The sequence below is a fragment of the Zobellella endophytica genome (genome assembly GCF_003012775.1).
Classification (GTDB): Bacteria; Pseudomonadota; Gammaproteobacteria; order Enterobacterales; family Aeromonadaceae; genus Oceanimonas; species Oceanimonas endophytica.
Genome location: NZ_PXYG01000002.1, coordinates 448,584 through 561,400, shown reverse-complemented (window position 1 = coordinate 561,400; position 112,817 = coordinate 448,584). Strand labels below are relative to the sequence as shown.

Genomic DNA, 112,817 nt, shown 5'->3' with positions numbered 1-112,817 from the left:
TGGCACGGGCATTGCGAAAGAGAGACAGAGGCGATACGCCCAACCCAACCGAGGAGCAATGCCATGAACACCCATACCCAGATGATCAACGGTCTCGACCAGGACCAGATGATGACCACCATCGCCGCCATCCAGCAGCAGCCGGGCCTGGCCCGCTTCCAGTTCCGGGCCAGCAACCGCTGGATCAGCGGCGGAGAGAACCGCTCCACCATCCAGGGCTTTTACGGTGCCGGCCAGGAAGATGAGTCCCGGGCCGAGCCCTTCCGCTTTACCAACGGCGAGCCGCCGGTGCTGCTGGGCGCCAACGAGGGCGCCAATCCGGTGGAGTTCCTGCTGCATGCCCTGGCCGGCTGCGTCACCACCACCCTGGTGTTGCACGCGGCGGCCCGTGGCATCCGCATCCGCGCCCTCTCCACCGAGCTGGAGGGCGATATCGATCTGCATGGCCTGCTGGGCCTGGACGACGGCGTGCCTGCCGGCTACGAGCAGATCAGCATCCGCATGAATGTGGACGCCGACTGCAGCGACCAGGAGCTGGAAGAGCTGATGGGCTATGCCCGCCAGCATTCGCCGGTGTGCAATACCGTCTGTCGGCCGGTGCCGGTCAGACTGGTGCGGGTGGCATGACCCGTGCCGGGCGGCGGCGTGGCGTCGCCCGGCGTTGATTTGCTGGCCCCATGTCCCCCGCTGCGGGTATGGTGGGGTATGTCATATCGTCACCTTAGTGGAGCCTCAAGATGACCGATCACACCACGCCGAAATTGCTGACCCTGGTGCGCCATGCCAAGTCGAGCTGGGACGATCCGGCCCTGGCGGATGTCGATCGTCCGCTGGGGGAGCGCGGCCGGCGCGATTTGCCCGCCATGGCCGCCTATGCCACGACCCGGCTGCCGCCGCCGGATCTCATCCTGTGCAGCCCGGCCCGGCGCACCCGGGAGACCGCCCTGGCCTTCGCCGATGCCCTGGGCTGCCCCGAGGGCAGGCTGCAATTTGAGCCGGACCTCTACGAAGCGAGCGGCCGCCGGATCCTGGCGCTGTTGCGCCGGCAGCCGGAGCGGATCGGCCACCTGTTGCTGGTGGGGCATATGCCCGGTCTGGGCGAACTGAGCAGGATGCTGTGCGGGGCGCCGGACGACAAGTTTCCCACCTGCGCCATCCTGCATATGCGGCTGGGGATGCTGCGCTGGAACGGGCTGCAGGCCGGCGGCGGCGAGCTATTGTGGTACCAGACGCCGAGACAACAGGGGCTGCGCCATGGCTGAGGGCCATGGGCTACACTTAGCGTCCGGTGGGGCCTGCCCCGGCAAGAGTGTATCAGCATGAGTTTCGAACTGAGTCTGCAGCTGTCCCTGGATCAGTCCCTGCGGGAGACGGCGTGCCGGTTGCTGGAAGAGGCGGCCGCCGGCTTGAACGAGGGGGCGGATCGGGACGACGCCATTCACCAGGCCCGCAAGCACCTGAAGAAGCTGCGTGCCCTGTTGCGGCTGATAGAGCCGCCCCTGGGCCGGAGGTACCGCCCCTGCGATCGTTATTTCCGTGATATCGCCCGCCGCCTTTCCCCCCTGCGCGACGCCTGTGTCCGGCAGCAAACCCTGGCGCAACTGGCGCAGCAGCAGCCGGCTCTGGCCGAGGTGATCCGCGAGTTGCTGGTGCTGCTGCCGGCGTCGAACGGGGTGAAAAAACCGGGCAAGGTGGTCAGGCAGGCGGCGACGGCGCTGCGGGAAGGACGGCAGTGGATCGCCAGGTGGCCGCCGCTCGAGCCCCGTTACCGCACCCTGGGCGGCGGCTTCAAGGCCGTGTACCTGCAGGCCCGGGATCCGGTCTGGCAGCTGGCCGGGGTGGCCGAGGCCGAGCCCTGGCACCAGTGGCGCAAGTGGGTGAAATACCACGGCTACCAGCTGCGCTTCCTGCAGCCGCTGGCGCCCGACTGGCTGCAACCCCGGGCCCAACAGAGCAAGGAGCTGGGGGAATGGCTCGGCAGGGAGCACGATCTGGACATGCTGGCCGGCCTGCTCGGCCGTTATGGCGCCAGGTTGGCGGGACTGGCCGAGCCGATATTGCCGCTGCTCGCGCAGCAGCGCCAGGTGCTGAGGGCGCAGGCCCTGGATCTGGGGCGGCAGCTGTTCGAGGCCGAAGCGGATGACATCGGCCGGCGTCTGAAGCGGCACTGGCTCGAGCGGCGGGGTTAATCCAGCGGCAGCAGGATGGCGGTCAGTTTCCAGCCCAGGCCGCGGCGGCTCAGCACGAATTCGGCCTCCTTGCCGCCGTCGTCGGTCAGGGTCACCACGAAGCGGTTGAACGAGCGGTAGCCCATGCGGGCATCGGAGAAGGGCTTGCGGCGTTCGGCCGCCGGTTCTCCGGGAGCCGGCGGCGGGCTGCTGTCGGGAATGCCCGGCGCCGGGGGTTCTCCGCGCATCAGCTGCTCGATGCCGGCGGGCGTCACGTAGCTGTCGACCAGGCCGTCCACCACCAGGTTGGCGAAGGCGGCGCCCAGGGCGGCCAGCGGGCTCTGTTCGAGCTCGCCGTCCAGCTCGCGCAGCATGCGCGCATTCAGTTGCTCCTTCAGGCTCTGGCGCACGCTGTCGAATTCCACGTGCCCGGCCAGGGCCAGGCTGTCTCGCCGGTCGGCCGCGTCGCGGATCTGGTAGACGGTGAGCCAGGGCGCCGCCGCCCCGTAGCCGGCCGCCAGCACGGCGATGAGCACCAGAAAAAATCTCACTTTGCCCATGGCTTGCTGTACTCCGAATCGATACCTGCCGCCAAGGCTGCCTGCAAGCGGTGCCGTTGGCAAGCCGAAAGACGACGACGATCAATCTTTGCCCTACTTTTTGCCAGCGCCGGAGGCACCCCCGGTCACAGCGGCCATACTTAGTGCTGGGTTTCACCACAAGGGAGCAGCCATCATGTTGGAAGCACACGGCATGGCCGTCGAGATGAAAAAGCAGGACAACCATACCCTGTACCTGACCATCAAGATCTATGGCGATATCGCCTACGATGACTTCAGGGCGATGGAGCAACAGCTCGAGCAGACCCTGGCCACCATGGACAGGCCCCGGATCAAGGCGTTGGTGGACATGATCGATTTCGGCGGCTGGGAGGCGCGGGCCTTCTGGGAGGACATCCGTTTTACCCGCAAGCACGGCGACGAGTTCGGCAAGCTGGCGATAGTGGGCGTCGAGTTCAAGGAGAAGCTGATGGCCAGGGTGGCCGACTGGTTTCTGCTGAGCAGCCAGGTGGAGTACTTCGAACATCTGGACCAGGCCCGGGCCTGGCTGGAGCAGGATGAGGGGTAAGCGACCCCGTTCGTCGCGGCCGGACCGCCTGCCGCCGTCCGGCCCTCGGGGGGGGGTCTCAGGTTGAGCCGGCCCGGATCAGACTCAGCGGAGCATATTTCCGACATAATCCACCCAGGTAGGCTATTGAGTTCTGGCAAGGACCTGTCAGAATTCTGGCCCGTTGTTGTTCCTTTTAGGGTTCCTCAAGATGCGCTTTTACAAATCCGGCCTGCCCCTGCTGGCAGCCCTCGTTATAACCGCCTGTTCATCGCCTTCCGTCAACAGGAATGCCCCACCCGCCGGCATCGAAGTGGTGCGAGGCCCGACCACTATCCAGGGCGGTAATGCTCTCGGTGCCGAGGATATTACCGTGCGTACCCCGCATTTCGCGTTCGCCATCGCCCTGGGAGGCGAGCCGGGCGCCAAGGGCGGCGTGGTGGACATGGCGTTGGTGGAGAACGGCGGCTTCGGCCCCGATCGCATCGTCTCGCTGGACTTTGTGCCCGGCGAGGGTGAGCTGCGCCTGACTGGGCTGAATATTGTCGAACAGACCGCGGAGCGGCTGGTGATCGAACTCGAGCGGGAGTGGAACGGCAACACCCTGCTCAGCCGTTACGAAGTCGGCAAGGACTACCCCGGTATCAAGCTCAGTACCCGCCTGCAGAGCCCGGCCAGGGAAACCCTGTTCGCCGGCTACCGGCTGCTGCGCAACGAGCCGGGCCAGTACGGCAAGCCGAGCTACAACGAGGTGCCGCGGATGGTGCAGACCCACTGGACCGCGGCCCAGCCCCAGGCTCACCTGGGCGAGCTGTACGAAACCGACGATCTGCGCCGGCCGCGTCAGCCGGGGCAGGCCGGCGAATTCGGCGCCTGGCTGAGCGCCGGCTCCCTGGGGGATCTGCACTCCGACAAGGAAATGTACACCACGGTCAGCGATCAGGCGGCGATCGGGCTGTTTGAGCTGGCCCCGGCGGCCAGCAACTTCGAATCCTACTTGTCGGTGATGCGCCAGCGTTGGGATCGGGGCGAGCGGGTCTACTTGAGTGCCAGCCCGCAGTTGAAGGACGCACGCCAGCAGAGCGCCAAGCTGTACGCCTATACCCCCAAGGGGCGCATTGCCGCCGACTTCGCCACCGCCGCTGCCAAAGGCCACAGCTTCGTCAGCTTCGGCCCCGAGGTGTACCCCATCACCACCAATTTCGGCGGCGAAGCCGCCCCCTACAGCGAAACCGAGGTGGAATTCCGCTCCGAGCTGGGCCTGGCCAAGGCCGAAGTCTGGCTGGACGGCAAGCAGGTGGCGGGCTGGAGCATTAACGGTGCCAAGTGGTTCCGTACTGGTGTACCGGTACCACCCAAGCGCACCTGGATGCAATGGGTGGTCGAGGACAGGCAGGGCAACCGCGCCTATTCCAATCCCATCTGGATCAAGTAAGCGGCCATTGCCGTTGCGAAGGGGCCTGCGGGCCCCTTTTCCATTGGGGCGGTCAACGGCAGGGGTGTTTTCGGACTATGTTGAAAGAACAGACATCGTGCAGGGGCCACCGCTCCGGGAGCCGTCAAGATGGAAAGCTTTTATGTCAGCTACACCCTGGGCTGTACCGACGCCGATGCCGTCGCCGCGGTACTGGAGGGGCGCAATGCCTTCGTCACCTCGGCCCACAAGGGCTCGGTGGTGGTGTTCGATGAGGAGGCGGAAGGCCAGCAGCCCGAGGTGGTGCTGGCGCTCGGCTGCCTGCTGTCTGCCGAGCTGAAGGCGCCGGTGCTGGTGGCGCAGAACCACGACGACGACATTCTGCTCTGCGCCCTGTGCCAGCAGGGCTGGGTGGTGGATCAGTACAACTCGGCCCCCGAGCTGTTCGAACCGGATCCGGATGCGGAGCCCATCGGCCCCCAGGGCGGCAACGCCGGGCGGCTGGCCGAGGCCTTCGCCAGCCCTCATGCGGACGAAATCGAGCGCATACTGCGCCGTCCCTCGGGAGACGCCGGCTATCTGTTCGCCTACGAGCGACACTTCGAGCTGGTGAAGGCGCTGGGCATTTCCGAGTTCGGGGTCAATACCGGCTACAAGTACCTGGCCGCCGGGGAGATCCCTGCCGGCCTGGAGCTCGGCCAGCTGCGGCGGCTACGAGCCGGGGAATGACCGTAAAATGATAATGATTCGCTTTAATGGTGTGCCCTGATCCGGTAGGCTAGCGGCTTTTCCTTTCCTGTGTGGAGTCTGTTTCATGTCCAGCTCGTCCAGCTTTCAGGCGCTGGGGCGCCTGTTGCGCTATGCCCGGGGCTATCGCGGCCGCATCATCGCCGCCACCTGCTGCTCCATCCTCAACAAACTGTTCGACATCGCCCCCGAGATCCTGATCGGTATCGCCATCGACGTGGTGGTCAACCAGGAGCAGAGCTTCGTGGCCAAACTCGGCTTCGTCGAGGCCAGAGAGCAGATCCTGGTGCTGGGGGTGCTCACCTTCCTGATCTGGGCCGGCGAGTCGCTATTCGAGTACCTTTACCAGATCCTGTGGCGCAACCTGGCCCAGCGGCTGCAGTCGGATCTGCGCCAGGACGCCTACGAGCACGTGCAGCGGCTGGATATGGGCTTTTTCGAGTCCAAGAGTTCGGGCCAACTGGTGTCCATCATGAACGATGACGTCAACCAGCTGGAGCGCTTCCTCGACGGCGGCGCCAACAGCCTGATCCAGGTGTTCGTCACCGTGGTGGCGGTGGGCGCCGTGTTCATGGTGCTGTCGCCGCAGATCGCCCTGCTGGCCTTCACCCCCATCCCCATCATCATCTGGGGCGCCTTCTACTTCCAGCGCAAGGCCGGCCCGGTGTACGCCGAGGTGCGCGAAAAGGTGGGTGAACTGGCCGGGCGGCTGTCCAACAACCTGGGCGGCATCGCCACCATCAAGAGCTTTACCGCCGAGGCCCGCGAGGCCGAGCGGCTGCGTCAGAGCAGCGAGGCCTATGTAGAGGCCAACCGCAAGGCCATCCGCATCAGCTCGGCCTTTATCCCCATCATCCGCATGGCGATACTGGTGGGCTTTCTGGCCACCTTTATCCTCGGCGGCCTCAAGACCCTGGACGGCTCGCTCAATGTGGGCGCCTACGGGGTGCTGGTGTTCCTCACCCAGCGGCTGTTGTGGCCGCTCACCGGCCTGGCCCAGGTGATCGATCTGTTCGAGCGGGCCATGGCCAGCACCCGGCGCATCCTGGATCTGCTGACCACCCCGGTGCAGGTGCAGGACGGCGGCGAAGGGCTGACGGCCCCGGTAAAAGGCGAGGTGCGCTTCGAGGGCCTGAGCTTCCATTATCCATCCAGCGGGGTGGGGGTGAACGACATCGAGCTGACCGTGGCGGCGGGCTCCACCCTGGCCCTGGTGGGCGCCACCGGCTCCGGCAAATCGACCCTGGTTAAACTCTTGCTGCGTTTCTACCAGCCGGAGCAAGGTGACATCTATCTGGATGGCAAGTCGCTGGCGCGGCTGGACATGCAGCAGCTGCGGCAGAATATCGGCCTGGTCAGCCAGGACGTGTTCCTGTTCGAGGGCAGCATCCGCGACAACATCGCCTACGGCCGCCCCGAGGCGAGCGAGGAAGAGATGGTCGCCGCCGCCCGGGTGGCGGAAGCCTGGGAGTTCATCGAGCGGCTGCCGCAAGGACTGGATACCCCGGTGGGCGAGCGGGGCGTGCGGCTGTCCGGCGGCCAGCGTCAGCGGCTGTCCCTGGCCCGGGCCCTGCTCAAGGATCCGCCGGTGCTGATCCTCGACGAGGCCACCAGCGCGGTGGACAACGAGACCGAGGCCGCCATCCAGCGCTCGTTGCGCAAGATTGCCCACGGCCGCACCGTGATCATGATAGCCCACCGGCTGTCCACCATAGTCCACGCCGACAGCATAGTGGTGGTCGACCAGGGTCGCATCGCCGAGCAGGGGCGCCATGCCGAACTGCTGGCCAGAAACGGCCTCTACGCCGCCCAGTGGCGGGTGCAGACCGGCGAGATAGCACCAGCGCCGGAAAGGGTGTTTGCCTGAGCCGGTGTCCGAGCGGTCCTGGAGCGCGGGCGGCCCGCCTGCCTGTCCGCGCTGCGGGAAACACGGGGCAACTTATGTGGATGAGCTGTCCTCCCTGCGGAGGACATCACCCGTACTCCAATATCGTGCAACTGGCTGGTGCCTTACCCCTGGGCGGTATCCAGCAGCATCATCAGTACAAAGCCGAGTATCAGGCCGTCGGTGGCCCACAGCTCGTGGCTGATCACGAACGGCATGGCGTCCGCCGACAGCGCCCAGGGCACCACCCGGTACGGCTACACTAAGAGGGTGTAACCCAACCGGGAGACGGACGAATGAGACATCTTTTCCTGTTACTGGGGCTGCTGCTGGCCTTCGGGCCCGGGGCGCAGGAGGCGGCGCCCGGGCCCGCCGCCGTCCGCGAGTGGCCGGTGCCCTGGGCCGGCACCCGGCCGCGGGATCCCTACGTGGATCCGGCCGGGCGGGTCTGGTTCTGCGGCCAGGCGGGCAACTACCTGGCGGTGTTCGATCCCGGCACCGAGCAGTTCCGGCGCATCGAGCTGGAGCCGGGCACCCATCCCCACAACCTGGTGGTGGATGAGGCGGGACTGGTCTGGTACGCCGGCAACCGCAATGCCCGCATCGGCCGGCTGGATCCGGCGAGCGGGGAGACAGTCACCTTCCCCATGACCGATCCGGAGGTGCGCGATCCCCACACCCTGGCGCTGGATGGCCGGGGCGGGATCTGGTTTACCGCCCAGGGCAGCAACAGGGTGGGCCGGCTGGACATGGCCAGTGGCGACATCGCCCTGGTGAGGGTGCCGACCCCCGATGCCCGCCCCTATGGCATCAAGCTGGACGGCCAGGGCCGGCCCTGGGTGGCCCTGTTCGGCACCAACAAGCTGGCCCGGATCGATCCGCAGACGCTGGCGCTGACCGAGGTGACCTTGCCCCGGGAGCAGGCCCGGGTGCGCCGTCTGGAAATCGCCGCCAACGGCGAGGTCTGGTACCTGGACTTCGCCGGCGGCATGATCGGCCGTTACCGGCCGGCAGGGAACGAGTTCGAGGAGTGGCCCATTCCCGGCGCGGGGCGGGCCCAGCCCTACGGCTCCGGCATGGACCAACGCGGACGGCTGTGGCTGGTGGACGTGGGCTCCCGCCCGGTACGGCTGCTGGGTTTCGACACCGCCGAGGAGCGCTTCCTGCCGGCGGTGCCCATCCCCAGCGAGGGCGGAGCGGTGCGCCACATGTACTACCACGCCGCCAGCGACAGCCTCTGGTTCGGCACCGACGCCAATACCCTGGGACAGGCTCGGCTGGCGCCCTAGCGCACCGCTGAGTTTAAAACGTGACCAGTACAATGTTTTTGGAGCGCGCGAGCCACCTGCGCTCCACCAGCAAGGTACCCATCCGCCAACGGCAATACCGGGCCTGCTTCAGGCCCGGTTTTTTGTCTGCCCGGTGAAGCCGACGGCCTGAATCAGCCTCGTTACCCCGGCCTGCATGCCTACCGCCAGAGAGAGGATCCTAATGGAGCTACTTACGACGCAGCTACACATAAGGGGGCATTTTCCGGTGGCAGAGAGGTAAAGATGAAAATCCTGTATCCATTGCTGGGGTTGTGGCTGGTGCTGGTCGTCGAGGCGCAACAGGTCCCCGCATCACCACCCCTTATCCAGGAATGGCAGGTACCCTGGGCCAGGACCCGTCCCAGGGATCCTTTCGTGGCGCCGGATGGGCGGGTCTGGTTCAGCGGACAGCTCGGCAACTACCTGGCGGTCTTCGATCCCGCCAGCGAGGCCTTCGAGCGGGTCGATCTGGAGTCGGGTACCTACCCCAATGGCGTGGCGGTGGATGACGCCGGCATGGTCTGGTACGCGGGGAACCGCAATGCCCGACTCGGCCGGCTGGATCCGCAAAGCGGGGAGATCACCACCTTTCCCATCCGCAACCCCGCCGTGCGCGACCCCCACACCCTGGCGCTGGATGGCCGGGGACAACTCTGGTTTACCGTGCCGGAAAGCAACCGGATAGGGCGGCTGGATATGAGCAACGGAGAGCTGGAGCTGATATGGGTACCCACCTCCAACGCCCGGCCCTACGATATCAAGCTGGACGGCCGGGGCCAGCCCTGGGTGACCCTGTTCGGCACCAACAAACTGGCCCGGGTAGATCCCGTCACCCTGGATCTGGCGGAAGTCACCCTGCCTCGGCCCAGGGCTCGGGCGCGGCGCCTGGAGGTAGCCGATAACGGCGACGTCTGGTACCTGGATTTCTCCGGTGGTATCGTCGGCCGCTATCGGCCATCGTCGGAGAGCTTCGATGAGTGGCCGATCCCCGGCGAAAGACGGGCCCGCCCCTACGGAGCGGCTCTGGATGGCGAGGGCAGACTGTGGCTGGCGGATCAGGGCGGCAGGACCATGCGCTTGCTGAGCTTCGATACCCAAGGCGAGCGTTTCCTGCATGATCTGGCGCTGCCCAGCCCCAGTGGTACGGTGCGCCACCTGCATTACCACGCGCCCAGCAACAGCCTCTGGTTCGCCACCGATGCCAACACCCTGGGCCAGATCCGGTTGGCGCCTTAGAGCGTCATATAGTTTAAAAATCAGGTTTGGCACCTGTCCTCAGGATCCGGCTATGGCACTGGGTATTGGGGCGCGGGCGGCCCGCCCGCATGGGGGGTGCACCCGACCCAAACCGAGGAGGCCTTTGCAAGGCCCGCGGTTCCCGCTGCGCGGGAAGGCAGGCGGGCCGCCCGCGCCCCAAGAAGCTTCATGCCGGTCAACTTTTAAACTGATCGGTGCTCTAGCACACCGAGCAACTTAAAATGCATCGGCACTATGCTTCCTGGCGCCCGGGTTTTTATGCCGCTCACAAATTTACGGATAAATGAAACCGGTTTCTGTAACCGGTTTCATTTTGCTGTTAGGATATGCTCACTTCAGGCAATCCTGCGCTTCATCCTGCCCGTCAAAGAGGTGGGACTGGAGGCACGGTTGCCGTCTCGTCCAGCACCGAACCGAGGAGCCCAGCATGACAGCATTTCCGGCGCATTTTCTGTGGGGCGCGGCCAGCGCCGCCTACCAGGTGGAGGGCGGCCACGACGCCGACGGCAAAGGGCCATCCATCTGGGATGTCTACGCCCACCTGCCCGGCACCACCCATGAAGGCACCAACGGCGATCTGGCGGCGGATCACTATCACCGCTTCAAGGAAGACGTGGCGCTGATGGCGGAGCAGGGACTCACCAGCTACCGCTTTTCCATCGCCTGGACCCGGCTGTTTCCCGCCGGGCGCGGCGCCATCAACCCGGCAGGTGTCGCCTTCTACCATGCCTTGATCGACGAGCTGCTCAGGTACAATATCAAGCCGATGATCACCCTCTACCACTGGGATCTGCCCCAGGCGCTGCAGGACATTGGCGGCTGGGAATCCCGCGAGACGGTGGACGCCTTCGCCGACTACGCCGAACTGTGCTACCGGGAATTCGGTGCCAAGACCGAGCTGTGGGCCACCTTCAACGAGACCGTCGTCTTCACCGGCATGGGCTACATTACCGGTGCCCACCCGCCCGGGGTGTGCTCCCCGGCCCGGGCCCTGCAGGCCTGCCACCATGTGTTCGTGGCCCACGCCCGGGCGGTACAGTGCTTCCGCGAACTCAAGCGCCAAGGACGGGTACGCGCCGACGCGGTGATCGGCTTCGTCAACGTGCTGCAGCCCCACGCCCCGGCCAGCGACAAGCCCGAAGACATCGCCGCCCGGGAGCTGGCCGACGGCTGCTTCACCCATTGGTTCTACGATCCCGTGCTCAGGGGCGAGTATCCCGCCACGCTGCTGCAATGGGCCCGGGAGGCGCTCGGCGCGCCGGTGTTCGCCCCGGGCGACGCCGAACTGCTCAAGGCCAATATCTGCGACTTTATCGGGGTCAACTACTACAAGCGAGAGCTGGTGGCCGCCAACCCGGACGTGGACAACACCCGCATCAACACCAGCGGCGAGAAGGGCTCGGGCCAGGAGTTCGGTTTCCGGGGGCTGTTCAAGTTCGTGCGCAACCCCGATGGCGAATACACCGACTGGGACTGGGAAATCTATCCCCGAGGCCTGACCGAGGGCATACTGCAACTGAAAGAACGCTACGGCAACGTGCCGGTGTACATCACCGAGAACGGCTTGGGCGCCAAGGATCCCATCATTGACGGCGAAGTGGTGGACGACGCCCGCATCGACTACCTGGCCCGCCACCTGGAGGCGGCGGCGGACGCCATCGCCGCCGGCGCCGACGTGCGCGGCTACTATCCCTGGTCCTTCACCGATCTGCTGAGCTGGCTCAATGGCTACCAGAAGCAGTACGGTTTCGTCTACATCGACCGGGGCAACCACCTGGCCCGGCAGCGCAAGAAGAGCTTCTTCTGGTACCAGGAGGTGATAAGATCCCACGGCGCCAGCCTGCAATGGGGCTGAGCCGCCCAGGCGTCGTTTTCCCTTACACTTTTCCGATAACAGCAATGGCCACCATAACCGATGTATGCAAACTGGCCGGGGTTTCCAAGGCCACGGTCTCAAGGGTGCTGAACGGCACCGCCCAGGTGAAGGAGTCCACCCGCCGCGCGGTGTTCGACGCCATCGACCAGCTCGGCTACCGGCCCAACAGCCTGGCCCGGGCCCTGGCCAACAACAGCGCCAACAGCCTGGGGCTGGTGGTGTCCGAGTTCGAAGGCGCCTACTTCGGCACCCTGCTCAAGCAGGCGGCGCAGAGCGCCGAACAGCACGGCAAGCAGCTGATCGTGACCGACGGCCACGACGATCCGGAGCGTGAGCGGGACGCGGTGCACCTGCTGGCCGACCGGCGTTGCGACGCCATCGTGCTGTACAGCCGTTTTATGAGCGAATCGCAGCTCGCCGAACTGAAGGCCGGGCTCGCTGTCCCGCTGGTGGTGATCAACCGGGAACTGCCGCCGGCGCTGGGGCCGAGCGTCTGCTTCGAGCAGGCCGGCGCCGCCCGGTTGATGGTGGAGCACCTGATCGGCCTGGGCCACCGACGCATCGCCTGCATCACCACCCCTATCCAGGCCCCCACCGGCCAGGCCCGGCTCGAGGGCTACCGGGCCGCGCTCGGGGCACACGGCATCGCCGTCGAGCCGCAACTGATCGAGCACGGCGACAGCCATCTCGAAGGGGGCTACCTGGCCTGCCGGCGCCTGCTCGAGCGGGGGACCGGGTTCAGCGCCCTATTCGCTTTCAACGACGACATGGCGGTGGGCGCGCTGCGGGCGCTGCATGAGGCCGGCATCCGGGTGCCGCAGCAGTTGTCGGTGGCCGGCTTCGACAACGAGCCGATGTCGGCCTTCAGCCTGCCGCCGCTCACCACGGTGGAGCTGCCGATCCAAGCCATGACCCGGCACGCCATGCAATTGGCGTTGGAGCTGGCCGAAGGCCGCCCGGCCCCGGTCCCGGCGCGCTTCCGGGGACGGCTGGTCCCGCGGGAATCGGTGGCGGCGCCGAACACCAGCGATTAAACCAGCAACGAGGAGCACAGCATGATTGAAGCGGTTATTTTCGATATGGACGGGGTCATCGTCGACTCCGAGCCCCTGTGGCTGCAGGCCAAGAAGGAGGCGGGGGCCCGTTTCGGCTTTACCGTCACCGAGGAGGACGGCGCCCAGACCGTGGGCCTGCGCATCGACGAGATAAGCCAGCGCTGGGTGCGCACCAAGGGGCTGGATCCGGCCTGTGCCGATGCCCTGACCGAGGCGATGATCGGGCAGGTGATAGCCCAAGTGCGGCAACTGGACGACCCCATGGCCGGGGTGCGCGACACCCTGGGTTGGCTGGCTCGCTCCCCGCTCAAGGTCGGGCTGGCTTCTTCCTCGCCGCTGCGGCTGATCGACGCCGTGCTCGAGCGCTTCGGGCTGGCCGACCACTTCCAGGTGCGGGTGTCCGCCGAACACCTGCCGCTCGGCAAGCCCCATCCCCAGGTCTACCTGGAAGCCGCCGCCGCCCTGGGCGTGTTGCCCCAGCACTGCCTGGCCATCGAGGATTCGGTCAATGGCGTCATCGCCGCCAAGGCCGCCCAGATGACGGCGCTGTGCGTGCCCGAGCCGGCCCTGTACCGGGATCAGCGCTTCGGCATCGCCGATTTCCGGCTACCCTCCCTGGCCGACTTCGACTGCCCCCAGCTGCGCCGCCTGCTGGGGCTGTGAGGGATAGCCGGGGCGGCCGGGCTTTGCCCTCGGCCGTTTCGGCGCCTGGAATGGCGCCGGATGAACCGCGTTAAAAATAACACACGTTCTTATTACCACTACGTTATTCAAGATAAATCAGTAACTTAGCTTGAATTTAAATTTGAAAAGGGGAGCGGGCACGTCTATCATTGCCAACGGAATCCACGGGGAGAAGGTTTATGAAAGGCGATAAAAAAGTCATCGAGTACCTGAACCAGGTACTGAGCATCGAACTCACCTCCATCAACCAGTATTTCCTGCACGCCCGCATGTTCAAGAACTGGGGCCTGCACGAGCTGGACGAGCACGAGTACAAGAAATCCATCAAGGACATGAAGCAGGCCGACAAGCTTATCGAGCGTATCCTGTTCCTGGAGGGGCTGCCCAATCTGCAGCACCTCAACCGCCTGTATATCGGCGAGAGCACCGAAGAGATGCTGCGCTGCGATCTGCAGCAGGTCGAGGAACAACTGGTGGTGGTGAAGGAAGCCATCGCCTATTGCGAGTCGGTGCAGGACTATGTGTCCCGGGAACTGCTCACCGAGATCGAGGAATACGAGGAAGGGCACCTGGACTGGATCGATACCCAGCTCGGCCTTATCGCCAAGGTTGGCATCGAAAACTACCAACAGTCGCAAATGTAAGGGGACCTCCAGATGAAAGGCAATCCAAAGATTATCGCGGCGCTGAACGAGCTGCTGGCCGGCGAGCTGAGCGCCATGGATCAGTATTTTATCCACTCCCGCATGTACGACGACTGGGGCCTGAAGAAGCTGTTCGAGCGCATCGACCACGAATTCGAGGACGAGAAGGGCCATGCCGCCAAGCTGATCGAGCGCATCCTGTTCCTGGAGGGCACCCCCGACATGGTGACCCGGGTGCCGCTCAATATCGGCAAGGACGTGCCCGCCATGCTCCAGAGTGATCTGGACCTGGAATACAAGGTGATCGAGGATCTGCGCAAGATCATGGCCCTGTGCGAGCAGGAGCGGGACTACCAGAGCCGCGACATGCTGCTGCAGCTGCTGGAAGACACCGAGCACGACCACACCCACTGGCTGGAGCAGCAGCTGGGGCTGATCGACAGGATTGGCCTGCAAAACTACCTGCAATCCCAGATGGGCTGATCCGGCCCGCCATGCTCCACGGCCCGGCAGGGCCGTTCAGACGGCTGACAACGCTTCGAATTTCTCTATAGGTTTGTTCCTCATTCTGGCAAATGCCGTCCCAGCGACTACTTTTGGTGCATCCGTCTGCTACCATGGACGGCTGATGTTCACCCGGGCGCAAGGCCTGTCCATTCGCGGGGATTTAAAGCATGAATCGATCGATATTTTCACTGAATAAGGCCAGGTATGGCGGTTTCTGGCGCCGCCTGTTCGCCTATCTGATCGATGTGCTGCTGATGACGGTTCCCATGGCGCTGCTGCTGTCCTGGCTGCTGGGGGTGGATCCCACCCTGGCCGAGCCCGATGCCCAGACCTATCAGCAGGCCGAATCCTGGTACGGACTGGTGTTGTGGTGGCTGTATTTCGCCCTGCTGCAATCCTCGCCCTGGCAGGCGACCATCGGCAAGAAACTGCTCGGCATGAAGGTGATTGATGCCCAGGGCCGGCGGCTGTCCTTTATCCGCGCCTCGGTGCGCTATTTCGCCTCCTTGCTGTCCGCCCTGCTGCTGATGCTGGGGTTCGTGATGATCGCCTTTACCCGCAAGAAGCAGGGGCTGCATGATGTTATCGCCGGCACCCAGGTGATCCGCTCTCGCTAACGTCCGCCCAGCATTGATCCGAGCAAGCCCCGGGCGATACGCCGGCCGAGCTGGCTGCCGAGGCTGCGCAGGGTGCTCTTGGCGATGCTTTCCAGCATGCTGTCCCGGTTCCCGCTCCGGCGGGGGGCCGGTTTGGCCTTGTCGCGGAGCTGCTCCTGCTCCTTCTGTTCCCGCTGCTGTTGCGCCACCCTGGCCGCGAGCAGCTCGAACGCCGATTCCCGATCCAGCACCTGTTCGTAGCGCCCGGCCAGCGGTGAGGCGCCATGTCGGGCGGCTCTCTCCGCCGTGCTCAGCGGGCCGATACGCGACTCCGGTGGACAGATCAGGGTGATTTCCACCGCCGTGGGCGCGCCTTTTTCATCCAGCACCGACACCAGCGCCTCGCCCACCCCCAGGGTGGTGATGGCGGCCTGGGTATCGAAGGCCGGGTTGGCCCTGAAGGTACGGGCCGCGGCCTTTACCGCCTTTTCATCCCGCGGGGTGAAGGCACGCAGGGCGTGTTGTACCCGGTTGCCGAGCTGGCCCAGCACGGTGTCGGGAATATCGAGCGGACTCTGGCTGATAAAATACACGCCCACCCCCTTGGAGCGGATCAGCCGTACCAGCTGTTCGATTTTTTCCAGCAGCGGCCTGGGGGCCGAGTTGAACAGCAGATGAGCCTCGTCGAAGAAGAACACCAGCACCGGCTGCGCCGGGTCGCCGACTTCCGGCAGGTTTTCAAACAACTCGCTGAGCAGCCAGAGCAGGAAGGTGGCATAGAGCCGGGGGCTCTGCATCAGTCGGGTGGCGTCGAGGATGCTGACCACCCCCTGGCCGGAAAAATCCCTTTGCATCAGGTCGGCCAGCCGCAGCGAAGGCTCGCCGAAGAAGTGCTCGGCGTCTTCCTGCTCCAGCACCAGCAGCCGGCGCTGGATGGCGCCCAGGCTGTTGCCGGGCAGGTTGTCGTAGCGCCCGCCTAGGGCCTTGGCGTTGTCCGCCACCCAGCCGAGCAGGGCGCGCAGATCCTTGAGGTCGAGCAGCAGCAGTCCCTCGTCGTCGGCGATGCGGAAACAGCCGTAGAGCACCCCGGTCTGGGTGTCGTTGAGCTCCATGATATTGGCCAGCAGCAGCGGCCCCAGCTCCGAGACGGTGGCGCGCAGGGGATGGCCGGCCGCGCCGAACAGATCCCAGAACAGGGTGGGGCAGGGGCGGGGCCGGTAGTCCGCCCCCCCCAGCTGCGCCAGCCGTTCGGCAATCTTGCCGCCGGGATTGGCGGGCGCGGCCAGACCGGACAAGTCGCCCTTGACGTCGGCCATGAACACCGGGGTGCCGGCGCGGGAAAAACCTTCCGCCAGTGTCTGCAGGGTCACCGTCTTGCCGGTGCCGGTGGCGCCGGTGATCAGTCCATGGCGGTTGGCCATGGGGAGGTGCAGGGAGATGGCTTGCCCTTCCCGGGTGCCGCCGAGCGGGAGCTGAGTGCTGGTCATGGTGCTGGGCCTGATGGATATGGTGATAGCCACAAGCTTAGCGGATGGGCTCAAAAAAGCCCGGCGGCTGCCGGGCTTGGGAGGGATGACTGTCCGGTATTTTAGTCCAGGGTCTCGAGGCTCTTCTGGTAGTTGTCGAAGGTCTTGGTCACCGAGGCGGCGGGGCCGCCGGTGAGCTTGCTCACCGCGACGATGGCAATGGAGGCGAAGATAAAGCCGGGGACGATTTCGTAGATATCGAAGATGCCGCCGGAGATTTGCTTCCACACCACCACGGTAATGCCGCCCACCAGTACCCCGGCCAGGGCGCCGTTGCGGTTCATGTCGCGCCAGTACAGGCTGAACAGCAGGGCGGGGCCGAAGGCGGCGCCGAAGCCGGCCCAGGCGTAGGACACCAGGCCCAGCACGGTGCTGTCCGGGTTCATGGCCAGCAGCAGGGCGACGATGGACAGGGCGATCACCGCGAAGCGACCCACGTTGACGATGCTCTCGGAGCTGGCCTGGGGATTGAATACCTGCTTGTAGAAGTCTTCCGCCAGGGCGGAGGAGGACACCAGCAACTGGGAGTCGGCGGTACTCATGATGGCGGCGAGTATGGCGGCCAGCAGGATACCGGCGATCACCGGGTGGAACACGGCGTTGACCAGCACCATGAAGATGGTTTCCGCATCGGCCAGCTCGCCGCCCATGTTGTTCTGCACGTACAGCAGGCCGACCAAACCGACCATCAGCGCGCCGGCCATGGACAGGAAGCTCCAGGTCACGGCGATGCGGCGGGCGGTGGTGATGTCCCTGTTGCTGCGGGTGGCATTGAAGCGCGCCAGGATATGGGGCTGGCCGAAGTAGCCCAGGCCCCAGGCCGCCAGCGAGATGATGGCGATGGCGGACAGCGGCTCGCCCTGGATATCGTTCCACAGGGTCAGCAGCTCGGGGTTGAGGTTATGCAGATCGGTATTCAACTGGCCGAAGCCGCCTTCCATGGTGGCGATGGGTACGAACAACAGGGCGGCGGCCATCAGCAGCCCCTGCACCAGATCGGTCCAGGATACCGCCAGAAAGCCGCCGAACAGGGTGTAGGACACGATACAGAGGGTACCGATGACCACGGCAATGCTGTAATCCAGGCCGAACACGGTCTCGAACAGCTTGCCGCCGGCCACCAGGCCGGAGCTGGTGTAGAACAGGAAGAACAGCAGGATGAACAGGGCCGAGATGGTCTGTAGCAGCTTGGACTTGTCCTCGAAGCGGCGCGCCAGGTACTCGGGAATGGTGATGGCGTTGTTCACTTCCAGGGTATAGGTGCGCAGCCGCTTGGCGCAGAACTGCCAGTTGGCCCAGGTGCCCAGCAGCAGGCCGCCGGCCAGCCAGAAGGATTCGATACCGGCGGCATAGGCATAACCGGGCAGGCCCAGCAGCAGCCAGCCGCTCATGTCGGAGGCGCCGGCGGAAATGGCGGAAGGCCAGGGACCGAGCGAACGGCCGCCGAGGAAGTAGTCGGCCGAGTTGGCGGTGCGCTTGTAGGCGTAATAGCCGATGGCCATCATACCGATGAGGTACACGATAAAGGTGCCGGTGATGGCAAAGTTGGATTCAATCATTCCCTGTTCCTCCAGGATGGATTCCTGTTTTTCTGTTACATCGCGATGTGGGAGACGCCATGGGGCCGGGCCGCCACGGTTAAGCTTTTGTTACGTAACAAGGATAGTAGGGGGAACCAAAGCCCGGGTCTTTTGCTTTCCTGCGTTATTTTTTAGGAAAACTCCGTCCCTGGCAGGGAGTGATCAGCAATGCAACTTGCGGTAGCGGGAAGGGGAAAGGTCGAAGCGGCCGGAAAAGACCTGGGTGAACAGGCTCTGGCTGGAGAAGCCGCAGTGCTGGGCGATATAGGCCAGGCTGTGCTGGCTGAAGGCCAGCATCTTCTTGGCTTCGCTCAGCCGCTTTTCCAGCACGTACTGGTAGGGGGACAGCCCGGTCTGCTCCTTGAACAGCAGATGGAACTGGCTTTCCCCGAGGAAGGCGCAGCCGGCCAGTTGGGCCACGGTGATCTTGCGCCCCAGGTGCTGGGCGATATAAGCGTCGATCACCTCCAGGTTGAGGCGCTTGGCACGGGACTGCACCCGCGGAAACGCCATGTGCCGGTGCAGGGCACACATCAGGGTATGGGCGCAGGCCTGGCCCAGCAGGTGATCGTCCGGATTGGCGCGCATCTCCTCACTGAGCACCGACACCAGTTGCTGGGCCTGGGGATGCAGCTGAAAGTAACGGGGGCGCTCGAACAGGCAGTGCATCCGCTCCTGCTGATCCGGCAGGGCCGGTGAGGGGCTGAGCGACAGGTTGATCACCAGTATCCTGTTGGAGCCCAGGCCACCGAAGGCGTGGTCCAGCTCGGAAGACACCAGGCAGCCCTGGCCCGGCCCCATCAGGCTGCCGTTGCCGCCGAGCTCGAACTCGGTCCGGCCGTTGAGGCCGATCACTATCTGGTTGTAGTGATGCTGGTGCTGGGCCATTTCCGTGGGCAGTGCCATGATTTCAAAGGGCTTAAAAGCAGGCATGGGACTTTCCTTCGCGGTTGGAGGGCGACCGGCGTTGATAACGGCACCAATTGTACACCCGAAGCCGTCCGGGCTCCATGGTGCCGGCGGCGGTTCGGCCGGACCACGGCGCCATTGGCGTGATGGTCCGTTGAAACGGACCTACGGCAAACCACCGGCAGGCCCGGTGTAACCAGCCGCCTGCGTAGGGTCGAATTTATTCGACCGACCACGGCGCCGTGGGTGGGATGGTCCACTGAAGTGGACCCTACGGCAGGCCCAAAAACGGCACCTGCCTGGCATTACCCCAGCCGCTCCACCAGAAAATCCACCAGCAACCGCACCTTGGGGGAGAGATGACGGTTGTGGGGGTACAGCACCCAGATACCGTCGTCCGGCAGCCGGTACTGGTCCAGCAGGCTGACCAGGGTGCCCCGGTTCAGCTCCTCCAGCACGTAATAATCGGGCAACTGCACTATGCCGAGGCCCTTGAGGGCGGCATCCTTCAAGGCCAGCCCGGAGTTGCAGTGCCAGCGGGAGCCCAGTTTCAGCTGACGCGGCTTACCCTGCTCAACGAAACGCCAGTGATCCACCGTGCCCGCCAGGCAGTGGTGGGCGCCCAACTCGGCCAGGGTGGCCGGGGTACCGTGCCGGGCCAGGTAATCCGGCGACGCGCACAGGTACTGGGTACGCCGGGCCAGCTTGCGGCACATCAGGCTTGAGGAGTCGAGCCGGCCCAGGCGGATGGCCAGGTCGAAGCCCTCCTGTACCAGGTCCACCGTCTGGTTGGTGAGCACCAGGTCCAGCTCCAGCGCCGGATGCCGCAGCAGGAAGTCGTTGACCTGCGGAGCCAGGAAGCGTTCGCCGTAATAGACCGGGGCGGTGATGCGCAGCCGGCCCACCGGCCGGCCTTCCATCGCCGTCACCATCTGTTCGGCGGCGGCCAGCTCGTCCAGCACCTTGCGGGTATGGCGGTAGTAGAGCTGGCCCACCTCGGTGAGCCGCAGCTTGCGGGTGGTGCGATAGAGCAGCTTGGCACCCAGCCGGTCTTCCAGGCTGCTGATGCGCCGGCTGACATGGGCCACCGACACCTCCAGCCGCCGGGCGGCGGCGGTGAAGCTTTCGGTTTCCACCACGCTGATAAATTCGTTAATGCCGTCCCAGGTGGTCATTATTACTCAGCTGTAAAAATCATTTGTCCTGAACGCCATTATCGCGGCTCGGCGGTGTAATACAATCAGGAAAGTATCGGCTCGTTCTTGCGTCCCGTCGTCATTCCCGCGCAGGCGGGAATCCATGATATCGGCACCATGCCGTGGAATGGGTCCCCAGCTTCGCGGGGGCGACGGTGAAACCCGGACCGACTTGTAGGGTCGACTTCAGTCGACCGGCAGCGATGGCCCATTGAAATGGGCCCTACGGGCAGTGCCCGTTTTATCCAACAGGAGCCAACCATGGAAATGATAAAGACCCGTGCCGCCGTGGCCTGGGAAGCGGGCAAGCCGCTCAGCATCGAGGAAGTGGATCTGATGCCGCCCCAGAAGGGCGAGGTATTGGTGCGCATCGTGGCCACCGGCGTCTGCCATACCGATGCCTACACCCTGTCCGGCGACGATTCGGAAGGGGTGTTCCCATCCATCCTCGGCCATGAGGGCGCCGGCATAGTGGAAGCGGTGGGCGAGGGTGTGACCAGCCTGGCCGTGGGCGACCACGTGATCCCGCTTTATACCGCCGAGTGCGGCGTGTGCAAGTATTGCAAGTCCGGCAAGACCAACCTGTGCCAGGCGGTGCGCGCCACTCAGGGTAAAGGCCTGATGCCCGACGGCACTACCCGTTTCTTCAAGGACGGCCAGCCCATCTACCACTACATGGGCTGCTCCACCTTCTCCGAATACACTGTGGTGCCGGAGATCTCCCTGGCCAAGATCAGCAAGGAGGCGCCGCTGGAAAAGGTATGCCTGCTGGGCTGCGGCGTGACCACCGGCATGGGCGCGGTGAAGAACACCGCCAATGTGCAGCCGGGTGACACCGTCGCCGTGTTCGGCCTGGGTGGCATCGGCCTGGCGGTGATCATCGGCGCGGTGCAGGCCAAGGCCGGGCGCATCATCGCCATCGACATCAACGAGGACAAGTTCGAAATCGCCAGGAAACTGGGGGCCACCGATTGCGTCAACCCCAGCAAGTTCGACCAGCCGATCCAGGAGGTGATAGTGGACATGACCGACGGCGGCGTGGACTTCTCTTTCGAGTGTATCGGCAACGTCAAGGTGATGCGCTCGGCCCTGGAGTGCTGCCACAAGGGCTGGGGCGAGTCGGTGATCATCGGGGTGGCCCCGGCGGGCGCCGAGATTTCCACCCGCCCGTTCCAGCTGGTGACCGGCCGCGTCTGGCGCGGCAGCGCCTTCGGCGGCGTGAAGGGACGCTCCCAGCTGCCCGGCATCGTCGAGCAGTACCTGAACGGCGAGTTCGAGCTGGACACCTTCATCACCCACACCATGGGCCTGGACGATATCAACCACGCCTTTGATCTGATGCACGAAGGCAAGTCCATCCGCTCGGTGATCCTGTACAACAAATAAGGGGATGGCGGGCTTGTAGGGCCGAATTTATTCGACCGCCTTCAACCTCGGTGTTGGCGGCCGTTGAAATGGGCCCTACTCATTCGTTCCGTCATTCCCGCGAAGGCGGGAATCCATGTCATCGGCGCCGTGCCGTGGACTGGCCCCCGCCGTCGCGGGGGCGACGGGAAAACTCGAAGAAACTGGGGGTCGACTTCAGTCGACCATCACAACAGGGATTTTCCATGCAAATCGTTCAACAACAACAATGCTTCGGCGGCCGCCAAATCCGCTACCGGCATGACTCCCAAAGCCTGAACTGCAGCATGCAGTTTTCGGTATTCCTGCCGCCCCAGGCGGAGCAGGGGCCGGTACCGGCGCTGTACTGGCTGTCGGGCCTCACCTGTACCGACGACAACTTTTCCACCAAGGCCGGTGCCCAGCGGATGGCCGCGATGCTTGGGCTGGCGCTGATCATCCCCGACACCAGCCCGCGCGGCGAAGGGGTGGCCGATGATCCGCAAGGCGCCTACGATCTGGGCCTGGGCGCCGGTTTCTATGTGAATGCTACCGAAACGCCCTGGAACAAACACTACCGCATGTACGACTATGTGCTGAACGAGCTGCCGGCACTGGTCGAGCGTGAACTGCCACTCAATGGCAAGCGCGCCATCAGCGGCCACTCCATGGGCGGCCACGGCGCCCTGGTGCTGGCCCTGCGTAACCCGGCGCGCTTTGTCTCGGTGTCGGCCTTTGCGCCCATCAGCCACCCGACCGACTGCCCCTGGGGGCAAAAGGCCTTTACCGCCTACCTGGGCGAGGACCAAAGCGCCTGGGCCGAGTACGACGCCAGCCTGCTGCTCGCGGCCAAAGGTTGCTCCCTGCCCATGCTGGTGGACCAGGGCGAGGCCGACAACTTCCTGGCCGAGCAGCTCAGGCCCGAGGCGCTGCAGGCCGCCGCCGATGTGGACGGCGCCGAGCTGACCCTGCGGCTGCAACCGGGCTACGACCACAGCTACTACTTTATCGCCAGCTTTATCGAAGAGCACCTGCGTTTCCATGCTCGCCATCTGGCCGGCTGAGGTTTACACCGCTATTGGCTCCGCATAAACAGGCAGTACAGGGCCGCGCCCGCGACCGTCAGGGGTGGTCCGTCCTCCGCCGTTACCTGGCCGCCATGTCCCCATCTTCCATCGCCGGTGGCGGCCGACGACGGCGCCAGGCGTGCCAGGCCACGAAGCCGGCGGCCAGGGCCAGGGCGTAGCCCGCCTCCGGCCCGAGCGAGAGCAGCACCCCCAGGCAGAGCAGGCTGGCCAGGGCCGCCAGGGCGCGCCAGGGGCCAGTGAGCAGCTTCACCGCCGCCACCATGGCGAGCAGGTAGACCAGGATGAAGTTGCCGTTGGCGTAGCGGAACAGGGTATCCAGCGGCAGCCGGAACAGCCAGGCAGCCAGCACGCACAGGGCGCACACGCCGATCACCCAGGCCAGGGCGCGCAGCGGCGCGCCGTTGCGGTTGAGGCGGGCAAGGCTGGCGGGCAGTTTGCCCTCGTCCGCCAGGCTCCACAGCAGCCGGGCGAAGCCCTGGATATAAATATTGATGCTGGCGAAGCAGGCCAGGTAGCCCACCAGGGCCGCCGCCCAGCGTCCGCCCTCGCCGAACAGCCGGGCCATCAGGGTGGGGATGGAGGTGGTGTTGGCCAGCTCGTTGCCGAACACCCCGAAACGGAGCACCGCCAGGGCGCAGGCCAGGTACACCAGTCCCGCCAGCAGCACGCCGCCGAGCAGTGCCAGGGGAAAGTCCCGCCGGGGATTTTTGAACTCTTCGCCCATATGGGTAAAGGCTTCCAGTCCCACGAAGCACCAGAACATCACCCCCAGGGCGGCGGGCAGCAGGCTCCACTGCACCTCGCCAAGGGGCGGCAGGGCGGGGGGCGAGGCCAGCAGGCCGCCCGTCCACCAGATGGCCAGCAACAGCAGCACTATGGTCAGGGCGATCAGCACCTGCACCAGGCCCGAGGCCCGGGTCTTGCGGCTGCCGAGCAGCAGGATGAGTCCCAGGGTGCCGAGCTGTACCAGCAGGTCGCCCCCGGCGGAAAGATCGAACAGGGCGTGCCAGAAACCGGCGGTCAGGGTCAGGGCGGCGGGCAAGCCCACCGGCAGCACCGCCAGGAACAGGAAGGCGGCCAGCTTTTCCATGGGCGCGCCCAGGCCCCGGCCAATCAGGTGCGGCGCGCCGCCGGCGTGGGGAAAGCACTGGCCCAGGCGGGCGAAGCAGAAGGCCACCGGCAGTACCAGCAGCATCAGCCCCAGCCAGGCCCACAGCGAGCCCGGGCCGGCGATGCTGGCGGCCACCGCCGGCACCACGAAGATGCCGGTGCCGAGCAGTGAGGTGGCCATTATGCCGGTGCCGTAGGCCAGCCCCAGTTCCTTGTTCAAGCGTGTCATTGTTGTTTCGATTCCGTGCCTTAGAATTCTGATATATTACCGCCCACGCATCAGTTTCCGACGCTGCAAAACGCCGTTTGCCGGCGGCAGTTCGTCGCTTTGTGCCGCCGTTTCGCCGGCGGGTGGGAGAAAGGCTTCGGGTGGACAAATTCGATCGACAGATAGTGGCCCTGCTGGCCAGCAATGCCCGCATGGCGGTGGCGAACATCGCCCGTGAGGTGAGCCTGTCCCGCTCGGCGGTGTCCGAGCGCATCCGCCAGCTGGAGGAGCGGGGCATCATCCGCGGCTATCACGCCCGCATCGGCGGGGGCGGCGGTGCCGTGCGCGCCTATTTCGAGCTGTATTACCAGGTGCACCGCTGCGAGCAGTACGCCGCCCTGTTGCGGGCCATTCCCGAGGTGAAGCTGTGCTACACCATCAGCGGCGAGACCGACATGCTGGTGTACGTGGAGGCGGCCTCCATGGCCCGGCTGGACGAGGTGCGCGGCCAGATCGAGAACATGCCCAATATCAAAACGGTGAAAACCCACATGATCTTGTCCGAGCTTATCAACAACCTGGGGTGAGCATGCAGATATACAAGGCCCACTGGCTGGCGCCCTGGTTCAACCATCCCTTCCTGGCCACCGAGCTGACCGCGGACGGCCTGGTGCTGCACCTGAAGCGCGAGCGCCACGGGCTCGGCTGGCACGAGCTGAGCGCGCCGCCCCGGCTGGAGGAGGCCCGCCGCCTGTACCGGCTGCGGCTGTTCTGCCAGCAAGGGGACATCGAGCTGGGCTGGTTGCCCCGGGCGGAGGCCGAGCCCCTGGCCGAGGCGGTCACCCTGGGCTGGTACCGATATCATGCGAACCGGGTGTTGCCCCTGGCGGAGCAATGCCTGGGACTGCTGGAAGCCGGTTACCTGCGCCATTCCCGCTGGCGGCGGCTGAAGGCGCTGGTGGCCGGGGAGGCGGTGGACTGGTCCGCCTGTCCGCCGCCCGCGTCGCTGGACGACCGGGGCCGGGCCGGCTTCGAGCTGGTGGCCACGCTGCAAGCGGCGGACGAGGCCTGGTGGGAGCAGTGCTGCCAGGATTATTGTCGGCAGGCCCTGGCCGAGCACGGAGCCCTGTTCGACGGCCTGGAAGCCCATCCGCTGACCCCGGCCCAGCGCCTGGCCTGCGTGGTGGACGAAGACCACAACCTGGTGCTGGCCGGGGCCGGTTGCGGCAAGACCAGCGTGATGGCGGCGCGGGCCGCCTTTCTGCTGGCGTCGCGCCAGGCCCGGGCCGACGATCTGCTGCTGCTGGCCTTCGGCAACGAGGCGGCGGCGGAAATGGCCGAGCGGCTGGCGCGCCGGCCCGAGACCACTCCGGTCAAGGTCAGCACCTTTCATGCCCTGGGGTTGATGATACTGTCCCGGGTGGAGGGGCGCACCCCGCCCCTGAGCCCGCTGGCCCAGGACGAGCGGGCCCGCCAGGGCGCCTTCGCCGCCTGGCTGGAGCAGTTCGGGCAGGAGGATCCGGCCTACGGCGAGCGGCTGCTCGACTGGCTACGCCGCCACCGTTTCCAGGTGGTACCCCGGCCGGATTTCATGCGGCTGGCGCGGGAGTGGGCACCGCTGGTGGCGGCACTCAAGCTCTATGGCGAGCCGGATCCCTTCGAACTGACCCCGGAGCAGGCCGAACAACTGGCCCTGGTGCGGCCGCTGCTGCACCGTTACCAGGCGCAGCTGCGCGAGCAGGGCGACATTGACTTCGACGACATGATCGAAAAGGCCACCGATTATGTGCGTCAGGGCCGGTTCGAGGTGCCCTGGCGCCATGTGCTGGTGGACGAGTTCCAGGACATTTCCGTGCCCCGGGCCGAACTGCTCAAGGCCCTGCGCGACGCGGCCCCCGGACTTTCCCTGTTCTGCGTGGGGGACGACTGGCAGGCCATCTACCGCTTCAGCGGCGCAGATGTGTCGCTGACCACCCGCTTTGCGGACCACTTCGGCGCCAGCCGGATCACCGTCCTGGACCAGACCTTCCGCTTCAACAACCGTATCGAGCAGGTGGCCAGCCGCTTCGTGACCCGCAACCCCGGCCAGCTACCCAAAACCCTGGGTACCCACAAACGCAGCGAGGGCCCCTGCGTGCACGTGCTGCCGGTGCAGCACGACAGCCAGATGGACGCGGTTACCCGGCTGCTGGGGCAGATCGCGGCCCAGCGGCCGGAGGCCTCCGTCTACCTGCTGGCCCGCTTCCGTTTCAGCCTGCCGGACGAGTCCCAGCTGGCGGGCTGGCGCCGGCGTTTCCCGGATCTCCGGCTGGAGGCCCAGACCCTGCACGGTGCCAAGGGCAAGGAGGCGGATTGCGTGATCCTGTTGGGGCTGACTCGGGGCAAGTACGGGTTCCCGCCCGAAAAAAACGGGCCTGGCCTGCTGGATCTGTTGCTGCCTGAAGAGGAAGCCTTCCCTCACGCCGAAGAGCGCAGGCTGTTCTATGTGGGGCTGACCCGGGCCCGGGATCAGGTGTTCCTGCTGGCCGACCGGCAGATCCCCTCGGTGTTCGTCAAGGAGCTGCTCGACGGCGGCTACCCCAGCGTCAGCCGCTGGGGCTAGGACAACAAGAGGCTGGAGCCGGTCCGGCGGTTTTGTTAGTCTTCTTTACATGAAAACTTATGCATTCCGGGAGAGGGCGTGCCCAGTATCAAGCGAAGAGAAATCCAGCGCATCGTCGGTATCATTTCCCGCGCCATCCTGGAGCAGCGGCTGGCGCCGGGAACCCGGCTGGTGGAAACCCGGCTGTCCGAGGCGCTCGGCGCCAACCGCAACCATGTGCGCGCCGCCCTGCTGGAGCTCGGCCATCAGGGGCTGGTGGCCATCGCCGCCAACCGGGGTGCCACCGTGGCCTGTCCCAGCCAGCAGGAGGCGGCCGAGGTGTTTGCCATGCGCCGCATCCTGGAAGAAGAAGCGGTGGCCCTGGCCGCTCGGGGCGAGCGGCGGGGCGAGCTGGCCCCGCTCCGTGCCCTGATAGAAGAAGAGCGGCGGGCGGTCGAGGAGGGCCGGCGGCCGGCGGCGGTGGATTGCGCCGCCCGTTTTCATATCGAGCTGGCCAGGCTCGGCGGCAACCGCCTGCTGGTGGAGGTGCTGGAACGGATGATCGCCAAGACCTCGCTCATCGTCAGCATGTACCAGAAAGACAGAAACGCCCACCACTGCCATTGTGAAGAGCACGGCCGGCTGCTGGATCTGGTGGCGGCGGGGGAGGCCGACACGGCCGCCCTGTCCATGCGCCGCCACCTGGAAAACCTCGAAGCCAGTCTGGAGTTGACCGAGGAGGAAGAGCAAAGCCTGGATCTGGCGGCGTTGTTCGCCGAACTGCAAACCGAGGCGGAAGCCCCCCCCCGCTGATCACCCTCCCTTATTCCCCTGGCGGGTCATCCCCGCACCCTCTGCGGCGGGGCCTGTGCCCAGTCGGCATCAATTAGATAAATATGCTAATTTTTTGAATGTTTTAAAAGTAAGCTGTCGCCGTGCTCCCATTTATCACTTTATTATTCATTAACCTTGGTGTAACGTTTTTCCTGCAATTAATTGCTAGCAATTTAATTCTTTGTTTTTAGCAATGAGTTCGGACTATTTCACTTAGGGAAGAATAATGACCATAAAACCTCTTATCTGGGGCGGCGCCCTCGGGGCGCTGACCATGACCTTGCCGGCATTGGCCGACACCCTGTTCAACGGCGATGTGATCCAGGGCAAGCCGGTGATCACCCGGCTGGATGTGGACTCCCTCGAGCCGGGCAAGCAGCATGAGTTCTACTTTCGCGTCGCGGGCCAGAACAACGCCGGCCAGCATTACTACCTGCCGGTGAGCGTGCTGAAGGGGGAAGCGCCGGGCAATAAGGTGATGCTGGTGGCCGGGGTGCACGCCAACGAGATGAACCCCTATCTCACCGTGCATAAAGTCAAGGAGCGGCTCGCCGGGGAAGCGCTCAAGGGCACGGTCACCATAGTGCACCAGTTCAACATTCCCGGGCTTATCGCCAACGTGCGCGAATTCGTGCCCTCGGGGCCGGTCAAGGTCAATGAAAACCTCAACCGCCAGGCCAATACCGAAGATACCAAGACCTCGGGTCAGCGGTACTCCCACAGCATCTGGAACGATCTGCTCAAGCACAACGCGGACTATGCCATCGACATGCATACCGCCAACCCCACCACCTTCCCGCTGTTCGCCTACACCGACTACAGCATTCCCGAGGTGAAGGAGATGACCCGGCTGTTCGGGGTGGACGTGGCCTTCAGCAGCCAGAGCCAGACCACGGTGGACGGTGCCTACAGCGGCATCGGCGTACCGGCCTTTACCCTGGAGATCGGTTCGAGGGATGTGTACGAGCCCGAACTGGTGGAGAGGGCGGTGGACGGTACCCTCAATTTCCTGCGCCATATCCAGCTGATCGAAGGCGAGGTGGTGCAGCCCGAGTTGCCGGTGGAAACCGAGCACTGGGAGGACGTGCGCGCCGAGTTCGGCGGTTTCGTGGTGCCCAAGGTGAAACTGCTGGACAAGGTGAAGAAGGGCGAGCTGATGTTCGTGCAGTACGACGCCTTCGGCCACGAGGTGAAGCAGTATCACAGCCCGGCCGACGGGGTGGTGGTGCAGATCATCCAGAACCCCATGGCGGAAAGCGGCAGCCAGCTCGGCAGCCTGGTGTACTGAATCTCCATGTAGTTGAAAATTGGGCGGCCAGGTGTTTTCCTGCCGGCGAGAGTGGCAGGGTAGCGAACGCCTGACCGCTTAATTTTTGAACTATTCGGCGCCCTGTCAGCCCAGCGGCAGCACCGTGGTGTGCTTGAGTTTGTCGAGCAGGATATTGGAGCGGATGTTGGACACCGTCTTCAGGTTGAGCAGCTGGTGCATCATAAAGTCGGACAGGCTCTTGAGATCGGTGGCCACCACCTTCAGCATATAGTCGGCGTCGCCGGTGACGCTCCAGCATTCCAGCACCTGGGGAAAGTGCTGGATGGCCAGGTGGAATTCGTCGGCGATGCGCTCGCCGTGCTTGCCCAGGGTCACGCTGATCAGCGCGGTCACGTGCAGCCCCACCTTCTCCGGATCCACATAGGCCACGTATTTCTGCACCACTCCCAACTCTTCCAGCTTCTGCCGCCGGCGCTGGCACTGGGACGGGGAGAGGTGGATCAGCTCCGACAGCTCCACGTTGCTCAGCCGGCCGTTTTCCTGCAGCGCCTGCAGCAGGCGGGCGTCCTGGCGGTCCAGTTCGATTTCATGCGCCTTTCTCACGGTTATTCCTTCTCCGGTGCAACATTCACGCAAAAAACTAAACTTTAATGTAACAAGTTGCAAACAAAATGTGCCGACCTTGCCGTATTCTGTCTCCATTGCGTTTAAGCATAAATCAATGGAACCAAGGCGATTAAGGAGAATAATCATGATGTCTGAAACACTTGCACCGGAAAAAAATTCTTTGTGGCATAACCCGCAGGGGACCGACGGCTTCGAGTTTGTGGAATACGCCTCCCATGAGCCGGAAAAGCTGGCCCGGTTGTTTGAGCGGCTGGGCTTTGTCGCCATCGCCCGCCACCGCAGCAAGAAGGTGACCCTCTACCGCCAGGGCGATATCAACTTTATCCTCAATGCCGAGCCCAACAGCCAGGCGGAGCAGTTCGCCCGCATCCACGGTCCCTGCGCCAACGCCATGGCGTTCCGGGTGAAGGACGCGGCCCGGGCCATCAAGCAGCTGGCCGCCAACGGCGCCAGGGTGGTGGCCTCCGGCGCCGGTCCCATGGAGCTGCAGATCCCGGCCATCGAGGGCATCGGCGGCTCCCTCATCTACCTGGTGGACCGCTATGGCGAGCAGAGCATCTACGACGTGGACTTCCGCCCCATCCCGGGTGTGGATCAGCACCCCAAGGGGGTGGGCCTGACCTACATCGACCACCTTACCCACAACGTGGCCATGGGCAACATGAACCTCTGGGCCGGTTTCTACGAGCAGCACTTCAACTTCCGCGAGATCCGCTACTTCGATATCGAGGGCAAGCTCACCGGGCTCAAGTCCCGGGCCATGACCAGCCCCTGCGGCAAGATCCGCATCCCGATCAACGAGTCGTCCGATGAGAAGAGCCAGATCGAGGAGTTCCTGCACCAGTACAAGGGCGAGGGCATCCAGCATATCGCCCTGGGCACCGACGACATCTTCCGCACGGTGGAAACCCTGCGTGACGGCGGCATGAGCTTCATGACCACCCCCGACACCTACTACGAGAAGCTGGACGCCCGCCTGCCCGGCCACGGCGAGGATCTGGCCCGGTTGCGCAGGGATCATATCCTGGTGGACGGCGCCCCCACCCAAGGCCAGGGGCTGCTGCTGCAGATCTTCACCGACACCGTGATCGGCCCCATCTTCTTCGAAATCATCCAGCGTAAGGGCAATGAAGGTTTCGGCGAGGGCAATTTCCAGGCCCTTTTTGAGTCTATCGAGGAAGATCAAATTCGCCGCGGTGTGCTAAAGGCCGAATAATCTACATTTTTTTACCACAGCCATTTTTTCAATCGGGAAGATGGTGGCAAAATAGCAGGACATACTGTCAGCCATACTTTACACCTTTAGCTGGGGTGGCTGACGTTGTCCTAAAACAGCTAAAGGAGGAGAAGCTGTGTCTGTGGTGGCAACGAATGTTCAGGGTAAAGCGCAGTCCGGAATGACCCCGGCCCTGTGGTCCAGCCGTTTTGCCTTTATCATGGCGGCGGTGGGCTCGGCGGTGGGCCTCGGCAATATCTGGAAGTTTCCCTATATCACCGGGCAGAATGGCGGCGGTGCCTTCGTGCTGGTGTATCTGCTCTGCATCGCCATCATCGGTATTCCGATCATGATGTCCGAGGTGATGCTGGGCCGGCGCGGCGGCAAGAGCCCCATCGGCACCATGGGCGCGGTGGCGGTGGCCGAAGGGCGCAGCCGGGGCTGGGCCGGCATCGGCATCATGGCCACCCTGGCGGCCTTTCTGATCCTCTCTTTCTACAGCGTCATCGCCGGCTGGACCATGCCCTACATCGTGGAGGCGGCCAGCGGCGGTTTCGCCGGCATCGCGGCGGAGGACTCCGGCGCCCTGTTCGGCGGCCTGCTGGCTTCGCCCGGCCAGTTGCTGCTGTGGCACTCGGTGTTTATGGGGCTGACGGTGCTGGTGTCCGCCGGCGGCGTCAAGCATGGCCTGGAGCGGGCGGTCACCTGGCTGATGCCGGCGCTGTTCGTGCTGTTGCTGATCCTGGTGGGCTATGCCATGACCACCGGCCACTTCGGCGAGGCGCTGGTGTTCCTGTTCAGGCCCGACTTCTCCAGCCTGACCGCCGAGTCCATACTGGTGGCCCTGGGCCATGCCTTCTTCACCCTGAGCCTGGCCAGCGGCGCCATGATGGCCTACGGCGCCTACCTGAAGAAGGAGGTGTCCATCGCCCGTACCTCCTTCACCGTGGCCATCATGGACGTGTGCGTGGCCCTGCTGGCGGGACTGGCGATTTTCCCCATCGTGTTCGCCCACGGCCTGCAGCCGGGCGAGGGCCCGGGGCTCATCTTCGTGACCCTGCCGGTGGCCTTCGGCCAGATGCCGGGCGGCGGCTTCTTCGCCACCTTGTTCTTCGTGCTGCTGTTGTTCGCGGCCTGGACCTCCTCCATCTCCATGCTGGAGTCCCTGGTCAGCTTCCTCAACGAAAAAGGGGTAAGCCGGGTCAAGGCGGCCGTCGGCGGCGGCCTGGCGGCCTGGCTGGTGGGCATCACCACCGTGCTGTCGCTCAACCTCTGGTCCGATTTTGCGCCCCTGGCCATGTTCGATCGCTTCGAGGGCAAGACCCTGTTTGACCTCTACGACTACTTCACCGCCAACATCATGATGCCGCTCGGCGCCCTGCTGACCGCCATCTTCGTGGGCTGGGTGATGAAGCCGGCGCATTCGGCGGCCGAACTGGATGGCCAGTGGCACCCCCTCTGGCATGCGGTGGTGCGCTACGTCACTCCCATCGGCGTGTTGATCATCTTCTACTTCAACCTGAGCTGACCCCTGGGCGCCGCCGTGGCGGCGCCCTCTTCACTTCCTCCCTGGTTTGCATGCATGGCCTTCGCGGGTCAGGGATCCCTATTGCCTGTAACATGGAGTTATCAACGGATATGAAAGCACTTCTTCAGCAATTCGAGCGGAAAAACCCGGAAATCGTATTCGAGTGGCACGACGGCGAGACCGAGGCCAAAGGCTGGGTGGTGATCAACTCCCTGCGCGGCGGGGCGGCCGGCGGCGGCACCCGCATGCGCAAGGGCCTGGATCGCCACGAAGTGGAATCCCTGGCCAAGACCATGGAGGTGAAGTTCGCGGTGTCGGGCCCGGCCATCGGCGGCGCCAAGTCGGGCATCGATTTCGACCCGGCCGACCCGCGCCGGGACGGGGTGCTGGCGCGCTGGTTCCAGGCAGTGGCGCCGCTGCTCAAGCACTATTACGGCACCGGCGGCGATCTCAACGTGTGCGAGGTGAAGGACGTGGTGCCCCTGACCGAGCGCCATGGCATCTGGCACCCCCAGGAAGGGGTGGTCAACGGCCACTTCAACCCCACGGTGAGCGAGCAGATCCAGAAGCTGGGCCAGCTGCGCCTGGGGGTGGCCAAGGTGGTGGAGGACGGCCGCTACAGCCCGGAGCCTCAGCGCAAGTACAAGGTGGCGGATCTTATCACCGGCTGGGGCCTGGCCGAGTCGGTGCGCCATTACTACGGCATCTGGGGCGGGCAACTCGCCGGCAAGCGGGTCATCGTTCAAGGCTTCGGCAACGTGGGAGCGGCGGCGGCCTGTTACCTGGCTCAGGAAGGGGCCAGCATCGTCGGTATCATCGATGCCTCCGGCGGGGTGATAGCACCGGAAGGACTCGGCGTCGAGCAACTGAAGGCGCTCTACCTGGGGCGCCAGGGCAACCGGTTGGCGGGCCCCGGGGTGGTCGGTTTCGAGCAGGCCCAGGCCGCGCTGTGGCAGCTCGGGGCCGAGGTGTTCCTGCCCTGCGCCGCCTCCCGCCTGGTCAGCGCCGAGCACCTGGCGGACCTGGCGAACAACGGGGTGGAGCTTATCGCCTGCGGCGCCAATGTGCCCTTCAAGGATCAGGAGATCTTCTACGGCCCCGTCTACCAGCAGGCGGACGAACGGCTTAGCGTTATCCCGGATTTTATCGGCAACTGCGGCATGGCCCGGGCCTTCGCCTTCCTGATGGAAACCGAGCAGGAGATCTCCGACGAGGCCATCTTCCGGGACGTGTCCGAGCGCATCCGCGGCGCCCTTCAACGGGTGCACAACCACAGCAGCCGCACCACCGGCATCTCCGCCACCGCCCTGGAGCTGACCCTGAAGGAGCTGATGGGGGAGTAGTCAGCAATATCTCCAGCATCCCGCTTCCGGCTTCCGGCTTCCAGCTTACAACCCGTACCGCTCTATTTTTTTCAGCAGGCCCTGGCGCGACAGCCCCAGGGCCTGGGCGGCGTGGGTGCGGTTGTTGTCGTGGCGGGCCAGGGCCTGGCTTATCAGGGCGATCTCCAGGGCCCGCACCTGGGCGTCCAGGCTGTCGCCGCCAGCGGCCGGCGCCGGGGTGGCGCGGGCCGCCGGGTAGAGCAGGGCGATATCGTCCAGGGTGATGACGCCGCCCCGGGCGATGGCCGCCACGCTGTCGAGGGTGCTTTTCAGCTCGCGCACGTTGCCCGGCCAGCGGCGCTGGATAAACCAGTTGAAGGCCTCGGTGTCCGGGCGCAGCGGCGGCTGGCCGCTGTTTTGATGCTGCAGTTCGAGGAAGTGGGTGATCAGCAGCGGAATGTCTTCCGGGCGCTCGTCCAGGGGCCGGGTCTCGATGGTCACCCCCTTGATGCGGTAGAACAGATCCTCGCGGAACGCGCCCCGGCTCACCTTGTCGGGCAGGTTCGCGTTGGTGGCGGAGACCACCCGCACGTCGATGGTTTCCAGGGTCCGGCTGCCCACCGGGTAGAAACTGCCTTCCTGCAGCACCCGCAGCAGCTTGACCTGCATCGCCAGCGGCATTTCGCCGATTTCGTCGAGGAACAGGGTGCCGCCGTCGGCCACCTTGAGCAGGCCGTCCCGGGCCTTGTCGGCGCCGGTGAAGGCACCCCTGGTGTGGCCGAACAGTTCGCTTTCCAGCAGCTCGGCGGGAATGGCGCCGCAGTGCACGGAAATAAAGGGACCGCTGGCGCGCTGGCTGAGATCGTGGACCGCCCGGGAAATCACCTCCTTGCCGGTGCCCGAGGGGCCGGTGACCAGCACCCGCACGTCGGTGGGGGCGATACGCTGCACCAGGGCGCGGATGCTTTCCATGGAAGGGGAAGCGCCGATCAGGCTGGCGAGCGGGCTCTTGCGGCCCAGGTTGTGTTTCAGGCTGTTCAGCTCGCGCACCAGCTGGTGCTTGGTCAGGGCCCGGCGCACCACCACCGCCAGCATGTCCGGATCGATGGGCTTGGCCAGAAAGTCCCAGGCGCCCTGGCGCAGGGCTTCCAGCGCCAGCTCCCGTTCGCCGTGGCCGGTGAGGATGATCACCGGCCGGTCGGTGAACTGGGGCAGGCTGCTCAGGGTATGGCGCGGATCGAAACGGGGCGGCAGCGACAGGTCGAGCAGCACGAGATCCGCGTCGAACGCCTGCAGGGTGGTGCGCAGGGTGTTGAGGTCGGCGCCGGTCCTGACGTCGTAACCTTCGGCGCCGAGCCACTGGCCGCAGAGGGTACGAAAGGCCGGTTCATCGTCGATCAGCAGTATGCGCGGCGGCGTCATGGGGTGTTGTCCTCGGGAAAATGGAGTTCGAAGGTCACCGGCCAGCCCAGATCGCTGCGGTGGCGGATATGGCCGCCGTGGGCGTCCATGATGCGGCGGACGATGGCCAGCCCCAGGCCGCTGCCGCCGCTGCGCTGGCCGACGAAGGGGCGGAACAGCCGGTCGCCGAGCTCGGGATCGATCAGGGGGCCGTTATTGTGCACCCGTACCAGGCCGGGCCTGTCCCCCGCCTCGACGAGAAGGCGTCCACCGGGCCGGTTGCGCACAAAGGCCAGGGCGTTGTCCACCAGGTTGACCACCACCTGCTGCAACCGGTAAGGGTCGGCCCACAGCCGGTAGTCGGCGGGAAGCCGGTGCTCGAAGGCGGTGCCCTGCCAGTCGAACTGGGGCCTGAGGCTGTCGAGCAGGGCGGCGAGGGGAATGGCCTGGCACTGCACCTGGATGCGGCCGGAATAGGCCAGCATGTCCGAGATCAGCCGGTCGGCCCGCTGCAGCTGGGCCTGGATCATCTCCTTGCGGCTGGCGTCCAGGCCGGCGGTGGCCATGGAAATAATGTTGAGCGGGTTGCGCAGCTCGTGGGCCATGGCCGCCGACAGGCCGCCGAGCTCCACCAGATGCTGCTCCGACAGCCGCCGGCGCTCGGCTTCCGCCAGCTGCAGCGAGCGCTCCAGCAGGCCGCAGCGGGTGGCCAGCAGCGAGGCGAACACCTCCGCCGCCAGGCGCAGGCCCGGGGTCACGTCCTCGAAGCCCTGCAGCCGTGCCTGCCAGCCCTGGGACTGATGCCGGCAGTGGATGCAGGGGCCGGCGGGCAGGGCGTCGGCCTGCTCGCCCTCCGGCGCCAGGTGAATGGCCACCGGCTGGCCCATCTGGCGCGAAATCAGCCCCGCCGCCGCCGTGGTGAGCCCGTGCCAGCTGCTGGCTTCGCCCAGGCGACGTTGCCAGGTGGCGAGCAACTGCTCGTCGAGCCGGCTGCCCGGGTAGATCAGCCGCTCCACCAGTTTGCTCACCGGCTGGTACAGGGCCAGGGCCAGCATCAGCAGCAGCATGGAATAGAGCCACAGCTGCCACTTGGGCACGTTGGCCAGGGCCTGCATGCCAAACTGGCCGGCCATGGCGCTGAGCAGGGCAATAAGCCCCATCACCAGCGCCGTCATCAGGGTCCACAGCAGGGCCCGGTTGGCCCAGGCGTTGATTTCCAGCATCTGGTAGCGCACCACACCGTAGACCAGCAGCACCACGTAGCTCGGCAGCAGCAAGATGGGCCAGGGATACCAGTACAGGCCGAGGGAAGGAAAGATAAAGCTGGTGGCCAGCAACAAGCCCCAGGCGCCGGCGGCGAACATGGCGGCGATGGAACGCTTGCGGTTGCCCTTGTGGCGGCCGAAGCCCCACAGCAGCAGGGCGTGGGCCAGCACCCCGATGGCGATGGTGTAGGCGATGTTGAACCAGCCGGCGTGGCGGAACACGAAGTAGTGCTCGAAGGGGCCGAAGGCGATGACGCCGCCGCCGCCGAGCGCCAGGCTGAGCCCCATCACCACCAGGGCGGCCAGGTACAGCAGGCCCCGGCGACGGGCCAGCCAGTCCAGCCAGGGCCGGCTGCCCGGGCCCTGGTTGACGAAGCCGATGGCGAAGTCGAGGAAGAAGGTGGGCATCAGCGGGTTAGCCAGGATCAGGGCGATGCCGGGGCTGGCCAGGCCGTGGAACACCGCCACATGGCCGGCGCACCAGAGCGCCATCATGATGCCGAACCCGGCCAGCGCCTTCATGCTGCGCTGACGGCGCGCGCGCCAGAACAGCCAGGCGGACACCAGCAGGGCACAGCCGCTGGTCACTATCATCATCAGTTCGAAGGCAATATCCAGCGGCATCCCGACGGCCCCAAGGTGTAAACGGTGTTGACGTTTTTAACTGGAAAAACTGTAAACCTTGTTGTCGGTTGGAGCAAGTTTTTGCGGCTTTCTTGATCCAGGGCAAGGCGGCGCAAGGTCTTGTTAATGATGGCACGCTTTCTGCAGATATCTTGGGCAATTCCAATCCAGGACCACAGAGTGAGCCGAGCCGGATGAACATCAGCGCCTTATTAATTGAATTCTCTGCTATTTTTATTGTCTTGTTGCTGGCAACCCTGCCTGCCGCCGTCAACCGCTACCGTCGCCGTTAAGGGGGAATCATGGAGCTGGATGCCGCCATACTGTCGCGAATTCAATTCGCCTTTACCGTCAGTTTCCACATCATCTTCCCGGCCATCACCATCGGCCTGGCCACCGCCATCGCCATCTGGGAAGGACTCTGGCTGAAGACCCGCAACCCGCTGTATTTCCAGCTGGCCAAGTTCTGGATCAAGCCCTTCGCCATCACCTTCGGCATGGGGGTGGTGAGCGGCATCGTGCTGTCCTACGAGTTCGGCACCAACTTCTCCGAGTTCTCCCGGATCACCGGCCCGGTGCTGGGCCCGCTGATGGCCTACGAGGTGCTCACCGCCTTCTTCCTGGAGGCGGGCTTTCTCGGGGTCATGCTGTTCGGCTGGCAGCGGGTCAGCGAGAAGCTGCACTTCTTCGCCACCTGCGTGGTGGCGGTGGGCACCTGGATTTCCGCCTTCTGGATCATCGTGGCCAACTCCTGGATGCAGACCCCGGCCGGCCATGAAATTGTGGACGGCCGCTTCGAGGTGGCCAGCTGGCTGGAGGTGGTGTTCAACCCCTCCATGCCCTACCGGCTGGTGCACATGTTGCTGGCGGCCATGCTCAGCGCCACCTTCGTGATCGGTGGTGTCAGCGCTTGGTACCTGCGTAACAACCGCGACCTGGCCTTCGCCCGCAAGGGCCTGTCGATGGCGCTGTGGGCGGCGCTGATCCTGGCGCCGGTACAGGCGCTGGTGGGCGACTTCCACGGCCTCAACGTCAAGGAGCACCAGCCGGTCAAGCTGGCGGCGATGGAGGGCATCTGGCCCGAGCGGGAGGCCGGCGCGCCGCTGCTGCTGTTCGCGGTGCCGGACATGGAAAACGAGACCAACCATTTCGAAATCGCCATCCCCAAGCTGGCGTCGCTTATCCTTACCCACGAGTGGGACGGCGAGCTGCAGGGGCTCAAGTCGGTGCCCGCCGACCAGCGGCCCAACGTGCCCCTGGTGTTCTATTCGTTCCGGCTGATGGTGGGCCTGGGCGTGCTGATGATAGGTATAGCCCTGTGGGGGCTCTGGCTGCGCCGCTCGGGCCGGCTCTATGAAAACCGGCCCTTCCTCGCCCTGATGAACCTGATGATCCCCTCGGGGGTGCTGGCCACCCTGGCCGGCTGGTACGTGGTGGAGATCGGCCGTCAGCCCTGGCTGGTGCAGGGGCTGGTGCGCACCATGGAGGTGGTGTCGCCGCTGCCGGCGGAGCGGGTGCTGTTTTCGCTGCTGCTGTTCGTGGCGACCTACAGCCTGCTGTTGTGCGTCTACCTCTATTTCATGGCCAAGCTGGTGCGCAAGGGGCCGCCGGACATGGTGCACCTGGAGCAACACCTGATCGGCGTCGACGCCCCCGGCTATGCCCTGGCCTGGGTGAAGCAACTGAAACACGACAAGGCGGAGGCATAACATGGACTTGGCATTGTTCTACTACCTGCTGCTGGGTTTCGCGGTACTGATGTACGTGGTGCTCGACGGCTTCGATCTCGGCCTCGGCATCCTCTACCCCTGGTTCAAGAGCGAGGCGGAGCGGGACCACATGATGCGCTCCATCTCCCACGTGTGGGACGGCAATGAAACCTGGCTGGTGTTCGGCGGCGTGGTGCTGTTCGCCGCCTTTCCCGCCGCCTACGCGGGCATACTGGCGACCCTGTACACCCCGATCATCATCATGCTGATCGGGCTCATCTTCCGCGGCGTGGCCTTCGAGTACCGCTTCAAGTCGCACCGCTCCAAGCCCTGGTGGGACAAATCCTTCTTCCTCGGCTCCACCGTCGCCACCTTCTGCCAGGGCGCCATCCTCGGCGCCGTGGTGCAGGGGGTGGAAGCGGGCCCCGGCGAGCTGGGCGCCCTGGAATGGCTGTCGCCGTTCAGCATCTTCACCGGCTTCGCGCTGATGGTGGCCTACGCCCTGCTGGCCTGCTGCTATCTGGTGATGAAGAGCCGGGGCGACATCATGGCCCGCGCCGCCGGCTTTGGCCGCAAGCTGGTGCTGACCATCATGGTGATACTGGTGGTGGTGAGCCTGTGGACGGTGCTGGACAATACCGAGGTGCGGGCACGCTGGTTCGACGGCCTCAACTTCCTGTTGCTGCTGCCGCTGCCGCTGCTGAGCGGGCTGTTCGGCTGGCTGCTGTACCGGGATCTGGACGGCCAGCCCCACGAGACCCGGCCCTTCTGGCTGGCGGTGGGGCTGTTCATCCTGGGCTTTATCGGCCTGGTGGTGGGGCTCTTCCCCTATCTTATTCCGCACCAGCTGACCCTGTGGGATGCCCGGGCACCGGATTCCAGCCTGTTGTTCCTGCTGCCGGGGATCCTTATCTTCCTGCCGCTGATCTGCGCCTACACCCTCTGGGGCTACCGCATTTTCTCCGGCAAGGTCGAGGATTTCGAGGAGGGTTACTGATGAAGGCATCCCGCAAGGGCTGGCTGTGGTTCGCCGTCCTCTACCTGGGCGGGGTGCTGGCCGTCACCCTGCTCGGCCTGGTGATTAAACTGGCACTGAGGATCTGAGAACATAAGAAAGGCTCCCGCGGGAGCCTTTTTTCAGCTTGATGACAACGTCGTTTGCGTTACAGGAATGAGCCGGCCAAAGGGCCAACTCCGCCGACACGCAGCAAGTACATCCATGTAGGCTCGCACATGCCATCCTTGGAATGTGACGGTCGTCGGAGCCATTCCCTTTGTCCGCCTGTTTTGGCATAAGCGTTGCCCGCGTAAGTGGGCCTGAAGGTTTTCAGCAGTCTGAAAAGGCTAAAAGGCTCCCGCGGGAGCCTTTTTTCATTGACGTGCAGCGCGGAAACCGGACGTTTCCAGCTTACGCCGCCGTTACACCAGCCAGAAGCCGGCGGCGAGCAGCGCCGCCAGGGTCAGGGCACCGCCGATCAGCGCATAGGGCAGCTGGGTCAGGGCGTGATCCATGGTGTCGCAGCCGGCGCCTTGGGCGGACAGCACGGTGGAGTCGCTGAAGAAGCAGGCGTGGCTGCCGAAGGCCGAGGCCGAGAGCAGGGCGCCCACCACCAGCGGCATGGGCACTTCCATGGCCTGGGCCAGGGGCACCACTATCGGCAGCGAGATCACGAACACCCCCCAGCTGGAGGCGGTGCTGAACACCACCAGCGCCATTACCAGGAACACCACCGCGGGCAGCAGCGCCGGCGTGAGCAGGGGAGTAACGGTGTCGATGATATACTGGGTCATACCCAACTGATCATTTACTTCCTTCAGGATGAAACCGGCGCAGACGGTGGCCAGCGGGTGCAGCATCACCTTGAAGCCGTCGAGGGTGGCTTCCACCTGCTGCTGGAACGACAGCAGCCGTTGTACCGAATAGAGCAGCATGGTGCAGCCCAGCGCCACCAGCACCCCTTTCAGCAGGTCGATCTCGTACCAGACGCTGGCGAACACCAGCACCCCCATGGGCAGCAGGAAATTGCACAGGCCGAGCCAGGCCGGCGGCTGCCGGGCAGGAATGGCCTCTTCCTGGTCTTCCCAGCCGGTCGGCACCGGCTGGCCGGCCCGGGCGCGGGCTTCCGCCTTGTTCATGGCGCCCAGATCCGGCAGGCGGTTGGCCGCCACCAGCACCACCACCAGCAGCGCGGCCCAGCCGTAGAGCATGTAGGGGATGCTGTCGATATAGAGCGACATGCCCCGGCCGCCCTCGGCGGCGCCGGCGTCCTCCAGCAGGGAGGCGAAGAACACCGCCCAGGTGGAGACCGGCACCAGGATGCAGATGGGAGCGGCGGTGGAATCGACGATGTAGGCCAGCTTCTCCCGGGAGATCTTGTAGGTGTCGGTGATCTTCTTCATGGAGGAGGAGACGGCGAGGGAGTTGAGGTAGTCATCGATGAACACCACCAGCCCCAGGCCGACGGTGCCGAACATGGCGCCGCGGGGGGACTTGATCAGCCGGGTCATGAAGTTGCCGAAGCTGAACACGCCGCCGCCCCGGGCCAGCAGGTTGATGAGCCCGCCCATCATGCCGCATACCAGGATCAGCCAGGCGATGGTTTCGTCCATCATCACCGCCAGGGTCACGTCCGCCAGCGGCGTCACCAGATCGGTGGGATCGATCAGCAGCAGCCCGAGCAGGCTGCCCGCCAGCAGGGACTCCACCGTCTTGCGGGTGAGCACCGCCATGGTGATCACCAGCGCCGCCGGCAGCAGGCTGAGTACGCCGTAATCGCTGTCCGGATCGTGGGTAACGCCGAGCCAGGCGAAGCCCAGTGCCGCCACCAGGGTGACGGCCAGGCCGTGCCACAGTGCGGGCCATTTCTTCGTGGAATCGAGTGCCAGGGTATTGTCTTGTTGCATCGCTGTTTTCCTTGATTCAGGGCCGGCGCCGGGGGCAAGGGACCGCCACGGCGCCGGTCACTTCCCTATGGTTTGCCTACGGCGGCCGCGGCCGCCTTCCCAAAATCCGGCGCCATCGCCACCCGGTCGAACCCGGGCGTCATGCCGCCGGAAAATCGTGCTGATGCCGACTCAGGCATTTTTCAGCATCCATTCCAGTTCGATGTCGGTGATGCGCCGCTCGAACTCCAGCAGTTCATCATATTTGCAGGTATGGTAGACCTCGACGAAGGCGTCCCCCAGGTAGCGCCGGAGCGGCTGGCTCTCGGTCAGCGCCTGCAGTGCCTCGCTCTGCCGGGTGGGGAAGGGCACCCCTTCCTGCTCCAGGCCGTTGCCCACCACCGGCGCCGGCAGCGGCAGGGTATTGTCCAGGCCGTGCAGCAGGCCGGCGAGAATGGCCGCCATTACCAGGTAGGGGTTGGCGTCGGCGCCGGCCACCCGGTATTCGATGCGGCGGGCGTCGTCGTCGCCGCAGGGGATGCGCAGCGCCACCGTCCTGTTGTTGTGGCCCCAGGAGGCCTGGGTGGGCACGTACATGCCGGGCTGGAAGCGACGGAAGGAGTTCATGTTGGGGGCCAGCAGCGCCATGCTGTCGGGCATCAGATCCAGCATGCCGGACAGGGCCAGGTGCAGCAGGGCCGAATCTTCGCCAGCGGCGTCGGCGAACAGGTTGTCACCCTGGTCGTCGACCACGCTGATGTGCACATGCAGGCCGCTGCCCGCGTGCTCCTGGTAGGGTTTGGCCATAAAGGTGGCGTCCATCTCGTGCTGCTCCGCCACCAGTTTGATCAGCCGCTTCAGCGCCAGGGCCTGGTCGCAGGCGGCGAGCACGTCGTCGGTGTGGTTGAGGTTGATCTCGAACTGGCCCGGCGCCGCTTCGGCCACGGCGCCGTCGGCGGGCAGCCCCTGCTGGATAGCCAGGTTGTCTATCTCAGCCAGAATGTCGGCGAAGTTGTTGAGGTTGTCCACCGAATACACCTGGCTGTAGGTGTCCCGCTTCTGGGTCAGTGGCGAGCAGGGCGGCTGCAGCCGGCCGCTGTCGTCCCTGTCCCGGTCCACCAGATAGAACTCCAGCTCCAGCGCCACCACCGGCCGCAGACCGCGGGCCTTGACCTTTTCCCATACCCGGGCCAGCACGTTGCGCGGCTCGAGTGGGAAGGGCTGTTCGTCTTCCGTGACCATGGTCAGCAGCAACTGGGCCACGGTGTCCGGATCGCAGGCCGAGGGCACCAGGGTATCGGCAATGGGGTAACAGGGCAGATCCGGCTCACCGATGTCCTGGCCGATGCCGGTTTCCTCCACCACATTGCCGCGAAAGTCCATGGCAAACACCGAGCCGGGGAAGAAGCAGCCCGCCTCCAGCTTGTCGAGGGCGCCGACCGGCAGCCGCTTGCCGCGGAAGATGCCGTTGAGATCGGTGAGCAGTACGTCGACATACTGGGTGTCGGGATACTGGGCCAGGTAGTTGGCCACTTCCTGTTCGAATTCGCTGGGCGCGGAGGCCGTGGCCAGGGGTTTTAATATTTCCATTTCTGCTTGCATTATTGCACCGCCATGTGACCGTTAAAAATACTTACCATGAGAAACATAAATTTGTTTATTTTGTTTTGCAAGTGTTAAATATTATTGAGCATGAAATTAACGTGTGCTAGTTTTTGACCATATATTTGACAAAAACTGGCTTTATTTGCTGTTATGTTCAGAATTTAGAGCGTCCAGGAGGGGATGGTGATGGTTGATATTATTAACAAGCCTGTGATCGGGGTGATCATGTGCCGGCAGCAGCTGGGACCGCACCCGGCCATGACGCTGCAGGAGAAATACCTCAGCGCCCTGCTGGCCGCCGGTGCCCTGCCGTTTCCGCTGGCCCATGGCCTGGCCGACGACGAACGGAGCCTGGCCCAGGCTCTGGCCCTGCTCGACGGCATCCTGCTCACCGGCAGCTACAGCAACATGGAGCCCCATCATTACGGGGAAACGGGGGAGGAGCCGCTGAACGATCCGGGACGGGACAGTGTCAGCCTGCGGCTGATCGCCGAGGCCCGGACGCGGCGGTTGCCCCTGCTCGGCATCTGCCGTGGCTTCCAGGAGATGGTGGTGGCCGGCGGCGGCACCCTGCACCGGCGCCTGCACGACACCGGCCTGTTCGATGAACACCGGGAAGACAAGTCGCTGTCGCTGGCGGAGCAGTACGCCCCGGCCCACGATATCATCCCCCGGACCGGCGGCCTGCTGGCCCGACTGGCCGGGCCGGAGCACCGGCGGGTGAATTCCCTGCATATGCAGGGGGTGAAGGCACTGGGGGCAGATACCCGGGAGGAAGCCCGGGCGCCGGATGGCCTGATCGAGGCCATCAGCCTGGCGGATCATCCCTTCGCCCTGGGGGTGCAGTGGCATCCGGAATGGCAGAGCCGGGACAACGCGCTGTCCTGCGTCCTGTTCGACGGCTTCGTCGAGGCCTGCCGCCGCTACCACCATGACGCCGGGGCCCGCTCATGAGCGCGGTGAACGAACCCGGTCTGGCCCCGGGGCAGCGGCTGGCCCGGCTGCGCCAGCAACTGGGCCTGAGCCAGCGGCGGGTGGCCGAGCTGTCCGGGCTGACCCACAGCGCCATCTGCACCATCGAGCAGGACAAGGTCAGCCCGGCGGTGAGCACCCTGCAGAAACTGCTCAAGGTGTACGGCATGTCGCTGTCGGCGTTCTTTGCCGAACCGGTCAGCCCCAGGCGCAACCGGGTGGTGATCAACCCCGAGGAACTGATCGAAATCGGCAGCCGGGGGGTGTCGTTCAAGCTGGTGCACAACGGCAACCGCAAGCGGGCCCTGGGCTTTCTGATCGAAACCTATGCCCCCGGCACCAGCACCGGCGGCCACCTCAAGCACCAGGGCGAGGAAACCGGCACCGTGCTGGAAGGGGAAATCGAGCTGACGGTGGACGGCGAGGTCTATTCATTGAAGACGGGGCAAAGCTATGTGATCGATACCGGGCTGCCCCATACTTTTACCAATATATCCGACCGGGAGTGTCGCATCATCAGCGCCCATACCCCGGCCAATCTGTAAGGAAGGCGGAGACCATCATGGAGTTCAGAGACAAAGCCCACTGGCAGGCCCTGGCGGCCACCCTGACCATCGAACCCCGGCTGTTTATCGCCGGCGAATACCGGGAGGCGGAAGGCGGCGAGCGCTTCACCCTGACCAATCCGGCCAGTGAACAGCCCCTGGCGGAGGTGAGCCGAGCCCAGGAGCGGGACGTCAACACCGCAGTGGCGGTGGCCCGCACCAGCTTCGAGTCCGGGGTCTGGTCCGAGGCGGCGCCGGCCGAGCGCAAGCGGGTGCTGCTGCGCCTGGCGGAGCTGATGGAGGAGCACCGGGAAGAGCTGGCGCTGCTCGAAACCCTGGACACCGGCAAGCCGATCCGCCACAGCCTGCGGGATGACATCCCCGGCGCTGCCCGCGCCATCCGGTGGTATGCCGAGGCGGTGGACAAGGTGTACGGCGAAATCGCCCCCACCGGGCCCGAGGCCCTGGCGCTGGTCAGCCGCGAGCCCATCGGGGTGGTGGCGGCCATCGTGCCCTGGAACTTTCCGCTGCTGCTGGCCTGCTGGAAGCTGGGCCCGGCGCTGGCGACGGGCAACTCCGTCATCCTCAAGCCGTCGGAGAAGTCGCCGCTCACCGCCATCCGCCTCGCCGCCCTGGCCAGGGAGGCGGGCCTGCCCGACGGCGTGCTCAACGTGCTGCCCGGCTTCGGCCACGAAGCGGGCAAGGCCCTGGCCCTGCATCAGGACGTGGACTGCCTCACCTTCACCGGCTCCACCGGAGTGGGCCGCTTGCTGATGGAATACGCCGGCCGCTCCAACATGAAGCGGGTGTGGCTGGAGGCGGGCGGCAAGAGCGCCAACCTGGTGTTCGCCGACTGCCCGGATCTGGCCAAGGCGGCCCGCGCCTCCGCCGCCGGCATCTTCTACAACCAGGGCCAGGTGTGCATCGCCGGCACCCGGCTGCTGGTGGAGGCGAGCATCAAGGACGCCTTCCTGGCCGAGCTGAAAAAGGCCGCCGAGGCGTTCAAGCCGATGGACCCGCTCGATCCCGACTCCACCATGGGCACATTGATTGACAACGATCACCACGGCAGCGTGTGCCGCTATATCGCCGAGGGGCTGGAGGAGGGCGCGGTGCTGTCCCTGGACGGCCGGGATCAGGCCGGCAACTTCATGGGGCCAACGGTGCTGGAGCAGGTCAACCCCCATATGGTGGTGGCGAAGGAGGAAATCTTCGGCCCGGTGCTGGCGGTGACCACCTTCGACAGCGAGGAGGAAGCGGTGCGCCTGGCCAACGACAGCAAATACGGCCTGGGCGCCGGGCTCTGGACCTCGGATCTGCGCCGGGCCCATCGGTTGGCGCGCAAACTCAAAGCCGGCTCGGTGTTTATCAACAACTACAACGACGGCGACATGACGGTGCCCTTCGGCGGCGTCAAGCAGAGCGGCAACGGCCGGGACAAGTCCCTGCACGCCCTGGAGAAATTTACCGAACTCAAGACCACCTGGCTGGCACTGGATTAAGGGAGAAGTTTTAAATGGAACATGTAAACAGCTATTACGCCGCCTCGGCCAACCGGCACGAGTCCTGGCCGCAACTGACCGAAGACATCCGCTGCGACGTGTGCGTGGTGGGCGGCGGCTACACCGGCCTCTCGACCGCCCTCTTCCTCACCGAGGCGGGGTTCGACGTGGTGCTGCTGGAAGCCAGCTGCATCGGCTTCGGCGCCAGCGGCCGCAACGGCGGCCAGATAGTCAACTCCTACAGCCGGGACATCGATGTGATCGAGGCCCGCTACGGCCAGGACACCGCCCGCATGCTGGGCAGCATGATGTTCGAGGGTGGTGACATCATCCGCAGCCGCATCGAGCAGTACGGCATCGACTGCGACTTCCGCCCCGGCGGCATCTTCGCCGCCCTGAACCGGCGCCAGCTGCATGAACTCGAAAACCAGAAGGCCAACTGGGAACGCTACGGCCACCGGCAATTGGAGCTGCTGGACGAGGGGCGAGTGCGGGAAGAGATCGACACCGAAGCCTATGTGGGCGCCCTGCTCGATCACCGGGGCGGTCATATCCACCCGCTCAACCTGGCGCTGGGCGAGGCCGAGGCCATCCGCAAGCTGGGCGGGCGCATCTTCGAACAGTCGGCAGTGACCGACATCCAATATGGCGACCCGGCGGTGGCGATCACCGCCCACGGGCGCGTAACCGCCAATTTCCTGGTGCTGGCGGGCAACGCCTATTTGGGCAACCTGGAGCCCAAGCTGGCGGCCAAGGCCATGCCCTGCGGCACCCAGGTGATCACCACGGCACCACTGAGCGAGGCGCAGGCATCGTCCCTGATCCCCCACCATTACTGTGTGGAGGACTGCAACTACCTGCTGGACTATTTCCGCCTCACCGGCGACCGGCGGCTGATCTATGGCGGCGGTGTGGTCTATGGCGCCCGGGACCCGGACGATATAGAGCGGCTGGTACTGCCCAAATTGCTGAAGACCTTCCCTCAGCTCAAGGGGGTGAAGATCGACTACCGCTGGAGCGGCAACTTCCTGCTGACCCTGTCGCGCCTGCCCCAGTTCGGGCGGCTGGAGCCGAACGTCTACTATATGCAGGGCTACAGCGGCCACGGCATCACCTGTACTCATCTGGCGGGCAAGCTGCTGGCAGAAGTGCTCAAGGGTCAGGCCGAGCGCTTCGATGCCTTCGCCCGCCTGCCGCACCTGCCCTTCTTCGGCGGTCGCCGTTTCCAGGTGCCGTTCTCCGCCATGGGCGCCGCCTACTACAGCCTGCGCGACAAGCTGGGGGTGTGACCGGAGCCGGAAGCTGGCAAAGGGGCTTCCTCCTTTGTTTAATAGTGGTCACCTCCGCGAAGGCGGAGGTCCACCTTGTAGGTTGCACCTGTCCATTCAATGGACCATGTCGCACCGGTGCCGGGGGTTGGTCGACTGAAGTCGACCCTACAAACCGCCCTTGCGCCGCCTCGCCGGTGTCCGGCCTGCAGTAGCCGGGGGTTGGTCTAATAAATTCGACCCTACGGTCGCCAGTTACGCCGGCCTGTTGTAGGGTCCACTTCAGTGGACCATCCCACCCACGGCGCCGGGTTTTGGTCGACTGAAGTCGACCCTACGGCCGCCAGTTACGCCGGGCCTGCCCGCACCGGTGCCGGGGTTTGGGTCAGGGAGTGGGTCTTTCCTCCAAAAACGGGTATAGTGTTAGAGTTATTGCTCAAATCAGGAGCGCAGCCTGGATGCGCCTGCTTCGAGCCGGGACGGCTTTTCCTTATCTTGTGAGGTTATATATGAATCGACTGACTTCCCTGGCTCTGGTGTCCTCCCTGTCCCTGATTGCCCTGAGTGGTTGCGCCGGGCCGGGCAACCAGCAGCCGCAACACCGACTGACCGGCACCGAGTGGCAGGTGCGGGAGCTGAACGGCATGGACGTGACCGGCGAGCTGCCCGGCAGCATCGGCCAGGCCGCCGGCACCCTCAACTTCGGCGACGACGGACGACTTTATGGCCGCGCCTTCTGCAACGGCTTCCAGGGCGGCTACCGGCTGGAGGGCGACAAGCTCGAGACCACCGGCATGGCCAGCACCATGATGCTGTGCACCCCGGCGCAGATGGAGCGGGAGCAACTGATGCTGGATATGCTCGGCAATGGCCAGCGCATCGAGTTCACGCCCGGCGGCGAGCTGGTGATCCATGCCAATGACGGACGCACCCTGACCGCCCGGTAAATATCAAAAGGAGTCGGGGTCAATTTTTAAAATTGACCCCGACTCCTTTATTCTCTTCCAGCTTCCGGTTTTCAGCCTTCCAGCAGGGTATCGGTCCTGGCCGCCATGATAAAGTCATTGCGGTGCAGGCCGTTGATGGCATGAGTCCACCAGGTCACGGTGACCTTGCCCCATTCCAGGGTGATGGTGGGGTGGTGGAATTCGCTCTCGGCCAGCTCCGCCACCTTGTCGGCGAAGGCCCAGGCCAGCTTGAAGTTCTTGAATTTGTACTCCCGCTCCAGCTGCAGCACCCCGTCCCGCGCCACCGGCGTCCAGTCGGGAAGATCCTTCATCAGGGCCGCCAGCTCGTCATCGCCGACCCTGGGGGCATCGGCGCGGCAGGCCTCGCAGTGTTGTTGGGCAAGTGCGGTCATGTTCACTCCTTTAACTGGCTTGTTGTTGTTTCGGGGGAAAGGTGGGGGCGAACAGCCCCAGGGCCTTGGCCTCGTTTACCTTGGCCATGATGTCCATCTCGGCGATATGGAACAGGTCGTCGATGGAGTCCAGCACGTAGTAGATGGGCTGCATGATGTCGATGCGATAGGGAGTGCGCAGTACGTCCAGGATGTTGAAGGGGCGGAACTCCGGCTTGGGCGACTCGAAGGCGTAATGGGTTTCACCGGGAGAGGAGAGGATACCGCCGCCGTAGATGCGTCGTCCGGTCGGGGTATCGAGCAGGCCGAACTCCACGGTAAACCAGTACAGCCGGGCCAGGAAGATCCTGTCCTGCGGGTTGGCGGCGAGCCCGAGCCGGCCGTAGGTGTGGGTAAAGCGGGCGAAGGCCGGGTTGGTCAGCAGCGGGCAGTGGCCGAAGATCTCGTGGAAGATGTCCGGCTCCTGCAGGTAGTCCAGCTCCTGGCGGCTGCGGATAAAGGTGGCCACCGGAAAGCGCCGGTCGGCCAGCAGCTCGAAGAAATGATCGAAGGAAATCAGCGCCGGTACCCGGCTTACCCGCCAGCCGGTGGCGGGCTCCAGCACCCGGTTGATGTCGCCGAGCTGGGGGATGCCCTCCCGCGGCAGTTGCAGCCGGGTCAGGCCCGCCATGTATTCATCGCAGGCGCGGCCGGCCACGCAGGCCAGCTGGCGTTCGATCAGGGTTTGCCAGATGGCATCTTCTTCGGCGCTGTAATGGATAATTCCGTCCGGCCCGGCTTGGCGGGCCACATACTGGGTCGCTTTCATTGCTGCTCCCTCCTCAAAGCGTCTTGGCCCCCTAATCTAGAGAGCCGGCATACTATTTAGAAGGTGGCCGCCGTCCTCGGGTTCATCTCCTTTGTAACATTAAGTTTACACCATCCGGCGGCGTCGCCCCGGGATTCAGGGCGCCGCGACCCGGAACACCCGGGCCAGGTAGGCCAGGTAGTCCGGGTCTTCGCACATCGTCTTGCCCGGGCTGTCGGACAGCTTGGCCACCGCCTGGCCGTTGCAGGCGATCATCTTGATCACCATGTTGAGCGGGGCCGCCGCCACGTCGTTGGTGAGGTGGGTGCCGATGCCGAAGGCCATGGTGCAGTCGCCGCGAAAGCGCTGGTAGATTTCCAGCGCCCGGGCCATGGTCAGGCTGTCGCTGTACACCAGGTGCTTGGTACGCGGATCTATCTTCAGCCGGCGGTAGTGGGCCAGCGCCTTCAGGGTCCACTCGATGGGATCGCCCGAGTCCTGGCGCAGGCCGTCGAACAGCTTGGCGAAGTAGAGGTCGAAGTCGCGCAGGAAGGCGTCCATGCCCACCACGTCGGTCAGGGCGTAGCCCAGACGGCCGCGGTATTCGTGCACCCAGGCCTCCAGCGCCGCCTTCTGGCTGTCGATAAGCCGGGGGCCCAGCGCCTGGAAGGCCTGCAGGAACTCGTGGGCCATGGTGCCGACGGGCAGCAGCCCCAGGCGGCGGGCCAGATGCAGGTTGCTGGTGCCGACGAACTGCCTGGGCAGTTGCCGGCTCAGCTGGGTCACTACCTCCTGGTGCCAGCGGCGGGAAAAACGGCGGCGGGTGCCGAAATCGGAAAAATGGAACCCCTGGTGGTGTTCGCCGTCGCTCACCAGGTCGATTTTCCGCTGCAGCCGGGCGCGGGCCTGCTCCCAGTCCGGGGCGGGGTGATGCCGCCGGCAGTAGATCTCGCTGATGATGGCCAGCAGCGGCACCTCGAACAGTATGGTGTGCAGCCAGGGGCCCTGGATGCGCAGCTCCAGCTCGCCTTGCCGGCAGTCGAGCCGGACAAAGCGCGGATCGAGCCGGAACAGTCGCAGGAAGTGGATGAAGTCGGGCTTGATATAGTCGAGTCCGGCCAGGTAACCGAGCTCGTCTTCGGTCAGCCGCAGCTGGCACAGCCGTTCGATTTCCCGGCGAATGTCCCCGAGGCAGTCGGTGAAATCGATGCCGGGGGTGCGGCAATGAAATTTGTATTCCACCGCCGCCGCCGGGTGCTGGTGCAGTACCGTCTGCATCATGGTGTATTTGTACAGGTCGGTGTCGAGCAGGGAGCGGATCACGGGCTCAGTCATCGGCCTGCTCCAGCTGGTCGCTGTCGTGCACGAAATGGGCGCCCAGCTGGATCATCTCGGCGATGGCGTGGCGGCTGCTGTCGTCGGCCACGCCGCGGATGGCGGAGCGGTTGACCACCACCTCGAAGCCCGCCGCCAGCAACTGCAGCACCGTCTTGCGTACGCAGTAGTCGGTGGCCAGGCCGCCCACCAGCACGGTATTGACCTGGTTGCAGCGCAGGAACTCGACCAGGCCGGTGCTCTGGCGCTCGGCCAGGTCGTGGTAGCAGGCGCCGTAGGGGTGCATGTCCGGCTCCACCCCCTTCCACACGAAGAAGTCGTAATCGGCGGGATGGGGCAGGCCGGCCAGCAGCTCGAAACCCCTGGTGCCGGGTACCGCATGGCGCGGCCAGCGGATGTCCATGTTGTCCGCGCCGGTGATCGGGCTGAAGGGCGGCTCGGTATCGCTGCTGAGCCACAGCGCCCGGGGCGAGTGGGCGTCCTTGGAGCCGAGGCGGTAGCCGGCAAAGGCCGCCTGGCGGTTGAGCTCGTCGGCGATCCGGTCGCCCTCGGGCACCGGCAGCTCGTCCGGGCAGACCGGGGTAAAGGTGTACTGGGCGTCGACATCCAGGCTGGCGACGCGGTGTTTGGCGGGTAATTTCATGCTCCACCTCCTATGGTTAAGTATGGGCCCGGGAGGGCCGGTGTAGCACTCTGTTAATATTGTTTTGATTGAGTCTAAAGTTGATTTGGTTCAGTATCGCCCCATCGGGGGCTCTCTCCCCATTATCAGCCAAAGGTGAACAAGATGAGCGACAGCCACCAACAAAACTACCAGCGTTTTATCGATGAAGTGAAAGCCAACCGGGTGATGTGGGGGCTGCGTTTCGGGGACGAGTGGGTGGTCTGCGATTCCAGCGAGTTCGAAGATACCGAAGTGATGCCGGTCTGGTCCACCGCCGCCGAAGCCAAGGTGCAGTGCGTGGACGAGTGGGCCGAGTACGAACCCTTCGAGATCACCCTGGCCGAGTTTCTGGAAGTGTGGGTGGAAGATCTGTCGGAAGACGGCGTGCGCATCGGTCCCAACTGGGATGAAGAGCTGGACGGCATCGAGCTGGACGTGCTCGAGCTGGTGAAGGATCTGGCCTGATCACCGCTGCGGGGGCCCGACGGCGGGCCCCCGCACTTTCCCTTCCGCCCAGTTATACCCGCTCCGCCTGCGGCAGCGACGGTTCCCGCCTGCGATAGAACATCACGCCATTGCCCACCAGGATCAGCGCCAGCCCGAGCAACGCCGGCGGCGTCCAGCGATAGCCTTCGAACAGGGTGGAAATGGCCAACGCTACCAAGGGAAACAGCAGGGTGGCGTAGGCCGCCTGGCCGGCGCCGATGCGTCCGACCAGGGCGAAGTAGACCCCGAAGCCGACCACAGAGCCGACGATGGCGAGATAGAGCAGCGCCCCCAGGTAGCCGGGCGAGGTATCCAGCACCAGGGGCTCGCCGCCGGTCAGGGCGATCAGCAGCATCAGCAGGGCGCCGTAGCCCATGGCATAGGCGTTGGTGGACCAGACGTCCAGCCCCCGCCGCTGATGGCGCAGGCTCAGCATGTTGCCGAGGGAGAAGCCGTAGGTGCCGAGCAGGGAGCAGCCGAGGCCGAGCAGCACGGTGCCGTTCAGGCTCTGGCCACGGATATCGGGCCAGAACAGGCAGAGCATGCCGGCCAGGCCGAGGGCGGCGGCCAGCACCAGCCGGCGGGTCAGCGGCTGGCGGAAGAAGATAACCCCGTTGACGGCGTTGAACAGCACCGACATGGAGAACACCACCGAGTTCAGGCCGCTGGTGATGTAGCCGGTGGCGGTATAAAACAGATAGAAGTTGAGGCAGAACACGCACAGCCCCTGCAGGGCGCAGAACAGGTGATCCTGCAGGCCGATACGGCGCAGCCGGCCGGTGAGCCGCAGCACCAGCAGCAGCACCAGGGCGGCCAGGGCGAAGCGGTAGAACACCGACTGAGGTACCGGCACCTCGCCCAGCTGGAAGGTGATGGCGATCCAGGTGGTGCCCCAGATCAGGACGGTGAGGCTGTAGAGGACGATATTCATGGGTAACTTTTCCGGTGGTGGTTCAGGCCTTCAGTGTGCCAGCCGGCGGGGCGGCCCGCGCCCAGCTTCTTGCGCTCCGGTTGCAGATTCTTGCGCTTTTTTGTACCGGGGCCGCCGCCCGTCTTGGCGCGCCCGCGCCGGGGAGATATCATCAAGGGCCGCCGAACGCCGTCACCGGAGGACAATGTGAGCGCGCATTATGATGTATTCGACCGCCTGAGCCGGCACAAGGCCGTGAACAGGAATGCCGCCACCCTCGGCGACGACATCGCCCTGGCGCGCTGGTACAACGACCAGGACTATATCGACCTGGACAAGGCCAGTCACCATACCTTGAGCCTCTATGTGGCCGACGGCTACGAATCCTATCGCAAGACCGGCGACGGCTGGCGCAACGGCGGCGGCCCGGACCGGTTTTGCCTGATGCCCGCCGAGCACGAGTCCACCTGGGATATCCGCGGCCCCCTGGAATTCGTGCACCTCTATTTCACCGATCGGCACTTGCGCGAGCTGGCCGAACGGGTGTGGGACAAGTCCCCCGCCGGCCTGCTGCTGGACGAGCGCACCTTCGCCGCGGACGACCGCATCGCCGGCCTGTACCGCCAGTTCCTGCTCGATCTGGACTGGCACGACAACGGCGACCGGCTGGCATTGGGCAGTGCCGTCACCCTGCTGCTGAGCCACCTGCTCCGGCACTACACCCAGTACCGCTGGGCCCCGCCCAGGGTCGTCGGGGGGCTGGCGCCCTACCAACTGCGCCGGGTGCTGGACTACATCGAAGCCCACCTGGAGCAATCGCTGCCGCTGCGCGACCTGGCTGCCCAGGTGAACCTGAGCGAGTTCCATTTCGCGCGCATGTTCCGCCAGAGCCAGGGCATGACGCCGCACCAGTATGTGCTGTCGCGCCGGCTGGAACGGGCGCAGAGCCTGTTGCGCACCACGGCGCTGCCGCTGAGCGAGATTGCCCTGCGCTGCGGCTTCAGCTCCGCCAGCCACCTGGCCCATCGTTTCCGCCTGGGCACCGGCCGGGCGCCGTCCAGCCTGCGCGGCTGAGCCCTCAGGGCTGGCGGCGGTAGATCCGCTCGGGCCGGCCCCGGCTGCCGTAGTGCAGGCTGATCCGCAGCCGGTCTTCCGATTCCAGGTATTCCAGATAGCGGCGGGCCGTGGTGCGGCTCATGGACAGCCGCTGGGCCACCGCGTCGGCGGAGAAGCCCTCGTCGGGGGCGGACTCGAACAGCTGCTCGACCTGGCGCAGGGTGAGGGCGTCGATGCCCTTGGGGGTGCTGCGCTGGGGCTCGCCGCCCGGGCGGTGTTTGCCCAGCATCTGGTCCAGAGTGCCCTGATCCAGGCTGGACGGCTGGCGCAGCCGGGTGTGGAAGGCGCGCAGATCGGCCAGGCTCTGCTGGATGCGGGCCAGGCGCAGCGGCTTGATGATGTAGTCGAACACCCCGGTGTTGAGCGCCCGTTGCACCGTGGCCACGTCGTCGGCGGCGGTGATCATGATGATGCCGGCGTTCAGCCCGGCGCGGCGCTGCTCCTCGAGCCAGTCCAGGCCGGAGCCGTCGGGCAGCGACAGGTCTACCAGCAGCAGCTCGGGCATTCCCGCCGTCAGCATCAGCCCGGCCTCGGCCAGGGTCTCGGCCCGGCCCAGCACCCGGAAGCCGGGGGTGGTGCCGACCACTTCCTGCAGGATGCGGCCCACTCTGGGATCGTCCTCGACGATCAGGGTTACGATGGGTTCCATGTGCTGTCGGTGAGTCCGCTCTTGTCGATATAGATACCGAACAGGGTAAAGCCTTCCGCCGTCCGGCGCCATTCCAGGGTGCCGCCCAGACGCCCGGCCGTTTCCTTCACCAGGTAGAGGCCGACGCCGTGATCGCCGCCCTGGCCGGTGACGCCGTAGTCGAACAGCTGGTCGGCGATAGCCTCGTCCACTCCGGTGCCACTGTCTTCCACCTCGATGATCAGGCGCTTGCCGAAATCACTCAGGGACAGCAGCACCCGGGGCGCGCGATGCTGCCGGTTGGCCCAGGCGGCGCTCATGCCGTTGTCGAGCAGGTTGCCGATCAGGGTGATCAGGCTGGCCGACAGATGGCTGTCGCAGGCGGCCAGGCAGCTGTCCGGATCGAGCCGGAACGCGACGCCCAGCTCCCGGGCCCGGCTGAACTTGGCCAGGATCAGCCCGGCCACCGGCTTGTCGGCGATGGTGCGCAGCAGATCCTGCAACAGGGCCTGGTAGTCCTCGGTTTCCTGCTGGATCATCTCCACCGCCTCGGCCACGTGGCCCAGCTGCAGCAGGCCGGACAGGCTGTTGAGCTTGTTGGCGTATTCGTGGGTCTGCATGCGCAGCAGCTCGGCGTATTGCTGCAGGTGGGTCAACTGGTGGGACAGGCCGGAGGCGGCCTCCGGCCGGCTGAAGGTCAGCAGCTTGCCGACCTGGTGCTGCTGCCGCCGGATGGGCAGCCACTGGCCCTGGTAGCCTTGCCCCAGTACCTGAAAGCGGAAGGGGACATCGGCCGGGGCCTGCTGCAGGCAGCGGGCCAGTTCGGGCAGCAGGGCGGCCAGCGGCCGGCCCAGGGCATCGGCCTTGCGCAGCAGCGGCAGGCGCAGCTGGTAAAAGGCGGCGCTGTTGAGGCTGGTCAGCCGCTCTTCTCGATCCAGCGCCAGGATGCCCTCGGCGATGCTTTCCAGCACCAGTTCCTGCTGGGCGAACTGGCGGGCGATGTATTCCGGCTCCAGATCAAGCAGGGTGCGGCGCAGCCGGCGCAGCAGCAGGCCACCGAGCAGGCCGCCGAGCAGCAGTATGGCGCCGATGGCGGCGGCCATCAGCCCGATTTGATCCCGGTAGAGCCGGGTGAGCTGGCCCTGCAGGAAGCCGACCGCCACGGCGCCGAGCGGGGCACCGTCGGCGCCGGGCACGGGGGCGAAGCAGCGGATGGAGGGACCCAGGGTGCCTTGCCAGCGGGAGCAGTGCTGCCGGCCCTGGCGCAGCGTGGGCCAGAGGTCGTCGCCGCGGAAGGGCTCGCCGATTGCGGCGGGCACCGGGTGGCTCAGCCGCAGTCCCTGGCGGTCGGTCACCACCAGGTAGGCGGCGCCGGTTTGCGCGCGCAGCCGCTCCACATAGCCGGGCAGACCCGGGTCCGCCCGGCGCAGCGCCTGGCCGACCCGGGGATCCAGCGCCAGCACCCGGGCCAGCGCCAGGCCCTTGTCGGCCAGGTTGGCCTCCACCTGCTGGCGCAGCAGGACCGCCAGCAGGGCGCCCAGGCCCAGCACCAGCAGCAGGGAAAACAGCATGGCCAGGGCGACGAACTGGTGGCGCAGTTTCATGGCATGGACCCTTTACCCAAAAACGCCAGTGTAACCTAGGCCCAGAGGGAAATGATCAGGGTGGCCAGGATCAGCATAAAGGCGCCGCCGAGGCGGGACGAGATCTGGGCGAAGGGCATCAGCTGCATGCGGCGGGCGGCGGACAGCACCGCCACGTCGCCGGTGCCGCCCATGTTGGCCATGCACAGGCTGCCGGTGATCGCCGCCTCTATCGGGTAGAAGCCGACCAGCCGGCCGACCAGGGCGGCGCCGAGGGCGCTGCCCACCACGGTCACCGTGACCAGCAACAGGTAGCTGAGGGAGAGCGCGTCCAGCAGGGCGTTGATGTCGGTATAGGCGATGCCGATGCCGACCAGCAGCGGCCCGGTCAGGTTGGTAACCACGAACTGGTACCAGCCGGCGGCGGCCTCCTCATAGGCCCGCGGCAGCACGCCGGCAATCTTGATGACGGCCACGCTCAGGATCATCAGCGCGAAGGGATGCATGGGGATGACCAGGCCAAGCAGCGAGCCGAGCACGAACATGCTCAGGCTGATGAACAGGCCGATGCCGAGGGTTTCCATCGACGGCGCGGCGCTGTGCTCCGCCGGCGGCGTGTTCTCCTCGCTGACCATCAGCCGGCCGTTGCCGGTGAGCGAGGGGTAGCGCCGGCCCAGCCGGTGCAGCAGGCCGCCGAGCACGATGGCCAGGGTGTTGGCGATGACCACCGCCGGCACCATGCGCGACAGCAACTCGGTGCTGCTCAGCTGCAGGGGAGCGGACAGGATTTCCACCAGCGGCACGGCGCCGGCGCCCATGCCGCCGCCCATGATCGGCAAGCCGATCAGCAGCACCGCGCTCTTGAAGCCGTCGCCGAGTAGCAGCCCCACCAGGCCGACGGCGAGGAAGGCGGTGCATACGCCACCCAGGATCACCGGCAGGTAGCGCATGGCGGCGTTTTTCAGCAGCGCCCGGCTCATGCCGAACACCGAGCCGGTGACCAGGCTGGCGATAAAGAAGTTGAGGAAACCGCCCTGCTGCATGAAGTCGCTGATCACCTGGCCGGCCTGGGCCGGCAGCAGTTGGTACTGGAACAGGGCGGCGGAGCCGAAGATGGCGATGATGGTACCGCCGCCCAGGTATTCGCGCACCGGGTGGATGCGTTCACCGAGCTCGTTGAGCAGCACGGCCAGCACGTACATCAGCGCCAGGGCGCCGACCATGCCCAGCGGCAGACTGCCCTGCCAGCCGGACAGCAGCACGAAAAACGCCAGGGCCAGAAACAGCAGGGCCGGCATGCCGCCGAGTTGCGGCCCGCCCTGCCAGGATGCGGTTGCGGTATTGAGTTTCTTCACTGAAATCGTCTCCGGTTGGGGATTGCGACCATGCAATCGAGGCCGGCGACTGTACCCAAATTTTCGTTGTTACTCTTTGGCAACCCCGGCAAAGCAAAATAAAAATATTTAGAACTTAAAGCACACGGCGCCAGGGGGCCTCAATGGCGACGGGCCTGGCCTGCACCGAGGCGTTGGCGGCCGTCGCCGGCTCCCACTCGGCGCGTACCCGGTTGCGGCCGGCGAGCTTGGCCTGGTACAAGGCCCGATCCGTCCGCTGGATGAAGTCGTCCGGCGACGGCGGCTCGCCGCCGTCGGTCCAGGCCACCCCGATGCTGACGGTGAAGCGGATCTCGGCGTTCCGCTCGCCGTTGGCCGCCGGCAGGCAGAGCGCGGCCACCGCCGCCCGGATCCGCTCGGCCAGTTGCAGGCACTGCTCCGGGGAACAGCCGGGCAGGATCAGGACAAATTCTTCGCCGCCGTAGCGGGCGGCCAGCTCCCCCGGCCGCTGGCTGAGCCGGCTCAGTACCGCCGCCAGCGCCTTCAGGCATTCGTCGCCGCTGACATGGCCGAGCCGGTCATTGAGCTGCTTGAAATAGTCGATATCCAGCATCAGCAGGGCCAGGGGTGAGCGATGGCGTCGGACCCGGACGAGCTCCTGCAGCAGGGATTCATCGAAGCAGCGCCGGTTGGCCAGGCCGGTCAGGCCGTCCTGCTGGGACAGCCGGTGCAGGGCGTCGTTGACCTTGCGCAGGTCCCGGGTGAGGGCGGAATAGTCTTCCACCGCCCGGCAGATGGTATTCAGCTCGCTGAACAGTACCGGCGGCAGTCGGACCTGGCTGTCGCCGCCCCGCTCGATGGCGCGCAGGCCCGCCACCGACGCTTCCACCGGCCTGAGCATGAAGTGCTGCAGGGCCCGGAACAGCAGCAGGGACATCACCGCCATCACCCCGATCAGGGCATAGGTATAACCGGCGACGGCCCGGGCATTGGTGCCGATATCGCCGTTCAGCTGCTGCACCTGGAGCGCGGCGTCCGTGGTCAGGTAGTTGGCTACCTGTTCGAGCTGTTCCCGGCCATCGTGCAGCAGCCGTTCGGCCTGCCGGTTGAGGGCGGACATCTCCTGCAGTCGCAGCGCCACCTCGTCGAGGGTCTGTTGCCGCCGGGCCAGCGGCTCGGCGGCCGGCGCCGGCAGGCCGCGGGCGGCGTCCTGCAGCTGCCGGCGCAGGGCGGACAGGTCCGCCGCCAGCTGATCCCAGCGGACCTCGTTGAGCGCCAGGGACGACAGCCTGAGCCGGAAGGCGGTGATGTCCCGCTGCAGCCGGGTCCGCGGCGACCCGGCCGGCAGCGAGGCGGGCAGGGGCAGCGCCGCCGACAGGGACGCCACCTGGGCCATGCGTTCCCGCTGCAGGTTGCGCAGGTTGATCAGCAGGCGGATGGTTTCCAGCGATTTGACGGTAGCCGTGGCCAGATAAGGCACCTGCTCGAGCATGAAGCTCTGGATCAGGACCTGGGCCTGCAGCCGGCTGTTGCGCTCCTGGCGGGCATGCTGCGACCAGTAGATGGTGTTGAGGTAACCGCTGATTTTCTCGATCTTCAGCGCCAGCCGCTGGTTGTTGACGATCTCCGGCAGGTGCTGCTCCCGGGTCTGGCGGGAGTTGTCGTGGATATCGGTGAGCAGCGGCACCACCAGCCAGGTGATCAGCCCCATGAACAGCAGCAGGCCGAACACGATCAGGGAGAGGGTGGTCGATAGCCTGGGATGGAAGGGGCGGGATAATAATCTCACGGCGGCGGTTGTCCTTTTTTGCCCGGGTCGGGCTCAGTATACGCTGAATGGAATATACTGCCGGTTGATATGGTCATAACTGCCGTTCAACCGGATGGTGACGATGGCCTGGTTGATACGCTCGAGCAGCGCCGGGTTGCCCTTGGCCACGGCAATCCGGGCTTCCGCCTTGAGCAGGTCGTCGGCCAGGGGCTCGCCCACGTAGTCGAAGTGCTCCCCCTCGCGGCTCTGCAGGAAACCGAGCAGGTTGATGGTGTCCGAGAGCACCAGATCGGCCTTGCCGGTGCGCAGCCAGTCGAGGGCCTGCTCCTGGCTTTCGCTCAGCAGGAGCTCGCTGGCACCGTAGTGGCGCTGTAAAAACGCCGCCTGGATGGTGCCGGTGCCGGTGGCGATACGCAGTCCCGCGAGGTGCTCGGGGGTGGCGTGGGTCAGGTTGCCGGCCGCGCCGACGAACACCGAATGGGTACGGTAATAGTGGTCGGAAAAATCGGCGCGGCGGGCCCGGGCTTCGGTTCTGGCCATGCTGGCCACCACCATGTCGAACCGGCCCTGCTCCAGGCCGTCGAGCAGCCGGTCCCAGCGCTCGGTGACCAGTTCGCACTCCGCGGCCATGGCCCGGCACAGGGCCAGGGCGATGTCCACGTCGAAGCCGGTGAGCCGGCCCTGCTCGTCGATATAACTGAACGGCGGGTAGGCGCCCTCGGTGGCCACCACCAGGCGGTCCGCCAGGGCGGGGAAGGCGCTGACGAGCCAGTAGCACGCCAGCAGCGGTAAAACGGCGTTCCTCATTACGGCATCCATGCGAGTCTGTGGGCAAGGCGCCATATTGCCATCAAAACCGGGCTCCGAACACTACTACCTAAGGATGACGACCCGGCGATACCCGGCCGTGCCCTGCTGCCGGCAATGGTTGTTTAAACCAGTCGCGCTTCCGCTCATTAAATCATTTTTAATATGACAGCCATCGTTTTTTTAATGGCTCTATCTCTTGTTAGGTAATCCGGGGGCGATTACCCGCCTTTATCCATCCGTTACAGGAAAAAACAACTGCCGATTTTCCCTCCGCATTGCCATTCCTTATCGATTTCGATGGCAATTATCCGATGTCATCAGTAATGAAATGGATATTCCATCCGCACTGGCAGCGAGCGTGATGCTCTGCAAAAAAATGTGAATTTTTCATGTGGGGGCTGACACTTACCTTTTTTTTATGCTAATTGTTAATACGCACTTTGGTTGGTCGTTGCCACTTTGTCTGGCGGCCAAACCTGAAAATAAGAAAAATATTGCAAGGATGATTTTAGGGAGTATCTCACTACCACACCTATTTCTTTAATATTTACCCGGCACGTTATGCTATCGCCAATTTCATGGTCTTGGCACGGGATTCCTGTAGCCGATGGCGGGTGCTTTCGGCTTAATTGATACGCCGCCGTTTTTGTTTTTACCGGCTTTGTCGCCGGTAGGCCCTTGCACGCCTTAATTGGCGGCGGGAAAGGGGAAGGCATGTTCAGGAGGCATAGATGAAAAACGCTGAAAACGCGGAAGCTGAAATAGTGCAGGGGGAGCCGCGCCTGGTCGGTCTGGCCCCCGTCCTGGTGGCGGTGACGGCAACCTTGCCGTTGCTGTTGCTCACCGACTTTTCCACTCCCGCCCTGCTGGTGTCCGTGCTCTTGTGTCTGGCTTCGGTCGGGCTGGGCCATTACTGCAAGCGCAGCCTGGCCAGGCAGGCCGCTTCCCGGACCGAGGCGGTGGCCCCTTCTCCCCCGGAGCCGGCCGATGGCCCGGCCCTGGCCCAGGCGGTGCTGCCGATACTGGGGCGCCATATCGAAACCGCCCGCGGCCAGACCGAAGAGGCCATCGCCGAGCTGACCGGCCAGTTTTCCTCCCTGGTCCAGCGGCTCACCCTGCTGGTGGGGACGTCCGGCGACTCCATCGCCCGGGGAGAGGACGACATGAAGGCGGTGACCCGTTCCAGCGAGCAGGCCCTGGCGGAGATAGTGTCTTCCCTGCGCGGCGCCCAGCAGCGGCACAGGACCATGCTCGACGAGGTGCGAGTGCTGACCGGCTATACCGAGGAACTGCAGCGGATGGCGACCGAGGTGGACGCCATCGCCGGCCAGACCAACCTGCTGGCGCTGAACGCCGCCATCGAGGCGGCCCGGGCGGGGGACGCCGGCCGGGGCTTCGCGGTGGTGGCCGACGAGGTGCGCAGCCTGTCCATCCGCTCCAGTGCCACCAGCAAGAGCATGGCCGACAAGGTCAACGTCATCAACCAGGCCATCCTCGACACCTTCAGCGACAGCGAGCAGGCCAGCGCCGAGGACGACAGGGAGCTGGATCAGGCGGAGGCCGCCCTGCGCAAGCTGCTGGCCCAGTTCGACGGCACCGCCGAGGGCCTGACCCGGGCGGTGGACAGTACCCGCAGCGAGGGAGAAGGGGTACGGAATGAGATAGAGCAGATGCTGGTGTCGCTGCAGTTCCAGGACCGGACCAGCCAGATCCTGCGCCAGGTGTGCGACAACCTGGAGGAATTCGGGCGGACCCTGATACAGGCGGGGGAGCCCATCGACGTGGATGCCTGGCTGGCGCGCATGACCCGCAGCTACGCCATGCTGGAGCAGCACCTCAATCACCAGGGCCAGGCCGTGCAGAGCCAGGGCCAGTCGGATATTACCTTTTTCTAGGGGAGTACACTCATGGCCAAAACCATCATGATCGTCGACGACTCCGCCTCCTTGCGGCAGGTGGTCAGCATCGCCCTCAAGGGGGCCGGCTACGACACCATCGAAGCCTGCGACGGCCGGGACGCCCTGTCCAAGCTCAACGGCAAGGTGCACCTTATCATCAGCGACGTCAACATGCCCAACATGGACGGCATCAGTTTCCTGAAGGAGGTCAAACGCCATCCCGGTTACAAGTTCACCCCGGTGATCATGCTCACCACCGAATCCCAGGCGGAGAAGAAGGCCGAAGGCCAGGCGGCGGGAGCCAAGGCCTGGGTGGTCAAGCCGTTCCAGCCCCAGCAGATGCTGGCGGCGGTCGCCAAGCTGGTCATGCCCTAAAGCACCGATCAGTTTAAAAGTTGACCAGCATGATACTTCTTGGGGCGCGGGTCTTGTCCTCCGCAGGGAGGGCGGGCCGCCTGCGTTCCACCAGCAAGGTCCATATCTGCAAACGGCGGTGTTTTGCTGCCGACGAGAGTGGCAGGTAGCACATGCCTGACAGCTTGATTTTTAAACTATATGGCGTTCTAGGGAGGAAGACAGATGCAGTTAATGGCCGAAACCCGGGAGCAGGGAGTGCTGTTACGGCTGGAGGGGGAGCTGACCATCTACACCGCCGCCGCCGTCAAGTCGCAGCTGGCACCCTACCTGGCCGGGCCACAACAGCTGGGCCTGGATCTGGCGGGGGTCAGCGAGCTGGACAGCGCCGGCTTGCAACTGCTGCTGCTGGCCAAGCGGGAGCTCGACCGCCAGGGCGGGGCCCTGTCCCTGCTCTGGCACAGCCAGGCGGTGCTGGAGGCGCTGGAGCTGTGCCGGCTGAACGCCCACTTCGGCGATCCCCAGTGGCTGCCGGGTGACCCGAGCGCCTGAGCCCCTTATGGCAAGGAGAAGGAATTACAGATGAGCATCAACCTTGATCAGGTACTGCACACCTTTATCGACGAGGCCAGGGAGCTGCTGCAAGAGATGGAGAGCGGCCTGCTGGGGCTGGAGCAGGAGGCCGGCGCCGAGGCGCTGGACTCCATCTTCCGCGCCGCCCACACCATCAAGGGCTCGGCCGGGCTATTCGGCCTCGACCCCATCGTCGACTTCACCCACGTGGTGGAGGACGTGCTGGACCGGCTGCGGGAGGGCAAGCTGGCCGCCGACGCCGAGCTGGTGGCGCTGTTGCTGGCCGGGCGGGATCATATCGAGCAGCTGGTGGACGGGGTGGCGCGGGGCGAGCCGCCGGCCGACGATACCCTGGAGCGGGGCCGGGCCCTGCTGGCACGGTTACAGGCTTTTCGCGGCGGTGTCCCGGCACCGGTGGCAGTGGACGGCCCGGTTTCCCGCCAGCCTTGCGAGGAAGGGAGCGAGGCGGCGGCGAGCCTCTGGCACCTGTCCCTGCGCTTCGGTCCCGAGGTGCTGCGCAACGGCATGGATCCCCTGTCTTTCCTGCGTTACCTGGGCACCCTGGGGCGCATCCTCTCGCTGACCACCCTGACCGACGCCATGCCGGCGGCGGCGGAGATGGATCCCGAGTCCTGCTACCTGGGGTTCGAGCTCGACTTCCAGTCGGAGGCGGACAAGGCGGCCATCGCCGAGGTGTTCGACTTCGTCCGGGACGACTGCGAGCTGCAGATACTGCCGCACCACGGCAAGGTATCCGAATATATCGCGCTGATCCGGTCGCTGCCGGAGGACGATGCCCTGCTGGGGGAGATACTGGTGGCGAGCGGAGCCCTGACCCGGCAGGAGCTGGAGCAGGGGCTGGCGGAGCAGGCCGCCATTGAGGCGGCGCCCGCCCCCCGGCTGGGGGAAGTGCTGGTGGGGCAGCAGGCGGTGGCGCCGGTGCTGGTGCAGGCCGCCCTGGAGAAGCAGAGCCAGGGGCGGGAGCAGAAGAAAAAGGAAAGCCGCTACATCCGGGTCCAGGCCGACAAGCTGGACGAACTGATCAACCTGGTGGGCGAGCTGGTGATCGCCGGCGCCGGGGTCAAGCTGCTGGCCCAGCGTGCCCAGAACACCGCGCTGCAGGAGGCGGCCTCGCTGGTGTCCGAGCTGATGGAGGAGATCCGCGACGGTGCCCTGCGTCTGCGCATGGTGCCGATTGGAGATACCTTCAACCGTTTCCAGCGGGTGGTGCACGACGTCAGCCTTGAGCTGGGCAAGGACATCGTCCTGCACATCAGCGGCGCCGACACCGAGCTGGACAAGACGGTGATCGAGAAGATAGGCGATCCCCTGATGCACCTGCTGCGCAACGCCATGGACCACGGCATAGAGACGCCGGCGGCACGGCTGGCGGCGGGCAAGCCGGCCTCCGGCCAGCTCCGGCTCAACGCCTTCCACGACGCCGGCAGCATCGTCATTGAGATCGCCGACGACGGTGCCGGTCTCGACCGGGATCGCATCCTGCAGAAAGCCATGGAGCGGGAACTGGTTCCGCCCGGGGCCAGCCTGAGCGAGCAGGACATCTACCAGCTCATTTTCGAGCCCGGCTTTTCTACCGCCGATACGGTGACCAACCTGTCGGGACGGGGCGTGGGCATGGACGTGGTCCGCCGCAACATACTGGCATTGCGGGGACGCATCGATCTGGACAGTCGGCCGGGACAGGGCACCCGGGTCAGCATCCGCCTGCCGCTGACCCTGGCGATCATCGACGGCTTCCTGGTGGGCGTGGGCGGCGAGCGCTACGTGGTGCCGCTGGACACGGTGCAGGAGTGCATCGAGCTGAACGAGGCGGATCGCCGGCTGGCCCGGGAACACAGCTACCTCAATCTGCGTGGCGAGGTGCTGCCGCTGATCAAGCTTGGGGATCACTTCGGCCTGGCGGCGGTGAGCAGCCGGCGCGAAAACGTGGTGGTGGTGCAGTGCGCCGGACAGAAGGCGGGGCTGGTGGTGGACGAACTGATGGGGGAGCACCAGACGGTGATCAAGCCCCTGGGCAAGCTGTTCGGCGCCCTGCGGGGCATCGGCGGCTCGACCATACTGGGCGACGGTTCCGTGGCCCTGATCCTCGACGTATCGACCTTTGTGCAAGCAATGATTTCCCGGGAGGGGCGGGCCCTGTCCGCCTAAACGCCGGTGTGGAATAACGCTGTCAGAAACAACCTTAAGGAGTGCACCATGTTTAAAGGAATGAGAGTCGCCACCAAGCTGGCCCTGGGGTTCGGCCTGGTCATCGCCATGCTGTTGCTGGTGTCCCTGGTCGGTATCAGCCGGATGCAGCAGCTCAACCAGGCCCAGCAACTGATCGTCGAGGATCTCTGGCCCAAGACCAAGCGGGCCAATGATGTGATCGACAATGCCAACGCCATCGCCATCGCCCTGCGCAACATGATGCTGACCGAGGATCCGCGGGAACGGCGGCAGCAGCACGAACAGATCCTGGAGTTTCGCCGGCGGATCGCCGCCAATATCGACACCTTGCAGCAAAGTATCCATTCCGAGCATGGCATCGAACTGCTGCGGGTGCTGGGCGAGCAGCGGCAGCGCTATATCGCCGGCCAGGATCGGTTGCTTGACCTGATCGAAGGGGACAACCCGGGCGCCGCCCAGCGCTACTTGCAGAACGAACTGCGCCCGGTGCTCCGCGGCTACCAGGACAGCGTGGTGGCCCTGATCGAGTACCAGGGTGAGCTGCTCGAGGCCTCCGGTCGCGAGGCCCGGCAGACCTACGAGCAGGCCCGGCTGTTGATGCTGCTGTCCGCGGGCGTCGCGCTGCTGGCCGCGCTGCTGGCCGGCTGGCTGATCACCCGCAACCTGCTGCGCCAGCTGGGCGGCGAACCGGATTATGCCGCCTCCGTCGCCGGCCGGATCGCCCAGGGGGATCTGTCGGTGGACATCGCCCTGCGCCGGGGCGACAGCACCAGCCTGCTGGCCGCCATGAAGGACATGGTGGATAAACTGTCCCAGATCATCGGCGAGGTACGCACCGCCGCCGACAACCTGGCCAGCGCCTCCGAGGAGGTGAGCGCCACCGCCCAGTCCATGAGCCAGGGGGCCAGCGAGCAGGCGGCGGGGGTGGAGCAGACCAGCGCCTCCATCGAGCAGATGAGCGCCAGCATCAACCAGAACACCGACAACGCCCGGGTCACCGACGGCATGGCCAGCAAGGCGGCGCGGGAGGCGGCCGAGGGCGGCGAGTCGGTACAGCAGACGGTGGCGGCGATGAAGCAGATCGCCCAGCGCATCGGCATCATCGACGACATCGCCTACCAGACCAACCTGCTGGCGCTGAACGCGGCCATCGAGGCGGCGCGGGCCGGGGAGCACGGCAAGGGCTTCGCGGTGGTGGCGACCGAGGTGCGCAAGCTGGCGGAACGCAGCCAGGTGGCGGCCCAGGAGATCGGGGAGCTGTCCGACAGCAGCGTGGCCCTGGCGGAAAAGGCGGGGCGGCTGCTGGAGGAGATGGTGCCGGCCATCGGCAAAACCTCGGATCTGGTGCAGGAGATCAGCGCGGCCTCGAGCGAGCAGGCCACGGGGGCGACACAGATCAACTCCGCCATGAGCCAGTTGAGCCAGGTGACCCAGCAGAGCGCCTCCAGCAGCGAGGAGCTGGCGGCGACGGCGGAGGAGATGAGCAGCCAGGCGGAGCAGCTGCAGCAGGCGATGAGCTTCTTCACCCTGGTCGCCGGGGCAGCCGTAAAACGGGAGAGCCGGGCGGCCACCGGCAAGGGGAAAGCGGCCAGGCAGCCGGATCCGGAGTTGGGCGATGGCGAACTGGAGCCCGGCTTCACCCGCTTCTAGGCACGGGCCGGGCGCCCCGGCGCCCGGCATCAGGGAATACAGTGGCAGGGCCCCGGGGCGGGCCCTGATGCAGGAGGAAAACCAATGAATGCATTAGTGGCGACAGAGCCGAAGGTCGGCGGCGAGGCCCAGTACCTGACCTTCGTGTTGGGAGGCGAGATGTTCGCCATGGACATCCTCGGCATCAAGGAGATCATCGAGTATGGCAACCTGACCACGGTGCCGATGATGCCCGCCTTCGTGCGCGGCGTCATCAACCTGAGGGGGGCCGTGGTGCCGGTGGTGGATCTGGCGGTGCGCTTCGGCCGGCCGTCCACTCCGGTCAACAAGCGCAGCTGTATCGTCATCCTCGAAGTCCATGGCGAGGAGGGGGTGCAGGACATCGGCGTGCTGGTGGACGCGGTGTCGGCGGTGCTCAGCATACCGGCGGCCGATATCGAGCCGGCCCCGAGTTTCGGGGCCGGGATCCGGGCGGATTTTATCGGCGGCATGGCCAAGGTGGACGGCCGCTTCGTGATAGTGCTCAGCATCGAGCGGGTGCTGTCGGTGGAGGAGATGGCATTGTTGTCCCAGGCCGGCGACGGCAAGACCCCGGCCAGGGAGGGAGAATTCGCCCAGTAATCCCCATCACCCAACATGGCTCGGCACTGCCATCACTCAAACCAATAACAATAACGGCGGGAAAGCTCCCGGAGGGCGCCGCCCGGCACGGCCCGACGCCGTGACCGGGAAGTTGCGCCGTCGTCCCGGCGGAGAGCCCCGGCGGCACAAGGAAACCCTATGTTTCAATTACGGATAAAAACCCTGTTCATGGGCCTGACCCTCGCCTCGCTCGGCATGCTGCTGCTCACCCTGACGGCGGTCAGCCGCTACCAGGCGGCGGTGGAACGGGTGGCCGAGGCCAAGGATCGGCAATATCAGTCCTACCTGCTGGCCGATGAGCTGCGGCAAAGCTCGGACGATCTGACCCGCCTGGCCCGGACCTATGCGGTCACCGGCGACGGCCGCTTCGAACAGCAGTACTGGCAGGTGGTGGCCATCCGCAACGGCGAGCAACCCAGGCCGGAGGCCTACCACCGGATCTACTGGGACTTTGTGGCGGCGGGAGACGACAAGCCCCGGCCGGACACCCCGGCGGTGCCGCTCGCCGAGCTGATGCGCCGGGCCGGCTTCACCGAGCAGGAATTCGACCTGCTGGCCGACGCCAACGCCAAGTCCGCCGCCCTGGTGGAGACGGAGGCGGTGGCCATGCAGGCGGTGAAGGATCATGCCAGCGGCGCCCTCGGGGCGGTGAGCCCCGAGCAGGCCCGGCGAATGTTGCACGATGCGGCCTACCACCGGGAAAAGGCCAATATCCAGCGTTCCATCGACGACTTCTTCGTGCTGATGGAAAACCGAACCGACGCCGTGGTGACGGCGGCCCTGGCCGACAAGGACAGGGCCTTTTCCTGGGTGCTGATCAGCATGGCCGGCACCCTGCTGGTACTGGGACTGGTGCTGTGGTTCGTGTACCGCCGCCTGGCCGGCTCCCTGGCGGTGGCGGTGCAGGCGGCCGAGCGGCTGGCGGAGGGAGATTTGAGCCATCGCATCCAGGTCCGCTCCCGGGACGAGGTGGGCCTGCTGCTGGCGGCCATGGGCCAGATGCAGGACCGGCTGACCCGGATCATCGGCGAGGTGCGCGGCGCCGCCGACAACCTGGCCAGCGCCGCCGAGGAGGTGAGCGCCACCGCCCAGTCGATGAGCCAGGCGGCCAGCGAGCAGGCGGCGGGGGTGGAAGAGACCGGCGCCTCGATTGAACAGATGAGCGCCAGCATCAACCAGAACACCGACAACGCCCGGGTCACCGACGGCATGGCCAGCAAGGCGGCGCGGGAGGCGGCCGAGGGCGGCGAGGCGGTGCAACAGACGGTGGCGGCGATGCAGCAGATCGCCCAGCGCATCGGCATCATCGACGACATCGCCTACCAGACCAACCTGCTGGCGCTGAACGCGGCGATCGAAGCGGCGCGGGCCGGGGAGCACGGCAAGGGCTTCGCGGTGGTGGCGAGCGAGGTGCGCAAGCTGGCGGAACGCAGCCAGGTGGCGGCCCGGGAGATAGGAGAGCTGTCCGACGGCAGCGTGGCCCTGGCGGAAAAGGCGGGGCGGCTGCTGGAGGAAATGGTGCCGGCCATCGGCAAGACCTCGGATCTGGTGCAGGAGATCAGCGCGGCCTCGAGCGAGCAGGCCACGGGAGCGACGCAGATCAACTCTGCCATGGGCCAACTGAGCCAGGTGACCCAGCAGAATGCGGCCAGCAGCGAGGAGCTGGCGGCCACCGCCGAGGAGATGAGCAGCCAGGCGGAGCAGCTGCAGCAGGCGATGGGCTTCTTTACCCTGGCCGCCACCACCGGTATGCCGGCGCCGGCCGGGCGAAGGGCTGGCGCCTTCGATGACAAGGCCGAGCCCGGTTTCGTTTGATTCCGGATTCCCGGGGCGAGGGAGGTTGACCCATGCAGATGCCGTCGTTGCAGGATGAGGAGTTTCAGCTGTTCCGGCGCTGGCTGTACCGCAGCGCCGGGATCAACCTGTCCCCGGGCAAGAAGGCGCTGGTGGCGGGGCGGCTGGGCAAGCGGCTGCGCCACCACGGCCTGGGCAGCTACGGCGACTACTTCCGGCTGATCATGGCGGAGCGGGGCGGGGGCGAGCTGCAGACGGCGCTGGATCTGCTGACCACCAACGAAACCTATTTCTTCCGGGAGCCCCGGCACTTCGACTTTCTGCGGCAACAGGTGCTGCCCGCGCTCGGCAGGGGCCGCCCGGTCCGGCTGTGGAGCGCGGCCTGCTCGTCCGGGGAAGAGCCCTACAGCCTGGCCATGACCCTGGCCGAGGCGCTGGGGGCCGGGCCCTGGGAGCTCGTCGCCTCCGACATCAGCAGCCGGGTGCTGGCGCAGGCCGGACGCGGGCAGTATCCCCTGAGCCGGGCGGAACACATTGACACCCGCCTGCTGCACAAATACTGCCTGAAAGGGGTGGGGGAGCAGGAGGGCAGTTTCCTGGTCGAGCGGCGGCTGCGGCAGCGGATCCGCTTTATGCAGATCAACCTCAACCAGCGGCTGCCCGAGATCGGCGATTTCGATGTTATCTTCCTGCGCAACGTGATGATCTACTTCGATCTCGACACCAAGCGCCAGGTGGTGGAGCGGATCCTGCCCCGGCTGAGGCCGGGCGGCTATTTTATCGTCAGCCATTCGGAGAGCCTGAACGGGGTGTCCGAGGTGCTCCGGCTGGTGCAGCCGTCCATCTACCGCAAGCCATGACACCGGACGAGGTCGACGAGGTGTTACTGCAGCCCGGCCAGTTCCATTTTGGCGGCCCGGCTACCCGCATCCGCACCCTGCTCGGCTCCTGCGTCGCCATGGTGTTGTGGCACCCCCGCCGGCGGATCGGGGGCATGTGCCACTACCTGCTGCCGGCGGGGGGCCGGGGCGGGAGGCGGCCCGACGGCCGTTACGGCGAGGACGCCATGGCCCTGTTCCGGGCGGCGGCCCGGCAGCACGGCACCGGGCTTGAGGAGTATCAGTGCAAGCTGTTCGGCGGTGGCAACATGTTCGGCGCGCCGGTGCCCGCCCGCCTCGACGTGGCCCGGCAGAACGTGGCGGCGGCCCTCCGGCTGGTGCGGGAGCACCGCCTGCGGCTGGTGGCCCAGAGCCTGGGCCGCAGCGGCCACCGCAAGGTGGTGTTCGAGGTGTGGAGCGGGGTGGTCTGGGTGAGCCACAGTCCCCTGAAGGGAGCGGAGGAACAAGGATAAGATGAAAAAAATCAAGGTATTGCTGGTAGACGACTCGGCGGTGATGCGCCAGGTGCTGGTGGCGCTGCTGGAACGGGAGCCGGACATGCAGGTGCTGGGCACGGCCTCGGATCCGCTCTTTGCCCTGGACAAGATGGCGCGGGACTGGCCCGACGTGATAGTGCTGGATGTGGAGATGCCGCGCATGGACGGCATCACCTTCCTGAAGAAAATCATGGCGGAGCGACCCACGCCCGTGGTGATCTGCTCGTCCCTGACCGAGCAGGGGGCCGAAACCACGCTGCAGGCCCTGGCCGCCGGCGCCGTGGAGATCATCACCAAGCCGAGGGTGGGGCTGAAGCAGTTCCTGAAGGACTCGTCCGCCGCCCTGGTCGGGGCGGTGCGCGCCGCGGCCCAGGCCAGGGTCGGCCGGCTGACGGCACGCGCACCCTTGCCGGTGCCGCCCAGGCTGGGGGCGGATGCCATGGCGGAGCCGCCGGGCAGCCAGGCCATGGTGCAGACCACGGATCATATTGTGGCCATCGGCACCTCCACCGGCGGCACCCAGGCCCTGGAGCGGGTGTTGACGGCGCTGCCCCGGGTGTGCCCGGGGCTGGTGATAGTGCAGCACATGCCGGAGAAGTTCACCGCCTCGTTCGCCGCCCGCCTGAACCAGCTGTGCCGGCTGGAGGTGCGGGAAGCCCGCCACCAGGACAGGGTGCTGCCGGGGTTGGCGCTGATCGCCCCCGGCGGCCGGCACATGCAGCTCAGGCGCAGCGGCGCCTACTACCAGGTGGAGGTGCTGGACGGGCCGCCGGTGAACCGGCACAAACCCTCGGTGGACGTGCTGTTCCGCTCGGTGGCCAAGTTTGCCGGTAAAAACGCCACCGGCATCATCATGACCGGCATGGGCGACGATGGCGCCCGGGGACTGAAGGAAATGGCCCAGGCCGGGTCCGAGACCCTGGCCCAGGACGAGGCCTCCTGCGTGGTGTTTGGCATGCCCAGGGAGGCCATCGCCCTGGGGGCGGTGGAGCGGGTGGTGTCGCTCGAGCGGATACCGGCGGAGATCATGCGCCACGCGGCCCGGCGCTAGGGGCCGGCCTTGTCCGGCGGCGGGCGCTGTGGCTTAATGCCCTTCCGTTTCGCAAACCCCGGCCCGTTATGACCCTTTCCCCCTACGCCGCCTACCTCGCCGCCCTGGACGCGGGCTTTAAGGACGATGCCGCCCAGCGCCGGGCCGCCGAATGGCTGGAGCAGTGCCAGCGCCGGCTGCATGCCGGCGAGCGGGATATCGGCGGCGTTTACCTGTGGGGGCCGGTGGGGCGGGGCAAGACCTGGCTGATGGACCTGTTCCATCGCGGCCTGTCGGTGCCGGCCCGGCGGCTGCACTTTCATCACTTTATGCGCTGGGTGCACCGGCGGCTGTTCCAGCTTACCGGCACCGAGGATCCGCTGGCGCAACTGGCGGCGGAGCTGGCCGCCGAGGTGAGGGTGCTGTGCCTGGACGAGCTGTTCGTGAGCGACATCGGCGACGCCATGCTGCTCGGCCGCCTGCTGCAACAGCTGTTCGCCGATGGCCTGGTGCTGGTGACCACCTCCAATCAGCCGCCCGAGGGGCTCTACGCGGAGGGCTTCAACCGGGATCGCTTTCTGCCGGCGGTGGCGGCCATGGCCGAGCGGATGCGGGTAGTGGCGGTGGACGGCGGCGAGGATCACCGGCTGCACCCGGGGGCGCCCCGGCAACGCTACTGGGTGGACGCCCCCCAGGCCCTGGCGACCCTGTTCGCCGAGCTGGCGCCGGCGGGCGGCGGCAGTGAGCCCTTGTTGCTGGGCCACCGGCAGATACCGGTGCAGGGGCGGAGCGAGGCCGTGCTCTGGTGCCGCTATGCGGACCTGTGCGAACAGCCGCTGGCGGCGCCGGACTTTATCGAGCTGTGCGACCGCTTTAACCATATCCTGCTGGGCGGGGTGCCCCGCCTGAGCGGCGGCCGGCGGCAAGGCACCATCGCCCGCGGCACCGAAGACGGCGCGACCCAGGTCGCCGCCGGCGAGCGCCAACTGCCGCCCCTGTCCCGCCAGGACGACGGCGCGCGCCGTTTTATCGCCCTGGTGGACGAGTGCTACGACAGGGGCATACCGCTCTGGCTGGAGGCCGAAGTGCCGCCGGAGGAGCTTTACCGGGACGGCGCCCTGGCCTTTCCCTTCCGCCGCACCCTGAGCCGGCTGCAGGAAATGCAACTGGCCCGGTTCGGCGGCTGAGACCGGTTGGCCACCAGCCTGGGGCAGCCTTGGCAATTCGGCCGCGCTACCAAGAAGCTGTGCCAGACCCTTCGCGCCTCGGTCGCTGCCGGCAGTGATCCACTATTTCGGAACCGCTATTCAACGAAGCTGAAGCCCTGCCGCCGCATAGCGACACGATACGAGCGTTCAGCGAGACACTGCACAACCATGCTTAGCCTCTGTCCACGGTGATATGGCTGACATGATAGAGAACGCCCCCTAATCAATCAGGCCATGCTCGTCAAAAAACGGGTAGGGGCCATCGTAGCGGCCGATGGCCCCGGTGTGGGTCACCATGCCGCCGGCCTCACTCCAGTGGTGCAGCAGGAAAGCGGGGGGTTCCAGCATAAACTGGGAAGGGGCATTGGGGCGAAGATCCAAGGCGACCTGGTGCGAGCTGCCCGGACACACGCAGGCCAGGGTACCGGCAAAACGCCGCTGGATGCTGCGGTGCAGGTGTCCGCATAACACCCGTTCCACCTGCGGGTGCCGCTCGATAACCCGGGCCAGGGCATCGTCATTACGCAGCTTTTGTCGGTCCATGTGGCTGATGCCGCTGTCGAAGGGCGGATGGTGCAACATCACCACAGTAGGGCGCTGCGGCTGCTGGCGCAGGGTGGCGTCCAACCAGTCCAGGCGGGGTTGGCACAGTTCGCCGTGGGGCTGGCCGGGCACGGTGGAGTCGAGGCCAATCAACCGAACCGGGTAATCATCGATGACCCATTGCACAAATTCCGGCTGTTGCCGCAGGTAGTCATGATCTTCAAAGGCGGCCCGAAGGGCATTGCGCTCGTCGTGGTTGCCGGGCATCAGGTAGAAGGGCATGAGCAGGTCGGCCAGGGCTTGCTTGAGGGTGGCGTATTCTTCCGCCCGACCAAAATCCACCAAATCGCCGGTGATCACCACCACGTCCGGGCGGGGACTCAGTTGGTTGAGGGTCGCCACCGCCCGCTGCAAGGCACTGAGAGTGTCGACCCGGCGATAAGACAGCTTGCCGCCCGCCTTGATGTGCAGGTCGCTGAGCTGGGCGATGAAAAAATCACTCACGGGTGCAGACCTCCCTGGTGCTTGCCTGGCTCCGGCAGGGTAAACAGCGCCTCTGGCGGGATCTCCAGGCCCACCCTGTCGCCCCGTTGCCATGGCTGGCGGGCCGGGCTGTCTACCTGCAGCAACTGCTCGGCGCCGGTGTCCACCAGCAGGCGCTGGCTCTGGCCAAGAAAGAAACTGTCTACGACCTTGCCACTGATCGGCGCATCGGGGGTGGCGCACACGCGGATGTCCTCCGGCCGGCAGTAGAAGTGATCTGCACGTCGTTCAGGTGGCACCGGGATCCAGCCCCCCGCAACCGCCAGTCGAGCGGAGCCGGCTACGCCGGTAGGCTCAAGCCGGTTGACGGTACCGATGAAGTTGGCAACAAAGGCGTTGGCCGGATGGTGATAGATCTCCCTGGGACTGCCAATCTGGGCGATACGCCCTTGTTCCATTACGGCAATGCGATCTCCCAGGGCCATGGCTTCGGCCTGATCGTGGGTGACATAAATGGCGGTCGTGCCCAGTTGGCGCAGCAACTGGCCGATATCGATACGCAGGCGATCGCGCAGTTTGGCGTCGAGGGCGGCCAGCGGCTCGTCAAACAGCAGTACCCGAGGGCGTACCGCCATGGCCCTGGCCAGGGCCACCCGTTGTTTCTGGCCACCGGACAGTTCATGAATGGCCCTGTCCGCATAGGCGTCAAGATGCATCATGGCCAGCATTTCCTCTACCCGGCGGCGGATTTCCTGGGCCGGCAGCCGCTTGATCTTGAGGCCGTAGGCTACGTTGTCGGCCACGTTCATGTTGGGAAACAGGGCATAGTTTTGGAAGACCATGCCAACGTCCCGTTTTTCTATCGGTAGCCGGGTCACGTCTTCTTCGCCAAAACGGATCTGGCCGCCGGCGTCGGGCGTTTCCAGTCCACTGATCAGGCGTAAGGTGGTGGTTTTGCCGCAGCCGGATGGGCCCAGCAGCACCAGGGTTTCGCCGGCGTTGATGTCCAGATCCAGGGGATGCAGGGCAGTGGTGCCGTTGGCAAAGGTACGGGCGCAGTGGCGCAGATGAATACTGATGGCGGACATGTTAGTGACTCTCTGTTGCGGTAACGGGGGCCGATGCCCGGGAACGAGGTTTGCGGTGGGGGAGGTTGCCTAGCCATTGCACCAGGATCAGCAACGGCATGATCATCGCCAGGAAGATTAGGGTATAGGCCGAACCGATTTCCAGGCGCATGGAGGCATAGCTGTCCGCCAGGCCCACGGGCAGGGTTTTGTTGAGCGGCGTGTGCAGCATCCAGGTGATGTTGAATTCCCCGATGGACAGGGTAATCACCATCAGGGCGCCGGCCAGGATGCCGCCGGTGCAGTTGGGCACGATAACGGTAAAAAAGCGCCGCCAAAAACCGGCGCCCAGGCTGGCGGCCGCCTCTTCCAGGCGGGGAATATCGATGGTGCGCATCACCGACAATACCGATCGGATCATGAACGGCAGGGTGAACAGCACATGGCCAATCAGCATCAACAGCCAGCTTTCGCGCAGGCCGCGGAACTGGCCGTAGGCCAGCAGCAGGGCCAGGGCGGTGGCCAGGCCCGGAATGGCCACCGGCATCAGCAGCAGCTCCTCGATGGTGTGGGCCCAGCGCCGTGGGCTTTTGAGCAGGCTGTACGCGGCCGGCACGCCCAGCACCAGGGTGCATACCAGGCAGGCCAGTGCCAGCTTGATGGACAACAGAATGGTATCGGCGTAGAGGTGCCATACTTCCACCACCCAACGGGTGGTGAGGCCGCTTTCCAGGCCGATGAAGTAGTTTTCGGTCAGTCCGGCCAGCACCGACATCAGCACCGGCACTATCATGAACAGGCACACCAGCAGGGTGAACCCCAGTTGCAGCAGGAACAGTCCACGATGTTTCATGCGGGCGCTCCTACTACATCGCCGGCCAGGCGGCGGGCTAGGGCGAGCGCCAGCCAGGTGACCAGGCCCAGGATAACCGACAGGGCGGCGGCCATGGCGAAGTTGGCGTAGTTGGTGAACTCGCCGTAAATGCTCAGCGGTAAAATATTCATGCGGGTACCCAGGGTAAAGGCGGTGCCAAAGGCGCCCATGCTGGTGGCAAAGCAGATGGCGCCGGTCGAGAGCAGGGCCGGCCGGATGGCGGGAATGATCACATCGCATATCACCCGCCAGTGGCTGGCGCCCAGTGAACGGGCCGCTTCCTCAAGGCTGCGGTCAAGCTTTTCGCAGGCGGCCATGACCGTCATCACCACCCGGGGAATGGAAAAGTAGAGGTAGCCGACGAACAACCCGGTCAAGGAGTAAGCGAACATCCAGCGTTCGCCAAACAGGCTTTGGCTCAGTTGGGCCAGGGCCCCCTGGCGACCGCCCAGCATGATCACCAAAAAACCGACCACCACCCCGGGAAAGGCCAGCGGAAAGGTGAGGATGGAGAGTAGCCAGGTTTTGCCCGGGAACTGATTGCGTGCCAGGAAAAAACCGCACACACTGGCCAGGGCCACCGCCAGGCCGGCTACCGCCAGCGACAGCCACAGGGTGGAGAACAGGCTGCCCAGATACCGGGGGTGGGTCAGCACGGTCCAGTAGGCGCTGGCACCGCTGTGGTTGTCCGGCTCAGTGCCCATGACCACCAGGCGGGCAAAGGGCAACAGCCAGAAGGCGCAAAAAAAGGTCAGCGCCGGTACCAGGGTAAAGAGTACCGCCCGGTTTACCCTGAGCCGCTTGCGGCCTGGCGAGGCGCCGTAAAAGGCCCCCGCTGGGGGCCTTGAAAGCGTATTTTGCCGGGCCGACATCAGTTCACCTCGGCCAGATAGCGAGCGGAGAAGTCACGTTGGGCTTGGGCCATTTGGTCGTAATCCACCGTTTTGGCCCGGGCGTAGTCGCTGTCCGGCAGGAAGTATTGCTCTGCCTCGGCGGAAATGGCGCTGGCGCGTACCGGCCGCAGGAAGGCATTGGCCCACACCGCCTGGCCCTTGTCGGAGAGGACATAGTCGAGGATTTTCTTGCCGTTTTCCGACTGGGGCGCGTTTTTAACCAGGCTCATCACATAGGGCACCACCACGCTGCCTTCTTCCGGGATCACGAAGGCAACGTTGGCATTGTCCTTGTATTTGGCGCGGTAGGCATTGAAGTCGTAGTCGAGCAGGATGGGGATTTCGCCCGACAACAGGCGGGCATAGGCGGTTTGCTTGGGCACGATGGGGGCGTTGTCGGCCAGCGCCTTGAAATAGTCGATGGCCGGGGTGAAATCGTTCAGATCGCCCCCCTTGGCCAGGTTGACGGCTACGGCGCCCACATAGCCGACAAAGGCACTGGAAGGATCCAGGTAGCCCACCATGCCCTTGTATTCCGGCTTGAGCAGATCATCCCAGGTGCTTGGTACGGGGGCGCCGCCCAGGGCGTCGACGTTGACCATAAAGCCCATGGTGCCGGAGTGGATGGCAAACCAGTGCCCCTCGGGATCCTTGAGGCCAACCGGGATCTCGTCCCAATGGACGGGTTGGTAGCCTTCCACCACCCCCGACTCCTTGGCCTGGATGCCGAAGGTAACGCCGTAATACACCACATCGGCCATGGGGCTGTTTTGTTCGGCGACCAACTGGGCCAGTGACTGGCCGGAGTTTTTATTGTCCTGCGGCACCTTGATGGCCAGATCCTGATCGATGGCGCGCAACTGGGTACCCCAGTCGGCCCATTCCGGCGGGCAGTTGTAGCAAATGGCGGTTTCTGCCGCCTGCAATGGGCCGCTGAAGGTGGCCGCCAGCAACAGGGCGGGGGCGGCATACTGGCTTAACGTCAATAATTTCTTCATAATCTGTCCTGCTTTGAGTTTGGTTAAGAAACGACAAGCACCTCAGTTGGGCCATGGCAGCGGCCCAACGCTCTCTCCGAGGCGCAGTTGATGGGGCAGTTTTTCCAGCCTGGCCTGTTCGCCCCCCATCAGCGCCAACAAGCCTTCTACCGCCGCCCGGCCAATGGCCTGGCGGGGTTGAACGACCGAACACAGGGATGGGCACAACTGCTCTCCCAGTGCGATGCCGTCAAATCCAATGACCGACACCTGATCCGGTACCCGCAGGCCGGCCCGCTGCAGATCGCCGATGACGCTGATGGCCAACAGGTCGTTGGAGCACAGCAGGGCGGTCAGCGGGGTGTCGTTGTCGAGCCAGGGAGCCAGCACCTCAAAGGAGGAGCGGGTGTGTTGCGGCATTTCGATAATGGGCAGGGCGACGTGCCTCTGTGCCAGCATGGCCTGGCAATAGCCCTGATAGCGCAGTTTGGCGCGATCGGACTGCAACATGGGGCCGGCCACCATGCCGATGTGACGATGTCCCAGTTGCTGCAGATGGCGGGTGGCATCGAACATGGCCTGCCGGTTATCGACGCACACACAGGGGGCGTCCAGGGTGTCCAACTGGTTGTAGACCAGCAGATAGGGAATGTTTTCGGCGTCCAACTGCCTGAGCAGGGCATTCTCATGGGCATCGGCCACCGTCATGATCAGGCCGTCCACCCGCTGGCGCAGCAACTCTTCGACGATGTCGGCCTCGCGCTCCGGATCATAGTCGGTGGTGGCAATAAGCAGGGCATACCCACGTTCGCGGGCGGCCACTTCCATCGCCTGCAACTGTTCGGCAAATACCGGGTTATCCAGGCTGGGAATAAGCACCCCAATGATGTGGGTAGCCTGGGTGCGCAGCTGACGGCCAAGATGATTGGGGCGAAAGCCCAGCTTGCGGGCGGCGGCAAAGACTTTCTGGCTGGTTTCTGGTCGTACTAGATCGGGCTGGGAAAAAGCCCGGGCCGCCGTGGCGCGCGATACCCCTGCCTGTTTGGCCACTGTTGCCAGATCTGTCATGCGTAACTCTCTCTGAATACTGAATGAGATCGATCTCATTTGCAGAAAGGCTAGCGCCGGTTTATGACAAGGGCGTGAAGGTTATAGGGAAATTCAAGGGCGAGGACAGCCACGTTATGGATGCCGAAACCCAGCAGCAGGACTCTCATTGGAGCCGGGTGAGGTTGGACACCGGGTGGATAGATGCGAGAATACGGTTTCTTCGTGCATGCCGTTGCGGTCCCGGGTTTTGGGGTAAATGGAATTGCGGCCGGTAAAGCGATGATTGACTATTTTTATTCTCTTAAATCAAATAGATAAGCTAAATATGCTGTTGATGATCGACAACTACGACTCCTTTACCTGGAACCTGGTGCAGTACTTCGGTGAGCTGGGGCAGGAGGTGGTGGTGCGCCGCAACGACGAGATCGGGCTGGACGAGATCGCCGCGCTGGCACCGCGGGGGCTGGTGATCTCGCCCGGGCCCTGCACGCCCAACGAGGCGGGGGTGTCGCTGGCGGCCATCACCCGGTTTGCCGGCGTCATCCCCATCCTCGGCGTCTGTCTGGGGCACCAGGCCATCGCCCAGGCCTTCGGTGGGCGGGTGGTGCGCGCCCGCCGGGTGATGCACGGCAAGACCTCCCCCATCCGCCACACCGGCCGGGGCCTGTTCGAGGGGCTGCCGGATCCACTCACCGTCACCCGTTACCATTCCCTGGTGGTGGAGCCCGAGAGCCTGCCCGCCTGCTTCGAGCTCACCGCCTGGACCGAAACCGGCGACGGGCGGGTGGACGAGATCATGGCCATGCGGCATCGCCACCTGCCCCTCTACAGCGTGCAGTTCCACCCCGAGAGCATCCTTACCGAAGGCGGCCATCGCCTGCTGCAGAACTTTCTCGAACTTATCTGAGTCCTTCCCTGGCGCCGTCTGCGGCCCATTAGAAATCCTGTTGCCGGCCCCGACTATTAGTTTTCCTTATCGGGGCTATCAGTGTTTTTCGTTCGTAAGTCACGTCCATACCGGGAATAATGCGGTTTCCGCCTGCCGGGCCGGACCGGGAAAAAAATTTTTCGGTTGCCCTTTTATGCAGCCCGGGCGGCTTGCGGTAGCCCGGACCGGCGGGGTTGATGCGAGCTTATGCAATATAAATGACTATATTTCTCTTTGGTGCCGAATAAATGACTAAAAACTTCCGGCGTTGTAGAGACAAGTCACCATTGTTTTGTAATAATGCTCGCGTGTTTACATGGATTTAACTTTTATCGCAGAGCAAGCTGCGGTACTGGAGGAGATAAGCATGTCTGATATGGCAGTCACCCGCGAATTATTCGACCAGGTCATGGTCCCCAACTACGCCCCCGCCCAGGTGATCCCGGTGCGGGGCCAGGGTGCCCGGCTATGGGATCAGCAAGACCGGGAATATATCGACTTCGCCGGTGGTATTGCGGTCAACTGTCTCGGCCATTGCCACCCGGCACTGGTGTCCGCGCTCAAGGAGCAGGGCGATAAGCTCTGGCACCTGAGCAATGTGTTGACCAACGAGCCGGCGCTGCGTCTGGCCAAGAAACTGGTGGACGCCACCTTCGCCGAGAAGGTGTATTTTTGTAACTCCGGCGCCGAAGCCAACGAAGCGGCGCTGAAACTGGCCCGCCGTTACGCCATCGACAACTTCGGCCCGGAAAAGACCCAGATCATCGCCTTCGCCCAGGGCTTCCACGGCCGTACCTTCTTTACCGTGACCGTGGGTGGCCAGGCTGTCTATTCCGATGGTTTCGGCCCCAAGCCAGCCGACGTCGACCACGTGCCCTACAACGATCTGGCGGCGCTCAAGGCGTTGATCTCCGACCGTACCTGTGCCGTGGTGATGGAGCCGCTGCAAGGGGAAGGCGGCATCATCAGCCCGGATCCGGCCTTCGTCAAGGCGGTACGCGAACTGTGCGACCAGCACAATGCGCTGCTGGTGTTCGATGAAGTGCAGACCGGCGTGGGCCGTACCGGCGCCCTCTATGCCTACATGGATCTGGGCGTGACCCCCGACATACTCACCAGCGCCAAGGCCCTGGGCGGCGGTTTCCCCGTCGGTGCCATGCTCACCACCACCAAGATCGCCGCAGCCTTCAAGGTGGGGACCCACGGCTCGACCTACGGCGGCAATCCGCTGGCCTGTGCGGTGGCCGAGGCGGCCTTCGACACCGTCAACACCGACGCGGTGCTGAACGGCGTGAAAGAGCGGGAGGCCTGGTACCGGGAAGGGCTGGAGGCCATCAACGCCAAGTACGGCTGCTTCGAGCAGATCCGCGGCAAGGGCCTGCTGCTCGGCTGTGTGGTGAACGAGCAGTACCGGGGCCGGGCCCGCGATTTCCTGCTGGCGGCGATGGAAGAGCAACTGATGGTGCTGATTGCCGGCGCCAACGTGGTGCGTTTCGCTCCCTCCCTGGTGATCACCAAGGAAGAAGTGGCCGAAGGCCTGGCCCGTTTCGAGCGCGCCGTGGCCCGGGTAGTAAACGGCTAACTCATTCCGGCGACAGGTATCAAGGGCGGGGCAGGGTTGCCTCGCTCTTGTCGCCAATTTTGTAATAAGGAGTTCTGCATGTTGGTGATTCGCCCCATCGAGCAGAGAGATTTCCCCACCCTCAAGCAGATCGCCATCGAGTCCGGCCACGGCTTTACCTCGCTGCCGGTCAACGATGAACTGCTGCAAAACAAGATCGATCACTCCATGGCCTCCTTCGCCAGCCAGCCGGCGGGCAAGGGCGAGTGTCTCTATTTCTTCGTGGCGGAAGACAGCGACACCGGCGAGGTGCTGGGCACCACCGCCCTGGATGCCGCCGTGGGCCTGTCCTCCCCCTTCTATACCTACCTGCTGGGCAAGCAGGTCCACAGCTCGCGCAAGCTGGGTATCTACAACGTGGTGGAAACCCTGACCCTGACCAACGATTACACCGGGGTCAGCGAGCTGTGCACCCTGTTCCTGCGCGAGAAGGCGCGGGCGGGGCTGAACAGCCGGCTGCTGTCCAAGTGCCGTTTCCTGTTCCTGGCCGAATTTTCCGAGCTGTTCGATCACCGGATCCTGGCGGAGATGCGCGGGGTGTCCGACGACAATGGCAACAGCCCGTTCTGGAGCTGGCTGCAGGAGCACTTTTTCTCCATGGACTTCCCCACCGTGGATTACCTCACCGGCATCGGCCAGAAGGGCTTTATCGCCGATCTGATGCCCAAGTACCCGATCTACGTCAACCTGCTGTCGAAAGAGGCGCGGGCGGTGATCGGCAAAACCCACGACAAGACCCGGCCGGCCCTGCGCCTGCTGGAGGAAGAAGGTTTTGCCTGGCGCGGATATGTCGATATCTTCGACGCCGGCCCCAGCGTGGAGTGCGATCTCAAGCACATCCGCACGGTGCGCAACAGCCGCCGGCTGACGGTGCAGACCGGCCATCCGGTACAGGCGGGCAAGCACCTGATCAGCAATACCCGGTTCAATGGTTTCCGGGCCCTGATCGGTGATCTGGCAGTCGATGAAGAAAAGGCCCAGGCGGTGATGACCCCGGAGGTCGCCCGCCTGCTCAAGGTTGAAGACGGTGATACCGTCAGGGTAGTGGAGATGTAAGGCGATGACTGAAGCAGTGCAATATATCAACGGCCAGTGGCTGGCGGGCGAGGGCGAGGCATTCGTTTCCCTGGATCCGGCGAAGAATGAGGAAATCTGGCGCGGCGCCGCCGCCGGTGCCGAACAGGTGGCCGAGGCCATCGCCGCCGCCCGCGAGGCGTCCGTGCCCTGGGCCGAACGTCCGGTCGAGGAGCGGCTGGCCATCGCCAAGCGCTATGCCGAACTGCTCAACGAGCACAAGGACAGCCTGGCCCGGGTGATCGCCCGGGAAACCGGCAAGCCCCAGTGGGAAACCCTCACCGAGGTGGCGGCCATGGTCGGCAAGGTCGGCATCTCCGAGAAAGCCTATTTTGAGCGTACCGGTACGGTGGAAAACCCGATCCCCGGCGCCCGTGCCTTCGTGCGTCACAAGCCTCACGGGGTGGTGGCGGTGTTCGGCCCCTACAACTTTCCCGGCCATCTGCCCAACGGCCACATCGTGCCGGCGCTGATCGCCGGCAATACCGTGGTGTTCAAGCCCTCCGAACTGACCCCCATGGTGGCACAGGAAATGGTCAGGCTGTGGGCGCAGGCCGGCCTGCCCGCCGGCGTGCTCAACCTGGTGCAGGGCGAGGTGGCCACCGGCAAGGCGCTGGCGGCCCATCCAGGGTTAGACGGCCTCTTCTTCACCGGTTCGTCCCGCACCGGCAACCTGCTGCACAGCCAGTTCTCCGGCCAGCCGGGCAAGATACTGGCGCTGGAGATGGGCGGCAACAACCCGTTGGTGGTGACCCGGGTGGAAGACGTGGATGCCGCCGTGCACACCATAGTGCAGTCCGCTTTTATCACCTCCGGCCAGCGCTGCACCTGCTCCCGCCGCCTGCTGCTGCCGAAAGGCGAGGCCGGTGACCGCCTGTTGGCGCGGTTGATCGAGGTGACCCGGGCCATCCGGGTGGGCCGGTACGACGCGGATCCCCAGCCCTTTATGGGCTCGATGATCTCCGAGAAGGCGGCCAAGTCCATGGTGGCGGCCCAGGCCCATTTGCTGGCCCTGGGCGGCGAGTCGCTGCTGATGCTCAAGCAACTGCAGGCCGGCACCGGCCTGGTGTCGCCGGGCATCATCGACGTCACCGCCATCGGTGAGCTGCCCGACGAGGAATACTTCGGCCCGCTGCTGCAGGTGATCCGCTACACCGAATTGCCCGAGGCGCTGGCCATCGCCAACAACACCCGCTACGGGCTGTCGGCGGGGCTGCTGTCGGATAGCCAGGAAGACTGGGACTACTTCTTCCGTCGTATCCGCGCCGGCATCGTCAACTGGAACAAGCCGATCACTGGCGCCTCCAGCGCCGCCCCCTTCGGCGGCATCGGCGAGAGCGGCAACCACAGGGCCAGCGCCTACTATGCGGCGGACTACTGCGCCTACCCGGTGGCCTCGGTGGAAGACGACAGGGTGACCATGCCGGCCAGCCTGTCGCCGGGGCTGCAGTTCTAGGGCGCACCGATGGCAGGCCCCGGCGTCGCCGGGGTGGGGGAGGAGGCAAGGCCGGCCGGCGTTTTGCCGGCCGGCCATCAAGGTACTGAGCGGCCCGGCGCCGTTATCCGGACCGCTCGGATTGCGTGAAATAGGGATGACCCCACAACAAGGAAAAAAGAGCATGCACACTTCGGTGAATGAACTGTTCAACGCCCTGTGGCAGGACTATCTGAAGATGACCCCCAGCGCCCTGGAGATCCACGAGCTGCTGGGCGGCGGCAAGGCCATCATCAACGACCACGTGGCGTTTCGCACCTTCCGCCATCCCAGGCTGGGGCTGGAGAAGCTGGCCGCCCACTTCCTGGCGCTGGGCTACGAGCAGAAGGGCGAGTACCGTTTCGAGGCCAAGAAGCTCTACGCCCGCCACTACGAGCATCCCCTCGATGCCACCGCGCCCAAGGTGTTTATCAGCGAACTGCTGCTGGAGCAGTGCTCCCCCGGGCTGCAGCGCATCGTCGCCGGCCTGATCGACCAGGTGGACGAGGGCCTGCCCGCCCAGACCGGTTTTCTCTATTCCGGCGCGCCCTGGCAGGTCTCTTATGAAGACTACAAGACCCTGCTGGCGGAGAGCGAATACGCGGCCTGGCTGGCGGCCTACGGCTTTAGGGCCAACCACTTCACCGTCAGCGTCAACGAGCTGGACGGCTTCGACAGCCTGGAGGCGGTGAACAGCGCCCTCAAGAACGCGGGCTTCCGGCTCAATGCCGCCGGCGGCGAGATCAAGGGCTCGCCCGAGGTGCTGCTGGAGCAGTCCTCCACCATGGCCGACACCGCCATCGTCGAGTTCAGCGACGGCAAGGCCGAGCTGCCGAGCTGCTTCTACGAGTTCGCCCTGCGCTATGCCAAGCCCGACGGCGAGCTCTACACCGGCTTCGTCGCCGCCTCGGCGGACAAGATTTTCGAAAGCACCAACGTCAACAGATAACCCGCGGAGGCCTGGAGCCCCGTCGCTTGCCCACCACGAGACGTGCCCTTTCGGCAAGGCCCGCGCCGGCGGACCTTGCCTTTTTTATGGCGGCAACAAGACTTGTTCCGCTCCCGCCGGCGTGTGATGATTTCCCTCCGATTCAATTCGTTATCTCGACAGCAAAGCAGGGGAGCAGAAGATGAAACTGGCATTTATCGGACTGGGAGTTATGGGCTTTCCCATGGCCGGGCATCTGCAACAGGCGGGCCACCAGGTCTGCATCTACAACCGCAACCCGCAGAAGGCGGCCGACTGGGTGGCCTGCCACGGCGGCACCTGTGCCGCCACCCCCGCCGAGGCGGCCCGAGGCGCCGACATGGTGATGGTCTGCGTGGGTAACGACGACGACGTGCGCGCCGTGGTATACGGCGAGGAAGGCGTGCTGGCCGGGATGAAGGCGGGTGCCCTGCTGGTCGACCACACCACCACTTCGGCGGAGCTGGCGGAGGAGCTGTCCGGGAAGGCCGCCGAGGCCGGGCTGCGCTTTATCGACGCCCCCGTGTCCGGTGGCCAGCTGGGGGCGGAAAACGGCGCCCTGACGGTGATGATAGGGGGCGATGAAGCAGACGTGGCCGAGGCCGTGCCGGTGCTGGCCGCCTACGGCAAGAAGGTGACCCGGCTGGGCCCGGTGGGGTCCGGCCAGCGCTGCAAGATGGTCAACCAGATCTGTGTTATCGGCGCGGTGCAGGGCATCGCCGAGGGGTTGATGATCGCCAGGAAGGCGGGGCTCGACATTCCCACCCTGATCGAGGTGCTGGCCGGCGGTGCCGCCCAGAGCTGGCAGTTGCAGAACCGGGCCCAGACCATGGCGGAAGGCAAGTTCGACTTCGGCTTCGCCGCCCAGTGGATGCACAAGGATTTGGGCATCTGCCTGGACGAGGCACAACGGCTGGGGCTGACACTGCCGCTGACCGAGCATGTACACCAGGTGTACGAAAAACTGCTGGCCGAAGGCTATGGCCGCTGCGACTCCACCGTGGTGATCAAGGATCTGGAGTCCTGATCATGGTGGCCGGCGGCGGCATCACTACGGCAGATTTTGCCCGCCACACCGGCTTTGCCCTTGGCAGGGCCGGTTCCGGTCGGCTATGCTGAGGTCGTTTGTGGCTTGTCGCCACGGGCTTTCCCTTGCGGTAGTGTGATGTTTTCCGCAGTTTCTGAACAAAACAACGGCACTCGATGTTTGGCTCCAAGACAAAGGCTTTGCTTGAGCCCGAAATTTGAATAGAGTGGGCAACCGCTTAATGCCAAGTGAGAAAGGATACCCTATGAATAAGACTCAGCTTGTCGATGCAATTGCTGCCAAAGCAGATCTGAGCAAGACTCAGGCCAAGGCTGCACTGGAAGAAGTACTCAACGGTATCACTCAAAGCCTGAAGGAAGGCGACCCGGTACAACTGGTCGGTTTCGGTACTTTCAAGGTGAACCATCGTGCCGCCCGCACCGGTCGCAACCCGCAAACCGGCAAGGAAATCCAGATTTCAGCGGCCAACGTGCCGAGCTTCGTCGCCGGCAAGGCGCTGAAAGACGCGGTCAAATAAGACTCCCCAAAACCCGGCGCCGCCGGGTTTTTTTTCATCCCTACTTGCTCCTTTGATTATCCGGTTGTTATAACTGATCCAGGTCCGCAGCCCGTTTCTGGGAGGGTGTTATGGAAGTTAACGCGATTCGACAGGTAGCGGTTCCATGGGCGGGAGCCCGGGGACTGACGACCGGCCTCATGCTGACCGAACTGCATCAGGACGTCTGGAGTGGCAGCCTCGAGCTCTGCATGGGCATACCGACCGACATTGATACCCCACCCCGTATTATCTATCGGCTGAGCTTCGGTCACCTGTTCGGCTACCGGGTGCTGGAAGGGGCCGACGTGCTCGACTTTATCAACGATGATGCCGGCGACATCGATTGCCAGATCCAGCTGATCACGCCGTCCCGCTTCCTGACCTGGTTTCACCAGGAAACCCAGGGCTCGCATCTGGAGGAGGATATTCAGCATTACCGTATTTCCAGTTGGGACTTCTGCGTGGATGTGCTGGCCGCTCAGCCCCCCGACATCAACCTGAAACAGGAGTAGTATGAAAGCCTTTATCCTGGTCGCCCACGGCAGTCGACGGGCGGCCGCGAACGATGAAATCGCCACCTTTTCCCGCGCCCTGGCCGACGGCATGAACGACAAGTTTGCGCTGGTTGGCCACGGTTTCTGGGAACTGGCCGAGCCCAGCCTGGAGCAGGCCATTGATGACCAGGTGGCGGCCGGTGCCAGTGACATCAAGCTGTTTCCCTATTTCCTGGCCCAGGGCAAGCACGTGGTGAAGGATCTGCCCTCGGTGCTGGAGCAGAAGCGGGCACAGTATCCGCAGGTGACCATCACCCTGCTGCCCCACTTGGGCGCCCTGCCCGGCTTTGCCGACTGGCTGGGCCGGCAGCTGTAAACAAGAGCTCTCAGGGGCTTTTGCTGACTGCTAATAAAGCTTCGTGGTTCTCTGTGGTCACTCCCGTGCAGACGGGAGTCCAGGACAAACCCTCATGGTTCTCCGCCTGCGCGGAGATGACGATGATGTAAAAGCCGTGGTAAAGAGAAATCTCTGGCGAAAAAAAGAGGGGCCTCATCGGGCCCCTCAGTATTATCCTTCCAGCTTCCAGCTTCCAGCTTCCAGCTTCCAGCTTCCAGCTTCCAGCTTACGCCAGCTGTTCCCGCTCGATGGCGCGGTAGGCGATGTCGTTGCGGTAGAAGACGCCGTCCCATTCGATCTGGCGGGTCACCCCATAGGCGTTGGCCTGGGCCTCGGTGACGGTATGGCCCAGGGCGGTGGCGCACAGCACCCGGCCGCCGGAGGTGACCAGCTCGCCATCCTTGAACTTGGTGCCGGCGTGGAACACCTTGCTGCCCTCGGTCTCGGCGGGGATGCCGGTGATGGCGTCGCCCTGGCGATAGTGGCCGGGGTAGCCGCCCGCCGCCAGCACCACGCCCACCGAGGCGCGCGGGTCGAAGTCGGCGGTGACCTGGTCCAAAGTGCCGTTGCAACCGGCGAGACACAGCGCCACCAGATCCGACTGCAGGCGCAGCATGATCGGCTGGGTCTCGGGGTCGCCGAAGCGGCAGTTGAACTCGATCACCTTGGGCTGGCCGCTCTTGTCGATCATCAGGCCGGCGTAGAGGAAGCCCTTGTAGACGTGCCCTTCTTCCGCCATGCCGCGCACCGTGGGCATGATCACCTGCGCCATGATGCGGTCGTGAATTTCCTGGGTGACCACGGGGGCGGGGCTGTAGGCGCCCATGCCGCCGGTGTTGGGGCCGGTGTCGCCGTCGCCGACGCGCTTGTGGTCCTGGCTGGTGGCCATGGGCAGCACGTGCTCGCCGTCCACCATCACGATAAAGGAGGCTTCCTCGCCGTCGAGGAACTCCTCGACAACCACCCGGCTGCCGGCGTCACCGAAGGCGTTGCCGGCCAGCATGTCGCGTACCGCCGCCTCGGCTTCTTCCAGGGTCATGGCCACGATCACCCCCTTGCCGGCGGCCAGGCCGTCGGCCTTGACCACGATGGGGGCGCCTTTTTCGCGCAGGTAGGCCAGTGCCGGCTCCACCTGGGTGAAATTCTGGTAGTCGGCGGTGGGGATCCGGTGCCGGGCCAGGAAGTCCTTGGTGAAGGCCTTGGAGCCTTCGAGCTGGGCGGCGGCGGCGCTGGGGCCGAAGATGGTCAGGCCTTCGGCCTCGAAGGCGTCGACCACGCCGGCCACCAGCGGGGCCTCGGGGCCCACTATGGTCAGGCCGATCTGCTCTGTTTTGGCGAAGGCCAGCAGATCCTTGATGTCGGTGGCGGAGATGGCCACGTTGGTGAGGCTGGGCTCGAGCTCGGTGCCGGCGTTGCCGGGGGCCACGAATACCTGGCTTACCTTGGGAGACTGGGCGGCTTTCCAGGCCAGGGCGTGTTCACGACCGCCACCGCCGATAACCAATACCTTCATGGTCTGTTCCTTAAAATCGGTTCGAAGATAGTGTCTGTTTTGTGCCGCGCGAGACTGGCAGGGTCGGCACGCCGACACGCTGCAAGTACATCCATGTAAGCTCGACGGCGGCCTCCCTGCCGCCGATGGTCGGCTTAGCCGACCCTGCCAGTCCTGCTTTCAATACCTGGCGTTGCCTGCTGAATATGCCATGCAGGCGCATCCGGCACAGAAGGATAATCAGTGCCGGAAATGGCGCATACCGGTAAACACCATGGCCATGCCGTGCTCGTCGGCGGCCTGGATCACCTCTTCGTCGCGCATGGAGCCGCCGGGCTGGATCACGCAGCTGATGCCGGCGGCGGCGGCGGCGTCGATGCCGTCACGGAAGGGGAAGAAGGCGTCGGAGGCCATCACGGAGCCTTCCACCTGCAGGCCTTCGTCGGCGGCCTTGATGCCGGCGATCTTGGCGGAGTAGACACGGCTCATCTGGCCGGCGCCCACGCCGATGGTCTGGCCGCCTTTAGCGTAGACGATGGCGTTGGATTTGACGTACTTGGCCACCTTCCAGCAGAACAGCAGATCCTGCAGCTCCTTGGCGGTGGGCTGGCGCTGGCTGACCACCTTGAGGTCGGCCTGCTCCACCATGCCCTGGTCGCGATCCTGCACCAGGATGCCGCCGTTAACGCGCTTGATGTCCAGGCCCCGGGTCTGGTCGGCCCACTGGCCGCACTCCAGCAGGCGCACGTTCTTCTTGTCGGCCACGGCCGCTTTCGCCTCGGCGCTGATGCTGGGGGCGATGATCACTTCCACGAACTGGCGCTCGATGATGGCACGGGCGGTGGCCTCGTCCAGCTCGCGGTTGAAGGCGATGATGCCGCCGAAGGCGGAAGTGGGGTCGGTCTGGTAGGCGCGGTCGTAGGCCTCCAGAATGTCTTTGCCGAGGGCCACGCCGCAGGGGTTGGCGTGCTTGACGATGACGCAGGCCGGCTCATCGAATTCCTTCACGCACTCCAGGGCGGCGTCAGTGTCGGCGATGTTGTTGTAGGACAGCTCCTTGCCCTGTAGCTGGGTGGCGGTGGCCACCGAGGCTTCGTCAACGTTGTTTTCCACATAGAAGGCGGCGGCTTGGTGGCTGTTTTCGCCGTAGCGCAGATCCTGCTTCTTGGTGAACTGGTAGTTGATGGTGCGCGGGAATGTGGAGCCCTCGGCGGCCTGGTGGTAGGCCGGTACCATGGTGCCGAAGTAGTTGGCGATCATGCCGTCGTACTGGGCGGTGTGCTCGAAGGCGGCGATGGCCAGGCTGAAGCGGGTGGCCTGGGTCAGGCTGTTGCCGTTGGCGTCCAACTCGGCCAGTAGGCGCTCGTAGTCGCCGGCGTTGACCACGATGGCCACGTCGTTGTGGTTCTTGGCCGCGGCACGTACCATGGTGGGGCCACCGATATCGATGTTCTCGATGGCGTCTTCCAGGGTGCAATCGGCCTTGGCCACGGTGTTGGCGAAGGGGTAGAGGTTGACCACCACCATGTCGATGGGCTGGATGGCATGCTCGGCCATGATGGCGTCGTCCTGGCCGCGGCGGCCGAGGATGCCGCCGTGCACCTTGGGATGCAGGGTCTTGACCCGGCCGTCCATCATCTCCGGGAAGCCGGTATAGTCGGACACTTCGGTCACGGGCAGGCCCTGGTCGGCCAGCAGGCGGGCGGTGCCGCCGGTGGACAGCAGCTCCACGCCGCGGGCGTGCAGGCCACGGGCGAAGTCGACGATGCCTTGTTTGTCGGACACACTCAGCAGAGCACGGCGAATGGGTCGAGCAGTTTCCATTATGTTCTCGTTCCTTTAACGATCAATCGGGGGGTTTGGTAAAATGGGCAGGCTTGCCGACTTTACCAAACCGCCTGGTACGCCAGAACGGAGGCGGCACATTTTACAGTATTTTGACGCGGCTTGTTTGACTATTTGCTTTGGTGTCAAGAGGTTTTATGTGTAACAAAGCCCCGGTTTCATCAAGGGAGTAACGGATGTATCGAATCGGTGAACTGGCCAGGCACTTCGGTGTGAAGGCCGATACCCTGCGCTTTTACGAGAAGGAAGGCCTGCTCGCCCCCAGCCTGCGCACCGCCGCCGGCTATCGGCTGTACAGCGAGGAGGACAAGAACCGGCTGCATTTTATTTTGCGCTGTAAGCGGGTGGGCTTCTCCCTGAAGGACATCGAAGAGCTGCTTGCCCTGCGGGTAAGCAGCTGCGAGGTGAGCTGCCACGAAGTCAAGGCGGTGGCCGACGCCAAGCTGGCGGACGTGGAGGAGCGGATCACCGAACTGAAGCGGTTTCGCGATTCGTTGAAGCAGCTGTCCGACGCCTGCTGCGGCGGCCAGGAGAGTGCCGAACACTGCTCCATCCTCGAAGCGCTGGATGGCAAGCTGCTTACCGCCGAGAACAATGCCCGCTAGATCCCCTCGAAACGGCAAAGGCAGCCGCCTTTGCCGTAGCGTTGACGCCAGTACTGGAACTGCCGTGGCTGGGTACGAGGCTAGCGGATCACCAGCACCGCGCAGTCGGCGTGGCGCACCACCCGGGAGGCGTTGGAGCCGAGCAGGTAGGTCTCGGCGCCGGGGCGGGAGGCGGGCATGACGATCAGATCGGCCCGCTGTTTCCTGGCCCGGGCCAGGATGGTGTCGTATACCACTCCGTGCTTGATCCATACCTTGCCCTGGTGGGCGGCGGGAATGTGCCGGGCCATGAAGTCGGCCAGTTGCTGCTCCATGGTCTTGTCCATGCTGTCGATCAGCTCGTTCGACATCAGCGGCACCGCCGCGTGGTGGATACGGGCCGGATTGACGTACAGCAGGTTGATCCTGCCCTCGGGGTGGCAGAGCTTGAGCGCCGACTCCAGCACCTGGGGATACAGTTCCTGGTGCTCGAAATCCAGCGGCAGCAGTATTTGCTTGAACATAAGTATTACCCCATCAGTTTGTTGGGCAGCCAGGTGACGATCTCCGGCACCAGCATGCACAGGATCAGCACGCCCAGCTTGAGCATGACGAAAGGCAGTACCGACTTGTAGATATCCAGCATGGTCACGCCCGGCGGGGCAATGCCCTTGAGGTAGAACAGGGCGAAGCCGTAGGGCGGGGTCTGTACCGCTATTTCGATGTTCAGGATCATCAGAATGCCGAACCAGATGGGATCGTAGCCCAGGCTCACCGCGATGGGGGTGAACAGCGGCGCGCAGATCAGCACGATGATCATCTCGTCGATGATAAAGCCGAGCAGCAGCATCACCACCTGCATCATCAGGATGATCACGATGGGCGGCAGATCCAGGCCGGCGGCGAAATCCGCCACCATGCCCTGCACGCCCATCAGCAGGTGGAAGTTGCTGAACACCGAGGCGCCCAGCACTATCCAGATGGCCACGCTCACCAGCAGCGCGGTTTCGATGCCGGAGCGCTTCATCATGCTGAGCTTGAAGCGCTTGTACATGATGGCCAGCAGCAGGGCGCCGACCACGCCCAGGGCGCCGGACTCGGTGGGGGTGGCGATGCCGGTGAGGATGCTGCCCAGCACCAGCACGATCAGCAGCAGTGCCATAAAACCGTCGCGCAGGGTAATGAAGCGTTCGCGGGCGTTCTTGGGCACGTCCAGGGCATGGCCGACGGGCGCCCGGCTCGGGTTGAGCTTGCAGGAGATCACCACGTACAGCACCAGCACGGTAATGGAGATCAGCGCCGGCACCAGGGCGGCGACGAACATCTTGCCCACCGAAGTCTGGGTGGTGGAGCTGAACAGTATCATGGGGATGCTGGGCGGGATCAGGATGCCCAGGCCGCCGCCGGCCATGATCACCCCGAGCGCCAGCTTCTTGTCGTAGCCGCGCTCCAGCATGGGGCGCAGGGCGATGCTGCCCGAGGTCATGATGCCGGCGCCGATGATGCCGACCATGGCGCCGATCATCGAGCAGACCCCGATCACGCTGATGGCGAGCGAGCCGCGGATGCGCCCGATGATCAGCTGGCTGGCCTTGAACATGGCGTCGCCGATGCCGGAGCGGGTCAGCAACTGGCCCATGTATATGTACAGCGGAATGGCCAGCAGCACGAAGCTGAACAGGGTGCTTTCGATGGTGGTGGGGATGATGTTGAAGATGCCTTCGCCCCAGGTGGCATAGCCGAGCAGCATGGCCACGCCGCCCAGGGCCAGGCCCACCTGGGCGCCCAGCATAAAGGAGATCAGCACCCCCAGCAGCAGCAGGCCGGTAATCAGTTCAATACTCATTATTCGTCTTCCTCGGACAGCAGGGGTTCGCCGGTGATCAGCTGCCAGCCGTCCCGAAGCAGGTCGGCGGACAGTTGCAGCAGGAACAGCAAGGCGGCGGCGGTGACCATCACCCAGAAATGGCCGATGGAGGGCGCCCATTCGGACTGGCGGGTATAGCCGAAGTCGATGGCTTCCAGCGCCTTTTCCCAGCTTTTGCTGGCGATGATGTACAGGAAGAAGGTGCCCAGTACATTGGAAAGCAGGTTGAACAGGTTCTTGATACGCTGGGATACCGCCAGGTAGACGATATCCACGTTGATATGGGACTTTTTCAGCTGGGCATGGGCTCCGCACAGGGCGCCGATATAGCCGAACAGGAACAGCGACACGTCGTAGGCCCACAGGGTCGGGCTGTTGAGCATATAACGGGCGAAGACTTCGAAGGCAACGGTGCCGGCCAGCAGGGGCAGCGCCAGCGAGATGGTGTGGCTGACTGTGGACACCAGCAGGCCGACCCCTTTGCACCATAAACAAAGCAGTGTTTTCATCGTGCATCCGTGGGTTGATATACGGATCTGCCCCGCCTGAGCGGGGCAGCATGGTGGAGGGTTACTTGAGCAGCTCGACCAGTTGAGCGCTGTACTTGTCGGTTTTGCCGTAGTGGGCCCAGACCGCCTCGGCGGCGTCGCGCCATTTGGCCTGGTCGGCCTCGGAGGCGGCGGGGCCCCACTGCATGCCGATCTTCTGCATGTCGGCGACCGCCTCCTGCTCCCACAGGGCGGACTTCTCGGCCTGCTGCTGGGCGTGCCAGCTGGCCGCGTTGCGCACCACTTCCTGCAGATCGTCGGGCAGCTTGTTCCAGGCGTTCTTGTTGATCAGGATGGGCAGGGCCTGGGCGCTGGAGACCGGCAGCGGGTACATGTACTTGGCCACTTCGGCGAAGTTGCCGTCGCGGTGATCGATCAGGTTGGAGCCGATGGTGCCGTCGATGACGCCGGTGGCCAGGCTGGTGTAGACCTCACCCCAGGCCAGGTTGACCGGGGAGGCGCCCAGCTCGCGGAAGAAGCGGCCGTAGGCGCCGGGGGCGCGGATCTTCAGACCCTTGAAGTCCTCGATGGATTCGATCTTCTTCTTGGTGATGACATAGACCCCGGGCTGGAAGTAGGGATCCAGCCACACCAGGCCGTGGCGGTCGTAGGCCTCGGTCAGGATCCCGCTCCAGCCTTTTTCGTGGAACAGGGTGTTCAGCTCTTCCAGGCTGCCGCTGGTGCCGGGCAGGCCGACCTCGACCACGCCGAAGGGGATTTCACCGGCGTGCATGGGCTGGAAGGGGGCGGCCATGTCCAGCAGCCCGGACTTGGTGGCGCCGATGATGCCGGTGGTGTCCACCCCTTCGCCGGAGTAGAGCATGGTGATCTTCATGCGGCCGCCGGAGTCGGCTTCGATCTTGTCGGCAAAGGACTGGTAGACGTCGCCGAAGGCGGTGCCGCGGGAGTAGAGGTTGGTAAAACGCCAGTTGACGTCGGCGGCCATGGCTTCCATGGTCATGCCCATGCCGGCGACGGCGATCAGGGAAGCGGCGATTTTGGTGCGAGCGGAGCTCCATAAACGAGTCATGTAGTTAGTCCCTTGTTGTTATCACATTCCATCTCTTCGAGGCGGGCTCGAAGTCTGTCTTCGGTTATTCGGTACCCTTTGGGTTTATGCAGTCTGCGTCAGCTCAGGCGGGGATTAAATACATAATGATTCATGTTTGGTTTGATAACAGTCAAACAAAACGCGGAAAACCCAGCATGGTGCAGTAGTAAGCACCAAAACGGTGCGAAGTGAAAGCAGAATTGTTTGCTTTATATGTGATGCCGGTCACTGGGGATGACCGGCCGGCGCCGTCAGGGCTGGGCCGTCAGGTGGTTTTGCAACAGCTGCAGGAACAGCTCCTTCAGCCGGCTCTGGCGGCCGTGGCTGCGAGTGATGGCGGAGATGCCGAGGTAGTGGTTCTTCTGCTCCGGCAGCAGCGCCTTGAGCCGGCCGCCTTCCACCCAGCGGCGGGCGAAGCTCTCGGGCAAAAAGCCGATATACTGGCCGGAGAGGATCAGCGCCGCCCTCGGCTCGTAGTGGTAGGCGCGCCCCGCCAGGCGCAGGCCGGCGAGCTGGGCGCTGGCCTCCGGGTTGGTGTAGATGCCGGGATGAATCAGCTTGCTCTCGCCCAGGCGTTCGCCGATAAAGGCGTCGTCCTCGGCGTAGAACAGCGGATGGCGATCGCTGCAATAGAGGTAGCAGCGGACCTTGTACAGGTGGTGGTAGTTCAGTCCTTCCAGATCCCGGTGATAATGGATAAAGCCGATGTCCGCATCTTCGCTCAGTACCCGCCGTTCGATCTCGCCCATGTGGGCCACGTCCACGCTCACGTTCACATCCGGCGCCTGTTCGCCCAGGGCGGCGAACACATCGGCCATGGGGAAGTCGTCCTCCAGCCAGATGTTGTCGCTGGACACGATTTTCAGCTCGCCGGTGAGCTGCTCGTGCAGCTCGTTCACCGTGTAACGGAACTCCTCCAGCCGGGCGAACAGCCGCTTGGCGGACTCGTAGATCACCATGCCGTCGTCGGTGAGGGCGAAGCCGGAGCGGCCCCGCCGGCAGAGCTTGAGCTTGAGCCGGTTTTCCAGGTTGGCCATGTGCACGCTGATGGTGGAGCGGCTGATATTGAGCTCGGTTTCCGCCGCCGAAAAGCCGCCGCATTCCACTACCGTCTTGAACAGTTTCAGCAGGCGGATTTCGTAATCACCGATTTGCCCCAGCACGGGTCTGCTCGCTTGGCTCATAGTTTGATGTTCTTCAATGTGAATGTTGATACGTGATCATTTATAGGACTTTAAGCGCAAGGCTAACATGCTATCAAACTATGGCCAACGCTGGCATCGGCCCGGTCACAAGAATCGGCGGTATGGGGCGGACATCCGTGACGCCCCGGCCAGTAACAGGTCCATGGATGGGTCCGGCAACCCCGGGCAGGATGGAGTCAACACCGAGGCGCAGCCCCTATGAGTATTTGTGCAGTGAACAGCAACCTTGTTAAGAACGCCGGCCACATCAATGGCCAGTGGTGCCAGGCCGACGGCGGCGCCACCATTGCCGTGTATAACCCCGCCACCGGCGAGCTGTTGGGCCAGGTGCCCGACATGGGGGTAAACGAAACCCGTGCCGCCATCGATGCGGCCGGGCAGGCCCTGGCCGGCTGGAGCGCACTCAATCCCAAGGAGCGGTCCCGTCTGTTGCGCCGCTGGTTCGAGCTGATCATCGAGCACCAGGAAGAGCTGGCCCGGCTGATGACCCTGGAGCAGGGCAAGCCGCTGTTCGAGACCCGGGGCGAGGTGCTGTACGGCGCCTCCTATATCGAGTGGTACGCCGAGGAAGGCAAGCGCGCCTACGGCAAGCTGTTTGCCGCGCCCACCGCCGACCGGCGCACCCTGAGCATCCAGCAGCCCATCGGGGTGGTGGCCGCCATCACCCCCTGGAACTTCCCCAACGCCATGATCACCCGCAAGATAGCGCCGGCGCTGGCGGCGGGCTGCACCATAGTGGTCAAACCCTCCGAGGAAACCCCCTTCTCCGCCCTGGCGCTGATGGCCCTGGCCGAGCAGGCCGGCATTCCCGCCGGGGTGATCAATATGATCACCAGCTCCCGGGCGGCGGAAGTGGGCCAGGTGCTGACCGGCGACAGCCGGGTGCGCAAGCTGTCGTTCACCGGCTCCACCCGGGTAGGCAAGCTGCTCTACGGCCAGAGCGCCGACACCGTGAAGAAGCTCAGCCTGGAGCTGGGCGGCAACGCGCCCTTCATCGTGTTCGACGATGCCAACCTGGAGGCGGCGGTGAGCGGTGCCCTGACGTCCAAGTTTCGCAACGCCGGTCAGACCTGCGTGTGCGCCAACCGGATCCTGGTGCAGGACGGCATTTACGACGCCTTTATGGCCCGCTTCAAAGAGGAAGTGGAAAAGTTCGTGGTGGGTAATGGCCTGAGCGACGCTACCACCCTGGGCCCGGTGATCAACCGGGCGGCGATAGACAAGATTGCCGCCATGGTGGACCGGGCCCAGAGCCAGGGCGCCGAACTGGTGACCGGCGGCCGGCGCCACCCGGCCGGCGAGCTGTTCTTCACCCCGACCATACTGACCAAGGTGACCCAGGACATGGAGATCGCCCAGCAGGAAATCTTCGGCCCGGTGGCGCCGGTGATCCGCTTCAGGGACGACGCCGAGGCCGTCGCCATCGCCAACGATACGCCTTACGGCCTGGCCGCCTATTTTTATACCGAGAGCCACAGCCGTATCTGGAAAGTGGCCGAGGCGCTCGAGTACGGCATGGTCGGCATCAACGAAGGCATCATTTCCAACGAAGCGGCGCCCTTCGGCGGCGTCAAGGAATCCGGCCTGGGGCGTGAAGGCTCCGCCCAGGGGCTGGAAGATTACATGGAAACCAAATACCTGTGCATGGGCGGCATCCGCTGAGCAGGGTTTTTCAGGAGATAACACGATGAGCAAGAACCAAGAACTGCAACAACGTAAAGATGCCGTCTTCGCCCGGGGCATGGGCAACATGGCCGCCCTCTACGTGGACAAGGCCCGGAACAACGAGATCTGGGACGTGGAAGGCCGTCGCTATATCGACTTCGCCGCCGGCATCGCCGTGGTCAACACCGGGCACAGCCATCCGCGCATCCAGGCCGCCGTGGCCGCCCAGCTGGAGCGCTTCAGCCACACCTGCGCCATGGTCACCCCCTACGAGAGCGTGGTCGAGCTGGCCGAGCAGCTGGTGGCGCTGGCGCCGGGCAACAGCCGCAAGAAGGCGATGTTCGTCACCACCGGCGCCGAGGCGGTGGAGAACGCGGTCAAGATTGCCCGCGCCCATACCAAACGCAGCGGCGTCATCGCCTTCAACGGCGGCTTTCACGGCCGGACCAACCTGGCCATGGGCCTGACCGGCAAGGTGGCGCCCTACAAGGCCGGCTTCGGCCCCTTCCCGGGCGAGATCTACCACCTGCCGTACCCCAACGCCTACCACGGCGTGACCGAGGCCCAGTCGCTCAAGGCGCTGGACGAGCTGTTCCACTGCGATATCGAGCCGGGCCGGGTGGCCGCGATCATTATCGAGCCGGTGCAGGGCGAGGGCGGTTTCTACCCCGCACCGCCGTCCTTCCTGCAGCAGCTGCGTGCCCTCTGTGACCAGCACGGCATCCTGTTGATCTGCGACGAGATCCAGACCGGCTTCGCCCGTACCGGCAAGCTGTTCGCCACCGAATACGCCGGTATCGAGCCGGATCTGATGACCATGGCCAAGGGCATCGCCGGCGGCTTCCCGCTGGCGGGGGTGGTCGGCAAGGCCGACATCATGGACGCCGCCAACCCGGGCGGCCTGGGCGGCACCTACGCGGCCTTCCCCCTGGCCTGCGCCGCGGCGCTGGAAGTGCTGAAGATCATCGAAGAAGAACAGCTGTGCGCCAAGGCCCTGGCCCTGGGCGAGCTGATGAACAAGCGCCTGTCCGAACTGCAGGTCAGGTATCCCCGCCATATCGGCCAGGTACGCAACCTGGGCGCCATGGTGGCGATGGAGCTGATCCACGATGGGGACGTGGATCAGCCCAATCCCGAGCTGACCAAGGCGATAGTGGCCAAGGGTATCGAGCAGGGCGTGATCCTGCTGTCCTGTGGGGTACGGGGCAATGTGATCCGCTTCCTGCCGCCGCTGACCTCACCGCCGGAAGTGGTCAACGAGGGGCTGGATCTGCTGGAGCAAGTGCTGGCGGATCTGATCTGAGTCAGTGAAAACGTCGATGTCATCACCTTTTGGCGGGCCATTTGGCCCGCTTTTTTGCGTCAGCTACTCGGGAACATCCAGGGTATAGCCCATGCCGCGTACCGTCTGGATCAGCCTGGGCTCGAAGCCGTCGTCGATCTTGGCGCGCAGCCGGCGGATGGCCACGTCGATCACGTTGGTGTCGCTGTCGAAATTCATGTCCCACACCAGGGAGGCGATCAGCGAGCGCGACAGTACCTCGCCCCGGCGCCGCACCAGCAGCTCGAGCAGGGCGAATTCCTTGTTGGTGAGGTGGATGCGCTCGCCGCCGCGCAGGGCCCGGCGGCGGGCGAGATCCAGGGTGAGGTCGGCCACCTGCAGCCGATCGTGCTGGGGCTGGGGCGAGCCCCGGCGCAGCAGGGTGCGCACCCGGGCCAGCAGCTCGGAAAAGGCGAAGGGCTTGACCAGGTAGTCGTCGGCGCCGAGCTCCAGGCCCTTGACCCTGTCTTCCACGCTGTCGCGGGCGGTGAGGAACAGCAGCGGCATCTGCCGGCCTTCATCGCGCAGCGATTTGACGATATGCCAGCCGTCGAGATCCGGCAGCATCACATCCAAAATGATTAAGCCATATGGCTCCACCATGGCCTGGTGATAACCGTCAAGGCCGGTGCGGGCCAGGTCGACCACAAAGCCGGCCTCGTTCAGGCCTTTTTGCAGGTAGTCGCCGGTTTTAAGTTCGTCTTCAATAATCAATAGTTTCATCATTCATGTCCGTCGGCGGCCAACCAGCAAGGCGCCCAGAGGAAAGCCAAGGCCAATAAGCGTCATGATATCTGAACCAGGCTGACTTGATCATGACCCCAAGATGACAAATTTGTAATCTCGCTGTCATCTTGCAGCAAGCGACCCCTTTCTATGCTTCCCGTCAAGGATCCGTATTTGGGATAGTTTGAGGGAGAACTTGAGCATGAAGAAAGAAACACCGGGCCTTAACCTGCCCCGGCGACGCTTTGTACAGGGGCTGGCCGCGGGGGGAGTGGTGCTGGGCATGGCTCCCATGTTGCAAAGAGCCCGGGCCGCCAGCCCGGGCACCCATACCGGTGCCGCCCCGGTACTGACCGGTACCGAGTTCGAGCTGATCATCGAGGAAACCGCGGTCAACTTCACCGGAAAGACCCGAATGGCAACCACCATCAACGGTTCCATTCCCGCCCCGACCTTGCGCATGCGTGAAGGGGACGACATCACCATCAGGGTGACCAACCGGCTGAAGGAATCAACCTCTATCCACTGGCACGGTATTATCTTGCCCTATCAGATGGACGGGGTGCCGGGTATCAGCTTTCCCGGCATCGCTCCCGGCGAGACCTTTACCTATCGCTTCCGGCTGGAGCAGAGCGGCACCTACTGGTATCACTCCCACTCCGGCATGCAGGAGCTGACCGGCATGTACGGCGCCCTGATCATCGATCCGGCCGAGGCCGACCCCATCGAGGCCGAGCGCGAGCATGTAGTGCTGCTGTCCGACTGGACCGATGAAAACCCCATGCGGGTATTCGGCAAACTCAAGAACCAGGGCGACTTCTACAATTTCAACCAGCCGACGGTCGTCGATTTTTTCCGCGATATGGCCGAAGGCGGCGTGGGCAGCGCTCTTGAAAAACGGCAGATGTGGAATCAGATGCGCATGAGCCCATCCGATCTGGCGGATCTGTCGGCCGAAACCCTGACCTACCTGGTGAACGGCACCACCCCGGCGGGCAACTGGACGGCGCTGTTCAAGCCCGGCGAGCGGGTTCGGCTGCGCTTTATCAACGGAGCCGGCAATACCTTCTACGACGTGCGCATTCCCGGCCTCGCGCTGACCGTGGTGCAGGCCGACGGCGTCGATGTGGCGCCGGTGACGGTGGATGAGTTCCGCTTCGGCCCCGGTGAAACCTACGACGTGATGGTGGAGCCCACCGCCGAGGCGTATACCCTGTTCGCCCAGGCCATGGACAGAACCGGCTATGCCCGGGGCACCCTGGCCACCCGCGAGGGGCTGAGCGCCGCCGTGCCGCCGATCGATCCGCCCCAGCGACTGACCATGGCCGATATGATGGGTGCCATGGATCACGGCGGTGCCATGGCGGGCATGGATCACGCGGCCATGGGCCACGGCAAGATGGCGGGAACGGGAGATGGCGCCATGGCCGGTATGGATCATGGCAGCATGGCGGGCATGGATCACGGTGCCATGGGCCATGGCGCCATGGCCGGCGGCCTGGCCATGGCCAGCAGCGAGGTCAGGCACGCCAGCACCGAATACGGCCCCAGTGTCGACATGCGGGTGGATATGCCGCGCACCAACCTGGACGACCCCGGCGTGGGCCTGCGCGACAACGGCCGCCGGGTGCTGACCCTGGCCGATCTGCGCACCCCCGGCGGGCCCCTGGATCCGCGCCCGGCGGAGCGGGAAATCGAGTTGCACCTCACCGGCAATATGGAACGCTACACCTGGTCTTTCGACGGGGTCGAGTTCGGCGGCTCCACCCCCATCCACCTGAGCTACGGGGAGCGGGTGCGCATCATACTGCACAACGACACCATGATGACCCATCCCATGCACCTGCATGGCATGTGGAGCGAGCTGGAAAGCCCCGAGGGGAATTTTCTGGTTCGTCGCCATACCATACCGGTGCAGCCGGCCCAGCGGATCAGCTTCCTGGTGACCGCCGACGCTTTGGGCCGCTGGGCCTGGCATTGCCACCTGATGTTCCATATGGACGCGGGCATGTTCCGTACTGTGGTGGTGTCATGAACAAGAGGAAAGCGACGATGAACTCCGGAATGAACCGCATCCTGCTGGCGCTGGCGGCCCTGCCCCTGGCGTCGACCTGGGCCCAGGAGCTCCATGCGGGCCATGGGACCACAGCAGCCGATGTACCACAATATCAAACACACCAGGCAGACCACGGCCAGATGCCGGGCATGGATCACGGCCAGATGCCGGGCATGGACCATAGCCAGATGCCGGGCATGGACCATAGCCAGATGCCGGGCATGGATCACGGCCAGATGCAGGGCATGGACCACAGCCAGATGCCGGGCATGGATCACGGCCGGATGCCGGGCATGGATCATGGGAATATGCAGATGCAGGGTGGGTCGGCGCCGGCGGATGCCCGGGATCCCCATGCCTATTCCGGTGGCCAGACCCTGGCTAAAGGAGACTACGCCCTGCCCGGGCCACGCCGGCTCCGGCTGGCGGACGAACATCTGTTCGCCGGTGTGCTGGTGGACCGGCTGGAGCGGGTCGATGCCGGTGAAGGCCATGCCTGGGTGTATGATACCCGGGCCTGGGTCGGCCGCGACTATGATCGGGCGGTGCTGAAGGCGGAAGGCGACATCATCGGTGGCCGGCTGGAAGAGGCCAGCACCGAGCTGCTGTGGAGCCATGCGGTATCGTCATTCTGGAATACCGAGCTCGGGGTGCGTTACGACACGGGTCATGGCCCGGATCAGGGCTGGCTGGCCCTGGGCATATCGGGGCTGGCGCCCTACTGGTTCGAGGTGGATGCCACCGCCTACCTGGGCGAGCAGGGACAGACATCCCTGGCGCTGGAGGCGGAATACGAACTGCTGCTGACCCAGCGGCTGGTATTGCAGCCCAGGGCCGAACTGAGCGCCTATGGCAAAGACGATGCCGGGCGAGGCCAGGGCAAGGGGCTATCCGAACTGGTGGCCGGCGCCCGGCTGCGTTACGAGCTCAGCCGCCAGTTTGCCCCTTATGTGGGCTGGGAATGGGCCGCCGCCCTGGGCAACACCGCCGATCTGGCAAGGGAAGAGGGGGAGTCCACCCAGGAAACCCGCTGGGTGGCCGGCGCCCGCTTCTGGTTTTAAATCCATTGATACACCATAAAAACTGACTCCAGGGAAAATAAGATGAAAAAAACACTGTCTGTTGTAATGCTGACCCTCCTGCCCGGGCTTGCCATGGCCGCTGGCGAACATGGAGGCCACCAGGGCCATGACATGGCCTCGATGAACCAGAAGATGCATGGCGTCGGCCAGCCCGGCAAGGCCGCCGACGTCGGCCGCACGATTGAAGTCGTGATGGGCGACAATATGCGTTTCTCTCCGGCCCGGATCGAAGTAAAGAAGGGGGAGACGGTACGGCTGTTTGTCAAAAACGAGGGGAAACTGGCGCATGAGCTGGTAGTAGGGGATATCGAGTCGCTCCGGGAGCACGCCGAGATGATGCGGCAAATGCCGGATATGAAACACGCCGAACCCAATATGGTCAGTCTGCAACCGGGGCAGCGCGGCGGCCTGGTATGGAAGTTCGATCAATCCGGTACCGTCGACTTCGCCTGCCTGCTTCCCGGTCATATGGATGCCGGCATGCAGGGTCAGGTGGAGGTGATGTAAGCCGAGAGAGCTTGATCCCTGTCAAGGCGGAAATGACCGAAGCTCTCTAGGCTGAACATATCCGGATCGGCTTTTGATCCGGTCACCTCCGGGAGGGAGCATGAAGCACCCGTTCAGCAATGAAAAATCACGGCCGGTGGCAAGCCTGTTGCTGTGCCTGCTGAGCCTGTGGGTATTGCTGCTGCCCCTCCATTGCCTGGCCGAGCCGGTGTTCGACAGCCTGGCGCACCAGGCCGGGGTCGAAGAGCTGCTCTGCCATCAGCAGGGATTGGATGAATCCGAGCCCTTTATCAAGCAGGGCGACCAGGGTCGGCTGCTCACGCCGTTCCTGGCGTCCCCTCATCCGGAACCGCTGCCGGCGGTGCCGCACCTGCGCATTCTGGCGGTACAGGCCCTGCCCGGGGCGCCGCCCCTGGCCAAGCTGCCGCGCTATCTCGCCACCGTTCGCCTGCGTATCTGATATTCCTCTGCAGCCGGGATCCTTCGTGCCCGGCTCCGGTTATCGTTTTGCCCCGTTATCAGAGGAGGTGCCCGGCCCACCGTCGGTGGCCGTGTCTTCCCGTTTACACACCAAGAGGAATATCACCATGAGCAAACATATCCTTATCGCCGCCGGCCTGGGCCTGATGCTGAACCTGCCGCCGGCGCTGGCCGAAGAAGCCCACCACACCCCCGCCGAACCGGTCCAGCCGGTCGATGCCGCCACCATGATGGAGCGGCAGCAGCAGATGGGCATGATGCAGGAGCGAATGCAGACCATGCGCGACCAGATGGCGGCGCTGCAACAGGAGCAGGATCCCGCCGAGCGCGAGCGGTTGCTGGCGGAGCACCTGGAGTTTATGACCCAGTCCATGGTGCAGATGGAAGAGCATATGGCCATGTGCCGGCAGATGATGGAGCACATGGGGCAGATGGGCATGGGGCAGATGGGCATGGGGCAGATGGGCATGGGCCAGATGCAACAATAACCACCGGCGGCCGGCGCCTTGCCGGGCCGGCCCCCTCGGGAGATCCTCATGAACAAGAACTCCAACTCCGGCCCGGCATCCGGGCCCCGTGGCTTCTGGCCCATCCTGCTGATATTTGCGGCCATGGCACTGTTCTTTCTGTGGCAGGAGCACCGCGCCCACCTGCTGGGCGCCTTGCCCTACCTGATCATCCTGCTCTGTCCCCTGATGCACCTGTTTATGCACCGGGGCCACGGCGGCCGGGGCGGCGGTGACGATCACCATCACAAGGGGGACTGAACCCATGGATCATACTATTCCAGCTTATGGCCTATGGGGACTGGTGGTCCTCAACTCCCTGGTGTTCATCCTGTTCGCGTTCAGCTTCTTCAGGCCCCGGAGTGGGCGGGACTGGCGCACCTTCGGCACCTTCGCCGCCTTTATCGTGGCGCTGTTCGTCGAGATGTACGGTGTTCCGCTGACCCTGTTCCTGCTGGCCGGCTGGCTGCAGGGGCGCTACCCGCAGCTGGATCCCCTGAGCCACGACGCCGGCCACCTGTGGAGCACCCTGTTCGGGCTGAGCGGCAACCCCCATTTCAGCCTGCTGCATATTTTCAGCAATATCCTGATCTTCGGCGGCTTCCTGCTGCTGGCCAGCGCCTGGCGGGTGCTCTACCGGGCCCAGCGCCAGGGGCAACTGGCCCAGAGCGGGCCCTATGCCCGGATCCGCCACCCCCAGTATGTCGCTTTCGTGCTGATCATGGCGGGTTTCCTGCTGCAGTGGCCGACGCTCCTGACCCTGCTGATGTTCCCGGTGCTGGTGGTGATGTACGTGCGCTTGGCCCGGCGGGAGGAGCAAAGCACCCGGGATGCTTTTGGTGCCGAGTGGGAGGCCTACCGTCAACGGGTGCCGACCTTCTTCCCACGCCTGTCGCGTGCGAGCGGTTCCGTTGCCAGATAAGGAGAAGAGATGATGGATAGCATACCAAAGGGGGTGAAGGCCTCCGGCAGGGCACCGGCCGATGAGGCTGCCGAAGCGACCCTGATCGTCCCCGGCATGGGCAGCGACCATTGCGCCGGCCTGGTCAGCACTTCGCTGCGACGCCTGCCCGGGGTAACGGCAGTCAGCACCCAGATCGCCACCCACAAGGTGACGGTTTCTTTCGACACCGGCCGGACCGATGTGGCCGCGCTCAGGGCGGCGGTCGAGCGGGCCGGCTACGAGGTGGCCGGCGCCGGTCTGAAAGGGGAAGCACAGGGCGGCGCCGAGGCCGAGGAAGCCTACCTGCGCGACGCCCTGCGGCGGCTGTGGCTGGCCGGCGTGCCCACCACCCTGATCATGCTGCTGATGATGGTGGAGATGTTCTGGTTACCCATGCCGGGTTACCTGCTGCTGGTCGCCCTGCTGGCGGTGCCGCCGGTCTTCGTCGCCGGTGCCGCCACCCATGCTGCCGCCTGGAAGGCGCTTACCAACAGAACCGCCAACATGGACGTGCTCATCAGCCTGGGCAGTCTGCCGCCCTATCTGATCGGGCTGGTCGGCTTCCTGTTCCCCATGACCTCCTTTATGGAAATGGCCGCCACCATCATGACCTTCCACCTGCTCGGCCGCTACCTGGAAAGCCGGGCCAAGGGCCGGGCGTCCCAGGCCATCCGCCAGTTGCTGGAGCTGGGCGCCAAGAGTGCCCGGGTGCTGCGTGACGGCGAGGAGGTGGAGCTGCCCATCGGCGAGGTGCAAGTGGGCGACCTGATGGTGGTGCGCCCCGGCGAGAAGATCCCCTCCGACGGCGAGGTGGTCGAGGGGGCCAGCCACGTGGACGAGTCCCTGGCCACCGGCGAGTCGCTGCCGGTCGAGAAAGTCCCCGGCGACGGGGTGATCGGGGCCACCATCAACAAGGAAGGCCTGCTCCGGGTGCGCGCCACCAAGGTCGGGGAAGATACCTTCCTGGCCCAGGTGATCACCCTGGTGGAACGGGCCCAGGGCTCCAAGGTGCCGATCCAGGAGTTTGCGGATCGGATGACCGGCCGTTTCGTGCCCCTGGTGTTGCTGACCAGCCTGCTCAGCCTGGTGATTTGGCTCGGCTTCGGCGAGTCGTTACGGGGCATCCTGTACTGGGGAGCGGGTTTCCTGCCCTGGGTCGATCCCGGACTGTCGGCGCCCCTGGTGGCCCTGTTGTCCAGCGTGGCGGTGCTGGTGATCGCCTGTCCCTGCGCCCTGGGCCTGGCCACGCCCACCGCCCTGATGGTGGGGGCCGGACGGGGCGCCGAGCTGGGCATACTGTACCGCTCCGGCGAGGCCATCCAGACCTTCAAGGACATCCGGGTGGTGGTGTTCGACAAGACCGGCACCCTGACCCTGGGACGGCCGGTGGTCACCGATCTGGTGCCGGCCGGGGGCGTGTCGGCGGACGAGTTGCTGGCCCTGGCCACCGCGGTCGAGGTCGGCTCCGAGCACCCCATCGCCCAGGCGCTGCGGGACAGGGCCAGGGAAACCGGCCTGGCACTGCCACCGCTTGAGGGCTTCGAAGCCCTCAACGGCCGGGGCGTGGAGGCCCGCCTCGAGGGCGCCCTGGTTCGAGTCGGCAACGGCCGCTGGATGGCCGAGTGCGGGCTGGACACGCACGAGCTGGCGGGGGCGCTGGCCGGGCTGGAGGAGCAGGGCAAGACCGCGCTCTATGTGGCGCGTGAAAACCGGTTGATCGGGGTGGTGGCCATCGCCGACACCCTTAAAACCGACGCCCGGGAGGCGGTCGCCGCGCTCAGGGCCATGGGCATCCGTACCGTGATGCTCACCGGCGACAACGAGCGGGCCGCCCATCATGTGGCGGCCCAGGTGGGCATCGACAGCGTCTACGCCAATGTGCTGCCGGAGGGCAAGATCGACAAGGTGCGGGAGCTGCAGGCCGAGGTGGGGCCCTGGGTGGCGATGGTGGGGGACGGCATCAATGACGCCCCGGCCCTGAAGCAGGCCAACGTGGGCATCGCCATCGGCGCCGGTGCCGACGTGGCGGTGGAGGCTGCCGACGTCATCCTGATCGGCGATCGGCTCGGCGGCGTGGTGCAGGCCGCGCACCTCTCGCGACTGACCTTCCGCAAGATAGTCGAAAATCTGCTGTGGGCCTCCGGCTACAACCTGGCCGCCATTCCCATCGCCGCCCTGGGGCTGCTGCACCCCATGGTGGGGGTGGTCGCCATGACCGCCAGTTCGCTGTCGGTGATCGGTAACTCGCTCAGGCTTAAACGGATCTCTTTGGCCGGGCTGTCCGGGGAAAACAGGCACTGAAGCAGGTTTCGTGTTCATCGGAGCGTGCCGACAGGCTGCCGCCATGGGCCTCGATGATCGCCTTGGCGATGGACAGGCCCAGGCCGGTGCCTTCGGTCACCGGCTGGCGGGCGCTGTCGGCCCGGTAGAAGCGATCGAACAGGCGCGGCAACTGCTCTGCCGGTATGGGATTTCCCGGGTTGGCGATCTCCACCACGACATGACTGGCATCACGCTTTACTTCTATCCTGATTTCCCCCTGAGCCGGAGTGTATCGAATTGCATTGGTCAGGAGGTTGCTGAAGGCCCGTTGCAGCATGGCGCGATCACCTTGCAGTGTTGCATTTCCTCGTCGGTGCAAACGCAACTGTTGCTCACTGGCCAGGGGTTCGAAGAACTCCAGCAGCTCATCAAGCTCCGTTGCCAGCTCCAGTTCCTCTGCTTGCATCAGCAGTTGTCCCTGCTCCGATTTGGCCAGGAACAGCATCTCCCCAATCATCCGCGCCAGCCGCTCCGCCGTTTCCAGGTTGTTGTACAGGGCTTCCCGATAGTCGTCGGCGCTACGCTCGCGGGAAAGTGCCACCTGGGTTTGCATCATCAGGCTGTTGACCGGGGTGCGCAGCTCGTGGGCGATATCCGAGGAAAATTCCGACAGCCGGCGAAACGAGTCCTCCAGCCGATCCAGCATGGCGTTGAAGGCCTGGATGGGGGTGTGCAGCTCGGCTGGGGCATCGTGTAGCGGCAGGCGGTGATTGAGCTTGTCGGCAGTAACCCGGGACGAGAGTGAGGCCAGGGTGCGCAGTGGCTTGAGCCCGATACGTGAGGCGAACCAGCCCAACAGCACCGAGACCAGCGCGATACCGCCGGTGAACCAGGCCAACCCTTTTTGGATTTCATCAATAAAATGCTGGTGATTGCTGGTGTCCAAGGCGGCACGGATCAGTACGGACTCCGGAGCATCGGGCCAGGGGAGTGGCGGCTCAAAGAATATCTGCTCGGTAATACTGCGATAGCGAATGCCGTCTTCGGCCCAGCTCTCTGACAGTGGTAAGGATGCGGGAGGCGGGAAAGGGCGCGTCATCCCCGGTTGCCGGCGATGATTGGGCCTGGCATTGGCCAGAGTCCGGCCTTGTACATCTCGTATCAGCAAGTAATGGCCGCCATGCCCGGAGAGCGCATCGTTCAGATGCTCTTCCAGCAACGACCAGTTCTGGCCGTTGCTCTGTAAATGGGTCGCGAGAAAGTTTTTAGCCAGGATCAGCTTGCCCCGAATGTCCGCCTCGTCCTGGCGGGCGAAGTGATGCTCCAGCGATTGCATCAATACGATACTGACCAAACTCCATATGCCCAGCATGGTGATGCTGAACAGCAGGCTCAGACGAGCGGTCAGCGAAAAATAACTTCTCATCTTATTGGATCTCTTCCGTTTAGCAGCCGCGAGCGCCCCAATCTACCATTCTGCGAGCTGAAACGAGCAGCATGACAAGAATGTAATCTGGCGGAATAACAGACAGGAAGGCGGCCGCATCGGCCGGACATCGTATGGGGACAGGGCCAGCCCCCCTGAGCTTGCTGGCCAGGCGAGAGCAGGATACCGAGTCGAAAGCAACTGGTTCGGCATGCGGTTGGACCCGCATGCCGATGGGCATTAGCCGGGTTACCTTATTTTACGCCGGTAATGACGTAGCCCTTTTCCCCTTGCCGGAATTCAAATTCCACGGTGCTGCCGACGGCGAGCCTGTCGAGCAAGGCCTGGTCCATGACCCTGAAACCCATGGTCATCCCCGGCCAGCCCAGGCTCTCGACCGGGCCGTGGGTCAGGGTGACGACACCGGTGGCGGCATCCACCTTGGTGACCTTGCCCCTGGCGGTGTGCACGGCCTGCCCGGATGCCGGCATCTGCATCGGCGTGTTCTTCATTTCCTGTATCGGCATGCCTTCCATCATTTTTTGTTCCGCCAGGGCCGGGGTGGCCGACAGCGCCATCACAAGGGTGAGCGAACCTGTCAGGGATTGTTTCATCTTGGGTGTCTCCAGTGACTCGAGAGGGAAAAAACCGGGCCAGGTGGCCCGGCGATATTTATCACACGTCATCGCCGTGTGACCGAACGGGTTGTGGTGTTGCCGGTTGCCCCCGGCGCGGCCGGCGCATCAGGTAGTAGGCGGCGGGGATCACGAACATCGACAACAGCGGAGCGGTGATCATGCCGCCGACCATGGGCGCGGCGATGCGCTGCATCACCTCCGAGCCGGTGCCGCCGCCCCACATGATGGGCAGCAGGCCGGCCAGGATCACCGCCACCGTCATCGCCTTGGGGCGCACGCGCAGCACCGCTCCTTCGCGGATGGCGTCGAGCAGGTCGGCTTCGCCGTCGCGGTCCTGCTCCAGCCGCTCGAACCAGGCCTGCTTGAGGTACAACAGCATGATCACCCCGAACTCGGCGGCCACCCCGGCCAGGGCGATAAAGCCGACCACCCCGGCCACCGACAGGTTGTAGCCGAGCCCGTACAGCAGCCAGATGCCGCCCACCAGCGCGAAGGGCAGGGTCGCCATCAGCAGCAGCGCCTCGCCGACATGCTTGAAGGTGAGGTACAACAGCACGAAGATGATCAGCAGGGTGAAGGGCACCACCAGCTTGAGCTTGGCGCTGGCCCGCTCGAGAAACTCGAACTGACCGGACCAGGACACCGAATAGCCGGGCGGCAGCGCGACCCGCTCGGCGACGCGTTGCTGCATCTCGCGCACCGCCGAGCCGAGATCGCGGTCCCGCAGGTCGACATAGACGAAGCCGGTCGGGCGGGCGTTTTCGCTGCGCAGCATGGGAGGACCGTCGTTGATGCGGATGTCGGCCACATCGCCCAACACCAGTTGCTGGCCGCGCGAGGTGACCATGGGCAGGGCGCGCAGCTTGTCCAGCGAGTCGCGTACCTCGCGCGGGTAGCGCACGTTGATGGGGTAGCGCTCCAGCCCTTCCACCGTCTCGCCGATGTTCATGCCGCCGATGGCACTGGCCACGACCGACTGCACGTCGGCGATGTTCAGGCCGTAGCGCGCGGCCGCCTCCCGCCGGATGTCGACGTCGATATAGCGGCCGCCGGTCAGCCGCTCCGCGAAGGCGCTGGTCACCCCCGGCACCGCTTTCACCGCTTGCTCGATGTCGGCGGTGAGCCGGTTGATCACCCCCAGATCCTCGCCCATGACCTTGACCCCCACCGGGCTCTTGATACCGGTGGCGAGCATGTCGATGCGGTTGCGGATGGGCGGGATCCAGATGTTGGTCAGCCCCGGCACCCGCACCGTCCGGTCGAGCTCGGCTACCAGCTTTTCGGGCGTCATGCCGGCCCGCCACTGCTCCCGGGGCTTGAACTGGATGGTGGTCTCGAACATCACCAGGGGCGCGGGATCGGTGGCGGAGACCGCCCGACCGGCCTTGCCGTAGACGCTTTTCACCTCGGGCAGGGTCTTGATCAGGCGATCGGTCTGCTGCAACAGTTCGGCGGCCTTGCCGGCCGACAGGCCGGGCAGGGCGGTCGGCATATAGAGCAGGTCGCCTTCGTCCAGCGGCGGCATGAACTCGCTGCCGATGTGCTTGAGTGGCCACAGACTGGCCGCAAAGAACAGCACGGCCAGGACGATGGTTGCCCTGGGAAAGCGCAACACCCACTCGAGCAGGGAGCGGTAGGCGGCGATCAGCCAGCGGTTGAGCGGGTTCTTGTGCTCGGGCGGAATGCGCCCCCGGATCAGATAGCCCATCAGCACCGGTACCAGGGTCACCGCCAGGGCCGCCGCGGCCGCCATGGAATAGGTCTTGGTGAAGGCCAGCGGCGAGAACAGCCGGCCTTCCTGGGCTTCCAGGGCGAACACCGGAATGAAGGACAGGGTGATGATCAGCAACGAGAAGAACAGCGCCGGGCCCACCTCCGCCGCCGCCGCACCGATGACCCGCCAGCGCGCCTCACCGGCCAGGGACTCCCCGGGGTGCTGGTGGTGCCACTGCTCCAGGTGCTTGTGGGCGTTTTCGATCATCACCACCGCCGCGTCGACCATGGCGCCGATGGCGATGGCGATGCCGCCGAGCGACATGATGTTGGCGTTGACCCCCTGCCAGTGCATGACGATAAAGGCGGCGAGGATGCCGATCGGCAACGAGACGATGGCCACCAGGGCCGAGCGCAGGTGGAACAGGAACAGCGCGCAGACCACGGCCACCACCAGGAACTCCTCCAGCAGTTTGTGGCCGAGGTTGTCGATGGCCCGCTCGATCAGGCCGGAACGGTCGTAGGTCGGCACTATCTCCACGCCCGCCGGCAGGCTCCCGGCCAGCTCGGCCAGCCGGGCCTTGACAGCGTCTATGGTCGCCAGGGCGTTTTCCCCGGAACGCATCACGATGACGCCCCCGACCGCCTCGCCTTCGCCATCCAGCTCGCCGATGCCGCGCCGCATCTCCGGCCCGAGCTGTACCTGGGCCACGTCGGCCAGCCGCACCGACACCCCGGCATCGGTGGTCATCAGCGGCACGGCCCGGAAGTCGTCCAGGGTCTGGAGGTAGCCTGACGCGCGCACCATGAACTCGGCCTCGCCCAGTTCCAGCACCGAGCCGCCGGTTTCCTGGTTGGCCCGGCGCAGCGCCTCGATGACCCTGTCATGGGTAATACGGTAGGCGGCCAGCCTGTCGGGATCGAGCACCACCTGGTATTGCCGCACCATGCCGCCGATGGTGGCGACCTCGGCCACCCCCGGCACCGTTTTCAGCTCGAATTTTAAAAACCAGTCCTGCAGGCTGCGCAGCTGCGCCAGGTCGAGGCGGCCGGAGGTGTCGGTCAGGGCATACTGATATACCCAGCCCACGCCGGTGGCGTCCGGTCCCAGCGCCGAGGTGGCGCCGGGCGGCAGCCGCGACTGCACCTGATTGAGGTACTCCAGCACCCGGGAGCGGGCCCAGTAGAGATCGGTGCCATCCTCGAACAGCACATAAACATAGCTGTCGCCGAAGAAGGAGTAGCCGCGCACGTCCCTCGCGCCGGGGACCGACAGCATGGTGGTGGTCAGCGGGTAGGTGACCTGGTTCTCGACCAGTTGCGGGGCCTGCCCCGGCCAGGTGGTGCGGATGATGACCTGGGTATCGGACAGATCCGGCAGGGCGTCGAGAGGGGTGCGCAGCAGCGAGACCAGTCCCCAGGCCGTCACGATCAGGGTGGCGATGAGTACCAGGAAGCGGTTGGCCACGGACCAGTGGATCAGGCGGACGATCATTGGTCACCTCCCGTGGCGTTATTGTCCACCGGTTGCAGGGTGACGATGCGCGGCGCCTCTCCCTCCCGCAGGTGGAA

The 112,817-nt window shown here is 64.9% G+C and carries 103 protein-coding genes and 2 pseudogenes (1 of these 105 only partly in view); 66 read left to right on the top strand and 39 right to left on the bottom strand.

The window, feature by feature from the left end; all coding sequences use genetic code 11:
- The first annotated feature begins 63 nt into the window (after positions 1–63).
- The 3 genes from C7H85_RS07835 (at position 64) to C7H85_RS07825 (ending at position 2,189) form a co-directional block, all read left to right on the top strand.
- Positions 64–627, top strand: coding sequence for an OsmC family protein (locus C7H85_RS07835; RefSeq protein WP_106729146.1), 564 nt, complete (start codon positions 64–66; stop codon positions 625–627).
- A 110-nt stretch (positions 628–737) separates the two neighbouring features.
- Positions 738–1,262, top strand: coding sequence for a SixA phosphatase family protein (locus C7H85_RS07830; RefSeq protein WP_106729145.1), 525 nt, complete (start codon positions 738–740; stop codon positions 1,260–1,262).
- 57 nt (positions 1,263–1,319) lie between these two features.
- Positions 1,320–2,189, top strand: a complete 870-nt coding sequence (locus C7H85_RS07825; protein WP_106729144.1) for a CHAD domain-containing protein — start codon at positions 1,320–1,322, stop codon at positions 2,187–2,189.
- On the opposite strand, the gene C7H85_RS07820 is transcribed toward C7H85_RS07825, so the two are convergent.
- Positions 2,186–2,728, bottom strand: coding sequence for a DUF2939 domain-containing protein (locus tag C7H85_RS07820; protein WP_106729143.1), 543 nt, complete (start codon positions 2,726–2,728; stop codon positions 2,186–2,188). The two genes, C7H85_RS07825 and C7H85_RS07820, sit on opposite strands and share 4 nt — an antisense overlap.
- A gap of 175 nt (positions 2,729–2,903) precedes the next feature.
- Between C7H85_RS07820 and C7H85_RS07815 the strand changes: the two genes are divergently transcribed.
- From C7H85_RS07815 to C7H85_RS07755, 12 genes are all read left to right on the top strand, one after another.
- Positions 2,904–3,296, top strand: a complete 393-nt coding sequence (locus C7H85_RS07815) for a SpoIIAA family protein (RefSeq protein WP_158260072.1) — start codon at positions 2,904–2,906, stop codon at positions 3,294–3,296.
- Between the two features lie 190 nt (positions 3,297–3,486).
- Complete coding sequence (locus C7H85_RS07810; RefSeq protein WP_106729142.1) at positions 3,487–4,710, top strand: CehA/McbA family metallohydrolase domain-containing protein; 1,224 nt, start codon at positions 3,487–3,489, stop codon at positions 4,708–4,710.
- A gap of 129 nt (positions 4,711–4,839) precedes the next feature.
- Positions 4,840–5,418 carry a hypothetical protein gene (locus C7H85_RS07805; RefSeq protein ID WP_106729141.1) on the top strand — a complete coding sequence of 193 codons (579 nt, stop codon included), beginning with the start codon at positions 4,840–4,842 and terminating at the stop codon, positions 5,416–5,418.
- A gap of 85 nt (positions 5,419–5,503) precedes the next feature.
- The gene (locus tag C7H85_RS07800; RefSeq protein WP_106729140.1) at positions 5,504–7,303 is read left to right on the top strand and encodes an ABC transporter ATP-binding protein; all 1,800 of its coding nucleotides are present in this window, start codon (positions 5,504–5,506) and stop codon (positions 7,301–7,303) included.
- Between the two features lie 314 nt (positions 7,304–7,617).
- Positions 7,618–8,610, top strand: a complete 993-nt coding sequence (locus C7H85_RS07790) for a Vgb family protein (RefSeq protein ID WP_106729139.1) — start codon at positions 7,618–7,620, stop codon at positions 8,608–8,610.
- A gap of 264 nt (positions 8,611–8,874) precedes the next feature.
- Complete coding sequence (locus C7H85_RS07785) at positions 8,875–9,867, top strand: Vgb family protein (protein WP_210433595.1); 993 nt, start codon at positions 8,875–8,877, stop codon at positions 9,865–9,867.
- A gap of 448 nt (positions 9,868–10,315) precedes the next feature.
- A complete protein-coding gene (locus C7H85_RS07780) occupies positions 10,316–11,743 on the top strand; it encodes a GH1 family beta-glucosidase (RefSeq protein WP_106729138.1) in 1,428 nt (475 codons plus the stop codon).
- Positions 11,744–11,787: 44 nt separating this feature from the next.
- A complete protein-coding gene (locus C7H85_RS07775) occupies positions 11,788–12,798 on the top strand; it encodes a LacI family DNA-binding transcriptional regulator (protein ID WP_106729137.1) in 1,011 nt (336 codons plus the stop codon).
- A 21-nt stretch (positions 12,799–12,819) separates the two neighbouring features.
- Entirely contained in the window at positions 12,820–13,482 is a 663-nt protein-coding gene (gene hxpB, locus C7H85_RS07770) for a hexitol phosphatase HxpB (protein ID WP_106729136.1), read from the top strand.
- Positions 13,483–13,682: 200 nt separating this feature from the next.
- Positions 13,683–14,147 carry a bacterioferritin gene (gene bfr / locus C7H85_RS07765; RefSeq protein ID WP_106729135.1) on the top strand — a complete coding sequence of 155 codons (465 nt, stop codon included), beginning with the start codon at positions 13,683–13,685 and terminating at the stop codon, positions 14,145–14,147.
- A 12-nt stretch (positions 14,148–14,159) separates the two neighbouring features.
- On the top strand, positions 14,160–14,630 hold the full coding sequence (gene bfr / locus C7H85_RS07760) for a bacterioferritin (protein WP_106729134.1): 471 nt from the start codon (positions 14,160–14,162) through the stop codon (positions 14,628–14,630).
- A gap of 191 nt (positions 14,631–14,821) precedes the next feature.
- Entirely contained in the window at positions 14,822–15,271 is a 450-nt protein-coding gene (locus tag C7H85_RS07755; protein WP_106729133.1) for an RDD family protein, read from the top strand.
- Here C7H85_RS07755 and C7H85_RS07750 read toward each other — a convergent pair.
- The 4 genes from C7H85_RS07750 to C7H85_RS07735 all read right to left on the bottom strand — a co-directional run bounded on the left by C7H85_RS07750 (position 15,268) and on the right by C7H85_RS07735 (position 20,440).
- Positions 15,268–16,737: a helicase HerA-like domain-containing protein gene (locus C7H85_RS07750; RefSeq protein WP_106729132.1), complete on the bottom strand. Its 1,470-nt coding sequence runs from the start codon at positions 16,735–16,737 to the stop codon at positions 15,268–15,270. The genes C7H85_RS07755 and C7H85_RS07750 overlap by 4 nt on opposite strands.
- Before the next feature lie 101 nt (positions 16,738–16,838).
- Positions 16,839–18,335 (bottom strand): sodium/proline symporter PutP, encoded by a 1,497-nt coding sequence (putP, locus tag C7H85_RS07745; RefSeq protein WP_106729131.1) that lies wholly within the window; start codon positions 18,333–18,335, stop codon positions 16,839–16,841.
- A 183-nt stretch (positions 18,336–18,518) separates the two neighbouring features.
- On the bottom strand, positions 18,519–19,289 hold the full coding sequence (locus C7H85_RS07740) for a helix-turn-helix domain-containing protein (protein WP_106729130.1): 771 nt from the start codon (positions 19,287–19,289) through the stop codon (positions 18,519–18,521).
- Between the two features lie 281 nt (positions 19,290–19,570).
- A complete protein-coding gene (locus C7H85_RS07735) occupies positions 19,571–20,440 on the bottom strand; it encodes a LysR family transcriptional regulator (RefSeq protein ID WP_106729129.1) in 870 nt (289 codons plus the stop codon).
- A 282-nt stretch (positions 20,441–20,722) separates the two neighbouring features.
- Here C7H85_RS07735 and C7H85_RS07730 point away from each other — a divergent pair, with 282 nt between their 5' ends.
- Positions 20,723–21,847 (top strand): S-(hydroxymethyl)glutathione dehydrogenase/class III alcohol dehydrogenase, encoded by a 1,125-nt coding sequence (locus tag C7H85_RS07730; RefSeq protein WP_106729128.1) that lies wholly within the window; start codon positions 20,723–20,725, stop codon positions 21,845–21,847.
- A gap of 224 nt (positions 21,848–22,071) precedes the next feature.
- Positions 22,072–22,908 (top strand): S-formylglutathione hydrolase, encoded by an 837-nt coding sequence (gene fghA, locus C7H85_RS07725; protein WP_106729127.1) that lies wholly within the window; start codon positions 22,072–22,074, stop codon positions 22,906–22,908.
- 82 nt (positions 22,909–22,990) lie between these two features.
- Here fghA and yjeH read toward each other — a convergent pair whose 3' ends face one another.
- Positions 22,991–24,271, bottom strand: a complete 1,281-nt coding sequence (gene yjeH, locus C7H85_RS07720) for an L-methionine/branched-chain amino acid transporter (RefSeq protein ID WP_106729126.1) — start codon at positions 24,269–24,271, stop codon at positions 22,991–22,993.
- A 140-nt stretch (positions 24,272–24,411) separates the two neighbouring features.
- Between yjeH and C7H85_RS07715 the strand changes: the two genes are divergently transcribed.
- The 4 genes from C7H85_RS07715 (at position 24,412) to C7H85_RS07700 (ending at position 28,953) form a co-directional block, all read left to right on the top strand.
- Positions 24,412–24,837 carry an Lrp/AsnC family transcriptional regulator gene (locus C7H85_RS07715; RefSeq protein ID WP_106729125.1) on the top strand — a complete coding sequence of 142 codons (426 nt, stop codon included), beginning with the start codon at positions 24,412–24,414 and terminating at the stop codon, positions 24,835–24,837.
- 2 nt (positions 24,838–24,839) lie between these two features.
- Complete coding sequence (locus tag C7H85_RS07710; protein WP_106729124.1) at positions 24,840–26,852, top strand: UvrD-helicase domain-containing protein; 2,013 nt, start codon at positions 24,840–24,842, stop codon at positions 26,850–26,852.
- A 78-nt stretch (positions 26,853–26,930) separates the two neighbouring features.
- Positions 26,931–27,644 carry a GntR family transcriptional regulator gene (locus tag C7H85_RS07705; protein WP_106729123.1) on the top strand — a complete coding sequence of 238 codons (714 nt, stop codon included), beginning with the start codon at positions 26,931–26,933 and terminating at the stop codon, positions 27,642–27,644.
- Between the two features lie 247 nt (positions 27,645–27,891).
- Positions 27,892–28,953 (top strand): succinylglutamate desuccinylase/aspartoacylase family protein, encoded by a 1,062-nt coding sequence (locus C7H85_RS07700; RefSeq protein WP_106729122.1) that lies wholly within the window; start codon positions 27,892–27,894, stop codon positions 28,951–28,953.
- A 105-nt stretch (positions 28,954–29,058) separates the two neighbouring features.
- Here the strand turns inward: C7H85_RS07700 and C7H85_RS07695 are convergent, their stop codons facing one another.
- Positions 29,059–29,538 carry an Lrp/AsnC family transcriptional regulator gene (locus C7H85_RS07695; RefSeq protein ID WP_210433594.1) on the bottom strand — a complete coding sequence of 160 codons (480 nt, stop codon included), beginning with the start codon at positions 29,536–29,538 and terminating at the stop codon, positions 29,059–29,061.
- Positions 29,539–29,686: 148 nt separating this feature from the next.
- Between C7H85_RS07695 and hppD the strand changes: the two genes are divergently transcribed.
- From hppD to C7H85_RS07680, 3 genes are all read left to right on the top strand, one after another.
- Positions 29,687–30,778, top strand: coding sequence for a 4-hydroxyphenylpyruvate dioxygenase (gene hppD / locus C7H85_RS07690; RefSeq protein WP_425445061.1), 1,092 nt, complete (start codon positions 29,687–29,689; stop codon positions 30,776–30,778).
- 181 nt (positions 30,779–30,959) lie between these two features.
- The gene (locus C7H85_RS07685; RefSeq protein WP_106729120.1) at positions 30,960–32,306 is read left to right on the top strand and encodes a sodium-dependent transporter; all 1,347 of its coding nucleotides are present in this window, start codon (positions 30,960–30,962) and stop codon (positions 32,304–32,306) included.
- 110 nt (positions 32,307–32,416) lie between these two features.
- Positions 32,417–33,649 (top strand): Glu/Leu/Phe/Val dehydrogenase dimerization domain-containing protein, encoded by a 1,233-nt coding sequence (locus C7H85_RS07680; RefSeq protein WP_106729119.1) that lies wholly within the window; start codon positions 32,417–32,419, stop codon positions 33,647–33,649.
- A 45-nt stretch (positions 33,650–33,694) separates the two neighbouring features.
- Here the strand turns inward: C7H85_RS07680 and C7H85_RS07675 are convergent, their stop codons facing one another.
- Together C7H85_RS07675 and C7H85_RS07670 are read right to left on the bottom strand one after the other, a co-directional pair.
- Positions 33,695–35,050 carry a sigma-54-dependent transcriptional regulator gene (locus C7H85_RS07675; RefSeq protein WP_106729118.1) on the bottom strand — a complete coding sequence of 452 codons (1,356 nt, stop codon included), beginning with the start codon at positions 35,048–35,050 and terminating at the stop codon, positions 33,695–33,697.
- The gene (locus C7H85_RS07670) at positions 35,047–36,918 is read right to left on the bottom strand and encodes a sensor histidine kinase (RefSeq protein WP_106729117.1); all 1,872 of its coding nucleotides are present in this window, start codon (positions 36,916–36,918) and stop codon (positions 35,047–35,049) included. The genes C7H85_RS07675 and C7H85_RS07670 overlap by 4 nt, the downstream gene beginning before the upstream one ends.
- 68 nt (positions 36,919–36,986) lie before the next feature.
- On the opposite strand from C7H85_RS07670, the gene C7H85_RS19535 reads away from it, so the two are divergent.
- The 3 genes from C7H85_RS19535 to cydB are packed head-to-tail and all read left to right on the top strand — an operon-like array spanning position 36,987 to position 39,624.
- A complete protein-coding gene (locus tag C7H85_RS19535; protein WP_146140433.1) occupies positions 36,987–37,211 on the top strand; it encodes a hypothetical protein in 225 nt (74 codons plus the stop codon).
- 9 nt (positions 37,212–37,220) lie between these two features.
- Positions 37,221–38,627 carry a cytochrome ubiquinol oxidase subunit I gene (locus C7H85_RS07665; protein WP_106729116.1) on the top strand — a complete coding sequence of 469 codons (1,407 nt, stop codon included), beginning with the start codon at positions 37,221–37,223 and terminating at the stop codon, positions 38,625–38,627.
- A gap of 1 nt (position 38,628) precedes the next feature.
- Positions 38,629–39,624, top strand: coding sequence for a cytochrome d ubiquinol oxidase subunit II (gene cydB / locus C7H85_RS07660; RefSeq protein WP_106729115.1), 996 nt, complete (start codon positions 38,629–38,631; stop codon positions 39,622–39,624).
- A 422-nt stretch (positions 39,625–40,046) separates the two neighbouring features.
- Here cydB and C7H85_RS07655 read toward each other — a convergent pair whose 3' ends face one another.
- Together C7H85_RS07655 and C7H85_RS07650 are read right to left on the bottom strand one after the other, a co-directional pair.
- Positions 40,047–41,531: a Na+/H+ antiporter NhaC family protein gene (locus tag C7H85_RS07655; protein WP_106729114.1), complete on the bottom strand. Its 1,485-nt coding sequence runs from the start codon at positions 41,529–41,531 to the stop codon at positions 40,047–40,049.
- Positions 41,532–41,702: 171 nt separating this feature from the next.
- Positions 41,703–43,100, bottom strand: coding sequence for a glutamine synthetase family protein (locus tag C7H85_RS07650; RefSeq protein WP_245879595.1), 1,398 nt, complete (start codon positions 43,098–43,100; stop codon positions 41,703–41,705).
- Between the two features lie 201 nt (positions 43,101–43,301).
- Between C7H85_RS07650 and puuD the strand changes: the two genes are divergently transcribed.
- From puuD to C7H85_RS07625, 5 genes are all read left to right on the top strand, one after another.
- Positions 43,302–44,069, top strand: a complete 768-nt coding sequence (gene puuD / locus C7H85_RS07645; protein ID WP_106729398.1) for a gamma-glutamyl-gamma-aminobutyrate hydrolase — start codon at positions 43,302–43,304, stop codon at positions 44,067–44,069.
- Positions 44,070–44,074: 5 nt separating this feature from the next.
- Positions 44,075–44,632: an HTH-type transcriptional regulator PuuR gene (gene puuR, locus C7H85_RS07640; RefSeq protein WP_106729397.1), complete on the top strand. Its 558-nt coding sequence runs from the start codon at positions 44,075–44,077 to the stop codon at positions 44,630–44,632.
- A 17-nt stretch (positions 44,633–44,649) separates the two neighbouring features.
- Positions 44,650–46,134, top strand: a complete 1,485-nt coding sequence (puuC, locus tag C7H85_RS07635; RefSeq protein WP_106729112.1) for an aldehyde dehydrogenase PuuC — start codon at positions 44,650–44,652, stop codon at positions 46,132–46,134.
- A 14-nt stretch (positions 46,135–46,148) separates the two neighbouring features.
- Positions 46,149–47,423, top strand: a complete 1,275-nt coding sequence (locus tag C7H85_RS07630) for an NAD(P)/FAD-dependent oxidoreductase (protein WP_106729111.1) — start codon at positions 46,149–46,151, stop codon at positions 47,421–47,423.
- A gap of 488 nt (positions 47,424–47,911) precedes the next feature.
- Entirely contained in the window at positions 47,912–48,349 is a 438-nt protein-coding gene (locus C7H85_RS07625) for an META domain-containing protein (protein WP_158260071.1), read from the top strand.
- A gap of 71 nt (positions 48,350–48,420) precedes the next feature.
- On the opposite strand, the gene C7H85_RS07620 is transcribed toward C7H85_RS07625, so the two are convergent.
- From C7H85_RS07620 to C7H85_RS07605, 4 genes are all read right to left on the bottom strand, one after another.
- The gene (locus C7H85_RS07620) at positions 48,421–48,762 is read right to left on the bottom strand and encodes a 4a-hydroxytetrahydrobiopterin dehydratase (RefSeq protein ID WP_106729109.1); all 342 of its coding nucleotides are present in this window, start codon (positions 48,760–48,762) and stop codon (positions 48,421–48,423) included.
- Positions 48,763–48,772: 10 nt separating this feature from the next.
- Positions 48,773–49,570 carry a phenylalanine 4-monooxygenase gene (gene phhA / locus C7H85_RS07615; protein ID WP_106729108.1) on the bottom strand — a complete coding sequence of 266 codons (798 nt, stop codon included), beginning with the start codon at positions 49,568–49,570 and terminating at the stop codon, positions 48,773–48,775.
- Between the two features lie 135 nt (positions 49,571–49,705).
- Entirely contained in the window at positions 49,706–50,884 is a 1,179-nt protein-coding gene (pncB, locus tag C7H85_RS07610; protein WP_106729107.1) for a nicotinate phosphoribosyltransferase, read from the bottom strand.
- Positions 50,877–51,527: an isochorismatase family protein gene (locus C7H85_RS07605; RefSeq protein ID WP_106729106.1), complete on the bottom strand. Its 651-nt coding sequence runs from the start codon at positions 51,525–51,527 to the stop codon at positions 50,877–50,879. The genes pncB and C7H85_RS07605 overlap by 8 nt, the downstream gene beginning before the upstream one ends.
- Before the next feature lie 144 nt (positions 51,528–51,671).
- Here C7H85_RS07605 and C7H85_RS07600 point away from each other — a divergent pair, with 144 nt between their 5' ends.
- Positions 51,672–52,013 carry a DUF2750 domain-containing protein gene (locus tag C7H85_RS07600; RefSeq protein WP_106729105.1) on the top strand — a complete coding sequence of 114 codons (342 nt, stop codon included), beginning with the start codon at positions 51,672–51,674 and terminating at the stop codon, positions 52,011–52,013.
- 52 nt (positions 52,014–52,065) lie between these two features.
- Here C7H85_RS07600 and C7H85_RS07595 read toward each other — a convergent pair whose 3' ends face one another.
- Positions 52,066–52,965, bottom strand: a complete 900-nt coding sequence (locus C7H85_RS07595) for a DMT family transporter (protein WP_106729104.1) — start codon at positions 52,963–52,965, stop codon at positions 52,066–52,068.
- Between the two features lie 186 nt (positions 52,966–53,151).
- On the opposite strand from C7H85_RS07595, the gene C7H85_RS07590 reads away from it, so the two are divergent.
- Entirely contained in the window at positions 53,152–54,018 is an 867-nt protein-coding gene (locus C7H85_RS07590) for a helix-turn-helix domain-containing protein (RefSeq protein WP_106729103.1), read from the top strand.
- Positions 54,019–54,022: 4 nt separating this feature from the next.
- On the opposite strand, the gene C7H85_RS07585 is transcribed toward C7H85_RS07590, so the two are convergent.
- From C7H85_RS07585 to C7H85_RS07565, 5 genes are all read right to left on the bottom strand, one after another.
- The gene (locus C7H85_RS07585) at positions 54,023–54,709 is read right to left on the bottom strand and encodes a response regulator (RefSeq protein WP_106729102.1); all 687 of its coding nucleotides are present in this window, start codon (positions 54,707–54,709) and stop codon (positions 54,023–54,025) included.
- Positions 54,694–56,292, bottom strand: coding sequence for a sensor histidine kinase (locus tag C7H85_RS07580; protein WP_106729101.1), 1,599 nt, complete (start codon positions 56,290–56,292; stop codon positions 54,694–54,696). The genes C7H85_RS07585 and C7H85_RS07580 overlap by 16 nt, the downstream gene beginning before the upstream one ends.
- A gap of 35 nt (positions 56,293–56,327) precedes the next feature.
- The gene (locus tag C7H85_RS07575) at positions 56,328–57,569 is read right to left on the bottom strand and encodes a 2-hydroxycarboxylate transporter family protein (protein ID WP_106729396.1); all 1,242 of its coding nucleotides are present in this window, start codon (positions 57,567–57,569) and stop codon (positions 56,328–56,330) included.
- Between the two features lie 172 nt (positions 57,570–57,741).
- A complete protein-coding gene (locus C7H85_RS07570) occupies positions 57,742–59,394 on the bottom strand; it encodes a GGDEF domain-containing protein (protein WP_146140432.1) in 1,653 nt (550 codons plus the stop codon).
- A gap of 33 nt (positions 59,395–59,427) precedes the next feature.
- Positions 59,428–60,183: a transporter substrate-binding domain-containing protein gene (locus tag C7H85_RS07565; protein ID WP_106729099.1), complete on the bottom strand. Its 756-nt coding sequence runs from the start codon at positions 60,181–60,183 to the stop codon at positions 59,428–59,430.
- 734 nt (positions 60,184–60,917) lie between these two features.
- Between C7H85_RS07565 and C7H85_RS07560 the strand changes: the two genes are divergently transcribed.
- The 12 genes and pseudogenes from C7H85_RS07560 (at position 60,918) to zapE (ending at position 72,879) form a co-directional block, all read left to right on the top strand.
- Complete coding sequence (locus C7H85_RS07560) at positions 60,918–62,081, top strand: methyl-accepting chemotaxis protein (RefSeq protein ID WP_106729098.1); 1,164 nt, start codon at positions 60,918–60,920, stop codon at positions 62,079–62,081.
- A gap of 12 nt (positions 62,082–62,093) precedes the next feature.
- Positions 62,094–62,459, top strand: coding sequence for a response regulator (locus C7H85_RS07555; protein WP_106729097.1), 366 nt, complete (start codon positions 62,094–62,096; stop codon positions 62,457–62,459).
- A 204-nt stretch (positions 62,460–62,663) separates the two neighbouring features.
- Complete coding sequence (locus tag C7H85_RS07550; protein WP_106729096.1) at positions 62,664–62,990, top strand: STAS domain-containing protein; 327 nt, start codon at positions 62,664–62,666, stop codon at positions 62,988–62,990.
- Positions 62,991–63,020: 30 nt separating this feature from the next.
- Positions 63,021–65,180 (top strand): chemotaxis protein CheA, encoded by a 2,160-nt coding sequence (locus tag C7H85_RS07545; protein ID WP_106729095.1) that lies wholly within the window; start codon positions 63,021–63,023, stop codon positions 65,178–65,180.
- 48 nt (positions 65,181–65,228) lie between these two features.
- Positions 65,229–65,768 (top strand): annotated as a pseudogene (locus tag C7H85_RS20085) (MCP four helix bundle domain-containing protein); the annotation flags it as partial.
- Positions 65,769–66,017: 249 nt separating this feature from the next.
- Positions 66,018–66,732: pseudogene (locus C7H85_RS20080) on the top strand (methyl-accepting chemotaxis protein); the annotation flags it as partial.
- A 203-nt stretch (positions 66,733–66,935) separates the two neighbouring features.
- On the top strand, positions 66,936–67,472 hold the full coding sequence (locus C7H85_RS07535; protein WP_106729093.1) for a chemotaxis protein CheW: 537 nt from the start codon (positions 66,936–66,938) through the stop codon (positions 67,470–67,472).
- A 159-nt stretch (positions 67,473–67,631) separates the two neighbouring features.
- On the top strand, positions 67,632–69,308 hold the full coding sequence (locus tag C7H85_RS20300) for a methyl-accepting chemotaxis protein (RefSeq protein ID WP_146140431.1): 1,677 nt from the start codon (positions 67,632–67,634) through the stop codon (positions 69,306–69,308).
- Positions 69,309–69,340: 32 nt separating this feature from the next.
- Entirely contained in the window at positions 69,341–70,147 is an 807-nt protein-coding gene (locus C7H85_RS07525; protein WP_210433592.1) for a CheR family methyltransferase, read from the top strand.
- Positions 70,144–70,638 (top strand): chemotaxis protein CheD, encoded by a 495-nt coding sequence (locus tag C7H85_RS07520; RefSeq protein ID WP_106729092.1) that lies wholly within the window; start codon positions 70,144–70,146, stop codon positions 70,636–70,638. The genes C7H85_RS07525 and C7H85_RS07520 overlap by 4 nt, the downstream gene beginning before the upstream one ends.
- Position 70,639: 1 nt before the next feature.
- Positions 70,640–71,713, top strand: a complete 1,074-nt coding sequence (locus C7H85_RS07515) for a protein-glutamate methylesterase/protein-glutamine glutaminase (protein WP_106729091.1) — start codon at positions 70,640–70,642, stop codon at positions 71,711–71,713.
- A 68-nt stretch (positions 71,714–71,781) separates the two neighbouring features.
- Entirely contained in the window at positions 71,782–72,879 is a 1,098-nt protein-coding gene (zapE, locus tag C7H85_RS07510) for a cell division protein ZapE (RefSeq protein ID WP_106729090.1), read from the top strand.
- A gap of 240 nt (positions 72,880–73,119) precedes the next feature.
- Here the strand turns inward: zapE and C7H85_RS07505 are convergent, their stop codons facing one another.
- Genes C7H85_RS07505 through C7H85_RS07480 form a run of 6 tightly spaced genes read right to left on the bottom strand, consistent with a single transcriptional unit; the run spans position 73,120 to position 78,805 of the window.
- Positions 73,120–73,947 carry a phosphodiesterase gene (locus tag C7H85_RS07505; protein WP_210433591.1) on the bottom strand — a complete coding sequence of 276 codons (828 nt, stop codon included), beginning with the start codon at positions 73,945–73,947 and terminating at the stop codon, positions 73,120–73,122.
- On the bottom strand, positions 73,944–75,014 hold the full coding sequence (locus tag C7H85_RS07500) for an ABC transporter ATP-binding protein (RefSeq protein ID WP_106729088.1): 1,071 nt from the start codon (positions 75,012–75,014) through the stop codon (positions 73,944–73,946). Before C7H85_RS07500 ends, C7H85_RS07505 begins: the two co-directional genes overlap by 4 nt.
- A gap of 1 nt (position 75,015) precedes the next feature.
- Positions 75,016–75,846, bottom strand: a complete 831-nt coding sequence (locus C7H85_RS07495) for an ABC transporter permease (protein WP_106729087.1) — start codon at positions 75,844–75,846, stop codon at positions 75,016–75,018.
- The gene (locus tag C7H85_RS07490; protein ID WP_106729086.1) at positions 75,843–76,739 is read right to left on the bottom strand and encodes an ABC transporter permease; all 897 of its coding nucleotides are present in this window, start codon (positions 76,737–76,739) and stop codon (positions 75,843–75,845) included. Before C7H85_RS07490 ends, C7H85_RS07495 begins: the two co-directional genes overlap by 4 nt.
- The gene (locus C7H85_RS07485; RefSeq protein ID WP_106729085.1) at positions 76,739–77,758 is read right to left on the bottom strand and encodes an ABC transporter substrate-binding protein; all 1,020 of its coding nucleotides are present in this window, start codon (positions 77,756–77,758) and stop codon (positions 76,739–76,741) included. Before C7H85_RS07485 ends, C7H85_RS07490 begins: the two co-directional genes overlap by 1 nt.
- A gap of 42 nt (positions 77,759–77,800) precedes the next feature.
- Positions 77,801–78,805, bottom strand: a complete 1,005-nt coding sequence (locus C7H85_RS07480; RefSeq protein ID WP_106729084.1) for a LacI family DNA-binding transcriptional regulator — start codon at positions 78,803–78,805, stop codon at positions 77,801–77,803.
- 307 nt (positions 78,806–79,112) lie between these two features.
- Here C7H85_RS07480 and C7H85_RS07475 point away from each other — a divergent pair, with 307 nt between their 5' ends.
- The 9 genes from C7H85_RS07475 (at position 79,113) to C7H85_RS07435 (ending at position 87,307) form a co-directional block, all read left to right on the top strand.
- Positions 79,113–79,694 carry an anthranilate synthase component II gene (locus C7H85_RS07475; RefSeq protein ID WP_106729083.1) on the top strand — a complete coding sequence of 194 codons (582 nt, stop codon included), beginning with the start codon at positions 79,113–79,115 and terminating at the stop codon, positions 79,692–79,694.
- 388 nt (positions 79,695–80,082) lie between these two features.
- On the top strand, positions 80,083–81,297 hold the full coding sequence (locus C7H85_RS07470; RefSeq protein WP_106729082.1) for an aspartate aminotransferase family protein: 1,215 nt from the start codon (positions 80,083–80,085) through the stop codon (positions 81,295–81,297).
- Positions 81,298–81,375: 78 nt separating this feature from the next.
- A complete protein-coding gene (astA, locus tag C7H85_RS07465; RefSeq protein WP_106729081.1) occupies positions 81,376–82,392 on the top strand; it encodes an arginine N-succinyltransferase in 1,017 nt (338 codons plus the stop codon).
- Positions 82,393–82,396: 4 nt separating this feature from the next.
- Positions 82,397–83,866 (top strand): succinylglutamate-semialdehyde dehydrogenase, encoded by a 1,470-nt coding sequence (astD, locus tag C7H85_RS07460; RefSeq protein WP_106729080.1) that lies wholly within the window; start codon positions 82,397–82,399, stop codon positions 83,864–83,866.
- A gap of 163 nt (positions 83,867–84,029) precedes the next feature.
- Entirely contained in the window at positions 84,030–84,833 is an 804-nt protein-coding gene (locus C7H85_RS07455) for a DUF1338 domain-containing protein (protein WP_106729079.1), read from the top strand.
- Between the two features lie 181 nt (positions 84,834–85,014).
- Positions 85,015–85,878, top strand: coding sequence for an NAD(P)-dependent oxidoreductase (locus tag C7H85_RS07450; protein WP_106729078.1), 864 nt, complete (start codon positions 85,015–85,017; stop codon positions 85,876–85,878).
- Positions 85,879–86,143: 265 nt separating this feature from the next.
- Positions 86,144–86,416: a nucleoid-associated protein HU-alpha gene (gene hupA, locus C7H85_RS07445; RefSeq protein ID WP_106729077.1), complete on the top strand. Its 273-nt coding sequence runs from the start codon at positions 86,144–86,146 to the stop codon at positions 86,414–86,416.
- A 110-nt stretch (positions 86,417–86,526) separates the two neighbouring features.
- Entirely contained in the window at positions 86,527–86,949 is a 423-nt protein-coding gene (locus tag C7H85_RS07440; protein ID WP_106729076.1) for a hypothetical protein, read from the top strand.
- Between the two features lies 1 nt (position 86,950).
- On the top strand, positions 86,951–87,307 hold the full coding sequence (locus C7H85_RS07435) for a sirohydrochlorin chelatase (protein ID WP_106729075.1): 357 nt from the start codon (positions 86,951–86,953) through the stop codon (positions 87,305–87,307).
- A gap of 247 nt (positions 87,308–87,554) precedes the next feature.
- Here the strand turns inward: C7H85_RS07435 and purD are convergent, their stop codons facing one another.
- The gene (gene purD / locus C7H85_RS07425) at positions 87,555–88,841 is read right to left on the bottom strand and encodes a phosphoribosylamine--glycine ligase (protein ID WP_106729074.1); all 1,287 of its coding nucleotides are present in this window, start codon (positions 88,839–88,841) and stop codon (positions 87,555–87,557) included.
- Between the two features lie 219 nt (positions 88,842–89,060).
- Complete coding sequence (gene purH, locus C7H85_RS07420) at positions 89,061–90,644, bottom strand: bifunctional phosphoribosylaminoimidazolecarboxamide formyltransferase/IMP cyclohydrolase (RefSeq protein ID WP_106729073.1); 1,584 nt, start codon at positions 90,642–90,644, stop codon at positions 89,061–89,063.
- 197 nt (positions 90,645–90,841) lie between these two features.
- On the opposite strand from purH, the gene zntR reads away from it, so the two are divergent.
- Positions 90,842–91,270 carry a Zn(2+)-responsive transcriptional regulator gene (gene zntR, locus C7H85_RS07415; protein ID WP_106729072.1) on the top strand — a complete coding sequence of 143 codons (429 nt, stop codon included), beginning with the start codon at positions 90,842–90,844 and terminating at the stop codon, positions 91,268–91,270.
- Between the two features lie 80 nt (positions 91,271–91,350).
- On the opposite strand, the gene C7H85_RS07410 is transcribed toward zntR, so the two are convergent.
- From C7H85_RS07410 to C7H85_RS07390, 5 genes are all read right to left on the bottom strand, one after another.
- Positions 91,351–91,773, bottom strand: a complete 423-nt coding sequence (locus C7H85_RS07410; protein ID WP_106729071.1) for a universal stress protein — start codon at positions 91,771–91,773, stop codon at positions 91,351–91,353.
- Between the two features lie 5 nt (positions 91,774–91,778).
- Positions 91,779–93,095, bottom strand: a complete 1,317-nt coding sequence (locus tag C7H85_RS07405; RefSeq protein ID WP_106729070.1) for a TRAP transporter large permease — start codon at positions 93,093–93,095, stop codon at positions 91,779–91,781.
- Entirely contained in the window at positions 93,095–93,625 is a 531-nt protein-coding gene (locus C7H85_RS07400; protein WP_106729069.1) for a TRAP transporter small permease subunit, read from the bottom strand. The genes C7H85_RS07405 and C7H85_RS07400 overlap by 1 nt, the downstream gene beginning before the upstream one ends.
- Before the next feature lie 61 nt (positions 93,626–93,686).
- Positions 93,687–94,694, bottom strand: coding sequence for a TRAP transporter substrate-binding protein DctP (gene dctP, locus C7H85_RS07395; RefSeq protein WP_106729068.1), 1,008 nt, complete (start codon positions 94,692–94,694; stop codon positions 93,687–93,689).
- A 272-nt stretch (positions 94,695–94,966) separates the two neighbouring features.
- The gene (locus tag C7H85_RS07390; protein WP_106729067.1) at positions 94,967–95,899 is read right to left on the bottom strand and encodes a LysR family transcriptional regulator; all 933 of its coding nucleotides are present in this window, start codon (positions 95,897–95,899) and stop codon (positions 94,967–94,969) included.
- Positions 95,900–96,118: 219 nt separating this feature from the next.
- Here C7H85_RS07390 and C7H85_RS07385 point away from each other — a divergent pair, with 219 nt between their 5' ends.
- The gene (locus tag C7H85_RS07385; RefSeq protein WP_106729066.1) at positions 96,119–97,582 is read left to right on the top strand and encodes an NAD-dependent succinate-semialdehyde dehydrogenase; all 1,464 of its coding nucleotides are present in this window, start codon (positions 96,119–96,121) and stop codon (positions 97,580–97,582) included.
- A gap of 25 nt (positions 97,583–97,607) precedes the next feature.
- Positions 97,608–98,888 carry a 4-aminobutyrate--2-oxoglutarate transaminase gene (gene gabT / locus C7H85_RS07380; RefSeq protein WP_106729065.1) on the top strand — a complete coding sequence of 427 codons (1,281 nt, stop codon included), beginning with the start codon at positions 97,608–97,610 and terminating at the stop codon, positions 98,886–98,888.
- 63 nt (positions 98,889–98,951) lie between these two features.
- Here the strand turns inward: gabT and C7H85_RS07375 are convergent, their stop codons facing one another.
- Positions 98,952–99,629 carry a heavy metal response regulator transcription factor gene (locus C7H85_RS07375; RefSeq protein WP_106729064.1) on the bottom strand — a complete coding sequence of 226 codons (678 nt, stop codon included), beginning with the start codon at positions 99,627–99,629 and terminating at the stop codon, positions 98,952–98,954.
- A gap of 205 nt (positions 99,630–99,834) precedes the next feature.
- Here C7H85_RS07375 and C7H85_RS07370 point away from each other — a divergent pair, with 205 nt between their 5' ends.
- The 8 genes from C7H85_RS07370 to C7H85_RS07330 all read left to right on the top strand — a co-directional run bounded on the left by C7H85_RS07370 (position 99,835) and on the right by C7H85_RS07330 (position 107,507).
- The gene (locus C7H85_RS07370; RefSeq protein ID WP_106729063.1) at positions 99,835–101,667 is read left to right on the top strand and encodes a copper resistance system multicopper oxidase; all 1,833 of its coding nucleotides are present in this window, start codon (positions 99,835–99,837) and stop codon (positions 101,665–101,667) included.
- A complete protein-coding gene (locus C7H85_RS07365; protein ID WP_281257590.1) occupies positions 101,664–102,749 on the top strand; it encodes a copper resistance protein B in 1,086 nt (361 codons plus the stop codon). The genes C7H85_RS07370 and C7H85_RS07365 overlap by 4 nt, the downstream gene beginning before the upstream one ends.
- Positions 102,750–102,791: 42 nt before the next feature.
- Entirely contained in the window at positions 102,792–103,277 is a 486-nt protein-coding gene (locus tag C7H85_RS07360; RefSeq protein WP_106729062.1) for a cupredoxin domain-containing protein, read from the top strand.
- A 100-nt stretch (positions 103,278–103,377) separates the two neighbouring features.
- The gene (locus C7H85_RS07355) at positions 103,378–103,737 is read left to right on the top strand and encodes a hypothetical protein (RefSeq protein WP_106729061.1); all 360 of its coding nucleotides are present in this window, start codon (positions 103,378–103,380) and stop codon (positions 103,735–103,737) included.
- Positions 103,738–103,864: 127 nt separating this feature from the next.
- Complete coding sequence (locus tag C7H85_RS19710; RefSeq protein ID WP_158260070.1) at positions 103,865–104,245, top strand: hypothetical protein; 381 nt, start codon at positions 103,865–103,867, stop codon at positions 104,243–104,245.
- A 48-nt stretch (positions 104,246–104,293) separates the two neighbouring features.
- Complete coding sequence (locus C7H85_RS07340) at positions 104,294–104,524, top strand: DUF2933 domain-containing protein (protein ID WP_106729059.1); 231 nt, start codon at positions 104,294–104,296, stop codon at positions 104,522–104,524.
- A 4-nt stretch (positions 104,525–104,528) separates the two neighbouring features.
- Positions 104,529–105,185, top strand: coding sequence for a methyltransferase family protein (locus tag C7H85_RS07335; protein ID WP_106729058.1), 657 nt, complete (start codon positions 104,529–104,531; stop codon positions 105,183–105,185).
- 12 nt (positions 105,186–105,197) lie between these two features.
- Complete coding sequence (locus C7H85_RS07330; protein ID WP_210433590.1) at positions 105,198–107,507, top strand: heavy metal translocating P-type ATPase; 2,310 nt, start codon at positions 105,198–105,200, stop codon at positions 107,505–107,507.
- On the opposite strand, the gene C7H85_RS07325 is transcribed toward C7H85_RS07330, so the two are convergent.
- The 4 genes from C7H85_RS07325 to C7H85_RS07310 form a co-directional block, all read right to left on the bottom strand.
- Positions 107,461–108,894 (bottom strand): heavy metal sensor histidine kinase, encoded by a 1,434-nt coding sequence (locus C7H85_RS07325; protein ID WP_106729056.1) that lies wholly within the window; start codon positions 108,892–108,894, stop codon positions 107,461–107,463. The genes C7H85_RS07330 and C7H85_RS07325 overlap by 47 nt on opposite strands.
- A 254-nt stretch (positions 108,895–109,148) precedes the next feature.
- Positions 109,149–109,508: a copper-binding protein gene (locus C7H85_RS07320; protein ID WP_106729055.1), complete on the bottom strand. Its 360-nt coding sequence runs from the start codon at positions 109,506–109,508 to the stop codon at positions 109,149–109,151.
- 61 nt (positions 109,509–109,569) lie between these two features.
- Positions 109,570–112,740 carry an efflux RND transporter permease subunit gene (locus C7H85_RS07315; protein ID WP_106729054.1) on the bottom strand — a complete coding sequence of 1,057 codons (3,171 nt, stop codon included), beginning with the start codon at positions 112,738–112,740 and terminating at the stop codon, positions 109,570–109,572.
- Positions 112,737–112,817, bottom strand: partial view of an efflux RND transporter periplasmic adaptor subunit gene (locus tag C7H85_RS07310; protein WP_106729053.1) — the end only. Its footprint extends 1,533 nt past the window's final position; only the last 81 of its 1,614 coding nucleotides appear in the window; its start codon lies off the right edge, out of view; its stop codon occupies positions 112,737–112,739. The genes C7H85_RS07315 and C7H85_RS07310 overlap by 4 nt, the downstream gene beginning before the upstream one ends.

What these genes read in the sequence shown, in the direction of transcription:
- C7H85_RS07780 (WP_106729138.1), top strand. Translation starts at nt 10,316, where the DNA reads ATGACAGCATTTCCGGCGCATTTTCTGTGGGGCGCGGCCAGCGCCGCC.
- C7H85_RS07710 (WP_106729124.1), top strand. Translation starts at nt 24,840, where the DNA reads ATGCAGATATACAAGGCCCACTGGCTGGCGCCCTGGTTCAACCATCCC.
- C7H85_RS07335 (WP_106729058.1), top strand. Translation starts at nt 104,529, where the DNA reads ATGGATCATACTATTCCAGCTTATGGCCTATGGGGACTGGTGGTCCTC.
- dctP (WP_106729068.1), bottom strand. Translation starts at nt 94,694, where the DNA reads ATGACTCGTTTATGGAGCTCCGCTCGCACCAAAATCGCCGCTTCCCTG.
- C7H85_RS07810 (WP_106729142.1), top strand. Translation starts at nt 3,487, where the DNA reads ATGCGCTTTTACAAATCCGGCCTGCCCCTGCTGGCAGCCCTCGTTATA.
- C7H85_RS07680 (WP_106729119.1), top strand. Translation starts at nt 32,417, where the DNA reads ATGAAAGCACTTCTTCAGCAATTCGAGCGGAAAAACCCGGAAATCGTA.
- C7H85_RS07490 (WP_106729086.1), bottom strand. Translation starts at nt 76,739, where the DNA reads ATGTCGGCCCGGCAAAATACGCTTTCAAGGCCCCCAGCGGGGGCCTTT.
- C7H85_RS07815 (WP_158260072.1), top strand. Translation starts at nt 2,904, where the DNA reads ATGTTGGAAGCACACGGCATGGCCGTCGAGATGAAAAAGCAGGACAAC.
- C7H85_RS07575 (WP_106729396.1), bottom strand. Translation starts at nt 57,569, where the DNA reads ATGCCGGCCCTGCTGTTTCTGGCCCTGGCGTTTTTCGTGCTGCTGTCC.
- fghA (WP_106729127.1), top strand. Translation starts at nt 22,072, where the DNA reads ATGCAAATCGTTCAACAACAACAATGCTTCGGCGGCCGCCAAATCCGC.
- C7H85_RS07595 (WP_106729104.1), bottom strand. Translation starts at nt 52,965, where the DNA reads ATGAATATCGTCCTCTACAGCCTCACCGTCCTGATCTGGGGCACCACC.
- C7H85_RS07820 (WP_106729143.1), bottom strand. Translation starts at nt 2,728, where the DNA reads ATGGGCAAAGTGAGATTTTTTCTGGTGCTCATCGCCGTGCTGGCGGCC.
- C7H85_RS07835 (WP_106729146.1), top strand. Translation starts at nt 64, where the DNA reads ATGAACACCCATACCCAGATGATCAACGGTCTCGACCAGGACCAGATG.
- purD (WP_106729074.1), bottom strand. Translation starts at nt 88,841, where the DNA reads ATGAAGGTATTGGTTATCGGCGGTGGCGGTCGTGAACACGCCCTGGCC.
- C7H85_RS07830 (WP_106729145.1), top strand. Translation starts at nt 738, where the DNA reads ATGACCGATCACACCACGCCGAAATTGCTGACCCTGGTGCGCCATGCC.
- cydB (WP_106729115.1), top strand. Translation starts at nt 38,629, where the DNA reads ATGGACTTGGCATTGTTCTACTACCTGCTGCTGGGTTTCGCGGTACTG.
- C7H85_RS07410 (WP_106729071.1), bottom strand. Translation starts at nt 91,773, where the DNA reads ATGTTCAAGCAAATACTGCTGCCGCTGGATTTCGAGCACCAGGAACTG.
- C7H85_RS07630 (WP_106729111.1), top strand. Translation starts at nt 46,149, where the DNA reads ATGGAACATGTAAACAGCTATTACGCCGCCTCGGCCAACCGGCACGAG.
- C7H85_RS07805 (WP_106729141.1), top strand. Translation starts at nt 4,840, where the DNA reads ATGGAAAGCTTTTATGTCAGCTACACCCTGGGCTGTACCGACGCCGAT.
- C7H85_RS07565 (WP_106729099.1), bottom strand. Translation starts at nt 60,183, where the DNA reads ATGAGGAACGCCGTTTTACCGCTGCTGGCGTGCTACTGGCTCGTCAGC.
- C7H85_RS07625 (WP_158260071.1), top strand. Translation starts at nt 47,912, where the DNA reads ATGAATCGACTGACTTCCCTGGCTCTGGTGTCCTCCCTGTCCCTGATT.
- C7H85_RS07750 (WP_106729132.1), bottom strand. Translation starts at nt 16,737, where the DNA reads ATGACCAGCACTCAGCTCCCGCTCGGCGGCACCCGGGAAGGGCAAGCC.
- C7H85_RS07385 (WP_106729066.1), top strand. Translation starts at nt 96,119, where the DNA reads ATGAGTATTTGTGCAGTGAACAGCAACCTTGTTAAGAACGCCGGCCAC.
- C7H85_RS07500 (WP_106729088.1), bottom strand. Translation starts at nt 75,014, where the DNA reads ATGTCCGCCATCAGTATTCATCTGCGCCACTGCGCCCGTACCTTTGCC.
- C7H85_RS07755 (WP_106729133.1), top strand. Translation starts at nt 14,822, where the DNA reads ATGAATCGATCGATATTTTCACTGAATAAGGCCAGGTATGGCGGTTTC.
- C7H85_RS19710 (WP_158260070.1), top strand. Translation starts at nt 103,865, where the DNA reads ATGAGCAAACATATCCTTATCGCCGCCGGCCTGGGCCTGATGCTGAAC.
- pncB (WP_106729107.1), bottom strand. Translation starts at nt 50,884, where the DNA reads ATGACTGAGCCCGTGATCCGCTCCCTGCTCGACACCGACCTGTACAAA.
- C7H85_RS07360 (WP_106729062.1), top strand. Translation starts at nt 102,792, where the DNA reads ATGAAAAAAACACTGTCTGTTGTAATGCTGACCCTCCTGCCCGGGCTT.
- C7H85_RS07355 (WP_106729061.1), top strand. Translation starts at nt 103,378, where the DNA reads ATGAAGCACCCGTTCAGCAATGAAAAATCACGGCCGGTGGCAAGCCTG.
- C7H85_RS07435 (WP_106729075.1), top strand. Translation starts at nt 86,951, where the DNA reads ATGAAAGCCTTTATCCTGGTCGCCCACGGCAGTCGACGGGCGGCCGCG.
- C7H85_RS07675 (WP_106729118.1), bottom strand. Translation starts at nt 35,050, where the DNA reads ATGACGCCGCCGCGCATACTGCTGATCGACGATGAACCGGCCTTTCGT.
- C7H85_RS07555 (WP_106729097.1), top strand. Translation starts at nt 62,094, where the DNA reads ATGGCCAAAACCATCATGATCGTCGACGACTCCGCCTCCTTGCGGCAG.
- C7H85_RS07665 (WP_106729116.1), top strand. Translation starts at nt 37,221, where the DNA reads ATGGAGCTGGATGCCGCCATACTGTCGCGAATTCAATTCGCCTTTACC.
- C7H85_RS07520 (WP_106729092.1), top strand. Translation starts at nt 70,144, where the DNA reads ATGACACCGGACGAGGTCGACGAGGTGTTACTGCAGCCCGGCCAGTTC.
- C7H85_RS07825 (WP_106729144.1), top strand. Translation starts at nt 1,320, where the DNA reads ATGAGTTTCGAACTGAGTCTGCAGCTGTCCCTGGATCAGTCCCTGCGG.
- astD (WP_106729080.1), top strand. Translation starts at nt 82,397, where the DNA reads ATGACTGAAGCAGTGCAATATATCAACGGCCAGTGGCTGGCGGGCGAG.
- C7H85_RS07450 (WP_106729078.1), top strand. Translation starts at nt 85,015, where the DNA reads ATGAAACTGGCATTTATCGGACTGGGAGTTATGGGCTTTCCCATGGCC.
- C7H85_RS07365 (WP_281257590.1), top strand. Translation starts at nt 101,664, where the DNA reads ATGAACAAGAGGAAAGCGACGATGAACTCCGGAATGAACCGCATCCTG.
- C7H85_RS07455 (WP_106729079.1), top strand. Translation starts at nt 84,030, where the DNA reads ATGCACACTTCGGTGAATGAACTGTTCAACGCCCTGTGGCAGGACTAT.
- astA (WP_106729081.1), top strand. Translation starts at nt 81,376, where the DNA reads ATGTTGGTGATTCGCCCCATCGAGCAGAGAGATTTCCCCACCCTCAAG.
- C7H85_RS07440 (WP_106729076.1), top strand. Translation starts at nt 86,527, where the DNA reads ATGGAAGTTAACGCGATTCGACAGGTAGCGGTTCCATGGGCGGGAGCC.
- C7H85_RS07475 (WP_106729083.1), top strand. Translation starts at nt 79,113, where the DNA reads ATGCTGTTGATGATCGACAACTACGACTCCTTTACCTGGAACCTGGTG.
- C7H85_RS07405 (WP_106729070.1), bottom strand. Translation starts at nt 93,095, where the DNA reads ATGAGTATTGAACTGATTACCGGCCTGCTGCTGCTGGGGGTGCTGATC.
- bfr (WP_106729135.1), top strand. Translation starts at nt 13,683, where the DNA reads ATGAAAGGCGATAAAAAAGTCATCGAGTACCTGAACCAGGTACTGAGC.
- C7H85_RS07605 (WP_106729106.1), bottom strand. Translation starts at nt 51,527, where the DNA reads ATGAAATTACCCGCCAAACACCGCGTCGCCAGCCTGGATGTCGACGCC.
- C7H85_RS07485 (WP_106729085.1), bottom strand. Translation starts at nt 77,758, where the DNA reads ATGAAGAAATTATTGACGTTAAGCCAGTATGCCGCCCCCGCCCTGTTG.
- C7H85_RS07730 (WP_106729128.1), top strand. Translation starts at nt 20,723, where the DNA reads ATGGAAATGATAAAGACCCGTGCCGCCGTGGCCTGGGAAGCGGGCAAG.
- C7H85_RS07330 (WP_210433590.1), top strand. Translation starts at nt 105,198, where the DNA reads ATGGATAGCATACCAAAGGGGGTGAAGGCCTCCGGCAGGGCACCGGCC.
- C7H85_RS20300 (WP_146140431.1), top strand. Translation starts at nt 67,632, where the DNA reads ATGTTTCAATTACGGATAAAAACCCTGTTCATGGGCCTGACCCTCGCC.
- putP (WP_106729131.1), bottom strand. Translation starts at nt 18,335, where the DNA reads ATGATTGAATCCAACTTTGCCATCACCGGCACCTTTATCGTGTACCTC.
- zapE (WP_106729090.1), top strand. Translation starts at nt 71,782, where the DNA reads ATGACCCTTTCCCCCTACGCCGCCTACCTCGCCGCCCTGGACGCGGGC.
- C7H85_RS07545 (WP_106729095.1), top strand. Translation starts at nt 63,021, where the DNA reads ATGAGCATCAACCTTGATCAGGTACTGCACACCTTTATCGACGAGGCC.
- hppD (WP_425445061.1), top strand. Translation starts at nt 29,687, where the DNA reads ATGATGTCTGAAACACTTGCACCGGAAAAAAATTCTTTGTGGCATAAC.
- C7H85_RS07600 (WP_106729105.1), top strand. Translation starts at nt 51,672, where the DNA reads ATGAGCGACAGCCACCAACAAAACTACCAGCGTTTTATCGATGAAGTG.
- C7H85_RS07785 (WP_210433595.1), top strand. Translation starts at nt 8,875, where the DNA reads ATGAAAATCCTGTATCCATTGCTGGGGTTGTGGCTGGTGCTGGTCGTC.
- C7H85_RS07480 (WP_106729084.1), bottom strand. Translation starts at nt 78,805, where the DNA reads ATGACAGATCTGGCAACAGTGGCCAAACAGGCAGGGGTATCGCGCGCC.
- phhA (WP_106729108.1), bottom strand. Translation starts at nt 49,570, where the DNA reads ATGAAAGCGACCCAGTATGTGGCCCGCCAAGCCGGGCCGGACGGAATT.
- C7H85_RS07340 (WP_106729059.1), top strand. Translation starts at nt 104,294, where the DNA reads ATGAACAAGAACTCCAACTCCGGCCCGGCATCCGGGCCCCGTGGCTTC.
- C7H85_RS07515 (WP_106729091.1), top strand. Translation starts at nt 70,640, where the DNA reads ATGAAAAAAATCAAGGTATTGCTGGTAGACGACTCGGCGGTGATGCGC.
- zntR (WP_106729072.1), top strand. Translation starts at nt 90,842, where the DNA reads ATGTATCGAATCGGTGAACTGGCCAGGCACTTCGGTGTGAAGGCCGAT.
- puuD (WP_106729398.1), top strand. Translation starts at nt 43,302, where the DNA reads ATGGTTGATATTATTAACAAGCCTGTGATCGGGGTGATCATGTGCCGG.
- C7H85_RS07655 (WP_106729114.1), bottom strand. Translation starts at nt 41,531, where the DNA reads ATGCAACAAGACAATACCCTGGCACTCGATTCCACGAAGAAATGGCCC.
- C7H85_RS07775 (WP_106729137.1), top strand. Translation starts at nt 11,788, where the DNA reads ATGGCCACCATAACCGATGTATGCAAACTGGCCGGGGTTTCCAAGGCC.
- C7H85_RS07535 (WP_106729093.1), top strand. Translation starts at nt 66,936, where the DNA reads ATGAATGCATTAGTGGCGACAGAGCCGAAGGTCGGCGGCGAGGCCCAG.
- C7H85_RS07390 (WP_106729067.1), bottom strand. Translation starts at nt 95,899, where the DNA reads ATGAGCCAAGCGAGCAGACCCGTGCTGGGGCAAATCGGTGATTACGAA.
- C7H85_RS07550 (WP_106729096.1), top strand. Translation starts at nt 62,664, where the DNA reads ATGCAGTTAATGGCCGAAACCCGGGAGCAGGGAGTGCTGTTACGGCTG.
- C7H85_RS07800 (WP_106729140.1), top strand. Translation starts at nt 5,504, where the DNA reads ATGTCCAGCTCGTCCAGCTTTCAGGCGCTGGGGCGCCTGTTGCGCTAT.
- C7H85_RS07495 (WP_106729087.1), bottom strand. Translation starts at nt 75,846, where the DNA reads ATGAAACATCGTGGACTGTTCCTGCTGCAACTGGGGTTCACCCTGCTG.
- C7H85_RS07470 (WP_106729082.1), top strand. Translation starts at nt 80,083, where the DNA reads ATGTCTGATATGGCAGTCACCCGCGAATTATTCGACCAGGTCATGGTC.
- hupA (WP_106729077.1), top strand. Translation starts at nt 86,144, where the DNA reads ATGAATAAGACTCAGCTTGTCGATGCAATTGCTGCCAAAGCAGATCTG.
- C7H85_RS07580 (WP_106729101.1), bottom strand. Translation starts at nt 56,292, where the DNA reads ATGAAACTGCGCCACCAGTTCGTCGCCCTGGCCATGCTGTTTTCCCTG.
- C7H85_RS07685 (WP_106729120.1), top strand. Translation starts at nt 30,960, where the DNA reads ATGACCCCGGCCCTGTGGTCCAGCCGTTTTGCCTTTATCATGGCGGCG.
- C7H85_RS07790 (WP_106729139.1), top strand. Translation starts at nt 7,618, where the DNA reads ATGAGACATCTTTTCCTGTTACTGGGGCTGCTGCTGGCCTTCGGGCCC.
- C7H85_RS07670 (WP_106729117.1), bottom strand. Translation starts at nt 36,918, where the DNA reads ATGCCGCTGGATATTGCCTTCGAACTGATGATGATAGTGACCAGCGGC.
- C7H85_RS07325 (WP_106729056.1), bottom strand. Translation starts at nt 108,894, where the DNA reads ATGAGAAGTTATTTTTCGCTGACCGCTCGTCTGAGCCTGCTGTTCAGC.
- C7H85_RS07620 (WP_106729109.1), bottom strand. Translation starts at nt 48,762, where the DNA reads ATGACCGCACTTGCCCAACAACACTGCGAGGCCTGCCGCGCCGATGCC.
- bfr (WP_106729134.1), top strand. Translation starts at nt 14,160, where the DNA reads ATGAAAGGCAATCCAAAGATTATCGCGGCGCTGAACGAGCTGCTGGCC.
- C7H85_RS07740 (WP_106729130.1), bottom strand. Translation starts at nt 19,289, where the DNA reads ATGCCTGCTTTTAAGCCCTTTGAAATCATGGCACTGCCCACGGAAATG.
- C7H85_RS07700 (WP_106729122.1), top strand. Translation starts at nt 27,892, where the DNA reads ATGACCATAAAACCTCTTATCTGGGGCGGCGCCCTCGGGGCGCTGACC.
- puuC (WP_106729112.1), top strand. Translation starts at nt 44,650, where the DNA reads ATGGAGTTCAGAGACAAAGCCCACTGGCAGGCCCTGGCGGCCACCCTG.
- hxpB (WP_106729136.1), top strand. Translation starts at nt 12,820, where the DNA reads ATGATTGAAGCGGTTATTTTCGATATGGACGGGGTCATCGTCGACTCC.
- C7H85_RS07400 (WP_106729069.1), bottom strand. Translation starts at nt 93,625, where the DNA reads ATGAAAACACTGCTTTGTTTATGGTGCAAAGGGGTCGGCCTGCTGGTG.
- C7H85_RS07375 (WP_106729064.1), bottom strand. Translation starts at nt 99,629, where the DNA reads ATGAAACTATTGATTATTGAAGACGAACTTAAAACCGGCGACTACCTG.
- C7H85_RS07320 (WP_106729055.1), bottom strand. Translation starts at nt 109,508, where the DNA reads ATGAAACAATCCCTGACAGGTTCGCTCACCCTTGTGATGGCGCTGTCG.
- C7H85_RS07370 (WP_106729063.1), top strand. Translation starts at nt 99,835, where the DNA reads ATGAAGAAAGAAACACCGGGCCTTAACCTGCCCCGGCGACGCTTTGTA.
- C7H85_RS07650 (WP_245879595.1), bottom strand. Translation starts at nt 43,100, where the DNA reads ATGGAAATATTAAAACCCCTGGCCACGGCCTCCGCGCCCAGCGAATTC.
- gabT (WP_106729065.1), top strand. Translation starts at nt 97,608, where the DNA reads ATGAGCAAGAACCAAGAACTGCAACAACGTAAAGATGCCGTCTTCGCC.
- purH (WP_106729073.1), bottom strand. Translation starts at nt 90,644, where the DNA reads ATGGAAACTGCTCGACCCATTCGCCGTGCTCTGCTGAGTGTGTCCGAC.
- C7H85_RS07560 (WP_106729098.1), top strand. Translation starts at nt 60,918, where the DNA reads ATGAAAAACGCTGAAAACGCGGAAGCTGAAATAGTGCAGGGGGAGCCG.
- yjeH (WP_106729126.1), bottom strand. Translation starts at nt 24,271, where the DNA reads ATGACACGCTTGAACAAGGAACTGGGGCTGGCCTACGGCACCGGCATA.
- C7H85_RS07585 (WP_106729102.1), bottom strand. Translation starts at nt 54,709, where the DNA reads ATGGAACCCATCGTAACCCTGATCGTCGAGGACGATCCCAGAGTGGGC.
- C7H85_RS07315 (WP_106729054.1), bottom strand. Translation starts at nt 112,740, where the DNA reads ATGATCGTCCGCCTGATCCACTGGTCCGTGGCCAACCGCTTCCTGGTA.
- C7H85_RS07735 (WP_106729129.1), bottom strand. Translation starts at nt 20,440, where the DNA reads ATGACCACCTGGGACGGCATTAACGAATTTATCAGCGTGGTGGAAACC.
- C7H85_RS07525 (WP_210433592.1), top strand. Translation starts at nt 69,341, where the DNA reads ATGCAGATGCCGTCGTTGCAGGATGAGGAGTTTCAGCTGTTCCGGCGC.